The sequence below is a fragment of the Moraxella bovoculi 237 genome (assembly GCF_000696305.2).
In the GTDB taxonomy this organism is placed as follows: domain Bacteria; phylum Pseudomonadota; class Gammaproteobacteria; order Pseudomonadales; family Moraxellaceae; genus Moraxella; species Moraxella bovoculi.
This window is the reverse complement of sequence record NZ_AOMT01000022.1, coordinates 115,343-200,045: the sequence shown is the minus strand read 5'-3', so window position 1 is coordinate 200,045 and position 84,703 is coordinate 115,343. Positions and strand designations below refer to the sequence as shown.

Below are 84,703 nucleotides of genomic sequence, written 5' to 3'. Positions count from 1 at the left end.
GCGGATTATCGGCACTTTTGAAAATGCTGTCAATAGCCAAAATCGCCATTTGATGCAAGATTTAGCACAAATTTTGGATAAATCGGTGGCGGACAAAGTCGCAGGCAATAATAACGCCTTGGCTAATGCATTGATTGGTGACACCATCAATCACAACCAAGCCGACCTTGCCAACTTTGCGACCAATTTACAGCCCCTGCTATCAGGTTCAGTTAACCGTATTGTGGCAGATGGTGCGTCAAACTTTGGTCGTGCTGTGTTTGAGCGAGAGTTCGACCCCAAAAAGACCGTCTGGGCAAAACTCATCGGCAATGAAAGCAATCTTGATAAGCATGAAGGCGGTCTTACTGGCTTTGATGGGCGTGAGATGGGCGTGATTATCGGAGCGGATACCCATATCGGTCAAGGCAGTCTGGGCTTGGCGGTCGCATACAGTCAGCATGATATTGACAGCAAAGGCTTTGTTAGACATCATGCCGACAGCGATACCATCATGGGCTTTGTCTATGGCAATCAAAAAATGGGCAATACCACTGCCCACGCCCACATCGGTGCAGGGGTAGCCAGCATTGATGGCGAGCGTCATATCGCCCATACAGGCAAAATCGCCAAATCCGACCATGATGCCAACATCATACAAGCAAGCCTTAGCGTATCGCATCAGATTGGTACCGATGCACGCCACATCGCCCCATTTGCCAAAGTAAACTTCACCCAAGTCAAATCCGATGGCTATACCGAAACAGGGGCGGACGCTTATAATCTGGCGGTGTATAAGGCGACTTATCAGAACTTTATCAGCACGCTTGGGGTGCGTGGTCATGCTGCCATCACGCCACGCCTTAGCCTAAATGCCACCGCTTCTGTTGGCGTGGATAATGGCGATGTCAGAAGCAATACACAGGCGAGCTTATTAGGCTTTGACGGTCATCGCTTTGGTGTGTTGGGTCATGAAGTTGGCAAGGTTATCAGCACGGCAGGTGTTGGCATATCTTATAAGCCAACCGCCAACAGCACGCTATCACTCAATTATCAAGGTCAATGGCGTGATAATTACGACAATCAAGGCGCTGCACTGGGCTTTGAGATGAAGTTTTAATTCAACCTCACACCATTCACCCTGTGCTAAGTGCTGTCAGAAATCCTGCCAGAATTAGTACTAAACACAACTTAAAAAGACTGGACTCCATCATGCAGTCCAGTCTTTATTTTTTTGAATACATCAGCAGAACATCGAATCACCATACTCAAAAAAACATACCAACTGGTCGGTATTTTTTATAAATGATTTTTGGCATTCACTGAGAAAATTACAGAAAAATCCACACACTAGCAGAAAAATTTGCTAAACTAAGACTCATTTAATAATATTACCTGATGGTATGGCGGACTTTTCTCACCTTCTACCGACACAATTCATCCTGTATGGCGATGATGGCTATGACAGCCATGTGATACGATTACTACTGGAAGAAAAACAACTGTCCTACGAGCTTGCCTTGGTCAAGGACGAGCGCCCAGACGAGCTTGTCGAGCTTAATCCTTACGCCACCCTTCCCATCTTGGTGGGACGAGACCTCACGCTTTATGAACTCAATACCATCTTTGAATACCTAGAAGAGCGACACGGCGCAGGCAAACTATTACCCGACACGCCCAAAGAGCGGGCGATGGTTAGGCAGTTAGCATGGCGATTACAGACCGACTGGCTGACGCTGGGTAGAACGCTATTGACTCACCCAGACAGCTTCAACCCACAAACCGCCCTCATCGCCAAAAAATCGCTGTCAGACTCTTTGACTACCCTATCGCCCATTTTTGTCAAGCATGAGTATTTTTTGTCCGAAAGCTTTGGGTGGTGCGATGTCATCTTAGCCCCCTTACTTTGGCGATTACCGAGCATGGGTATTGAGCTGCCAAGCACGCTGTGCAAGCCGCTGTTAGCCTACCAAGATCGGTTGTTTTCACGCCCAAGTTTTAAAAACAGCCTAAAGAGCCGTCCAAACTTTCTGGATAAATCAGACCAACTCATTTAACATCACCTCTTTAAATCAACTGACGGAGCCATCATGACTTTCACACCAAAACGCCCTTACCTGATTCGAGCGATGCACGAATGGCTTGAGGATAACGAATTGACCGCTTATCTCATGATTGATGCCACGCATGGCGACGTGGTTGCACCACTTGATTATGCCCAAGAAGGTCGTCTGGTGTTGGCAGCATCTTATCAAGCAACCAAAGACCTACACATCGATAATGAGTCCATTTCTTTTGCAGCGCGTTTTGGTGGGGTATCCCAAGATGTTTGGATCCCGATGGCGGCCGTGCTTGGCATCTATGCCAAGGAAGACCCCAGCGAAGGATTCTTCTTTGACCCTAGCGAATATGCCAACATCACAACACCAGACCCAGAGCCACCGACGCATTCAGGTCTAAAATTCGTTGATTAAACTCAATCTCCTTTAGATCAAGCCAAGCACTCCTTGGCTTGATTTTTTTACGTGATTTTGTGGGCAATTTACGGTAGAATTAACCATTTTATTATATAACTTTATAAGGTACATCATGACAGCCAAACGCCAAATTCTTGTTACCAACGCCCTACCCTACGCCAACGGCTCTATCCACATGGGGCACCTTTTGGGCTATATCCAAGCCGATATTTGGGTGCGTGCCATGCGGTCTATGGGGCATGACGTGATTTATGTCTGTGCCGATGACGCTCACGGAACGGCGATTATGCTCCGTGCCGAAGCAAACGGTATCACGCCCGAAGAGCAAATCAAAGGCGTGCAAGTAGAGCACGAACGAGATTTCGCTGGCTTTGGCGTGTCTTTTGACCACTACGACAGCACGCATAGCAAGACCAACCGCAAGCACAGCGAAGCGATTTACCTTGCCAATCATAAGGCAGGCAACATTGCCATCAAGCCCGTAACTCAGCTATTCGACCCTGAAAAACAAATGTTCCTATCCGACCGCTTTATCAAAGGCACCTGCCCCAAATGCAAAGCGGACGACCAATATGGCGACTCATGCGAAGTGTGTGGCACAACCTACAACGCCACCGAACTTATCAATCCGCGCTCCACCCTAAGCGGTGCAACGCCTGTGGAAAAAACGTCCGACCATTACTTTTTTAAATTGCCAAACTTCACCGAATTTTTGCAAAAATGGACACGAGATGACGGACGACTGCCTGTTTCTATCGCCAACAAATTGGACGAATGGTTTGAGGCTGGGCTTGTCGACTGGGACATCAGCCGAGACGCTCCGTATTTTGGCTTTAAAATCCCTGACACGGACGACAAATATTTTTATGTGTGGGTGGACGCTCCGATTGGCTATATGGCAAGTTTTGAAAACTACTTGACCGCTCACCGCCCTGATGTGTCATTTGATGATTATTGGAGTCCCGACAGCACCGCCGAAGTGTATCATTTTATTGGCAAAGACATCGTCTATTTCCACGCCTTATTTTGGCCTGCCATGCTCACAGGGGCGAATTATCGCACGCCCACGAGCCTATTTGTCAATGGCTTTTTGACCGTCAATGGCGAAAAAATGAGCAAATCTCGTGGCACATTCATCAAAGCCGAAACATACCTAAACCACCTAAATCCTGAATATTTGCGTTATTATTTTGCGTCCAAATTGTCTGATAAAGTAGAAGACAGTGATTTAAATCTTGATGATTTTATCACCAAAGTCAACTCCGACCTTGTCGGTAAAGTCGTGAACATCGCCAGTCGCTGTGCTAAATTTATCAACACCCAATTTGATAATAAATTGTCCGTTACCTGCGCCGAGCCTGAATTGGTAAACAAATTTATCCAGGCTGGCGATAGTATCATCAAGCACTACGAAAGCCGTGAATTTAGCACCGCCATTCGTGAGATTATGGCACTTGCCGACCTTGCCAATCAGTACATTGACGACAAAAAACCGTGGGCGGTTGCCAAAGAAAACCCGAACAGTAAGGACGTCCAAGACATCTGCTCTGTTGGGCTAAACCTATTTCACAAAATCATGGTCTATCTGTCGCCTGTGTTACCAACGCTGACAGAGCAGTCCAAAGAATTTTTGAACGTGGAGAGCATGAATTTTGATGAACGCTTTCATGTCCTAACGCATTCTATCAATGAGTTTAAGCCCCTTTTGCAACGCATTGACCCCAAAAAGGTGCAAGCCATGGTTGATGATTCAAAAGAAAACCTACAACCCACCGACACCAAAAAAGCCCAAAAATCTAAAAAAGAGAGTAAGCCTGTGGAAAATATCGACCAAAACACCTTTATCGGCATTGATGATTTTGCCAAAGTTGAAATGAAAGTTGCCAAAGTGCTTAAATGCAATGCCGTTGAAGGGGCGGATAAACTATTGCAATTTACCCTTGATGTAGGCGATACTGATGAACAAGGCGAAAAGCAAACTCGTAATGTGTTTAGCGGCATTGCTAAGTTCTACAAACCAGAAGAGTTACAAGGTAAAACGGTGATTTGTGTAACCAACCTTTCCCCCCGTAAAATGAAATTTGGTATCAGTGAGGGCATGATTTTATCAGCTGAAAAAGACGGACAGTTGACCGTTGTAATACTGCCTGATAGCATGGCAGCAGGGGCGACGCTAGCCTAATAAGCATAAAAAATAAGGGGCTATGACCCCTTATTTTATTGCGCGAGTGATTATTTTTTGAGCCTTATTAAGTTGCTGATCGTCAAATAGCAGACCAACGAGCCGCCTGACACCAATGCCACACCCAGCCAAAACGACGACGAGAGCGACACACCCAGCAATATCGCCGCGATCACAGAAGACAGTACAGGCGTAAAATACGATGCAACCACCATCGCCGTTGCATTTGCTTTTAAGATACCAAAATTCCAAGCGCCATAGCCAAGACCAATCGCAGCACCTGCCGCCAGCACATACAGGATAGACATCGGAGCTATCCCACCTGGCACACTACGATCAAACAGTATGTATTTCAGCCACATCATCAGCGCTGTCAAGACGAGATACAGCACGATAATCATCAAGCACGGCCGATAGTTTAAGATGCTAACCTCGATCGCCTACGTCTCTGTGCGAGCATATGCTACAACAAACGAAAAGCAAAGCTCATATGATACGAACAGTGCGGCGGATACCCATAAGAAAATCTTTGATGCTTGATGAATCTTGAGAATCTTAAAAATAAGCAATAGCAGTAATGCGCTAACAGTATAGACGAGTGCAACACCGAGCGACACACCCAGCAATGACGATACCTGCTTGATCAAGCCCACCATCGACGTCCATAAGACGATGGATGTCATGCCGATTAAAGTTGCTGCCTTTTGATCCATGGCTTGCCACCATTTAAATAAAAGGAAATAGTTTAATAGAAATTTTGGACAAAAAAACCCCAAGACAGGGGGGACTTGGGGAAAAAGTGATAACTACAAGAGTTACACTATAAAAATGGCGCAGCGGACGGGACTCGAACCCGCGACCCCCGGCGTGACAGGCCGGTATTCTAACCAACTGAACTACCGCTGCGAACATGGTGGGCGGTAACGGATTCGAACCGCTGACCCTCTGCTTGTAAGGCAGACGCTCTACCAACTGAGCTAACCGCCCATGTTCTAGGAACTGCTGAACTTAGTAGAACTTAACAGGCTTAGCTGTTTTTACGTTACCGTGTTCGTTCGTTGTGGTGCGTATTATATAGATTTCTGGCGTAGTGTCAAACACTTTTTTCATAAAAATGTAAAATAATTTATAAATTTATGATTTTATTGATTATTTTACAGTGAATAGTTTTGATGGACATATTCGTTGACTTGAGCGAGTCGCTCCATCGTGCCCACATCAACCCACTTATCCTGCATCAACTCGCCAGTGATGCACCCTTCTAGCATGGCATTTTTTAGAAATGGTGCAAGTGGCGCTATCTCGCCTGCGGTTACAGATTCAACGAGTTTAGGTGATAACACACTCAACCCTGCAAAAGTGTGATTGGGCAGAGATTCGCTCTTTAGGGTCGCTTTGTCGCCATCTAATGCAAAATCGCCCTCTGGGTTGTGATCGGGATTCACCGTTAATACCAAATGCCCTAAGCGATCGCCAAGTGCGACATCTGTCAAACGCTTAAAATCATACTCACTCCAAACATCACCATTCACCAGAATGAAGGGCTCATCGCGCAGATAACCATTCGCCAAGGCGTGTTTGATGCCCCCTGCGGTCTCTAGCGGCTCGGTTAGCACACTCTCGTTGGAGATGTGTAGATTCACCCCAAGACTCATCTGACTCAATGCATCAATGATGATCTCGCCCAAATAGCCCACGTTAATCGCGATGTCAGTAATGCCTGATGCGCGCAGACGCTCAATATGCCAAACAATCAAAGGCTTGCCCGCAACAGGCACAAGTGGCTTAGGCGTGGTTAGCGTTAAGGGACGCATGCGTGTGCCCTTGCCCGCTGCTAGAATCATTGCTTGAGTGATCATGGGTACTTCTTCTTAATATAGATGAGCTTGAAAAAAGGTGAAATATCGCCTTTAGTGTTTGTATTTTTAGTTAAAATTAGCATGATAAGATGGCAAGACATGCGCTTTTAGCCACGCATAAAATGGCTCGATGCTCTGCTCACCATGGGATTGTAGCCATTCTAGCTCAGCATTCAAGTCTTTCATCACTTTTGGGATATTCTCTAGATATCGATGTTTACCATCGCGTTCTAAGAGGCGAATAAAAATGCCAAGCACTTTTAGATGGCGTTGTACGCCCATGATGTTCACATCTCTGGCAAAGTCATCCAAATTAATATTTAGCGCTTTGATGGCGTGAAATTCTCCAATCCTAGCATTAACCCAAGTCTCATGAAAATTAACATAAGCATCGCGCACCAGACTCACCAAATCATAACTGTACGCACCGATGACCGCATCTTGAAAGTCAATCACGCCAAGCGCATCACTGCCTTTGTCCGCCATGAGATTGCGACTGTGATAGTCACGGTGGACAACGACTTTTGGCTGCAGCTTGATTTGCTCAATAAGATCATCTTTAAATGTCTGCCACATGCTCTTTGCATCTTCTGTCAAAGACACACCCACATAAGGCAGGAACCACTCGGTGAATAAATCCATCTCAGCACACAGTTTCTCGTCACTGTAAGCAGGTAAATTAACATCGGTAGGTAAAGTCTGCAAGTCCGCTAAAGTTTGCAATGCCTTGGTATAATATGCATTAAAATTGTCCGCATCGTCACGAATGAGATGGGCAAATTCCACCGTACCAAAATCTTGTAACAGCAAAAACCCTCGCTCAATGTCACGTGCAATAATATCAGGCACATTGACAGCACTGGTCATGATCTCAGCGACATTCACGAATTCGACCACGCTTTCTTTATCAGGTGGTGCATCCATGAGTAGATAAGTGGTGTACACACCCTCACCGGCGTTCATATAGATACGATGATAACGGCGGAAGCTGGCATCGCCCGCCAAGCTCTCCACACGAAAACCCATGCTTAGGTTAGCATTCAAAAAAGCCATCATCTCATCATGGCGTGCTGTCATGTTGATTCCTTAAAATATCAAAAAGAAAATTATCGCAAATTTTATCACGTTTCGCAGGATCATACGTAATTTGATGACAAATAAAATCATCAGACAGAATCCAACATGATTATAAAATCTTGCAATCTTTATTAAAAAATAGTGTAAAATAGCAAACATTTACCAAAAAGATCAAACAAGGTTATTGGCTGTGAAATCAATCAAACTCATCCCTGCGCACTCCACCCACGCAAAAGCACGTCTGATGATGAGCGTTCGTATGGCGTTATTTGGGGCAAGTTTATTACCCGTGGGCACGCTCGCACAAAACATTGAAGCCGCCCAATCCACCCAAAACAGCCAAGAAACCGCCAGCCAACCGAGCAAAAGCTTAGAGAGATTGGCAAGCTATTATCACGCCAAACCTAGCGAAAATGCGCGCTGTCAGGGCGTGTGGATACACCCAAGTCAAAACCGCCAAAGCCAAACGCTCGCTGAACAGCTGGGTGCAGACACAGAATCGGACAATCATTATGATGACACTGTGGACTTTTTGGATGATGTAGCGGCATCTGATGCAATGCCTTTTGACGACGTAGAAGCGCAATCATCAGCAAGTTCACTCCAAGCCCAAGCAGACCAAACCAAGAACAACGATGGCACTTACTACGCTCAGGCGGATTATGGTTATTATGATAACGATGAATACGCTGAACTGTCAGGTAACGTCATCCTAGAGCAAAATGGTCAGCAAGTACTTGCCGATAAGATTACCTTTAACCCAAAAACTGGTGAATCGAAAGCCATCGGTCAAGTCGTTTTTGGGGATAATCCTGCCAACATCCTAAACGCCCAAGAGTCAAATACCGACAAACAAAATAAAGGTGCGGGCGTAGGCATCATTGGCGTGGCTGGCGAATTGGACTATAACGCCCAAACCCAAACCGCTAATGCGCAGGACGTCGCCTTTGCCAGCACGACCATCGGTGCGCACGGGCACGCCAAAGAAATGAAAAAAGTCAGCGACAGTGAATACCACATGAATGATGTGATGTTCACCACATGCCCACCCACCGAGCGCAAATGGCATCTGGATGCTGACAGCATTGAGATCAACAGCGATACAGGGCGCGGCATCGCGAAGAACAGCACATTAAAAATTAAAGACGTGCCTGTTTTTTATTTGCCTTATTTTAATTTCCCTATCGATGATCGTCGCAGTAGCGGCTTCTTGTTGCCGCGCGCAGGCTTTGGCTCCTCTGATGGCTTTGAGGTGACGACGCCTTACTACATGAATCTTGCGCCGAATTATGATTTAACCTTAAGCCCGACGGTATTCACGAATAAAAACCCGATGCTTGAAGCGGAGTTTCGCTACTTGACCGAAAAGTACGGCTCAGGCATCATTGATGGTGGCTACCTACCAAGCGATCGTAAATACAACGATGAAGATCGTTATCATCTATTTTATGACCATGAATGGCACTCAAAAGCCCTCAAAAACTTATCGGCTTATGCGACCTATCGCCATGTATCGGACAGCAAATACCCCAACGATTTTGACACGCTGGGTCTAAAAAACAATCCTTTGAATCTATCACGACGCATCGGTGTTAATTACTATAACGAGCATTTGACTGCCGACCTAAAAGCTGAGACCTTCCAGACGCTTGATGGCACCAATAACGATGGCACGCCAATTCAAGACAAGGATAAGCCATATTCTCGCCTGCCGCAGCTTGCTGTGAGCTACTCTCTACCCAAATCAACCGATGCGCTTGGTGAGCGATTCAATATTCCAAGCTCATTAGACCGCGTGGATGTGACTGGCATTCACAACACTGCCTATTTCAAAAAATCCATCAAGGATAATTCTGAAACCGAAAAAAGCGGTGTGCGCATGTACAACCAAATCTCAGCAAGCTATCCGATGCTGCGCTCATGGGGTTATTTCACGCCAAAGGTCAGCCTAAATCACCTATACGCCTCTTATGACGAAGACAGTCTGGCGGTTCAGAATCTTAGCGAAAAAGAAGGCTCATATTCAGTATTTGCGCCACAGATCGGGCTAGATACTGCAGCATTCTTTGAAAAATCAGGCTCGCCATTTGGGTGGTTTGATGAGTCATTAGGCGGCTATCAGGTATTATCACCACGCCTAAAATACAACTACACCCCCCATAAAGATCAGAGCAATATTCCAAACTTTGAAACTGCATTCTCAGCCATGAGCTACGATCAGCTGCTGTCTGATTCATGGTTTTTGGGCTACGACCGCATTCAAGATTTGCACGCGATTACACCTGCGCTGAGCTATCGTTATATCGACAAAGATGGCTTGACACGTTTTGATGGCGGATTATCGCAGCAGTTTTATTTAGATGATCTGAATGTCGGCATCGATAACAGTCAAGCCTATAGCGAAAACAGCTCGGGTCTGGCTTGGAAAGCAAGCACGCAGCCACTGAACAGCCTATGGGTCAATGCAGATGGTTCATTCTCTCATGACTATGACCTCAATCACGTCACCGCCCAAATTCGTTATCAGCCAAATGAGCAAAGCCTGTATAGCTTTGGCGTGATCAACCGCAAAGAAAACAAAGCACTTGTTCAACTTCCGCTGCAAGCCTATACCGCAGCTGCCATTTTCCCGATTAATAACCGCTGGCGTCTGCTTGGTCAAGCACAATACGACCATCGTAACGACCGCTTACTAGATGCGCTGGTAGGCATTAATTATGAAGACTGCTGCTATGGGTTATCTGTCTATGCGCGCCGTTATCGCAATAGCCTAAAACCTGATGATGATGCCAACAACGCCATCATGGCAGAGATTCGCCTAAATGGCATTACCAGCGGCGGACGCCTAAATGACCTCATGAACGATAAAGTATTAGGTTATGAAAACATCCAAAACGCATGGCAACGCGCCTATTGATAGTATTGCCAAATCGTTACACTATTTTGTGTTAGCTGTCGGTTTGGTAAAATTTTGCACAGCGCTTAACATTTATGCACTCACATTTGACGATGTGTGTGGCAAATGCTACACTTAATGAGATTTTTTATTAACAAAACAAATTTCCCAAGGAATTGATATGCAAGGCAAATTTTTAATTCGCCCATTATTCATGGGTCTACTTGCCGTAAGCGCTCTAGGCTCATCCGTTATTGCTAGCGCTAATATTAGTATTTCGCAGAGCACAGATGGCATCATCGCCGCCGTCAATGATGAAATCATCCTAAAAAGCGAACTCATCGCTGCAAGTGCTGCACTGGCTGCCGAATACCAAGCCAACAACATCAATGCCACGCCTGCACAGATCCAGCGCGCCGCACTAGACAGCTTAATCACACGTAAGATCCAGCTTGGTATCATTAAACGCGCTGGCGTTACCACTAACGAAGCTGTCATTAACCGCCAAATGCTACAAATCGCTCGCTCGCAAGGTCTAGACTCTCTAGCGGCGCTACAGTCCTCGCTAGACAGCAAGCAAGCTGGTAGCTATGCTGCTCTGCGTAAGCAGCTCATTGAGGATGCTGCGATTGGCGCGTTGTGGCAGCACCAAGTATTGACACGTGTTAACATCACTGATCAAGAAGTTGAAGCTTTCTTGAACTCGCCCGATGCAGCTAGCATCTCACAGACGCAATACCACCTGATTCACATTCGCGTGCCTTATAAGGCGGACGCTAGCACCAAAGACAAAGCTCGTGCGCAATCTGTCGCTGAACAAATCACCACCAATCTACAAAATGGCGACTCACTAAATGCCGCGCTTGATAAAGTTAAGGACTATGAGCCACAGCCGCAAGGTGCAGACACTGGCATGATTAATCAAAGCGCCCTACCTGCCCACATCGCCGCCCAAATCACCAATCTATCAGCTGGCAGCGTCACACAGCCCATCGTAACCGAGGCTGGTATCGATGTGGTAAAACTGGTCGCCAAAAATGACAATGCTCGCGTGCTGATTCCAGAATGGCAAACAAGCCACATCCTAGCGCGTGTGGACGACACCCAAAATGCCGCCATGGCAGAACAAAAAATCAACGCCCTGTACAACGAACTTCAAAAAGGCGCTGATTTTGCCAACCTGGCTGCCACTTATTCAGATGATTCAGGGTCAGCGCAGCAACGTGGCAGCCTAGGCTGGGTCGGCGAAGATCAGATGGTGCCTGAATTTGAAAACGTCATGAAAAACACCGAAAAAGGCGACTACTCAACACCGTTCCGCTCTCAATTCGGTTGGCATATCCTAAAAGTTGATAATGAGCGCACGCGTGACGTGACTGATCAATATCGCAAAAATGCTGCCCGCGAGATGATTTTTAGCCGTATCGCACCTCAAGCCGAAGAAGATTGGATTCAAGAAATGCGCGCCGCTGCTCACATTGAAATTTTTGAATAATTTAAATACTTCAAAAAACCAAAAAGACGCCGTGATTGGCGTCTTTTTTGATGCTGAATCAAGACTCCTTTTGGCACTTCTCCACCCAAAAATCAATAAAAGCACGTACCTTTGCACTCAAAAAAGCTCGATCCATATACACCGCGTACAAGGTCACCGACAGCACATCATAATCAGGCAATAATCGCACCAATCTACTTTCCGCTAAGTCACGCTCCACAAGCCAATCAGGCGCATAGCCTATCCCTACGCCTTCAAGGGCAAGCTCTGTATTCATCGGAGTGTCGTTACTGACTATGATTGCAGTAGGCTCGATGGTGTGCTTGGTTTTATTTAACTTATGAGTGATGGTCAGGCTGTCCATTTTGACATAAGTTGGCAAGATTGCCTGATGCTCGTTGAGCTCATCGGGCGTCGTGGGCGTGCCGTGCCTAGACAGATAATCAGGGCTTGCCACCAAATAAAAATCCATCATCGTCAATGGTCTTGTGATCAAAGATGGCTTAGGTTCATGAGTTAAGCGCAGCGCCAAATCAAACCCTTCTGCCACCAGATCCACCAGCTGATTCGACAGCGACAGATTAAGCACAATATCTGGGTATCGTTGTTGAAATTCTGCCAAGAATCCAGCCACCTTAGGGTTGGCAAACCATCTAGGCATGGTGATTTTTAGCTCACCTTGCGGATGCGTGGATGCCCCTGTGGCGACCTGCTTTGCGTCATCGAGCACCTCCATAGCATGCAAAGATTCTTGATGATAATGCTCGCCCGCCTCAGTAAGGTGGATGTTGCGACTATTGCGATGTAGGAGTTTTGCGCCAAGTGTACGCTCTAGATGTGCAATGTGCTTACTTGCCATCGCCACCGAAATATCAAGCGCATCGGCTGCTTTAGTGAAGCTGCCATTTTGCACCACTTGATGAAACACGCGAATGCTGGTTAAGGTATCCATAAATTTAAAAGATTAATAATTTCTTAAATTATAACATGCTTTTAGATTATTTCTTATTAAGAAATAATCCATCAACAAAATCACCATTGTTTTCTCATGGCTATCGATTATAATGACACCACCAAATCAATTTAATCACAGGATTACCACATGACTTACAAGACTCTACAACAAGCCGCTGAACTCCGTCGTTCTATTTATGTACTAAATAAAGACCTACCTGTCAGCACACAACAGATCGATGACGTTGTAAAGCATGCGGTACTGCACACGCCATCATCATTTAATTCACAGTCGAGTCGTCTGGTCGTCTTGCATGGACAAGAACACGACAAGCTATGGGATCTAACCATCGAGGCGTTAAGCACCATCGTGCCTGCTGATAACTTTGCACCCACTAAGAGCAAGTTAAACATGTTCAAGGCTGCTGCTGGTACGGTACTGCTGTTTGAAGACATGAGTGTCATTGAAGGCTTACAAGCGCAGTTCCCTGCTTACGCCGAGAACTTCCCAATCTGGGCAGATCACGCCAACGCCATGATCCAGTATGCGCTATGGACCACATTAGCCACCCTACAAGTGGGCGCCAACCTTCAACATTACAACCCTGTGATTGACGATGCTGTCGCTAAAACTTGGAACATCCCAAGCAACTGGAAGCTTCGCGCACAGCTCGTATTTGGCGGCATCGGCGCACCTGCTGGTGAGAAAGAATATGCACCGATTGAAGACCGTTTCGTCTCATATGGCGCATAATTCCCAAGACCTTAACCATCTTTCAATCAAAATAAGGGCAATAGCGCCCTTATTTTTTGTGCATGATGACTAGTAATATTATCAATCTTTAAGCAATAATTCGCCCAATTCTTTACCAAGCGCCAACAAAATAACGAATCGTGTCTTTATTCGGTATGTGCTATAATGCGCGCAATTTTTGCGATTCTTAAACTTTATGAAGAAAATTAGCTTATTACCTTTGACTTTAGTAGGCGTATTATTATCAGCCTCATCTTCCATGGCAGCTGATGTGGATAATGAACTTCTCACTATCATCAAGCCAAACTCAAGCGGCGTGAATAAATTCACTCAGGTCAGCAGCGTAAACTACAGCAGCAGTGCTTTTGGTGGCACCAACTCAAGCACTTATGCAAGCTCTGGCATCAGTAACAGCGGCAGCTATGACTCAATGATTCGCGCTTCTGCTGAGCGTCACGGCGTTGATCCTGCGCTGGTCAAAGCCATTATACACACCGAATCATCATTCAATCCTTATGCCCGCTCTCCAGCAGGCGCACAAGGTCTGATGCAGCTCATGCCTGGCACCGCCAGAGACATGGGCGTGATGAATGTCTGGGATCCTGCTCAGAATATCGAGGGTGGGGTCAAGTACATCGCCTGGCTGTCGCAACGATTCTCAAACCGAGATCACATCATCGCAGCATATAACGCAGGTCATGCCAACGTCAGACGTTATGGTGGCACTCCTCCATTTAAAGAGACCAGAAATTACGTGCGCAAGGTCAATAGTCGCTATCAGACATTATATGTTAATGACACCAACCTCATGCGTGGCAGCAGTTATCAGCTTGCGATGAATACAGCGCCTCAGACGAACACCTCACCGACGCCAGCTGCCATTCATGCCGATAGTGATAGCACGCCGCAGACACCAACACTCTCTCAGGTGGCAGGTCGCGTCTACATGAATAAGACTTACACCACGGTTAATAGCAACTAATCTAATAACATACCTGATGCAGATATGATGATTTTGTTATTTTTTGTGCATCGGGCTCAAAATCTCTTTAATTTTCCTAATTTACCCTTATAATACCATCAATCAGATTTTTTAATGAAAATCTGATTTTGGATTAACGTATTTAACTTATCAGAAGATTTATTTTTAAAAGGAAAACTAGCCCATGATGCGAATTGGTTTATTTTTATTAACCAACATAGCGGTTTTGGTCGTATTTAGCATCGTTTTTGGTATTTTGTCCAGCGTATTTGGCTTGGGCGGTGTGCATGGCTCGAACGGTCTTAACTATGCAAGTTTGGCCGTGATGTGTCTAGTCTATGGCATGGTAGGCTCAATCATTTCGCTATTTTTGTCAAAATGGATGGCAAAGAAATCTACCGGAACCGTCGTCATTGAGACGCCACGCAACGGTACAGAGCAATGGCTTGTCGATACCGTCGCCAAACAAGCTAAAGCGGTCGGTATTGGCATGCCTGAAGTGGGTATTTTTGATAATGCGCAGCCGAACGCCTTTGCTACCGGCTGGAACAAGAACAGCGCACTGGTCGCTGTCTCTACAGGTCTGCTACACACCATGACCGCCGAAGAAGTCGAAGCGGTACTGGCTCACGAGATCGGTCATGTTGCTAATGGCGACATGGTAACACTTGCCCTGATTCAAGGTGTGGTGAACGCCTTTGTGATGTTCTTTGCACGTATTATCGGTAATTTTGTGGACAGAGCAATCTTTAAAAATGAAAGCGACAGCCCTGGTATTGCGTATTTTGTGACGAGTATGGTGATGGATATCCTGCTTGGCATCTTGGCTAGCACCATTGTGATGTGGTTCTCTCGCCTACGTGAATACCGCGCTGATGAGATGGGTGCACGCCTAGCGGGTCGTGACAACATGATCGCTGCGCTGAACGCCCTTCGCCCTGCTGAAGCTCGTCCCGATCAGATGCCTGAATCGATGAAAGCATTCGCCATCTCAAGCGGGCAATCAACTGGCTTTAGCATTGCCAATCTGTTCCGCAGCCACCCAACCTTAGATGATCGTATCGCGTCGCTACAAAAGCTACCTAACTGATCCAATCAACATAAATTCGATCGGCCAAAAAGCACCGTCATATGGCGGTGCTTTTTTGTGTATTAATTTAGGGTAACAAAAATGGGACAATCACAGGCGCCAAGAATGCAGTTAAAATGCCATTTAATATCAGCCCAACGGTCGCATAGGCCACATGACGCGATCCCATTTGCATTGCTCTGGCTGTACCTAGCGCATGGGATGCTGTGCCCAGCGATAGACCTTGAGCCATAGATCGGCGAGCACGCATTTGATGCAGGACATACACACCCATCACTTGCCCTGTCACGCCTGCAACCAATACCGTCGCCGCACTGATGCCCACCACACCACCAAGCAAATCCGTCACTTCGATGGCGATCGGCATGGTGACAGACTTGGCTGCAATGGCAATCATGCTATCTTCAGCACCTCCCAGCAGTCGCACCAGCCCAACCCCCGAGACAATACCCACCACAGAACCGATAAGCTGAGATACCATGATGGGCAGCCATTGAGCACGTATTTTTTGCCACTGCACATAAAGCGGCACCGCCATGCACACCACCACAGGCTGCAACCAAAAACTCAAATAACCACTTGCCTGATTAAAAACCTCCCACGACACATCGGATAATTTTAAAAACAAAATCACCGCCACCGTAGTTAATAAGGTAGGATTAATCAAGGGTTGTTTTAAAGTTTGGCGCAACCACAGGCTAAGCTCAAACGCACCAATCAGCACAAATAGCAACAAAAACGGGCTGCTCTTTAACAAGGATAGCTGCTCAATGATGGATACTGACATCACTTAGATCCTTTTAAAGAATGCTTTTGTCGTCTTCTTAGCCACTCGTAACTCTTGGCGGTACTGATTAATACGAGCAGCGTGCTTACGATGGTCGCAGTCAATAAAATCCACAAATCATCAGCAATGACATCCAAGTACTGCATGATAGAAATACACGCAGGAATCACAAGCAGCACAAGATGATCAAGCATAATCTTGGCAAGCTTTTGCATCGCATCTAGCTTAACAATCCTTGATTGTAATGCCATGAACAGCAATAAAAGTCCAATGATGCTGGCAGGCAGTGGCAAGCCCAGTCCCTCAACGATTACTTGACCCAGAAACAAACACAAAAACACAATCAAAATCGGACGCAATAACACAGCAAGCCTCAGCCAAAATAATACCAATTGTAACGCAAAGACGCCAAATCGCCAAATGATGCGTAAGGATTTTTTACAATTATGTGCCAAATTTATGCTTGCCTAGGCGCAGAATAAGACTTATTATCATCACTGATAATTTACAAGGAACATCATATGCCAAAAACCACCATTCAAACCAACCAAGCCGCCCGCATTGCCAAGCGCCTTACCAATCATTTTAAGCACAAAGTTACTGTCACTAAGACCGACATGGGCTATTTTGTGAACATGGCTGGCGCAGACGTTACCTTTACACCAACCGACAACGAACTTCATATTGAATATGTGCGCAACGAAAGCACCGACAGCCCAGAACGCCCTTATGATGAAGAACGACTTCGCTTCGTCATCACCGACCACCTTGATCGGATGGCTGGCGAGACTTTTGAATATCATTGGAGTGAATGAATTTAAATCCTGCACATCGCAGGATTTATTTTTGAAAATCTGTAAAATCGGTTATAATCCTTGGTTTATGACTTACCAATAATTTATCTAAAGGACATGCCATGCAATCTGTACAAGTCAAACTCCTAAACCCCAAAATCGGCTCTGACCCTAATTTCCCCCTGCCCACTCGTGCCACAGACGGATCGGCAGGCATAGACCTAAGAGCGTGCATTGATGAACCTGTGGTTATCAAAGCGGGCGAGACCAAACTCATCGGTACAGGCATGGCAATTTATATCAAAGACCCCAATTTTGCAGGGATTATTTTGCCACGTTCAGGACTTGGGCATAAGCATGGCATTGTGCTTGGTAATCTTGTTGGTCTGATTGATGCTGACTATCAAGGCGAGCTGATGGTGTCGGTGTGGAACAGAAGCGATAGCGATTTTATCCTAAATCCTGCCGAACGCATGGCTCAATATATGGTGGTGCCTGTGGTACGTCCAAGTTTTGAGGTTGTCGATGAATTTAGCGATGACAGCGAGCGTGGGACAAGTGGGTTTGGTAGCTCTGGGATTAAGTGATTGATTTTATTGGTAATTGACAAATTTTTACAACTATTTGAAAGGAAAATGCCATGCAATACAAAGCCTCAAACCACAAATCCCTAACCCTAGACGAGGCCAAACACACAAGCGAGGTCATCACGACCGCCCTGCCTTATATCCAGCGTTATAAAGACAAACTCATCGTGGTCAAATACGGCGGTAATGCCATGACCGACCCTGTGTTAGAAAGCTCTTTTGCCCGAGATATCGTCCTACTAAAAACGGTCGGCATTCATCCTGTGGTCGTGCATGGCGGAGGCCCGCAGGTGGATAATCTCATGAATGAGCTTGGACGTGAGTCTGATCGCATAGACGGCATGCGAGTGACCGACAAAAACACGATGAACGTGGTAGAGATGGTGCTGGGCGGTAGCGTAAACAAATCTATTGTCAATCTCATTAACAAACATGGTGGCAAAGCAATTGGTCTGACAGGTAAAGATGCCAATCTCATCACTGCCGCCAAACTCGCCATGACGGATAAAGATGGCAACCCCATTGATTTGGGCTTTGTCGGTGAAGTCGCCCACGTCAATACAGATGTCATCAATATGCTAATCCATAGCGACTTTATCCCTGTCATCGCCCCCTTAGGTGTGGACGAACAAGGCGAGACTTATAATATCAATGCCGACCTAGTGGCAAGCCGTGTGGCCCAGTTTTTAAATGCCGAACGCCTACTTCTGCTAACCAACATCAAAGGCGTGCTAGATAAAAGTGGCAATATCCTGACCAGTCTATCGCCCACAGACGTGGATAATCTCATCGCTGACGGCACCATCAGCGGGGGCATGATACCCAAAATCGCAGGGGCATTGGATGCGGTCAAAGCAGGGCTTAGAAGTGCGACCATCGTGGACGGGCGAGTGCCACACGCTTGTTTGCTTGAAATCTTTACCGAAGAAGGTGTGGGTACGCAGATTTTAAGAGAAACCAATGGTTAAAATTTTAAAGGCGGTCTAGCACCGTCTTTTTTATTGATTCTAACAATATAATCTTTTAATTACTCCAAAACCGTTTGGAAGTCCCCATGCAAAAATCCCTTGACCTTATCGTCTTTATCGCTTTATTGTCCGCCTGCTCTGGGCCCCATAACGGCGAGATGTCTCATCAGTCAGCAAGCTCTGATGTGGCAAGTGTGGATAAGGCAGACGTTGCCAGTATGGACGCAAGTGGTAAATCTGACAACTACAAACCCCGACAATCCTACCCTTGACAGCCAAGCCACCACCCAAGGCGAGCAGGCTCATTTGGCAGACAAAGCCTTTATCATCAAGGCGGACGTAAATTTTGCCGTCAAAGATGTGGCTGCCACCAAAGAACAGCTTGAGAGCCTAACCCTACAAACGGGCGGATATATCCAAACGTCCAAGATTTATAACAACACCACCGACACGCACCGCTACCCGATTGGGGGCGAGCAGTTAAAGGTACTGACCCATTTTGTGCGTCATGGCATGATGGCTGTGCGCATCCCCAAGGTAAATGTAGGCGAGTTTTTAAAGGGGTGCAAGGACAAGTAGTGTTTTTGGACGGTCAAGAATTTAACGCCACCGATGTCGCCCCAGACTTACAACGTAACGCCCTACACGCCCAGATAGAAGCCGAACGCCAAGCCGAACTGGGTGAGCTTGACGCCACCAAAACGGACGATTTGGCGGACAAGTCCACCCATGTGGGCGAGATGACGGATTCAAAATACCGCCAAACCCTTGCCGAACTTGACCGTAAGGCTCTTGCCGAGCAAGTGGCATTTAGCACGATAACACTTGCTTTTTATCAAAATCCACAAATTTTTGAATCGGTCATGCCCGACACACAGGCATATGTCGCCAAAGACGAGCGGGCGAATTTTGGTCATCGCTTTGTCCAGAGTATCGGCACAGGCTGGCTGTATTTCTTAGAATTTATCTTGTGGTTGGCAAGTTTGTGGGCGCTGGCTTTGGGGCTAATTGTCGCCGCTCTATTTTATAAAAAAGTGTTTAAGCCGTTTTATAACATACCATTTAGAAAAAAGATAACTGGTGAGACGGTAAAGCCAAAGGAGATGGGAAATAAAGAAAGTGCAAGCAAGTGATAAGGTTGGGCGATAATGATGTTAAATTGCCCGAATTTTATTAAAATTCAGAATCTCATAAAATTTATGCAGTTTTACATCGGATGATAAGGGGTTTATTCGTCCAATAGCCAAGCTTTTATTTAGAACAAAGTTTATCTAATATAAATAAACATCACACCCAAAACACCCCGCTCCACTCGCTCTCATCAAAGCCGATAAGTGCCACGTCATCGCCCACCACTATTGGGCGTTTTAACACACTAAGGTTGTCCTTGACTATCTCATACATGGCGGACACATCGCCACTGGTTAGTACCGTTTTGGTGGTATCATCTAGCTTGCGGTAAGTTGTGCCTTGTTTGTTGATGACTTTCTCGCCAAAGGTTGCCACAAATTTGGTGAAGTCATCTTGGCTTAGTACCGACTTTTTATAATCAAAAAATTCATGCGCTATGCTGTTTTGATTCAAAAAATCAAAGGATTTTTTCATGGTGTTACAGTTTTTTATGCCGTAAATCGTCGTCATGGGGGTGTCTGGCTTTACAAAATATTGGCAAATTATAGCAAAAATCAGCTATAATAGTATGTTAAATTTTCTATGTTCATCTTTATTTCATGAGCCAATTATGACAACCAATCAGCCCTTAAAAGACTACGATTTTCATACCTTAGAAAGCACCCAACAAGCCAAATGGCAAGCCGAAAACCGCTATCACACGGATAATAACGACAACGGCAAACCCACCCGCTATATGCTATCCATGTTCCCCTACCCAAGTGGTAAGCTACACATGGGGCACGTGCGTAACTACGCCATCACAGACGTATTGTCTCGCTACTACCGCCAAAAGGGCTATGACGTCATGCAGCCGATGGGCTGGGATGCGTTTGGTTTACCTGCCGAGAACGCGGCCATCGACAACGGTGTCGCTCCTTATGCATGGACGATATCCAACATCAATCACATGCGCACCCAATTAAACGCCTTGGGTCTGTCTATTGATTGGTCTCGTGAATTCGCCACCTGCAACCCAGAATATTACAAGTGGGAACAATGGTTATTTTTACAGCTTTACAAAAAAGGCTTGGTTTATAAGAAGTTATCTACCGTAAACTGGGATCCTGTGGACAACACCGTCCTTGCCAATGAGCAAGTCGTAGACGGTCGTGGATGGCGCTCTGGCGCAATCGTTGAAAAACGCGACATCCCAATGTACTACTTCAAAATCACCGATTATGCTGACGAACTGCTTGACGATTTAAAACTGTTAGAAAACAAATGGCCAAGGCAAGTCCTGTCCATGCAACAAAACTGGATCGGCAAAAGCCACGGCATGGAGCTGGAATTCGCTTATGAGATCGATGGTCAAGCCGACAAGCTCACCGTGTTCACCACCCGCCCTGACACCATCATGGGCGTGACTTACCTTGCAGTTGCAGCCGAGCACCCATTGGCTCAATATGCCGCCCGTCACAACGAAGCGGTCGCCCAGTTCTGCGCAGAATGCAAACAAGGCTCAGTCGCAGAAGCAGACCTTGCCAAAGCCGAGAAAGTCGGCATGGATACAGGCTTGGTTGCAATCCACCCCATTACAGGTCAAAGTGTGCCTGTCTGGGTTGCCAACTACGTACTGATGAGCTATGGTTCGGGCGCAGTCATGGCAGTACCCGCCCACGATGAACGTGACTTTGAATTTGCCAATAAATACAACCTACCCATCCGCCAAGTGATCGACGTGGGCGGACAGGCTTATGATAATAAGAACTGGCAAGAATGGTATGGCGACAAAGGCGGTGTGTGCATTAATTCAGGCGAGCTAGATGGTCTTAATAAAGATGACGCCACCGCTAAGATCGCACAGATTCTAGGCGACAAAGGCAAAATCACCACTCAGTATCGTCTGCGTGACTGGGGTGTGTCTCGTCAGCGTTATTGGGGCTGCCCAATTCCGATGATCAACTGCGAATACTGCGGCACTGTTCCTGTCGATGAAGCCGATCTGCCTGTCGTATTACCGACTGATGTCGTGCCTGACGGACGTGGCAACCCACTTAAATCCATGCCAGAATTCATCGACTGCACCTGCCCAAAATGCGGACAGCCTGCCGAGCGCGAGACAGATACCTTTGATACCTTTGTAGAGAGTAGCTGGTATGCTCAGCGCTTCACCACACCACATGACGACACGCAGATGGTGGGTCGTGCAGGCGCAGACAAATGGCTTGCCGTAGATCAGTATGTGGGCGGTGTTGAGCATGCAGTGCTACACTTATTATACGCTCGCTTCTTCCATAAGGTCATGCGTGACGAGGGTCTGGTCGGTGGCGACGAGCCATTTGCCAACCTACTGGCTCAGGGTATGGTTCTGGCAGGAACTTTCTATCGTGAGAATGCGGACGGTTCGACGACTTACTATTTCCCACACGAGGTTAATGTCGAGAATGGTGAAGCGACCCTAATCGCCGACGGTCAGCCTGTCGTGATTGGTAAGATCGAGAAGATGTCAAAATCGAAGAACAACGGCGTTGACCCACAAGAGATCATCGAGCAATATGGGGCTGACACCGTCCGTCTATACACGCTATTTACCGCACCTGCCGATCAGACACTAGAGTGGTCAGATTCAGCACTAAAAGGCCCGCACAACTTCGTCAAAAAAGTATGGCGCATCACCAATGAGCACCTAGCCGCCATCGATGGTAATAACAACCTTGCAATCGATAAGAATACACTAACCAAAGCTGCTAAAGACCTACGCCGTAAGACGCACGAGACCATCGCCAAGATCGATGTCAGTCTGGGCGAGCATCTGGCGCTAAACACGCCTGTCTCATCTCTCATGGAGCTTGCTAATGAGATTGGCAGCTTCGATGTGAATGACACCAACGACTTGGCAGCACGTCACGAATCCATCGTTACCCTACTGTCGATGCTGGCTCTGTATGCGCCTCATGCTGGTGAGTATCTGCTAGAACAGTTCGGCTTTGATAGTCGTGCCATCAGCTTCCCCAGCCTTGACAAAGAAGCCCTTGCCAATGACACCATTACCATGGTCGTTCAGGTAAATGGCAAAGTTCGCGGCAAGATGGATGTAGCGACAGGCTTGGATAATGACACACTTATCGGCCTTGCCAAAGCTGTCGATGGCGTCGATAAATTCTTGACGGGCGAGATCAAAAAAGCCATCGTTGTACCAAATAAACTGGTCAGCTTCGTGGTTGCAAGCTGATTGATAAATAGGAATCAACATGAAAAAAGCCCTTGTACTAGCATTTGTGGTAGCAACAGCGACAAGCCTAAGTGCTTGTGGCTTTGCCCTACGCGGCAGCGATCGTACAGCTGCTGTGATTGCCCCTACCAACCTTAGCACTCAGCTAATCTTAGAAGATAACCAATTTGCACTAGGGTTAAAGCGTCCTTTAGTTAAGCGCTTACAGCTATTAGGTGTATCAGAGCAAGCCACTGCCGCCAACACCGTCAAAGTAGACAATCTTCGTCTGCGTCGTTACGAATTGGTCGGTACCTTAACCGAGGTTCGCTTGGTGATGATGGCAGATGTTAGTTACACCATCGGCGGTCAGACTCATCGCGCGCCTGTTCAAGTTGAGCAAAGCTATCAATACAATGAGGCCAGTGTCGTTACCGTCGATCAACAAGGTGAGAAAACCAAAACGCGGCTCTACGATCACTTGGCTCAGCGTATCGCTGAACAGTATTACGCCAAAGCCAAACTCTGATAATGCAGCAGCGTTTTATACCTCTGTATGAGCAGCTTCGGGGTGCGGACCCTGCAAGCAGTCAGCCCATTCAAGGCTTTTGGCTCATTCATTCAGATGAGCCGCTGATTAGTCAGTGGATCATTGATGCTTGTCGCCCCATCTGGCAAGCACACGAACAGACCATCAAACGCATCGAGCTGACCTCAGCCAAATCTTGGACAAATGTCATCGCTGAACTTGACAGCCTAAGCCTGTTCGGCGATGCCAGCGCAATCATCGTCTCTGGCAACCATAAGCCCGACAAAGACACTCTTGATGCTCTGGCTCGCATTGCACCAGACACACTGCATCATCTACTGTGGCAAACCCCAAAACAAGACAAAAAATCACTTAGCACCAAAGCCATCAAGCTGTTCGACCAACTTGGACTCATCATTGATGGCAACATTTACGATGAAAGGATGCGCGGCGAGCTGCTTAGGATGCAAGCGCGTCATATTGGCGTTACCCTAAATGCCGATGCTTGGCAGATGCTCATGATGCATACCGAGCACAACCTACTTACCGCCCATCAAAATCTTTGGCGATTGTCATTACTATGCCCGAATGCTATCATTGACATCGACATGCTCACAACCTGCCTTGTGGACGGTGCGGAATTTAGCGTCTTTGACTTATCCGACACCGTACTGGCAGGCAACACCACAAAAGCCCTACAAATTCTCAATCATCTAAAAAATACCGACATTGCGCCAAGCATTATCCTATGGGCACTCGCCAAAGATGCGCGCCTCATCCTACAAATCCAAGCAGGCAAAAACCCAAGCAACCTAGGAATCTGGCGCAATAAAATATCAAGCTACACGAACGCTGCCAGACGCTCACCAACCTTAACAAGTCAATCTTGGCTAAGCGCCATTTATGACATAGATACGACCATCAAAGGTGTTAATGATGCTAATGTATGGCACCTGTTGCAGCAGTTGGTTTTGTCACTGTGCGGTACACCAATGCGGTCTAACCAGCTTACAACGCCGTAACACAAAATTAAAAAAAATACGCACAAAGATACTGGTTTGACCCATACTGTGCACAGATGACATTGATATCATAAGTCGCTTTTATCATTTTTAAATTTTTGCCAAAAGATTTTTATATTTCATCGATATTTTAACCCTATTTGCCCTTTAATCATTGTCCGCAGGTGATGATGAACACAGCTGCCAAACCCAAATTTACCAAGTACGCCAAGTTATCAATCATCGTTATCTTGCTTGCCTTGATCGCTCTTGCGCTTTATTATTTCTTTAAACCCAAAGAAGCCCCACCGCGTCCTATCTGACTGCCGATGCGGTGGTGGGCGACATTGAAAACACGGTCATGGCGTCAGGTAAGGTCAAGCCCATTCAAAGCGTGGACGTGGGGGCTCAGGTATCAGGGAGTATTGTCAAGCTGTACGTGAACGTGGGCGATGAAGTCAAAAAAGGCGACCTGATCGCCCAAATTAACCGAGTAGAACAAAAAAACACCGCCACCATGGCCCTACTCATCTCGTCCATCACCGTCATCTCGCTCATCGTGCGCGGTATTGGTGTGATGAACATCATGCTCGTGTCCGTCGCCGAACGCACTAGCAAGATTGGTATGCGTATGGCGGTCGGGGCAAGACAGTTGGACATCATGGGGTAGTTTTTGATAGAAGCGGTATTGGTGTGTATCTTGGGCGGTGTCTTAGGGATTTTACTTGCCTTTGGTGTGGGCAGTCTTGTCAATAAATTTAGGGGGCGACAGCGTAGGTGTGATTTACTCGCCCCTATCTATCGTGGTTGCCTTTGTCTGCTCAACGCTTATCGGCATTGTGTTTGGCTTTTTGCCCGCCCGTAACGCGTCAAGGCTCAACCCTGTGGATGTGTTGGCACATAATTAATCACCCAATAAAATCGCAAACTTAAAGGTTTGCGATTTTTTATAAAAAATATAAAAAACCACTTGCAAACATCCAAATATACTGTATAATACGCACCACATTAGCGATAAGGGTCGTTAGCTCAGTTGGTAGAGCAGTTGACTTTTAATCAATTGGTCGCAGGTTCGAATCCTGCACGACCCACCATTATCCTAATAGCAAGTTAATTTTAAAAATATTTAAAAAAAATACTTGCAAAGTTGAAATTATCTAGTATAATACGCAACACAAATCGGGTCGTTAGCTCAGTTGGTAGAGCAGTTGACTTTTAATCAATTGGTCGCAGGTTCGAATCCTGCACGACCCACCATTCCCCAATAGCTCAGTTGGTAGAGCATCGGACTGTTAATCCGTGTGTCCCTGGTTCGAGCCCAGGTTGGGGAGCCATATTCCAAGAAGTCCTTCTCATATCGAGAAGGGCTTTCTTTTTATATCTATTAAATCATTCGTTGTAATTGTCAAGTCACCGACCTTAGTTACTGATATTCATAATGAATAAATTTCGGTTCAACTATTAACCAAATAAAAAAGCGCATTCATTTGAACGCGCTTTTTATTCTTAATACGGCGACATCATCGGTGCAATTTGGCTTACTGCCAAATCTTTGATGACCAGTTGTAGGCTTTGATTGCCCTGCCATTCGTTAATCTCCAAGGCGAATAAGATGTGCACATGACTGGCGCGATAATCCCATTTGTCTGCATCGTAATTAAACCAAATGGCATCAATCGGATACTGAACCTGACGTAGGCGAAGGGTTAGTTTTAGGTGCTTATCCTTCATCACACGGAAGTTTAGCACCTCAAATTCACCATCAAAGCTAGGCGGTGCAAAGCCGTTACCCCAAACGCTGACGCTCTTTAATTCTGATACAAATCTTAGGCTAAAGTCCTCGGGCAGCAGTTCGCCATCTGTGAAATGCTCTTCGTTAAATATCAACTCATCAAATTCATCCATCACCATCAAGAACTCCTGCATGAATTCATCAAAATGCCGCTTTTTAATCGTAAGTCCTGCCGCCATGGCATGCCCACCAAAATGCGTGATCAAGTGCGGATGTGCGATCGCCACCGCCTCAATGGCATCACGAATGTGCACGCCAGCGATGGATCTGGCTGAACCTTTGATGTAATCATCGTCGTCAGTTTTTTGGGCATCTGCTGGAGCGAATACGATGGTCGGACGATACAGGCACTCCTTAATTCTGCCTGCGACGATGCCAATAACCCCCTGATGCCAGTTGTCTTGGTATAGAATGATGGCGCGCGGCAGGCTGATCTCTTCTGCAGAGCCAAGGTGCAACTCATGAATGATGTCATTCGCCTCATCTCGCATTTGCGTCTCGATGGCGCGGCGCGAGTGATTCAATTTATTCAGCTCCAACGCCAGCGTATGCGCTCGGCTCCAATCATCCGCCAACAAGCATTCGACGCCTGTGCGCATGTTATCCATACGCCCTGCAGCATTAATGCGGGGAGCAATGGCAAAACCCAAGTCATCGCTACTGATTTTCTCATGGTCGCGACCCGACTGCTCTAATATCGCAAGCACCCCATGACAAGCTCGTCCACTACGGATGGCATTTACCCCATGCGTCACTAAGATGCGGTTGTTCTGATCCAATGTTCCAACATCCGCCACCGTACCCAGCGCCACAAGGTCTAGATACTTGGCGACACTTGTCGTTGATAGCCCTGCTTCACGGCGGATGCGCGCCACACGACCCATGACATAGAATGCCACACCCACGCCGACCAGGGATTTACTGCCAAAATTACAGCCTTGTTGGTTAGGATTCACGACAGCGGCGGCACTCGGAGATGGCTTGGTGGTCAGATGGTGATCTGTGATGATGACTTGGATGCCAAGCTCATCGGCGCGCATGACACCGTCATGGCTTGAGATGCCATTATCCACAGTGATGATAACCTCTGGGTTAAATTCCTCTGCGCCATAGCTGACAATCTCTGGTGTCAATCCATAACCAAATTTAAATCGATCAGGCACCAAGAAATTCACATCAGCACCCATCTCTTTTAGGCAGCGAACCATGAGTGCTGTTGAAGTTGCACCATCACAATCAAAGTCACCTACGATCAAAATACGCTTTTGCTCATCGATCGCTTGACTGATTAAGGTCGCTGCCTCATCAAGTCCTGTTAAGTCAGATGCAGGCAACAGCTGTCCTACCGAAGTATCTAGCTGTGCCTCATCGTGAATGCCACGAGCGAGCAGCACACGCGCCAAAGTCACAGAACCGAACGCCTGAACCAGTTCATCATCAATCTTACCTGTGTAGCGCAGTGATAAATTAAGCTTTGTCATTGTAATTCTTCTTTGTTTTGATTCTTAAATCCAGACCAATCACGCACGCAAGGATTTTGGCAGGCTAAATGTAACATTCTCTTCGATGCCACTGATCTCTTCTGGGCTTTGGGCGCCCCATGATTGCAGGGTGTCTAGCACTTCTTGGATAAGCACTTCAGGGGCTGATGCGCCTGCCGTTACACCCACACATGCCACACCATCAAACCATGAACGATCCATTTGGCTGGCGTTATCAATAAGATAAGCCTTAGCACCCAGTCGCTCAGCAAGCTCTCTTAGGCGGTTAGAATTAGAAGAATTTGGCGACCCGACCACCAGAACGATGTCACAGTTTGCCGCCAACGACTTTACCGCATCCTGACGGTTCTGGGTGGCGTAGCAGATGTCGTCCTTACGCGGGGCGTTGATTTGTGGGAATTTATCCTTTAATGCATCAATCACCACAGCCGTATCATCCATCGACAGCGTGGTCTGAGTAACGAAAGCAAGCTTCTTGTCTTCTTCAAAATCTAAATTCGCAACATCATCAGCATCCTCAACCAGATGAATGCGCCCGCCAAAGGTCGTATCAAATCGCCCCATCGTCCCTTCAACTTCAGGATGTCCTCCATGCCCGATCAAAATCGCATCCATGCCTTCTTTGGCAAATTTACCCACCTCGATATGAACTTTGGTCACCAAGGGGCAAGTGGCATCAAATACAGTCAAATTACGTCGAGCTGCCTCGTCCTCAACTGCCTTAGATACGCCATGCGCCGAAAAAATCACAATCGCGCCATCAGGCACTTCATCAAGCTCTTCAACGAATATCGCCCCGCGGTTGGCAAGATCTTCAACCACGAATTTATTATGAACCACTTCATGACGCACATAAATGGGCGGATTAAAGCGGCGCAATGCCTCATTAACAATGGCGATGGCTCTATCCACGCCGGCACAAAAACCGCGTGGATTGGCTAATAAGATCTTCATATAATCACTCTGTTATTTTTGTTTATTTTAACTGACTACTTTATCATATTTGGGGATTTTACGCATTAATTGATTGATGGTTGGGGATTTTATTTTCAAATACAAATAAAAAAAACCGCACGATAAACATGCGGTTTGGTTGGTTGGCTAATATCAAAAGCTGTCTTTTAAGCCAACGATCTGGTTAAATACAGGCAGCTCTTTGGTTGTCTCGACAATGTCCGCCACAAAGTAGCTTTCACGTTCAAACTGGAATCTCTCACCGCCTGACACTTCTGCCAAAGATGGCTCAACCACCGCTTGATAGGTCGTGATCGAATTAGGATTTAGGTGCTGCTTAATCCATAGTGTATCAGCATCTGTATCCGCATCAAGCATGTCTTTTTCGTGCAAGGTGGCATCTTGATTGATCTCATCATCTTCTAATAATAGATGCTCATACAGGCGCACCACCGCATCCACACCGTGACTTGCTGACACCCAGTGAATCACACCTTTGACCTTGCGTCCCTCAGGATTATTACCCAGCGTCTTAGGATCGATGGTGGCGATCAACTCGACCACGTCACCATTATCATCGGTGATGTGCTCCTCTACTTTTAGGATGTAGCTGTTACGTAGGCGGATTTCACGGTTCTCTGGCGACAGTCGCTTGTAGCCTGCCGGTGGATTCACTTCAAAATCGGTCTGATCAATGTAAATGGTCTTGGTGAATGGAATTTCACGATTGCCCATATCAACATTTGGATGCTTAGGCTGAGTTAGCCACAGGACGTCATCGTCCAGACGCGCCTTAACAGTATCTTTTTTAAGGGTTTCAAAGTCTGCCACCGCCTCATCAAAATTAGCAATGGTGACTTTTAATGGTCTTAGCACCGCCATGCCACGCGCGGTGGTATTCTCGAGCGCGCTACGCACACTAAATTCCAACTGACGAAAATCAACCACGCCATCTGCTTTAGATACGCCAATGCGCTCACAAAAATCACGCAAACCCTCAGCAGGATAACCGCGACGTCTCATACCAGCCACGGTTGGCATGCGCGGATCATCCCAGCCCGAGACGACACCCATGTCCACTAAGCGTTTAAGTTTACGCTTAGAAGTTAAGGTGTGATCTAGGTTTAGACGGCTAAATTCATATTGGCGTGGTGGCACTTCAAAGCCAACTTTCTCAACCACCCAATCATAAAACGGGCGATGATCTTCAAACTCAAGCGTGCACAGCGAATGCGTGATGTTCTCGATCGCATCTGACAGCGGATGAGCATAATCGTACATCGGGTAGATGCACCACTTGTCGCCCGCCTGATGATGGTGAGCGTGCATGACACGATAGATGACAGGATCTCTCATGTTCATGTTGGCATGATTCATGTCAATCTTGGCGCGAAGTACGGCTTGACCTTCTTTGTATTTGCCATTTTTCATGTCATCAAAGTGCACCAAGTTCTCTTCGATGGTCGCATTTCGCTGTGGCGATTCGACAGACGGCTTGCCAAAGCCACCGCGATGCTCACGAATCTCATCAGGCGTCTGAAAATCTACATAAGCATCGCCTTGCTTGATGAGCTGAATCGCCCATGCATGCAGCTGGTCAAAATAATGAGACGCATAGCGCACATCGCCCGCCCATTTAAAGCCAAGCCACTCAACGTCCGCCTTGATGCTGTCCACATAATCCTGCTTCTCAGCGGTTGGGTTGGTGTCATCAAAGCGAAGATTGCACAAGCCGTCAAACTCTTTTGCCACGCCAAAGTTTAGGCAGATGGATTTGACGTGTCCGATGTGCAGATAACCATTCGGCTCTGGTGGAAAGCGAGTAACGATGCTGTCGTGCTTGCCGCTCGCCAAGTCGTCACGAATAATCTGACGAATAAAATCATTCTTCTCAGTGGTGATGTCGGTCATGGATTACCTTTTTTCAGTTATTTTTAAGGGCAATTCGTCGCCCAAAATTAGCATAAATCATGCTATTTTAACACAGTTTATGACAATAAAAAATTCCACAAAAACAAATTGTAGAATTTTTATAAGCACTTCAAGGCATGCTTCAGATTTAAGGCTGCAGCTGTAATAACATCAGCCAATTTTGTTGATTGAGATTACACTTTTGCTCACTTTGTGGATTGCATTCCCCTTGGTATTTAGGCAAGGCAAAACGACCATCGTCATCGATGGGCAGCTTTCTTAGCATGACAGCGTGCAGCACATTGCCACCGATCAGCCATGCTTCTGCCTTAGACTGATCAATCTGCGTGACGATGTCGCAGTGCGCAGGCAATCCTCCAGATTGATTGGCCATATGGTCGGTCAGTGCCTCATGGCTAGACAGCGATGAACCGCCACGCACATAGCACAGCATGTCCCCGACCTTGGGCACTGTCTGCTTAGGATTCTTAGAGTGATAACTGCCCTTTTGTTGCCACGCACGATACATATAATCATAATGGCGCGGCGACACATAAAAATCTTCAATGCCCGCCTGCGCCATCACATAGGAGATGAACGCTGCCGACCATGCCACATCACTGGCAAAGGCTCGGCAGATATTCGTGTTTGAATTGTGACTCGTATCCAACTTATTACAGTTTTGATAATTAAAAGACCTGTCTAACCGCGGCAGAACACCGCTGTCGCGCCAATACGCTGTCACCCGCTCCCACGCATAAACCCCATCTGTCAATCGAGCATTCTGTGATTCATAATGGTTATACTTGGCGATGTGTCCCTGAGCGGTAATAAAAGGCTCACCCCATGCTTGATGCTCTCTGATGGCGATGGCGCGAATTCGCTCAGCTTTACTGGTATGATTAGGAAAGCTGACTGATGGCGACTGCCACAATTGTGCACGCCGAACTTGTCGGTCTGATGAATCGATACTTACGCAGCCGGCCAGTAATAATGTAGGTAACATGAAGCTTGAGCAGCTTTTTAGATTTGGCATTATTCTTATGGGTGATTTATGATTTTAGGGCATTGTAGCATAGGTGTGACTTTAGGTTCAATTTCACACTTGGCAAGCCGTATCCCTATTTTTTGCATAAGTTTTACGCAGATTAATGACAGCTTAATAGCGCGGGTGGGTTATGTAATTTTTTTGGCTTTTGATTGGGATTTGATTAAGGGTATGCTATAATTTAGCCACCATTTTTGATACTTAACTTTTTATTTTATTGTAAGGAATAATCATGGATATGCCTGTTGTACAATTTGACACCACTCACGGCGCCATCGTCATCGAACTAAACGCCGAAAAAGCCCCTGTCACCGTTGCCAACTTCATCGACTACGTTGAAAGCGGTCATTACGACGGTACAATTTTCCACCGTGTGATTGATGGCTTTATGATTCAAGGCGGCGGCATGGATGCGGACATGAACGAAAAACGCACCGGCACACCGATCAAGAACGAAGCTGATAACGGTCTAAAAAACGACATCGGCACCATCGCCATGGCTCGTACCCAAGACCCACATTCTGCAACCGCTCAGTTCTTTATTAACGTTAAAAACAACGACTTCCTAAACTACTCAAGCCCAACACCACAAGGCTGGGGTTATGCAGTATTCGGTAAAGTAACCGACGGCATGGATGTGGTTAATCAAATTAAAGGTGTGGCAACAGGTCGCTATGGCTACCATTCAGACGTACCTAGCACGCCAATCGTCATCAACTCTGCCAAAGTTATCTCAAAATAACCCAAAGCAAACACCACAAGGGGCGGAATAGTTTTCGCCCTTTTTGTGATTTTCATCACTCATAAATTCAAACGCTGATTCGCCATGCAAGATTTCAACCATCTTCTAACCACCAAGTCTCATGACATCCACGTGGTATTTGTGAGCGACTTGCATTTATCTGCCGACACCGCAATGCTGAATCAGGCGTTTTTGGCACTATTACAGGATTTGATGGCCCTGCCAAATCTGCAGACACTCTACATCCTAGGGGATTGGCTGGATAGCTGGATCGGTGATGATGATTATTTAAGCTTATCTGATGCCCAGAAGTCTGAGCATTGGCTTACGTTCATTTTAAATCAGTTAAAGAAGCTATCCCACAAGACCGCCATTTACGTCATGCACGGCAATCGCGACTTTATGATACGCCAAGGTCTGTGCGATGTCCTAGGTGGCACACTGATTAAAGAACCTTATTTTTTAACTTTATCCAACGCATCAAGATTGCGCCTAGAACATGGTGATCGCATGTGTACCGATGACAAAGCCTATCAACGCTACCGCAAAATCATCCAAAACCCCATCGTTTCTTGGCTAATCCTAAAGCAGCCACTGGTCAAACGCAGACAACTCGCTCAAAGCATCAAAAAAAAATCTCAAAACGACAAATCCCAAAAAACTGCCGTCATCATGGACGTGAATGACAATGCAACCCACAACGCCCTAGCTACATGCGACATTCTGATGCATGGACACACACATCGGCCAGCCGTGCATGACATTGATGGTAAAAAAAGAGTCGTTCTTGGTGACTGGCGACTTAATAGCAATCAAGTGACGGCAGTTATCGGGGCAGTGCTTGATGATGGTGAGATGGGCTTATGGGAATTTTGCCATCCTGTCTGATGTCAAAACCACTTGGTATTTACATTTCAAAAGAGCAATCTAATGGTCTTATCTTAGGCTATTAGCGCCAAAACCTGAGTATGTAGCTGCCACCAAACCACGCCAAAGACTACCGCTACAACCATTGACATCTTCCAAAACCATGCGCGCGACAGCTTAGATTTCAACGCCAATGACACCACCATCCCAAACAACGCCCCAACTAATGCGCCACCAATATGCGCTGCATTGTCAATGCCCGGCAGTGCAAACCCCATCAGAAGGTTAATCACCATCACGACGAATAGGTTTTTGGTGTTCAAGACGAACATCGTCGGTGCACGCATCACCGCTAGTACCAATAAGAATGCACCAAGTCCCATGATGCCGCCCGACGCGCCTGCTGACAGCCCCACCGATCCACCTGCTTGTACATCCTGCCAAGTGATGAATAGATTTAGCAAATTACCACCCAACGCTGACAACAAGAACAACATCAAAAACTGCCACTTACCAATGATCTGTTCTGTAACTTGTCCAAAATAGTAAACCGCAAAACTATTAAAAAGCAAATGAATGATGCCAATATGTAAAAAGACACTAGAAATCATACGCCAAGGCTCATGCGTGAGCGACAACGGCAAAAAATTCGCCCCAAAGCGCAACAAATCACTCGTGCTAGGATTATCCATGCTAACACCTTGGGTGAGCTGGTATAAGGCAAACCCCACAAAAATCACAATCAACAACAAGGTGACGGGTGCTTTTATTAATAAATTCTGAAAGTTCATAAATCACATCAATACCAATTCAAGAATCAGCATTATACCCTTTTTCAACCTATTATTTATTAATGATATTATTATTTAATTGAAAATTATAGCCAAATAAAATAGATTATTATTTACCTAATAAAATAACTCGGATATAATTCCCCATAAATTACATTATTGTAATAAATTGTTAACATTGCTACGCTTTGGACAGTCTTTGTTCAACTTTATTTATATTCAACCAAGGAAAACCGCATGGCACAACACGCACCCTTTCCAAAAACCAATAAAGTGCTGCTGGCGCTCATCATTCCTGCAATGATGGCTTATAGCACCCAATCGACCGCTCAAGATACTAACGAACCTAAAGTCACGCTAGATGCTCTAAATGTCACCGTAAATGCCAAACCCAGAGAAAAAATTGGCGAGAAGATCGTCACACGCCGTGAGCTTGATGAGCAGATGGTGCAAGATAATCGTGATTTAGTACGCTACAACCCCGAAGTGGCAGTTGCTGAAACAGGTCGTTTTGGTAGCAAGGGTTTTGCTATTCGTGGCGTGGATGAAAACCGAGTATCCATGAGCGTAGATGGCATGGCTTTACCTGAATTAGAAGTCAATCAGATATATATGCCTTACGGTTATATGTATAGCGGTCGCCTTGCAATTGATCCTGAAATTATGAGAAACATTAGCATTCAGACAGGGGCAGACTCTCTTACCTCAGGTAATGGCTCGCTAGGAGGTGCCGTTACTTACACCTCAAAAGAGCCCTCCGATCTTATTAGAAATGGCAATAATTTTGGTGGGTATGCCAAAATTGGCTATGCCAGTAAAAATGAAGAAAATATGGCAGCTGTTGGTCTGGCAGCCAGTACCAAACACCTAGAAGGACTGGTTAATTATGTTCGCCGTGAAGGTCATGAACTCAAAAATCATCGCATGGAAGAACATAATTCTGACAAATTGGCTATTGATTACAATTTTCCTAGTAATGAAGTAGGAACAAGTGGGATATTACCCGACCCGAGCGATTATAAAAGCGACAATCTTTTGGCTAAAATATACTATCATGTGAATGACGAACATCGCTTTGGTATATTTGGCAATTATCTTAGTCGAAAAGACCACAGTTATGCCATCACCAAAGGCACATTAAAAAGCCAACGTCGCATGTCTCATGACAAAGCAAATATGGAAAGTTATGGTATTAATTATCGCTATCTACCCAAATATAGCCAATTGATAGATGAAACAAACATTGAATTTGCTCACCAAAAAGTAAAAGGAATTGCTCATACTGATGTGCGCTTTACAAGTTGGCTTACTGGTTTGGTTGACTCAAATGATGCCTACACCTCAGAACACCGCCCAACATCTGACACTACCAAACAGTTTCGTTTGAGCACCGATTTTCTCCCAATCGACTTTGATGAATTTGGCTCACATAAATTTAGCACTGTCTTTCAGTATACTAACAAGGACCATTCGGCAACACCCCAAAATAAAAACGCTTGTCCAGGTAGTAGCAAATGGATGTGCAATGGCTCTGATAGTCTTGCCAATGACACATTTGTCTATACACCTAACATAGAGCGTAATATTTTTTCATTTGTAGTCTCTGATGATGTTCGACTAAATGACAAATTAGATGCACAACTTGGTGTAAGATATGATAATTATAAATACAAGCCAGAATTTACAGATTATCAAAAATCATTATTTAGCAGATTTCCAGATGCAGGTTATGGATTGTTACAGAACAATACTGGACGCAATAATGATACCTGTAATCAATCCTATGGTTTTAGCTCATGGCTTTACGATCCAGCTAAATTAGCTGCGTGTTATGCGCAAGTAGCTGATTTTCAGTCCTATCGAGAAAAATTCCAACAAGCATTTACAAACAATCACCCCTACAAAGAAGATGCTGTTACTTATAAAATCGGCTTAGGGTATCAGTTTAATGATAATTGGAAAGCCAGTTACAAATACTCCACCGGATTTCTAATGCCAACCGTTACTCAGCTTTATAGTGCATTTAGTGGGATGGGTGTACGTGAAGAGACTGGCTTTATACATGGTCTTAAACCCGAAACTTCAAAAAACCATGAATTAGAATTCAAAGGCGAGTTTGATACATTTGGCGTTAAGCTAGGCGGATACTATGTAGATTACAATGATTTTATTAACATCAAAATTGAGAATAGAGATTTTGGTGGCGTTGGCTATGATACCATTAATTATTATAATGTAGACTCTGCCAAGACTTATGGCGGACGTATTGGTGGCACATGGGATATTTCTGAAATATCCAAACTAAATGGCACATTGCAACTAATGGGCGAGTATGCCATTAGCAAAGATAGTACCAGTCGAGGTACAAATCTTATCGCTAATATGCCAGCAAATGGTGTCGTCGGCTTTGACTATCATGCTGCTGACGACGGCTATGATATTCATGGGCGTTTACGTTATGTTGGTTCAAAGAAAGCAAATGATGCCAAAATTGACGGTCCAAACAATACTATTACAGTCTCCGACTACCTACCATACAGCAAATCCTATACCCTATTTGATCTATATGGCACCAAACGCTTCAACAATGGATTTAATGTTTCGGCAGGTGCTTATAACATCTTCAATGAGAAATACCATAGTTGGGAAACATTAAGAACTTTTATGGGTGCCAAAAATATCAATGCTATGGTGAGTGGCGATGGTATGCAAAGATACACCTCGCCAGGTCGTAACTACGCCTTATCGCTCACTTATGAATTCTAATCATTTCTCAATAAAAAAGCCAATCCATCGCGATTGGCTTTTATTTTGTTAACTCTATTTAGACGTGCAAATCATGCCCGCATCGGTCGCAGAACTTGGCGTTGGATGCATGGCCGAATTTACCGCATTTTGGGCAACTGATGGGATGCAGCTGTGGGCGCATGGTTCGGGTAAGCTCAGCGGTAAAAATCCCCGTCGGCACGGCAATGATCGCATAACCTGTAATCATGACCATCGATGCGATCGCCTGACCGACTGGGGTTTTTGGTGAGATGTCACCATAACCCACCGTCGTCAAACTCACAACCGCCCAATAAATCGACAACGGAATACTGGTGTAGCCATTCTCAGGACCTTCAACCACATACATGACCGAACCAAAAATCGTCACAAGCAACAACAACGACAAGAAAAACACGATGATCTTATGCTGACTGGTCTTAAACGCCGCCGCCAAAAATCCCGCCTGCTGCATGTATGATCGTAATTTAAACACCCTAAAGATTCGCAAAATACGCAGAATACGCACCACAAGCAGATACTGCGTACCCATGAAGAACAAGCTTAGATAGCTTGGTAATAATGCCAGCAAATCAATAATCCCAAAGAAGCTAAATGCATAACGCTTGCGATTCGGCGCAGAATACAATCGCATCGCGTATTCAATGGTGAAAAGAATAGTAAACAGCCATTCAGCATAAAAAAACAGCTGACCGTACTGCAGTCGCAAAATCAACACACTATCGAGCATGACCACCGCCACCGACAATGCAATAGCAATCAGCAGTACCACATCAAAGAACTTACCTGTTCGGGTGTCTGTGCCTTCGATGACGATGTGGATTTTCTCTTTTAAGGGCAGGCTTTTTTTGTAAACAGGGGCTTTCATGCAAGATAGAATGAGAGAAAGATGGGTGTATTTTATAATAAAGTTAGGGCTTGGGATAGTATTTTTACAAAATTCTTGTTATGATTGATACGTTTTAGGCTTTTTACATTTGATTCATCATGAGAATCATCATCTTAATGCTACCCCTTGTCCTGACCGCTTGCATGAACATGACAGATTTTTCTGAAAATGAGCGTCAAACACCCCAAACCTACCCGACTTACGACCCAAATTGCCAACGCCATATCCTGGCCCTACGCACACCACAAGGCTATCCTGACATGAGTTCGCCAGAATATCAAGAAACGCATCATCGCACACATTGCCCCTAGCAAATATTGGCAAATTCGCCCAAACCTTGTATAATAACCTATTTTATTATTTTCATTTAAAAGGTGCATTCTATGGCAGGTCATAGTAAATGGGCAAACATCAAACATCGTAAAGCTAAACAAGACGCCGCAAAAGGCAAAATCTTTACCAAAATCATTCGTGAAATCGTATCTGCCAGTAAAGGTGGCGACCCAGACCCTGCCAACAACCCACGCCTGCGTGCCGTGCTAGAAAAAGCCAACGCCGCCAACATGACCAAAGACGTGATTAAGCGTGCGATTGAGCGCGGTCAAGGCGGCGGAGAAGGCGACAACGTCCAAGAGATTACCTATGAGGGCTATGGCGTGGGCGGTGTGGCAGTCATCGTTGAGACCATGACCGACAACGTAAACCGTACGGTGGGCGAAGTTCGCCATGCGTTTAGCAAACACGGTGGCAACCTAGGCACATCAGGCTCAGTGGCGTATCTTTTCTCTAAGCGTGGCGAGATTGTCTTTGGTGATGTATCATTAGAAGATAAGGTCATGGAGGTCGCCCTAGAAGCAGGCGCAAGCGACATCGAGAATGACGGTGAAAGCCTGCTTGTCATCACAGAGCCTAATGACTTCGGCGCTGTGGTGGATGCCTTACTGGCAGCCGATCTAAAAGCTGACAGTATGGAAGTTACCATGTCACCAAGCACCACCGCTGATATCGACAACATCGACGACGCTCAAAAAGTGCTAAAAATGATCGATATGCTAGAAGATTTAGACGATGTGCAAGAAGTCTATACCAACGTCAATTTTAGCGATGACGTCATGGCACAGCTTGATGCTTAATCACGAAAATTCTTGCCCATAAAACATCGCCCAAGTCCGCTTATGCAGATTTGGGCGATTTTACATTGATGATTTTTATAAAAATTCGTTATGACAAGGAAAACTCATGACCACCCTATCTAACTACGTCCGTTCTATCATCACCGCCACCGTCTATGACGTTGCCATTCGCACCCCGCTTGAACAGGCGGACAAATTATCCGCACGCTTTGACAACGACATTCGCCTAAAACGCGAAGACTTACAGCCTGTGTTTAGCTTTAAACTGCGTGGGGCATACAATAAAATCAGCCAATTATCAGACGAACAAAAAGCCAAGGGCATCATCTGTGCGTCCGCTGGCAACCACGCCCAAGGGGTTGCCTACTCGGCAAACCGCCTAAAACTTAATAACCTAATCGTCATGCCAAAAACCACGCCCGACATCAAGGTGCAAGCCGTTAAAGCCTTTGGTGGCACGGTGCATTTGCATGGCGACAGCTTTGATGAAGCCAACCGCTTCGCCATAGACAAGGCAACGACAGACGGCATGACCTACATTGCCCCTTATGATGATGAGCTGGTGATTGCAGGGCAAGGCACGGTGGCGTTAGAGCTGTCGCAAGACTGGCGAGACATGGAATACGTCTTTGTGCCTGTGGGCGGTGGTGGCTTGGTGGCAGGCGTGTCGGCATTTTTAGGCGAAGCTGCCCCGCACGTCAAGATCATTGCGGTGGAATCCGAAGGGGCGGCGTGCCTAAAAGTCGCCTTAGCGGACGGCAAACGCACTCGCTTACCACAGGTAAGCCTATTTGCAGACGGGGTGGCGGTCGCTCAAATCGGACAAATTCCTTTTGACATCGCCAATCTAACCAAATCAAACGGTCAAGGCAAGGTCATCGATGACGTGATAACGTGCAATAACGATGAAATTTGTGCCAGCGTGAAAGACATCTTTGAAGAAAACCGCCACATCGTTGAGCCGTCTGGGGCTTTGGCGTTGGCAGGGCTAAAAAAATACATCAAAGAGCATGACTTGACTGGCAAGAACTGCGTGGCAATCGTCTCAGGGGCGAATATGAACTTTGACCGCTTGCGTTATATTGCCGAACGCACCGAGATTGGCGAGAACAAAGAAGCGATTTTTACGGTAAAATTGCCCGAACAGGCAGGGGCGTTTTTGGATTTTTGTCGCTGTTTGCAGGGGCGAAACATCACCGAATTTAACTATCGCCTAGATGCCACCAGCCCCAATGTCGCCCAGGTGTTTGTCGGCATTGGCTTAAAAGACGGTCAAAAAGAGCGCGCCACGATTGTCGATATGCTAGATATGGGCGGATACGAAGCTCATGACCTAACCGATGATGAAGTTGCCAAAACGCATATCCGCTATTTGATTGGCGGGCATGGGCGACTGACCGATGAACGTCTGTTTCGTGTCATGTTCCCCGAGCGTCCAGGGGCGTTGTTAAATTTCCTTGAAAAATTGGGGCAGGATTTTAACGTAACCTTATTCCACTATCGCAATCACGGAGCGGCGGAAGGGCGGATTTTGGTGGGGCTACAAGCCACGCCCACAAGCGGTCGGCAAATCGTGGACGCACTTACCGAGATTGGCTATGAATGCGAAGATTTGACGGATAATGTTGGCTATGGGGTGTTTTTAAAATAAACCCAAAAAAACACGGTAACACGGTAATTAGTTGCCGTGTTTCTTATTATCCATAACAGTCAAAAAGTTTATTCTTACAAAGAATTTTTGTAAAATAAACCAAACACCCAACCCAAGGGAAAATTTATGAAATCATTATCCAAACCCCTTATCATCGCCCTAGCCTTATCATCAGTATCTGCCTTAGCGTGTGAAAAACCGCAGGTAACGGGATATGATGAAGTTTACTGCCTTAAAGAAGACTTAGCACCCGTAAAACGAAACGGCAAATATGGTTTTATTGATAAAACAGGTAAAGTGGTTGTTCCTGTTCAATATGATGATGCTTGGAGCTTTTTAGAAGGCTTGGCAAAAGTCAAACAAAACGACAAATACGGTTTTATTGATAACACAGGTAAAGTGGTTATCCCTGTTCAATATGATTATGCTTATGACTTTTCAGAGGGCTTGGCAAAAGTAGAACAAAACGGCAAATGGGGGCTTATTGATAAAACAGGCAAAGTAGTTATCCCTGTTCAATATGATGGTGTTGGGAGCTTTTTAGAAGGCTTGGCAACAGTCAACCAAAACGGCAAGTGGGGATATATTGACAAAACAGGTAAAGTGGTTATCCCTTTTCAATATGATTATGTTGGGTATTTTTCAGAAGGCTTGGCACAAGTAAAACAAAACGGCAAATGGGGCTTTATTGATAAAACAGGTAAAGTGGTTATCCCTGTTCAATATGATGAAACTTGGTTTTTTTTAGAGGGCTTGGCACAAGTCAACCAAAACGGCAAGTGGGGATATATTGACAAAACAGGTAAAGTGGTTATCCCTGTTCAATATGGCCATGTTGGGTATTTTTCAGAAGGCTTGGCACAAGTAAAACAAAACGGCAAATGGGGCTTTATTGATAAAACAGGTAAAGTAGTTATCCCTGTTCAATATAATGATGCTGGGTATTTTGAAAATGGTAAAGCCAAAGTGCAACTAAACGGCGAAGAATTTTATATAGACGAAACAGGCAAACGCCTAGACTGACTCGGATTTTGGCATTTTTACCCCAAACACGCTCCCCACGCCCACTTCGCTTTGAATGGTTAGGCTCGCCTGATGACGTGCTAGGGCGTGTTTGGCAATGGCAAGCCCAAGCCCACTACCGCCCGTCTTGCGACTTCTGCCCTTATCCACGCGATAGAATCGCTCGGTTAAGTGTCCCAAATGCTCAGCATCAATCCCTTCGCCATTATCCTGCACAAAAAACTCAATCTCATCGCCCACGGACAAATGAACATGGACATCAGTGCCGTTGTCAGTGTGGCGAATGGCATTGAACACAAGGTTACTAAACACACTATACAGCTCTTTGTACACCCCTGATACCCACACGTCAGGCGCGATATCGCTGGTGATGTGATGGCTGCTGCTGAGTGCTTTGGCGTCTTGGCAGATGCCTTCGATCAGCTCGGATAGATTGATGGGTTCGGCGTGCTCTAGGCTTTTTTGGTCGTTCTCTAGGCGGGATAAAGTAAGCAAACCTTCGATCAAATCAAGCATTCTTGAGCTTTCTTTTTGCATCAGTCCAATAAACTCACGCTGCAACGGCTTATCAAGGTCGTTATCCGCCAAGGTCTCAAGAAAGCCTTGAATGACGGTCAATGGCGTTCTAAGCTCGTGTGAGACGTTAGCGATGAAAGTATTTTTTGAGATATTGAGCTGCTCGCTGGCACTGATATCATGCGCGATGAGCATGTTGGCGTTCGCCTCGATGGGAATCAAATTCATCAGTAGGGTTTTTTGATTCAAAGTCAGTTTGTCGTCCACACTCCCCCCTTGTGCGATCGCTTTGTCCAAAAATAACGAAAATTCTTCATGATCAATCTGTTCTTTTAATGAAAGCTTGGATGGCTTTAGCCCTAGATATTCATCAGCGCGGGCGTTTTTCCATTCGATGCCGCCTTTCTCGTTGACGATGAGTACGGCGCTTGGAATGGCTGCCATCATACGATTTAGGCGGTGGATGGCATCTGTTAGTCGTTGTTTGCGCTTGGTTCGGCTGCGCTCTTCGATGGACAATTTGTCAAAAACGCCCTGCCAGACACCACCCTGCCCGCCTCCCGACCCGATCGCCTCTGGCATCGCTTGACGTCTGTTGTCGAGCCATTTAGTCAATCGATGCAGATGAATGCTGTGGTACACGCCCCATGCTGCCAGCACTATGATCGCAAAGATAAACCCAGCATAATTACCAACCACATAAAAGCCAAACACACCGCACAACAGCGCAAGTGCCAATACCGCCAACATCTGCACCATCAGGCCTGACCTTTGTCATTAAAGCTATAACCCACGCCACGTACCGTTTGGATATAATGTGCCACCCCCACCTCTTCAAGCTCGCGTCTTAGCCTGCGAATGTGCACATCCACCGTACGCTCTTCGATGAATACATGATCGCCCCATACCAAGTCCAATAACTCACCGCGGCTATAGATGCGATCTGTGTGGGTCATGAAGAAATGCAAGAGTTTAAACTCAGTCGGACCAAAATGAATCGCCTTGCCATCGACTTTCACTTGATGCTCCTGCGGGCTTAGGGTCAATCTGCCAACCTGTACGATGTCGTCTGTCTTTTGCGGTGCACGGCGACGCAGTAGCGCCTTGATGCGCGCCACCAGCTCTCGTGGGCTAAATGGCTTAGTAACATAGTCATCTGCACCCAAATTAAGCCCAAGCTCCTTATCAGCCTCTTCGCCGCGCGCGGTCAGCATGATGATGGGCAGATCCTTGGTGCGCTCGTTCATGCGTAGCTCTTTGGCGAAGTCCACGCCAGACATCTTCGGCAGCATCCAATCAAGCAGAACCACATCAGGAAGCCGATCATCAATGACCGCCTTAGCATCTTCGGCACTTTCGACCAAATTCACCTCAAATCCCGCCTGCTGTAAACCAAATTCAATCAGTCTTTGGATAGACAGTTCATCTTCTACGACAAGTATGCTTGGCATGACATATCCTTTTTTCTTGATATCAATGCTAAAAAATTCTGGAAAAAATGGTACATTCAATAGCTCAAATGTACCATTAATTTCTCAAAATGTGAAACAAAAAAATTTGAGCGTATTAGCCGAATTTACCCGTGATGTAATCATGGGTCGCCTGCACTTTTGGCTGAGTGAACATCATGTTCGTCTCACCGATCTCGATCAACTCGCCCAGATACATGTATGCAGTCTGATCAGACACACGAGCCGCCTGTTGCATGTTATGGGTGACGATGGCGATGGTATAGTCATGCTTTAGCTCGCCGATCAGCTCTTCGATGAATCCTGTCGAGATCGGGTCTAGTGCAGATGTTGGCTCATCAAGCAGTAGCACCTCAGGGCGGCAGGCTGCTGCACGCGCGATGCATAGACGCTGCTGCTGACCACCTGACAGAGAGTTGCCAGACTGCTTTAGCTTGTCCTTAACTTCTGCCCATAGCGCGGCTTTTTTTAGCGCCCATTCAACACGCTCATCCATGTCGGCTTTGCTTAGCTTTTCGTATAATTTCACCCCAAAAGCAACATTGTCATAGATTGACATCGGGAATGGCGTGGGTTTTTGGAACACCATGCCTACCTTGGCGCGCAGCAGGTTCACATCCACATCAGCACCCAAAATGTCATTGCCATCAAGCAGAATCTTACCTGTGGTGTGGCTTTCATTATACAGGTCGTACATGCGGTTGAAGCTACGAAGTAGTGTTGATTTACCACAGCCTGATGGACCGATGAATGCTGTTACTTGATGTGCAGGGATGTCTAGGTTGATGTTCTTTAGCGCGTGGAATTTGCCATAGTAGAAGTTAAAATCCTTCACGCTGATCTTTGGTGCTTGGACTGATGGCGCGATGATATTAGAAGTTGGTAGGTTCATGATTATTCTCAAAATTCAATACAATGGTTTAAATTAGTGTGACTTAGACTGCATGACACGTGCGATGATGTTCGTCGTCAATACAGACAATGCGATCAGTAGTGCCGCTGTCCATGCCAGAGCGTGCCAGTCAGCATAAGGACTCATGGCGAATTGATAAATCACGTTCGGCAAATTCGCCATCGGTGATGACATATCAGTGCTGAAGAATTGGTTATTCAAGGCTGTGAACAGTAGCGGTGCAGTCTCACCTGAGATACGCGCAAGGCTAAGCAGCACACCGGTCATCACACCTGCTTTGGCGGCTTTTAGAGTAACCATGCTGACCAGCTTATATTTAGGTGTGCCTAGTGCAAAGGCAGCTTCACGAAGCGCATTCGGGACAAGGCGTAGCATGTTCTCTGTGGTACGCACCACAACAGGAATCACCAGCAGTGATAATGCCAAAGAACCTGCAAAACCTGAGAACCGACCCTGTGGCACGACGATGAGGCCATAGATAAATAGACCGATCACGATGGATGGTGCGGACAGTAGCACGTCATTCATAAAGCGTGTGGCAGCAGCCAGCTTGCTATTACGTCCAAATTCTGCCAAATAAATACCACACAAAATCCCAATCGGCGTACCGATAAGCAGACCGCTGGCAGTAATCATAAGACTACCGATGATGGCGTTACGCAGACCGCCCTGCATGCCCGGTGGTGGTGTATCTAGGCTAAATACATGCGCACCAAGCCCGGCGATACCCTCATAAAATAGCGTATAAAAAATCCAACCAAGCCAGAACAAGCCAAACGCCATCGCCACATAAGCGAATAAGAGCGAGCCTTTATTGATCAGGCGGCGGCGTGTGTAGATGGCATTGTCCGATGTCTTATTCACCGAAGGAAACAGTGGTGTATCTAGACGTGGTACGTTAACTTTTGGTTTATTGGCGACTTCGATTTGCATGGGTTTTTCCTTTTATTTACAATTTGACGGTTTGATTGGCTTATCGGCCTTCGTTCTTGGTCATTCTCATGAGCATAAGCTTTGAGATACACAGCACGATGAATGTAATGATGAACAGGATCAAGCCTAAGAACAGCAGCGATGATACGTGCATTGGGTCGATCGCTTCGGCGAATTCGTTGGCAAGTGCTGAGGTAATCGATACGCCAGAGCCGAACAAATCCAGGCTTAGGTTGAAGGTGTTACCGATGATGAATGTCACCGCCATCGTCTCGCCCAGCGCACGTCCAAGACCCAGAATGATGCCGCCGACAACACCTGACTTGGTATAAGGCAGTACCACACTGCGGATCACTTCCCAGCGGGTTGCACCCAATCCATAGGCAGACTCTTTTAGCATGGGCGGTGTCACCTCAAAGACATCTCGCATGACAGATGCGATGAATGGAATAATCATGATTGCCAAAATCAAACCTGCTGCCAAGATACCAATACCCATCGGTACGCCCAAGAAGAACTTATCAAGTACAGGAATCTGACCGATGGTCTTGGCAAGTGCAGGCTGCACATAGTCTGCAAAGATCGGCGCGAACACGAATAGACCCCACATACCATAAATAATCGAAGGAATACCTGCCAGTAGCTCAATACAGATGCCTAGGGGTTTTTTTAGGAATTTTGGGCAAAGCTCGGTTAAGAAAATGGCAATACCGAAGCTTACAGGTGTGGCGATACCCAGCGCGATGATGGATGTCAAGATCGTGCCATAAATCGGTGCCAATGCGCCATATTCACCAGCGACAACATCCCAGTTGCTCGACGTTAAGAAGTCAAAGCCGAACTTTTGGATGCTGGGCCAAGCACCGTAGATGAGCGATACCAAAATACCACCCAAAATAAGCAGAACCAATGTGGCGAAAAGTCGAGTCGTGCCGACAAATACCTTATCGTACAGCTGCTCGCGTTTTAATTTTTTGGCAAGGACATTATCCATGAAAAGCGTCTCCAATCACGCTTAGGTACATCACAATATTCAATGAAAAATCATAAATAAAAGAAAAAACCACCATAGCGATGGTTTTTTCTTGTTTAGGCTTAGTTGACTACGTATAGTGGTTTACCATCTTGACCAACCACTTGCTCCCACTCTTTACGAACTAGATCTTTTACGTTCGCTGGTAGTGGCACATAGTCAAGACCTTTTGCCATGTCGTCACCTTCTTTAAATGCCCAATCAAAGAAAGTCAGAGCGGCTTTGGTGTTGTCTAGGTTAGCTGGGTTCTTGTGAACTAGGATGAAAGTTGCTGACGCCAGTGGCCATGCGTTGTCGCTTGGTTGGTTGGTTAGAACTAGGTTAAAGCCCTTGGTGTTTGACCAATCAACATCTGCTGCTGCCGCGAATGTCTCTTGTGATGGCTGAACGAATTGACCCGCTGCGTTTTGAAGCTGGGTATGCGCCATGTTGTTTTGTTTTGCGTATGCATATTCAACATAGCCGATCGAGTTCTTCACACGACCTACATACGTTGCCACGCCTTCGTTGCCTTTACCTGCTGTGCCAGTTTGAGCGGTTGGCCACTTAACTGTCTTGTCTGCGCCTACAGTGTCTTTCCACTTGGTAGATACTTGGCTTAGGTAGTTGGTGAAGATGAAGCTTGTGCCCGAACCGTCAGAACGGAATACGGTCACGATGTTCTCATCAGGTAGGGTTAGGTCTGGGTTTAGCTCAGCGATTTTTGGGTCGTTCCACTTAGTGATGTCGCCTAGATAGATTTGAGCCAGAACGTCGCCAGTTAGCTTTAATGCGCCAGCTTCAATGCCTTCGATGTTCACGATTGGCACAACACCACCGATCACAGTTGGAAACTGCACCAAGCCTTCTTTATCAAGCTCTTCTGAGCTCATTGGCGAGTCGGTCGCACCAAAATCAACCGTCTTAGCCACGATCTGCTTCACGCCGCCAGATGAACCGATTGATTGATAGTTAACCTGACCGCCTGCTTTTTCTAGGAAGCCTTGCGCCCATTGTACATAGATAGGTTGTGGGAATGATGCGCCTGCACCTGTTACGTTCATTGCAACTTTATCAATTGCAGCTGCAGGAGCGGTAGCGTTTTCTTGTGGTGCTGCGGCCGCTGGTGCTTGCTCTGCGCCTTCTTTTGCTGGTGCTGCTTTATCTTGGCAACCTGCTAGAGTCATCGCGCCTAGTGATAGGCATAGTGCTGAGATGATGAACTTGTTTGCTTTCATATTATTACCTTGTGAAAAGTTGTCCCGTCATGGGTGTAAAGGAGATGCCACTAACTTACTGGTGCTAAGTTTAACAACCAAAAATGACAGTTATATGACAAGTAATTTATTTTTTAGTTTTTGTATGACAATGTTGTTTTTTGGTAAATTCGGTTCAAATACCCGAAAAATTCCCTATCTTCTTCGACCAAGCCAATTTATCTTACTTTTACCATCATGGTAAAAACCCTGTGATTGTTTTCATCGATGATTTCCCCCAAATCGCTAAATTTTTAGTATAATAATCGGTTTAATTTTATTCATTCGTAAGAGCCCTCATGACTATCCAATCCCTACTTCACACCCACCTACAAACCGCCATGATAAACGCAGGGGCGGACAAAGACACCGACCCTGTCATCAAGCAATCAGGCAAGCCCCAGTTTGGCGATTACCAAGCCAATGGCGTGATGAGCGTCGCCAAAAAGCTTGGCACAAACCCACGAGAATTTGCCCAAAAAGTGCTTGATGAACTGGCAAATAGCCAAGCCTTGGACGGCATTGCCGACAAATTAGAAATCGCAGGGCCGGGCTTTATCAACATCTTTCTTGACAAAGAATTTCTTGCCAAGTCCGCCCACACCGCTCGCACGTCCGACCGCTTGGGCATTACGTCCGACCACACTGAGACGGTTGTCATTGACTACTCATCGCCAAACGTTGCCAAAGAAATGCACGTTGGACATTTGCGTTCTACCATTATTGGCGACAGCTCGGTGCGTGTGCTTGAATTTTTGGGCGACACCGTCATTCGTGCCAACCATGTGGGCGACTGGGGGACGCAGTTTGGTATGCTCATCGCCTACCTTGAAAAAATGCAAAATGAAAATGCGTCCGATATGGAATTATCCGACCTAGAAGCCTTTTACCGTGATGCCAAAGCAACTTATGATAACGATGAAGCCTTTGCCGAAAAAGCTCGTGGCTATGTGGTCAAACTCCAAAGTGGCGATGAATATTGCCTTGCCATGTGGCAAAAACTCGTTGCCATCACCATGAGCCAAAACCAAGCCAGTTACGAACGCCTAAACGTAACCCTAACCGATAAAGACATCATGGGCGAGAGTCTATACAACCCCATGCTCCCTGACATCGTCAAAACCCTAAAAGACAAAGGCATAGCGGTAGAAGATGACGGGGCGACTGTGGTATATCTGCCTGAATTTAAAAACAAAGAAGGCGAGCCACTTGGTATCATCATTCAGAAAAAAGACGGCGGATTTTTGTACACCACCACCGACATCGCCGCCGCAAGCTATCGCTATCACACCTTGCACGCTGACCGTGCCATTGTCTATTCTGACACTCGTCAAGCCCAACACATGGCACAGGCGTGGGCGATTGCAAGGCTTGGCGGATTTGTGCCTGATAACTTTAAATTAGAACATCACAATTTTGGCATGATGCTTGGCAAAGACGGCAAACCTTTCAAAACTCGCACAGGCGGTACAGTCAAACTTGCTGACCTGCTTGATGAAGCGGTTGCCCGTGCCACCGTCTTGATAGAAAGCAAAAACCCAGACGTAACGGCCGGTGAGCGGACGGCACTCATTGATGCGGTTGCCATTGGGGCGGTCAAATATGCCGACCTATCCAAGCACCGCACGACCGATTATGTGTTTGACTGGGACAGTATGTTAAACTTTGAAGGCAACACCGCCCCTTATATGCAGTACGCCTATACTCGTGTGCGTTCTATTTTTGCCAAAGCAGGGGTAAATTCTGACACGCTAACAGGCGAGATTGTCATCACGGACGACAAAGAGCGAGCATTGGCGGTCAAATTGCTACAATTTGAAGAAGCCCTACGCCAAGTCGCCAAAGACGGTACGCCCCATGTGTTGTGTGGCTATTTGTATGAATTGGCTGGGATTTTTTCATCGTTTTATGAAGCCTGCCCAATATTGTCGGCAGATGACGACACCAAAAACAGCCGTCTGCAATTGGCAGATTTGACCGCTAAGACCTTAAAAACGGGGTTGGATTTACTCGGTATTAAGACGGTTGAGAAGATGTAATTGACAAATTCAAGATTGCCATTGGGTTGTCCTAATGGCAATTTTTTAAATTGGAAATACTTATGTTTGACAAATTTGGCAATATGAGCACCGACAATTTAAACATTACCACCCTGCCCCATTGGTCATTTGGCGACAGCCCCCAAATGGCAGACGAACTTGTAGGGCTTGTCATAGACGGCAAAAAGCGAGCCACTTGCACCGCCCTACATTGGCATTTGGACAAGCCAGCTTATCCCGTTGGTAGCCTACAAGTCATCGCAGACGGACAAAACCGCCCACGCTGTGTTATCCAAAACACCGCCCAGTTCATCATTCGCTTTTGTGATGTTGATGAAAAGTTGGCACGTCAAGAAGGCGAAGGCGATTTGTCGCTTGATTTTTGGCGAACGGCTCATCAAGAATTTTTTGAGCGGTTTGGGATATTTGATGATAAAATGTGGTTGTTGTTTGAAACCTTTGATGTTATAAAAATACTGGACACCCCATGAAAAACCAAACCAACAAAGAACCCCAAACCCTAAATAAAGTCCGTGCCGACAAATGGCTGTGGGCAGCACGATTTTTTCGCACTCGCACCCTTGCCAAAGAAGCGATAGAAGGCGGAAAAGTCCACATGAATGGTCTAAAAATCAAAACAAGCAAAGAGCTACAAGTGGGTGACACCCTAACCATTCGCCAAGGTCATGCCAGCGTCCAAGAACAAAAAACCATCATTATCAAAGCCTTATCCGACAATCGGGGCAGTGCCACCATCGCCCAAACGCTGTATGATGAGACAGATGAGAGCATTGCTACCCGAGAGTTTTTTGCCGAGCAACGCAAATTACAAAACCTTGCCAGACCATCTACCAAACCCGACAAAAAACAACGTCGGGACATTGAGAAATTTAAAAATAATTGGTAATTTAAACATATTTGAATATACCAAAACAAAGAACACCGTGCATAAATAGGGTGTTTTTTGTTTCTAGCTTTTAGATTATTTAGCCAGAACGTACCCTGTACCAGCGCCAACCACTGCGCCAACCACAGCACCTTTACCGATGTCTTTACGATCGCCATCGCTCAGGCTTAATGCGCTGATAGCTGCGCCTGCCATTGTGCTGGCAACAACAGAGTTGCGTGCTTGTGGGTCGTTGGCATAAGGACCGCTTGCGCAAGCAGTTAATAGTACAGTTGCACTCAATGCAGCAGTTGTTAATGATTTACGATTCATAAGATTCTCTCTTAATGCTTGGTATCATCTGCCTTGTTGTTGCTACCTTTAGGTAGTTAAATTCAAAAGAAATACAAATGCACTCTTTGGCTAATTTTGATGAAATTCCAAGAAAATTAGTTGTCTTAACAGTCATCTTAAGTATATTTTATGGGATTATTTGTCGTACATTTGGTGAAGATTATTGCTAAAATCTTACGACATCACCAAAAATAGTCCAGATAATCACACTCATTCTCAGTGCAATTTATGTTAAAATGGGTCAATTTAACACCGAAGAATTCGAATAATTATGCAGCCAACCTCCATCCTTTTTGTCTGCCTTGGCAACATCTGCCGAAGCCCTTCTGCTGAAGCGGTGATGACACACATTGCACGCGATGCTAGGCTAGACATTCGCTTTGATTCTGCAGGCACAGCAAGCTACCACATTGGTCATCCTCCTGATCCCAGGGCCATCCAAGTGGGTAAAAATTTAAACTACGATCTATCCATGCTGCGCGCCCGCCAAGTTACAGCGCAGGATTTTTATGATTTTGATGTAATCTTTACGATGGATGAGAGTAATCTGACCAATCTCCTTAAAATCGCACCCAGCGATGCCACCGCCAAAGTCATGATGTTAGATGATAAGGCAGTCGCTGATCCTTATTATGGCGACGTGAGCGATTTTGATGCGATGTTTGAGCATATTGAGCAGGCAAGCAGACGCTGGATTGATACATGGAGAGATGGCGATCATCATGGCTGACATTCTCAATCATTACGACCTATCGCACAACAACACCATGGCGCTGTCTTGTACCGCGCGCCATGCGATGATTCTAGATAGTAGTGACACACTGGCTGACGACATACGTCATGCCATTGATTTTGCGGCGCAGTACAGCCTACCCTTATTTGTGCTGTCATTTGGCAGTAATGTCATCTTGCCAAATGAGCTAAATGCGCTCGTACTGCTACCTAGAATAAAAGACATTAAAGTCCTTGATGATAACGCCGATAGCGTCACATTAGAGGTCGCCTGTGGTGAGAATTGGCACGAATTCATACAAGTCTGCTTAGATAAAGGCTATTACGGACTTGAGAATCTGGCACTCATCCCAGGGCTGGTGGGTGCTTGTCCTGTGCAGAATATCGGCGCTTATGGCGTGCAAGTCTGTGATTTTATTACTAAAGTCATCGCTTATGATTTGACTGATGGTCAAAGACATGAGTTTGAGGCGGATGCTTGTCAGTTTGATTATCGACACAGTTTTTTTAAGGACAACGAAGGTCGTTATCTTATCAGTCATGTGATATTTAAGCTTCATAAAGACGAGTGCAAAACTCTAACCAACTATGGTGATCTGTCCGTCATGGCGCAGTATTTCGCCACTAAAAACGGTCGAGACCTACCGCATCCTATCGATGTCTTTCATGCAGTGGTTGCCATCCGAGAGAGTAAACTGCCCAGCCCTGCTGTTCTCGCAAATTGCGGCTCATTCTTTCAAAACCCTATCATCCCGATAGCGCAATTCAATGTCCTAAAAGCTGAATTTCTCGACCTACCAAGCTATCCGATTGACGATCAAGTCATCAAAGTGCCAGCAGGCTGGCTGATTGATAAAGCTGGATTAAAAGGCAAAGGCATCGCCCCCATCCTAACACACCAAAAACAAGCTCTCGTACTAACCAATCATGCGCCTTATACTGCCACACAGGATGACATCCGCACCACTCAGGATTTTATCGTGCGCACCGTGCAGGACAAATTTGGTGTTACTTTGGTTCGCGAACCTGTGTGGGTAAAGTAGGCTATCATGCAATCTTGGCGAAGATTTCTCACCCAGCTATGGCGAATGGTGTTGTACTTGATAATGACAGCACTGATTGTCGCTGCATTGCCATTTACACCAATTTTTGCCAATGTTAGTGTATTTTTTTTAGATGCCTTTAGTAGGGTAACACTAAGCAGCCCAAAAGAGCCAATCGCCATCACAGTGCTGGGTGGCGGTCTGACGCGAGACAATGGACGCATTATTTTAAATCACTATAGCCAATCTCGCATTAACAGCACCTATCAGCTGCACAAAGACATAGGGCTGCCCATCATCACAAGTGGCGTGGAGTCGCCTTGGTTTGACGACTATCTTAGCAGTCTAAGAAAGTCCGTCATCGCCAGCGATAATGCCAGCATGAACACTTGCGAAAATGCCATCTTCACCGCCAAGCTGCTTGATCATCACGAGCTTCCAAAAAGCATCTATCTGGTCACTGACCGCTATCACATGGCGCGTGCCAGACGCCAATTCGCTCGCGCAGGTGTCGATACCACCCCACACCCCGCCCCGCTATTCATGCCGCTACGATGGCGAGACCCTAAGAATAATCTCATCCATTCGCGCCGCGCTATTTATGAGATTGCCGCTCTGGCGCGCGATATCTTTCACCCACAAGAGAACTGTCGAACCGCTGATCAGATCACCCTAGAAGAGATCGGCACACCCAGAAGAAAACCCACAATCTTCTCACATAACTAATTTCCAAAAAAATAAGCAGCCAAAAGACTGCTTATTTTTCATCCTAGCGGAGGCTTAGGTGTTACCTTCTGCTTCTGCTTGAGCTTGTAGATAAGCTTGATCGAAGTTCACAGGTGCTAGCAGTAGCTGAGGGAAGCTGCCACGAGATACCAGATCACCGATCACTTCACGGGCATATGGGAATAGGATATTCGGGCAATAGGCTTGCTGCAAGTGAGCCAAATCCTCCTCAGGAATGTTGCGTAGCAAGAAAATACCCGCCTGCTGCACTTCTGCGATGTATGCTGTGCTGCCACCGTTTTTCACGGTAACACTAACTGTCAGAACGATTTCTTTGTGATCTTCATCAAGATCGTTCGATGCAGTTGCTAGGCTGATGTCCATCTCTGGCTGCCATTCTTTGGTGAATACGTCTGCAGTCGGCACTTCAAAAGAGATGTCCTTAACGTAGATACGCTCAAGACCTAGCTGTGGTTGTGCTTGTTCTGTCATGTTAAATTCCTATGATTGTCTAGTTAAAGTAATAAAAAAAGCTTAGCTGTTTAGCATCGCATCAAGTTCACCGCTTTGATTAAGCTTATTAAGCTGATCAAAGCCACCGATGAATGTCTCGCCGATAAAAATCTGCGGCACGGTGCGATAGTTATTCGTCTTGGCTGCCACTTCTGCACGCTCTTGACTACTCATGTCGTACACACTTGTAGAGACGTAATCCACGCCTTTATCGTCAAGTAGCTTTAGCGCAGCGCGGCAGTATGGGCATTCTTCTTTGATGTATAAGATTGCTTGTGTCATTGGACTCACTTATTAACAGTTATGGATGATAAAATGGTCAAAACAACCAATTCTTATTTTTATCAATTGGGCTAAAAAATACATTTTCAAGCCCAAAGTGTTATTTTTTTACCTTTGCCACAGCCAATGGAAGCCCTGCCGCCTGATAGCCTTGGATACCGCCTGACAGTCGCATGAAGTTTGGCTTACCCACTAGGCTTACCGCAGCGCCCGATTGCATACCAATATCGCACACAAAAATCACAGGCTCTTCGATGGCGCGCAGCTCATCTAGGTGGTTTTTTAATTCATTAAAAGGAATGTTTCGGCTACCTGAGATGTGTGATGCTGCGAATTTATTGGCAGGACGAATGTCGATCACGCGTGCACGATGGTTATTCACCAGCAGACCCAGCTCGCTCGGCGGAACTTTTCTGCCGTTACGCTTACCCTCCACCATAAAAAACGCGATGATCAGTACCGCCAAAATACCAAATAAAATCGGGTGATTACCCATGAATGTAAACCAACGTTCCACGTCCGCTCCAATTTTAAAAACTCAAAAGTTCTATTATACCGATAAGTACATAAAATTGCACTTATTTTGCCATATTTCTGGCGGACAACGCCCCTATTTTGGCTTCTGCCACCAACTCATTAAAACTCTCAACGCGCCGCCCAAGAATCTCACCATCAGCCACCGCCTGCCAGAGCGCACAGCCTTTGGCATTTGGCACGTGATTACAGTCGCGGAACTGGCATGAACCATTTAAAGCGATCAATTCATCAAAGCCTGCCATGATATCATCCGCCGACAGATGCCAGATGCCATATTCACGAATGCCGGGCGTGTCAATGATACCGCCTTTCTCCAGGTCGCCATCATCAAATGGCAGCAGGCGGCTGGTCGTCGTGGTGTGCTGACCTAACTGCGAGCCGATGGAGATGATATTGGTGGATTGATTGGCATCGGGTAGGATTTGATTGATCAGGCTGGATTTACCCACGCCGGACTGTCCTGCGAAGATGGTTAGCTTGTCTGCCAGCTGAGCCTTTAATTCATCCAGACCGTCATGACTTACACTTGACGTCTGAACCACGTCAAAGTCGTACTGCTCACCGATCGCTTGATATTCTTGATAAATCTGCCTAATCTCCTCAAAGTCATCCATGAGATCTGCCTTATTCAGCACTAATAGCGGTCTGACACCGCTTAGTCTTGCCACCAACAGATACCGATCGATTAGATTGGTCGCAGGCCTAGGCAATGGTGCAAATACAATGGCAAGCGTCTCAACATTAGCTGCCACGGGCTTAACTTTATTATATCGATCAGGGCGGGTGATGAGCGTACATCGTTCAGACAGCACCTCGATTCGCCCCATGCCTGCGGTCGTATCCACGCTGAATTTCACACGGTCGCCTGCTGCCATCATCGGTAAATTGGTGCGCGTATGACAGCGCCAAACATCGCCAATCTCCAAGGCATTCGGCGTAGCATCTTGGGGAAAATCAGGTAAAATATCAGGAAGATCAGTAATCTGCACATCAAGCTGCTTACCAAAATGCGATACAATCACTCCCGACACGAGAGTCCCATCATCGATGAGCGTGTCTTGGTTTTTTTGGATTTGGCGGGTTTGATTTTTGGTGAGTTTACGGCGGCGTATTAAGGACATAAATGACTTATTTGCTTATAAATTCTTTCATTCTAACGTAAATTTATCATTTGAACAATTTTTTATGGCAATTTAAAGCAATAAAAAAACCATCTAAAAGATAGATGGTTTTCATGTGATGGCGGAAGCTGAGAGATTCGAACTCTCGGTGGGCTACAAACCCACGCCGGTTTTCAAGACCGGTGCATTCAACCGCTCTGCCAAGCTTCCTAAGCGGTATTTCCCATAAAGGGATAAAATCAAGAATAATGGCGGAAGCTGAGAGATTCGAACTCTCGGTGGGCTACAAACCCACGCCGGTTTTCAAGACCGGTGCATTCAACCGCTCTGCCAAGCTTCCGTAGGCGTGTATTATAGCGGTTTTTTATAAGATTGCAAGCGTTTTTTAAGTTTTTACAAAAAATTTATGGCATCCGTTAAGATTTCAATCCCATGGCATAAGTCGCCACCAAAGGCTTGATTCCTGGCACTTTATCAAAGGCGATCAAACCCACATTGCGCATGAGCTTCATCACAGGATTAGGATGGGTAAAGCTATCAACGACCATATCACAGAACTTGATGACACGCTTTTGGTCTTTTTGGCGCGCCTGCTCATAAGCACGAAGATTGGCATAATTACCAAAATCATAATCCGCATGGCGATTTTTCTCATGCGCAAGCATATTTGCCAAGGCGTGTACATCTCTTAGGCACAGATTAAAGCCTTGACCTGCTACAGGATGCAGGGTGTGTGCTGCATTTCCCATGATGACGCAGCGCCCGACCACCTGTCTGTGCGCCAATACTCGGCTCAGCGGATAAGCGCCACGGTGCCCCACTGCCACGAAGCGACCCGCGTCACTGCCAAATACTTCTTGCAAAGTATTCATAAAATATGCATCGTCGTTAAGATAGCGCTCTTCTTCACCTGCCTTGCAGATGAAGACAACCGAACGGCGATAGCCTTGTGTTGTACCATCCATGCCATCGCCATGTCCATCTGTTAGCGGCAGTATCGCCAACGGTCCGACAGCGGAGAATTTCTCAATACCGATGTGACCATGTGGCTTATCAGTCTGAACCACACCAACGATACCTACCTGACCATAGTCGTGTGTATCTGCGCCAACCTTGAGGATCTGACGACTGATAGAATCTCGCCCATCGCACGCCACGACCAAGGGCGCAGAAAGCGCTTTGGTTTTGCCATCTTGGTTAAACACAACCATCGCAAGCTTATCATCTTGTCGAATGTCAGTGACGCTCGCGCCATCGATGAGCGTGATGAATTCGCTCGCCTGCACCGCCAGCAGCAGCTGACGACCCAGCCAAGCATTCTCCATCACTTGCCCAAAGCTCTCCACACCTTCAGCAGTCTTATCAAGTTTTGCCCGCCCAAAACTGCCAAGCTCACTGATCTCCACGCCATCGATTCGGCAGGCATGGCTCTGCAAGCTCTCCCACAACCCTATCTCAGTATAAATCTGCACTGTACGTCTTGATAGCGCAGTATTGCGACTGTCTAGATATTCAGAACGAGCAACATCATCATCCGGGCTGATGGTCGGGTATTTAAACTGCTCGATGAGCGTACTATAAATACCATGATGCGCCAACAGTAGCGCAAAAGACAGCCCAACTTGACCGCCACCAATGATTAGCACATGGTTATTGACGTAGTTATTATTACTCATGGCATCATAAGTTTGATTGGTTTCACTCATTGCTATACATCCTCAAAGAAACTGCCTAAATTTTATCACAGTCCATCCTAAAGTCGATGCACCAAAAGGATTATTTTAAAATCCATCAATCAGCTTTTGATGGTGGGAAATAATTTGATGCAAGTCAACACCAAAAGCACATGGCAAGCCCTAAAAATCATGCTACAATATCCACTTTTAACCCCAGAACACGATGAATACTCAGCCCACCACCCCTCGACAGCCCACTTTCATTGAGAAATTCACCGTTGCAATGATTGGGTTTTTTGCATTTTTGCAGGTGTATTCGGTGCAGGCGATTTTACCTGTACTGATGGCGGATTTTGTCGCATCCGAGGTAGCTATTGGTGTGGCGGTTGGGGCGACAGTGATGGCCATCGCGCTGATGTCGCCATTCATGGGCATGCTGTCCGATGCCTTTGGACGAAAGATATTCATCGTCGGTTCGCTGTTATTACTCGCCGTACCGACCGGCATGATTGGGCTGAGCGGTACGGTGGATGAGCTGTCAATATGGCGATTCTTGCAGGGGCTGGCTGTACCAGGTATTACGGTGGTGCTGATCGCCTATGTTAGTGAAGAGTACAGCAGTCATGTGGCGCAGATGATGAGTCTATATGTGGCAGGGACGGTACTTGGCGGATTTAGCGGGCGGTTCTTTGCAGGGCATCTGCACGAACTGATTGGTTGGCGCTATGGCTATGGCGCCATGGCGGTCTGCACACTCATCGGGGCGTTGTGGGCATTCAAAGCCCTACCATCATCAAAAAACTTCATCAAAAGCGATAACTTTAAACACTCGCTTGCTTTATTATTATCACACACCAAGAACCTACAGGTCATGAGTGCCTGCCTATTGGGCGGCTGCGTCCTGTTCTCGCTCGTGGGCTGCTTTACGTTTATTAACCTACACTTGGCGGATGAGCCATATCATCTAAACGCCTCTCACCTTGCTAATATCTTCTCTTTATACTTAATCGGCATGATCATCACTCCTTTGTCAGGCAAATTCATCGCCAAGTTCGGCATGACCAATGTCATCATCGGCGCGGTGATCTGCTCCATGATTGGTCTGTTTATCACATTAAGCTCGCCGTTATGGCCGATCATTGTCGGGCTGACCATCATGTCGTCAGGGGTGTTCATCACACAAGCAGCCACCATCAGCTACATCGGCAGTCATGTTACCGAAGGTCGCTCGCTCGCCTCAGGACTATATTATATGGGCTACTACGGCGGTGGCAGTATCGGCGCATGGGCGTGTGCGATTGCTTATGCCAAAGGCGCTTGGGGGCTTACGGTGGCAATGATCGTTGTTGTTCAAATCTTTGCACTGATGGTCGTATTATTCATGAAAAAATCCGCCAACAGTCGAGTAGCCTAACAATCAATATTTTTCAACTAAGCATGAAAAATATTCATTGGAAATTCATCCCAAAATAGCGTATAATTTTCCGCCAAATATCTGTAGCAGCCTGCGATTTATAAAGCTCGCTTTCTTGAGCATTTAATCAGTCCCATGGCTTACCTACCTCCTACTCACCTCATCCTTTATGCGTTCAGTCAAGCTATATTACGACCATTCTGTCAAGCCTAGAAAAGCCACCAGAATTCGCATGAATTTTATCTTTATAAGTTTATTTTTATGAATTATTCAGTATTTACCTCCGAATCTGTCTCAGAAGGCCATCCTGATAAGATGGCAGACCAAATCTCCGACGCATTGCTTGACGCCATCTTAACCGAGGACAAAGACGCACGTGTCGCTTGTGAGACCCTCACCAAGACTGGCGCCGTGGTGTTAGCTGGTGAGATCAGTACTCACGCGAACATCGACATTGAAAGCATCGTACGCGCCACCGTAAATAAGATTGGCTACAATCACAGCGATCTAGGCTTTGATGGTAATAGCTGCGCGGTTATTAACATGATTGGCAAGCAATCCCCTGAGATCGCTCAAGGCGTGGACAGACAACGCCCAGAAGACCAAGGTGCAGGCGATCAGGGTCTGATGTTCGGCTATGCCACCAATGAGACAGACGTGCTGATGCCAGCGCCAATCCAGCTAAGTCATCGCTTGATGGAGCGCCAAGCGCAGCTTCGCAAAGATGGTACATTAGACTGGCTACGCCCTGATGCTAAGGCTCAGATTACCCTACGTTATGACTCCAATCATAAGCCACTGGCTGTCGATGCATTGGTATTATCAACACAGCATCACCCAGACATCAGCTATGATGCACTCAAAGAAGCCGTCATGGAAGAGATCATCAAGCCTGTCATTCCAAGCGAACTGCTGCACAAAGACACGCTTTATCACATCAACCCAACCGGCAAATTCGTCATCGGCGGCCCTGTTGGCGATGCTGGTCTGACAGGTCGCAAAATCATCGTTGATACTTATGGCGGCATGGCACGCCATGGCGGCGGTGCTTTTAGTGGTAAAGACCCAAGTAAGGTCGATCGCAGCGCCGCCTATGCAGGTCGCTATGTTGCTAAGAACATCGTCGCGGCAGGTTTGGCAGATCGCTGTGAGGTTCAGGTATCTTATGCCATCGGTGTCGCTGAGCCAACCTCAATCTCTGTGAACACCTTTAACACAGGTAAAATTAGCGATAACGAGATCAAACGCTTAATCCGTGCGCATTTTGATTTGCGCCCTTATGGCATCACTCGCATGCTGGATCTGCTACAGCCTATGTATGAAGTCACCGCAAGCTATGGGCATTTTGGTCGTACTGGCTCAGACCATGCGTTCACCTGGGAAAAAACCGATCGCGCTGATGCACTGCGTGCTGACGCAGGGTTGTAATTTTATACACCATCGCAATATAAAGGGTGTTTGACACCCTTTTTTATTTAAATTTGACGATATTTGGACATTCACATGACTGAACAAACCCAAGACAACAAACCAAGCATCAGCCCAGAAGAATTCAACGCACAAATGACCGCATTCTATGAACGTGCTGACGCCTTTATCAACCTAGCTAACAGCCAACTGTCGCCACAGTCGCACGCAGGACAAGTTGGATCATCTTTGCTATATGCTGCAGCCCGTTACAGCGCCTCTGTGGCATCGATTGGCTTTACCAAGGGCGCAGACTTTGAAAAAGAAAAAGATGACATCATCAAATTCTACACCGCCCAGTATGAACAAATGCTCTCGGACAACCTTGATGATTACATCAAAAACTTTGATAAATATACCAACATTGGTAAGTAATAAAAACAAAAACCGCTGTCAATTAGCGGTTTTTTAATTATATGGCTTAATCAAGCAATTTAAAAAAGTGTTCACGGTAATGGCGCAATTCACGGATCGAATCACGAATATCATCCAGCGCCAAGTGCGCACCGCCTTTTTGGTAGCCACTTGCTACATCGGGACGCCAGCGATAGCACAGCTCTTTGATACTCGATACATCCAGATTGCGATAATGGAAATAACGCTCAAGTCGTGGCATCTGACGCGCCAAGAAACGACGGTCTTGACAGATGGAATTACCACACATCGGTGACACTCCTTCATCACACCACTTCGCCAAGAATTCCAGCGTAACATTCTCGGCATCCTCTAAGGTCATCGTGCTGCGACGCACGCGATCGATCAGTCCTGACTGACCGTGTTGCTTCTTATTCCAGTCATCCATGCCATTTAGAACAACATCGGACACCTTAATGGCAACCACGGGTCCTTCTGCCAAGATGTTCAGATTGTCATCTGTCACGATGGTGGCGATTTCGATGATCTCATCGTTCAAAGTATCCAAGCCTGTCATCTCAAGATCAATCCAAATCAGGGCTTTTTTGGTGGGTTTTTTGGAGGGCTTGGGATGCTTGATGTGTACTTTATCGTTCATTTTTGACTCTTTGTGATATTTTGTGAAATGATGCAGCGCATTTTATCATACCTTAGGCAGGCTTTGCAGTTAGAATGGATATTTTTGCCAAATAATCATTGCGGTTTTGGGATTTGCCACCATATACATAAAAAGCCACTTCATGATGGTGTGCTTTTTTGATATAATTTCTTTTTTTTCATTCCATGGACAGACATGCCCAAGCAGAAACTAAAAAAATGGCTACCAACCCCCGAGAAGCTCCGTGAAAGCCGAGTTATCGGATGGTTTGCGCCGTTTTTGGCAGACCCTCGCCTTTGGCAGATGAATCGCGGTGCGCTCACGCGTGCGGTTTGTATTGGCGTGCTATGCGCATTTTTTCCACTGCCTGGTCAGATGCCGCTTGCCATTGCTGGCGCCCTACTGCTGCGTGCAAATATCCCTATGGCTGTGGCACTGACTTGGATTACCAATCCCTTAACCACCATTCCTGTGTTTTGGCTGGCTTATTCTGTGGGTGCATTCTTGATTGGCGAGCCGATGATTGGCATTCGCACAGTTGGCGTGATCGTTACAGATTTCTCATTGTGGATGACGGGACATGGGGTTAACCCTTTCTCCAATCATCTTTTTTCTCTAAAGGCTTTCATCACAGGGCTTATCGTCTGTGGCGTTGTCACGAGCATCGTGATGGGGCTGTTATTTAACTTTGTATTACAATATCGCATCGTCGCCAGCTGGCAAAAACGGCCTGGCTATAATGCTAGCGCACCGCGTTTTGAGACCCAAAAAGGTCATAAACTACGTGACGCCAAAGACAATGATCCAGAAGATTTCTCCATTTGATTGACTCAATAAAAAACGCCTTAATCGGCGTTTTTTTATTTCATTACAGGTAATAATTAAACCCATTGACCGCTTCGCATCTCAAGCTGTCTGTCCGCCATGGCTGCCAGGCTTCTGTCATGAGTCACCATAAGAAGCGCTGTTCCAAAGCTGTGCTGAAGCTCAGACAACAAGTCAAACACCGCACGGGCATTATCATCATCCAGATTACCCGTAGGTTCATCTGCCAAGATCAGTGCAGGATTCGTCACGAGCGCACGAGCAATCGCCACACGTTGACGCTCACCACCCGACAGCTCGCTTGGTCGATGATGTGTTCGATGTGACAGACCAACTTTATCAAGCAAAGCGTTTGCCTTATCTCTCGCCTCGCTGATGGGGACGTCTTTGCGCATCAGAAGCGGCATTGCGACATTCTCAGTAGCGGTAAATTCAGCAAGCAGATGATGGAATTGATAAATAAAACCAAGATACTCATTACGCAAGTTACCACGCTCAGTCTCATTGAGCTTGCTTAAGCAATGCCCTTTAATCCATACCTCGCCTGTGTTCGGCATGTCAAGCCCGCCAAGCAAGTGTAGCAGCGTACTTTTGCCCGAACCACTACTACCCACGATGGCAACACGCTCACCAGCATTGATCGTCAAGTCTAGACCGGTCAGTACGGACGTTGTGATTTTACCCTCATCATAGACCTTGCTGATGTTTTTAGCTTCTAAAATTACACTCATCTCATCGTCCTTATTCATAGCGCAATGTCTGAGCAGGCTGAATGCGCGCAGCTCGTAATGCAGGATAAATCGTCATCGCAAAGCTAAGCAAGAAAGATGCAACCACAATAATAACCACATCTGACACTTTAATATAAGATGGCAAGAAATCCACAGGATAAGCACCTGAAGTCATCAACGACACACCAAACAGCTCGCTGATGTACACCACAATGTCATTTACCGTCAGAGCCAGCGTCACGCCTAGAATCGTACCAAGCACCGTACCAGTTACACCAATTATCATCCCTTGAACGATGAACACCTGCATGATCAGCTTCGGCGATGCCCCAAAAGTCTTTAGAATCGCGATGTCCGATTTCTTATCAGTCACCAGCATGATGAGACTTGAGACGATGTTAAACGCCGCCACGATCACGATCAAGAACAACAACAGCCCAATGATAGACTTCTCCATCTTAATCGCATCAAACAGATTGCCATGCGTGGTCGTCCAGTCATTGGCGAACAACCTATCACTGTCGAGGCTGGCGGCTTGATTGGCGGCTTGCGGCGCTTTAAAAATATCATTCATCAGCATGCGAATGCCCTGCGCACCCTCTGGCAACCTTAGCATAACGCCAGCGTCACGCATCGCCACAAAGCCCATCAGCCCATCCACTTCTTTACTGATGCTAAAAGTGCCCACGACCGTAAAACGTTTAAATCTAGGAATCACCCCCGCCGCTGATGGCGATGCTTCTGGCAATACCAAAGTCACCTTATCACCCAGACCCACGCCCATCGCCTGCGTCATGCTCTCACCAAGCACAATACCAAACTCACCAGCTTTAAGGTTATCAAGGCTGCCTTGGGTGATATAATCGTCAACGATTGAGACGTCCTTTTCAAGGCTTGGCTCGATGCCCGATACCATCACACCTGACACCTGTCCATTCGCCGCAAGCATCCCTTGCAGCTGAATAAATGGCGCGGTTGCCTTTACGTTCTTATCATTTTCTGTGATCTGCGTGGACAGCTGCTGCCAGTCTGGAATGATCTCATAAGACATGACAGAAGCTTGTGGAATCATACCAAGTATTCGGTTCTTAATCTCCCGATCAAAGCCATTCATCACAGATAGCACCGTAATAAGCACCGCCACACCCAAGGTCAATCCTATCATTGAAATGAGTGAAATAAACGAAATAAAGCCGTTTTTACGTTCAGCTCTGGTATATCTTAATCCGATAAATAAAGCCAAAGGACGAAACATATCAATTTCTCAAAACAAATAAACACCATAGTTTACACCATTTGCCCTGTTTTGACAGCGATTTTAAGAAGCTTTGACAAATTTTCACAAAATTTCGCAAGATTGGTGATTTTGGCTTGATTTTTTTATTAAATCCCTTATTAAAGTAGCAGATTTTTTTAGAATATGACTACAATCATGAATCAAATACGCTACACTTACAAGCACGAAGTACCACCAACCAAGGTTGACTTGCCTTGCGATAAGAACGCAGGTCATGGCGATCACTGGGCGATCTTGACAAATAATATCGCAGAGGATGTGCCAAACTGGCTACAATCGATGCTAGAGACAGCCACTATCCCAAGCGCCCTTACTCAAAGTCGTCCATCGGATAATAAACTACTCATTGCCAATGGCACACCTTGTCATATCAATCAAATCCTAAAGCTTGAAAACGGCACTCCTCAAGCATTCATTAATGCTTTTCCCGCTGTAGATAGCCCATATGGCGTTGAGTGCCACATCGAGCGCGTCATCCGCTGTGACTCGACCTCTGATGCTATTTTGCGTTTGAAGACAACAGATGGTGCTGTCATCTATGCCTTTGATCAGCTATATGCAATCAACCGTACAGAATATAAGACGCCTAAAACTTATTATGTGAATTTTAGCGCATGGGCGTATAACATCGAACCTAGCGATCAAAATGAGACGATTCTCATTGAAGATCCTGATGCCATTCGTTATCACCGTGCATTTAATGACATCGTTAGCAATAACGGCGGTGAAGTACCGGATAATATCGATGAGCAGATTCTTGCGTGGCAGCCTACAGATTTGGCAGAAGGTGAGTCTTTAGCACCTGTTGAGATTAACTATGGTCATAGCTGCATTTATCTGTTCGGTGAGACTTTCGGTCAAGAAGATGAAGCATGGTGTCAAGGTCAAGTGCTAGGCATCAGCCACACCAAGTTCTTTAATAAAGATATCACGCTATTTGATGTTGTGATTCTGCGCGAGCCTGATGCTCAGCCATTGGTGGTACGTATGGCAGCACCAACTACCGATAAGACCGCCGCTATCCAAATCCATGATTATATTCAAGCGAATATCTGGCTACAGGCTGCAATTTACGCCGACAACCAAAAACCTTAAGGGTAATTAATAATCAAAGAACCGAACATTGATCGGTTCTTTTTTATATCTATTGATACGCTTTATAGGACAATAAAAAGAGCCGAATATTCGGCTCTTTTTGCTGAATCAACAAAATATTTGATTATTCAGTTGGGTTTTGAGATAGTGAACGAACATAAGCTGCAAGTAGCATGATACGCTCATTACCTAGCTTAGTTTGCCATTCCGGCATCACACCTGAGCGACCATGGCGAATGGTTTCGCGGATAGATTCACGATCACCACCGAATAGCCAGATGTCATCAGTTAGGTTAGGTGCGCCCATGCTGGTCATGCCTTTGGCATCAGGGCCGTGACATAGTACACAGTTGGTCTCAAACAGTGCTTTACCTTGAGCAACTTGTGCATTGTCTAACTCATAACCATTTTGGTTGCCTGAGATGCTAAGTACATATTCAGCAGCTGCACGAACACCCGATTCACCCAGTTGTTTTTGCCATGCTGCCATCGCACCCACACGACCGTTGTGAATCGTCAATAGAACGTCAGCAGGTTCACCACCATACAGCCAATCATTATCCGTCAAATCTGGATAGCCTAAAGAACCTTTGGCGTTCGAGCCGTGGCACAAGGCACAGTTTTGTAGGAATAGACGGTTACCGATTTTTTGAGCTTCAGGGTCAGCTGCTAGCTTATCCACGTATGGTGCTAGTAGTTTAACTTGCTCATCAATCTGAGTTTGTAGTTCAGCTGATGGTTCAGCCTCACCTTTCTTCTGAGATTGAAGCTCGGTTAGCTTAGCTAGTACCGCAGTTGCTTCAGAAGCGCCTGCATTCGCCAAAATGCCTTGTTCAAAGTTCTCATTGAAAACCTTGTTGTTGGCTTGTAGCTGGCTGTTTAGCTCGTTTTCTGATGTCCAAGGTACTTCTTGACCATCAACTTCAACCGTTGTGATGCCTTTCCAAGCATGTGGCTGAATTGCCGGGAATAGGATAAAGTAACCCAAACCCCAAATTAGAGTACCAAAGAAAATCACAAGCCACCATTTAGGCAATGGCTTATCATACTCTCTAATACCATCATATGAATGTCCTGTCGTTTCATCTTCTTCTAAGACAGGTTTGGTTTTTAGTGTCCACATTAGCACGCCGAAGATAAATAACCAGCAGCCTAATGACAGGACAGTAATCCAAGAACTCCAAAAAAAGCTCATTGTGTATCCTTAGTGCGCTCATTTGATGACAAAGACTTTAACGTCTTGTCATCAAGCGCAAGTTGTGCGTCTTCTTCAAAGCGTTTCTTATTTTTTGGTGAGTATGCCCACCATGCGATGCCAATAAAAGCGATGAATGCCGCGACAGTCGCAATACTATGCAAAACGCCCCAGTTCATTAGCGTTGACCCTTCATGGCGATACCAAGCTGCTGCAAGTAAGCAACCAATGCATCAAGCTCGGTCGCACCTTGTACTTGGTCAGGCGCTGCTTCGATGTCTTCTTCGGTATAAGGCAAGCCAAAACGGTCTTTAAATAGACGCATTTTTTGCTGTACTTTGACACCATTAACCTCATTCTTGGCAAGCCAAGGATAAGCAGGCATCACCGAATCAGGCACAACAGAGCGCGGATCGATCAAATGGTCAACGTGCCACTGGTCTGAATAACGACCGCCAACACGGGCAAGATCTGGACCAGTACGCTTAGAACCCCATAGGAATGGGTGGTCCCAAGTTGATTCCGCTGCACGGCTATATGGTCCGTAACGCTCAACTTCTGCACGAAGTGGGCGCACCATCTGAGTATGGCACACATGGCAGCCTTCACGAATATAGATATCACGACCTTCAAGCTCTAGCGCTGTCCAAGGACGCATGTTCGGCAAAGGCTTATTCACACCACCTTTTTCAGGTGAGTTCTCATCAAAGATTAGCGGTACAATCTCAACCAGAGTTGCAAAGCTAATCGCGATGACGATAAAGATAACGAGTAAACCCGTGTTTTTCTCGACGATTTCGTGAGTGATATTTGACATGACTCTCCCCCTTAAGCCTTGACAGTGTCGTTGTCAAACACTTCATCACGACCAGTATTTACTTCATCTGGCTCAGCGATTGGTTCTGGAATGCTAGGCATTTTGATGGTTTTGTAGCAGTTATATGCCATAACTAACATACCTGCAACATACAGACCACCACCTAGTGCACGAACCACGAATGGCCAATGTGATACCACAACAGTCTGGATGAAGTCATACGCCAACGTACCGTCTGGGTTAGTGGCACGCCACATCATACCTTGAGTGATACCTGAAATCCATAACGCAACGATATACAGAACTGTACCAGTGGTTGCTAGCCAGAAATGTACGGTGATTAGGTTTGTTGAGTACATTTTTGCCTTGTTCCAGATACGCGGCAATAGCACATAAATAGAACCAATGGTAATCATACCAACCCAGCCTAACGCGCCTGAGTGAACGTGACCAACTGTCCAGTCAGTATTGTGACTGATGGCGTTCACCGCTTTGATAGATAGCATTGGACCTTCAAAAGTACTCATCGCATAGAACGACAATGCAACAATTAAGAAACGAATGATCGGGTCAGTTCTTAGTTTGTCCCAGCTGCCTGATAGTGTCAATACCCCGTTAATCATACCACCCCAAGAAGGTGCGAATAGGATTAGCGAGAACACCATACCCAACGACTGAGTCCAGTCAGGTAGCGCTGAATAATGTAGATGGTGACCACCTGCCCACATGTATGAAGCGATCAGAGCCCAGAAGTGAACGATAGACAGACGATAAGAATAAACAGGACGACCAACTTGCACAGGAATGAAATAATACATCATACCCAAGAATGCTGCTGTCAAGTAGAAACCTACCGCGTTATGACCATACCACCACTGAACCATGGCATCTGTTGCACCACCATATAGCGAGTATGATTTCAACATACCCACTGGAATGGCAAGGTTATTCACGATGTGAAGTAGTGCAATGGTAATGATAAACGCTGCAAAGAACCAGTTCGCTACGTAGATGTGTGAAGTCTGACGCTTAATCAGTGTGCCAAAAAACACGATGGCATAGGAAACCCATACCAAAGCAATGGCAATATCAATCGGCCATTCAAGCTCAGCATACTCTTTGGCAGAGGTAAAGCCTAGTGGCAAAGTGATCACCGCAGCCACAATAACCGCTTGCCAACCCCAAAAGGTAAACCATGCCAAATAGGGTGCGAACAAACGTGTCTTACAAGTGCGCTGTACGATGTAATATGATGTTGCAAAAAGAGCCGAACCACCAAACGCGAAAATAACCGCGTTGGTATGTAACGGTCTTAAACGTCCAAAGGACAACCAAGATGTATCAAAGTTAAGTGCTGGCCATGCTAACTGAGATGCGATGAACACACCCACAGTCATGCCAACGATACCCCAAAATACCGCCATGATGGTAAAGAAACGCACGATCGTGATTTCATATTCATGGTCGACATTCGGGGCTACTGCTGTGTTATTTAGACTCATTGGATATTTTCCTGTGCAGCCCGATTTATTTAGCGAGTTTTATTGTTTTGGCTAGTGCGTCAGCATGGCTGTCTAATTTGCGATAAACAATAAAATCGACGCTTTTTGATTCATATCTGTATATTTTAACGCAAAGTGCCACAAATATCATCAGATCAGAGCGAGTAACAGCAAAAAATCCTTAATTTTTATAAGGAAAACACAACAAAGATGGAAAATCTTAACACTGTGTGCGTTTAGCTTGCTTCTCGGATGAGTGGCTTAGCTTGCGTTGAGTGAATGTTCAATCCACCCACAAAGATTAATTCCATACTGATAATGTGGTATTACCAGTACTTTTCATCTTTTATTATACAACACAAATGTAATTTTTAGCGCATCTTTTGTAAAAATATTTGGATTTTTTGGCAATAATTTGGCATTTTTTCGAAATTTTCATCATTTTGACATGATTTAAAACAATAAAATACTGCTTTTAGACATAATAATGAACGTTGATTTGCGATATGCTTAACCTTTATTAACTAATTTACTCGCGCTTTTGCTAGTGCTTATAATTATAATATCTCATCCATCCCTCAAAAATCTCACATCAACCTATTTAATTGCATTAATTTAACTGCTTTTATACTCAATTTTGATTTATAATGCCTTTATGCACAAATTACCCATCCATTTACAAGGAGAATATTATGGCGCAATTTTTATCTCAAGCATGGTTCGACGAAGTTGCAGCTCTTAACGCACAATCCGACGAACTTAATTTACCGCCCTCACTTGACTCACTGGTTCTAAATGCCACTGTCGAACAAGGCACACCTACCCTACTCCACCTAAGAGGCGGTAAAATCCATCAAGGTCATACCGATGACGCAGTCAGCACCATTATCATCGATGGCGACACATTGAGCAATATCATCAAGACAGGCGATACCAGTCTTGCCATCGAAGCATTCATGATGGGCAAGATTCGTGTTGATGGCGACATGAGTGCTGTCATGGCATTACAATCTGCCAAACCAAGCCCTGAACAAAAGGCTTTATTCAAACAAATTCTAGCTATTACTGAATTCTAAATCAGTCTAATAGTACTTATAAACTAATATTTAACTGATAGTTTTATAAAGCAACAAAAAAAACCGCCAATATGAGCGGTTTTTTGTTGTTTGAACGGTACGATTATTGAGCTTGGTTGAAGTTCTGATAATCTTGGTTCATTTTGATTTGCTGAGTGTCGCCATTTTGGGTGAGGGCATATACAGCAACGTTCACTTCTACGCGACGGTTTGGCTGCAAGCAGTCGATCAATGCTTGACGTGGTTGGTTGTCAGAACACTGATGGATTTGTTGCATTTTACCTGCACCCGCTGCAGACATGGTCGCTGCGTTCACACCGCGTGAGATTAGGTAAGTACGAACAGTCTCGGCACGACGTTGTGATAGCGTCATGTTGTATTCGTGGCTACCTAGACGGTCAGTGTGACCTACTAAGTGGATGCGGCTTTCACCACGTTTTTCCCACTCTACTAGCTGGCGAGCCAGTTCGTCAAGCTTCGCGCGACCTGCAGGTAGCATGTCTTTAAGTTCATATTTATCAAACTTAAACAACGCATCCGCCTCTAGGTTGATACGCTCATTAACTATTTGAACAGGTTGCTGTGGCGCAGGCTGCTGAACCACTACTGGCGCAGGCGCTGCAGGTGGCTTAGCATAAGCTGAACACTCTGCAGGTAGCCAGTAGAATTCTTGACCACGGAAGTTTTCATCAAAGATGACTTTATACTGACATACCTTAACGCTGTCATCAGCCTTATAAAACTTCATGATGTAGTCCCACTCACGAGCACGGTTTGATTCGTTAAAGTGTGGGCGACCGATTAGCTGATATAGCTCATCTTTTGCCACACCTGGGCGAATCTTAGTCAAGTTCTCACGGTTTGGAAATTGCCCATCTTTTTGCCATGCATCATCTAGCTTTGGGAAGTAGATGTCTTCGGCAGCAATGGTGCCCTCATTCGTGATATTTTGGCTGATTTGCTTGGTACCCATACAGCCTGACAGTGCAAGCATTGCAACGGTTAACGCACTTAGTGCGGTAATTTTTTTCATATTGTAATCCTGAATTGGCATACGCCAATGCAAATTAAGTGAATTAGAAAAATCCGGTAAATCCCACACCTTGGATAACCAAGATGTAGGATTTATTGGCTGGTTATGGATTAGAAGTGGAAACCTGCACCCACCGAACCGCCTGCTTTACCTTTGGTATCGGCAGAACCAGATACTTTTAGCACCCAGCGACCATTGTCAGAAAGCTTCGAGAAGCCAACTGCTACCGCACCTTCACCATTGTAGCTGGCGATACCACCAGTCAGCATTGACTTACCTGGAATGTAAGCCTGTGGCAGTGCTGCCATTGCCATGGCAGAAGACACACCAGCATTAGACTGATTGGCGACATTGTCAATGCGACCAGCCAATTGATTGGTAGCTCCCATCAACTGCCCCACATTCACCGCATCCGTCATGTCAACACCAGGGGCGACATTGGTGATGCGTTGACCACCGTTGTTCAAGCCTTGAGCAGTCAGGCTGATGGTGTTGGCAGGTGTTGCTGCGTTGATGGTCAGACCTGTTGTGTCAAGTTTGCTGTCACCTGTGGTGATGCTGTTGACTGCGATGTCATCGCTTAGTTTGACTTCAACAGTGTCACCTTGTGCCTGAGTGGTGATGTTCTTATCACCCTTGACATTTAGCGTGCTGCCCAGTTTTTGAGGGTTGGTAGCACCCTTGTCAGTGTTAAAGGTCAGACCTTGGTTATCCACCTTGTCTAATGCTTTCACACCTTTGGCAATGTCATCTTTGGCTGCTTGGGTGAGATCAACGGCAAAGCTTGTGGTATCAGCACCTTCAATGCTCGTTGTTTCACCTTGTTCAACAGCAATCAGACCTTGAGCTTTAGCAACGACTTTCGCTGAACGGTCTTTGGCGTTGATGGTGTAGATGTCTTGACCTTGAGCACCTTTGGTGCTGTCGATGCTGACATTGTTACCTGCCTTGACCTCAGTGGTGGCTGCTGCCTTAGCTTTGTTCAGCTGGCTGACATTCACCGCATCAGCATCATCTGTGCCATCGGCAACATTGGTGACTTTCTTATTGCCAGCGTTGATGCCCTCAGGGGTGATATTGATGTCGCCAACTTTAAGCAGGTTATCCACTTGTAGCGTATCACCTACTTTTACAGTTTCAAACGCCACATCTTGCTTGGTAGCAACAGTTAGGTTACCGTTTTCATCTTGGGTAACATTGATGTTGTCACCTTGATTGATGCTGATGGTATCACCTGCTTTGATCAGCTTGCCATCTTGACCATTGGCTTGGACAGTGAAGCCTGAGTTGTTGATGGCGTTGATGGTGTCAGCTGCTGATAGGACTTTATCGCCATCAGTCTCTGCAATGCTAAGATTGCCTTTGGCATCAACAGTTGCTGGTGCGGCTTTGGCCACATCAACGGTGTAGATGGTTTGACCTTGATCGCCTTGTTTTGAGGTCACTTTGGCAAAGCCTGTACCTTCAACCTCAGTCTTGGCGGCATTGATGCCTTTGGTCAAGTCAGCTTTAAGCTGATGGATTTGACCACCATTCACCGCATCTTTACTGCCTTCACTGATGTTACCATCGGCAACATTGGTGACTTTCTGATTGCCAGCGTTGATGCCATCTTGGTTGATGATCACATCACCGACTTTCAGCGTATCACCTACTTTTACAGTTTCAAACGCCACATCTTGCTTGGTAGCAACAGTTAGGTTACCGTTTTCATCTTGGGTAACATTGATGTTGTCACCTTGATTGATGCTGATGGTATCACCTGCTTTGATGAGCTTACCATCTTGACCGTTGGCTTGTAGGGTAAAGCCTGAGTTGTTGATGGCATCAGCAACGGTTTTGGCGGTGACTAGGGCATTGCCTTGATCACCCTCAACAGTTACCTTACCAGCTTCATTACCACCTTGTGGGTTGGTGTTAAGCTTGGTGGTTTTGGCTGCGATCACAGTCTTGGCAGGATCGTTTGGATCTTGCTTGGTGGTGATGGTTTCATCATCCACATTCACATCAACCTTGATGGTAGAGGTCTTGCCATCAGTATTGTCCACAACCACTGTTGTGCCTGTGCCGTTAGCAAAGTTGACGGTGTCATAAGCTTTGACAAAGTCAGCTGCTTGGCCATTGGCTTGTAGGTTAAAGCCTGCATTCAACACATCACCAACGGTAGCTGCATTGTTATACATGTTCGCAAGGTTTTGACCTTGTGGTGCAGCTTGCTCTTTGGTGGCATCAAAGATCGGATTGGTGGTCAATCTGCCATTAGGACCCACAATCATGTCGCCTGCATTGTAAGTTGGTGTCAAGTTACCAGCAACATTAGCCAAGTTGGTTGGCTGTGTGGTGCTGCCTTTACCATTATTGATAGAAGCAATCACATCAGCAGGGTCGACTTTTTTACCATCTTTAGTGGCGAAAGTACCATCTGGTTGTTTGTACAGTCTGTTACCATAGACATCAGTGTAGACGACTGGTAATTGAGCAGATTCAACCAATGCTTGACTGTCGACCTTAATGTCATAGGCAAGGTTCTTAGCGTCTTGACCATCGTTCAGGTCAACAACACTGATTGACTTATCGCTAGAGGTTACCGTCGTACGAGCGTCTTTAAGCTGCTTGACATTCACCGCATCAGCATCATCTGTACCATCGGCAACATTGGTAACTTTCTTACCGCCAGCGTTGATGCCGCCTTTGGTGACGCTTGGACCATTGTCGATGGTTAGGCCATTGTCTGTTAGGACGGTATCACCAATGGTGATTGAGCCATCTTTGGTCAGATTAATGTCTTTTGACAATTGAATTTCTAACGCATCGGTGCCGTTTGCCTTAACATTGATGTTGCCTGTTGCACTTTCAAATCTGCCAGATTCGGTTGCATCAACACCTTCACCCACAATCTTAACCACAGAGTTAAGCTTGTGACGGTTTAGCTTGCCATCATTACCCGTAAAGATTAAGCCATCATCTAAGTTGGCGACTTCTTGGGTCTTAGTGCTGCCATCTTTGTCTTTGGTTTCGTACACGATGCGAGTTTGACCATTTTTACCTGGCAATCCATTCGCACCATCTTTACCATCAACACCTTGAGCACCGTCTGCAGCTTTGAAGGTTAAGCCATCTTTGCCATCTTTGCCGTTAAGACCGATAGAGCCATCTTTGCCGTTTAGGGCAATGGCTGAGCCGTCTTTGCCATTGATGCCAAGTTTGCCATCAACGCCGTCTTTGCCATCTTTACTGTCTTTGGCACCGATTTCAATTGTTGGGTTTAGGCTAACTTTCAAGGCATGACCTTTTTTGCCATCTTTACCAGTAACTTCAACCACTTCGGTATTGATGTTGTCATCACCGGTGATTTGAGCGGTGGTACCTAGGCTTTGCTTAAACTCGTTACCTGCTTTGTCTTTTAGACCATAAGCATCGGTAGAGACTGTCGTGATGGTGTCATTGATGGTGTCTTTTAGATCACCGACATTCACGGCATTGTTCAGCGTATCGCCAGTCGCAGTCTTGATCGCGTTTGCCACATCTTTGGCTGTTTGGCTGCCATTGTCACCTGTTGGAGTAACTTTACCGCGTACACCGCTGGCAATGTTGGTGACTTGTACTGGTGAGTTATCTTTACCGTACAATTTCACTGTATTGCTTGGGGTGGCGGTGTCAGTTGCGTCAGCTTCATTGCCACCTACATAAGCGATTGGGCTGTCCACTTTGATGGTGGTTGTGCCAGTTGCTGGGTCGTTGTCAGTCACAACGGTTGTGCCACGACCATTGATGAAGTTCACTGAATCAGCATGGCTGATGACATCAACAGGCTGACCATTGTTCTGTAAATTCCAACCTGCATTTAATACATCGCCTACGGTTGCAGCATTATTCACCTTGCCAGCCAAGCTGTCTTTACGGTTTTGTGCTGGAACTTCTGTGGCAATTCCATTATCCACCAGATTTGATTTGACATTGGTGATGCTGTTGCCACCGTTGTTTAGACCGTTGACAGTCAAGGTAACGATGTCATTTGGCTGAGTTTTAGCATCCACACCATTTGGTACGATGAAGACACCAGAGCCACCAACACCTGTTTTATTACCGCCTTGGTCGGTAAATACGGCTGTTGTTAGGTCTAGGTCATCTTTGGTTGCAAAGGTAACCTGACCACCTTGCTGAGTCAGCTTGATGTTCTTACCTGCTTTTAAGCCCAGCTTTTCACCTGAAGATACCAAGAATGGCTCATCACCCTCAACTTCACCTGACTCATCGTCTGCTTTATCCACAGTCAATACAAAGCCTGAGTTGTTGATGGCATCAGCAACGGTGTTGGCAGTGACTAGGGCATTGCCTTGAGTCTCATCAGCCAGCTTAACCTCACCCAGGTCATCAGCGTCAATGTTGCTGATGTCAGTGTTGACGGTCAGGTCGGTGGTGTTGGCTTTAACCGCATTGCCTTCAACCTTAATGGTGGTGCCATCAGCTTTAACTGCAAGCTTAGATGCTGACTTGTCGGTCATTGGCTTAAACTCAAGGCCAGCATTGTCATCAATGTTGATACCAACACCATCTTTATCAACCATGATGCCTTTTTGGCGATTTGGCTTCACATCAAAGGTGATGGTGTTTGATTGACGAGCTTCATCTGTGTTGACACGAGCTGTCGTACCATTACCATCAATAATGTCTAGCGTGTCAAAGGCTTGGACGAAGTCTTTGCCAACACCTCTTTCTTTTAGGTTAAAGCCTGCGTTTAGTACATCACCTACGGTAGCAGCGTTGTTTTGTTGCAAATCAGCTGGTTTTTCCGAATGGAATGCTGGTTTGTCATCAATCGTTGGTTTGATGGTGATGTTGTGAGCAACATTTGCCAAGGTCATTGGGGCTTGTTTGGTTTCGCCATTGCCATTGTTCATTGAGGCGATGACTTGGTCGTTCTCAACCTTAATGCGAGAAGCACCACCGTTTGGAGCAACTTGATAGAACGCACCATCTTTCTTCACAAGCTTATTACCCTTCTTATCAGTATAAACTACTGGTAATTGGGCGTTTTCAACCAGGCCTTGGGCGTTGATATTGACCTTAATATTATGTTGGCCGTCTTCGCCTTTTTCCAAAGTCACATTTGTGAAGTTGCCATCAATAAAGTTGACTTTATCACCAGCTTTTACAAGCTTGCCATCTTTACCATTAGCTTGGACAGTAAAGCCTGATTTATTAATAGCATCCATCACAGTCTTAGCGTTCACCAAAGCGTCGCCAGCAACTGGATCATTATCTTTTAGATCAACCGTACCTTGAGGAGTGGCTTGAAGCTCAGTGGTTTTAACAGTCAGCTTCTTATCGTTGTGATTATCAACTTTAAGCGTCTTGTCATCAAGGTTAATACCAAGACCACTTTCGCCTACTTTCAGAGGATTTGGTTCATTATTAGCCAGTTTGATGCCAACACCATTATTGGTAACCTCAACACCTCCATTAGGATTTGCCTTAACAGCAACATCAATGCCATCACCTGCAGCATTCACAGAGGTTTCGATACCGCCATAGGCTTTACCATTGATTTTTAAGGTTTCGCCAAGCTTACGACTAACGGTTTTATTGTCACCTTGACCATTATTGCCTTTGTCCGCTTCAAACACACGAGGCAACTCTGCCACCGCCTTTAACTGTGCAATGTTGGCCGCGTCGGTATCACTAGAGCCTGCCGCAACATTGGTGATTTGACGAGTGTTGTTTTTATCACCAACAGATACCGCACCCAAGTTGCCTTTGACAGTACTTGTGATAAGATCGCTATTTCTAAAGCCTTCTGGTGCGTAAACTTCATCTTTTTTAGGATTCACACCAGCGTGAGCGACAATAATCTTCGCTGGATCAATGGCTTCACGATCTGCCACAGACAATGCACCTAATGCCACACCGCCAATCGCTTTAGCTTGCGAAGCTGTACCTAATGCTGTTGCAGCAACATCAGTTGCGATTGCACCACGACCTAATGCCGTTGCTGTTTCATCGGTAGCTCTCGTATCGGCATCACCAATTTGAATACCTTTATCATCAGCAAACTGTAGGCTACCTAGACCTTTAACATCAGGGTTTAGAGCGACTTCGATGGCATTGTTGTCAGCATCAATCTTGGTTGTGATGTTTTTTGCACCGCCATTAGCCTGATCGCCTGTGATGCCACCTGTGATGCCCACAACATTATCCGTCAAGGTCTTAGCAAAGCCCTTGCTGGTCGCTGCTGTAGTTTCGGTTTCGCCATCTTGTGGTCGTGATACATCTTCATCAGCAAAGTATTTGGTTGCTGAATCTTTCAACTGCTTGACATTGACAGCGTCGTTATCATTCACGCCCTCTTTTAGGTTAGTGATTCTTACTGGGCCGCCATCATTGTTAGATAGTTTAAGGCTGTCTTTATTATCACCTATTTGGATTTTTGGACTATTGTCACCAAACTGAACACTAGTAAAGTTCACATCATCTTTGGTAGCAATGCTGATCTTACCTTCTTCTTGCTTAAGCTTGATGTTTTTGCCAGCGTCGATGGTAACAGTTTCGCCTGTTTTGATCAGATGATCTTTTGTACCAGTTGCTTCACCGCCTTCTGATTGAGAGTGAGTGAGTTTAAAGCCAGCTTCGTTGATGGCTTTGGCGACATTACCAGCGGTAACCAGGGCGTTTTCATTACCACCATTTGGTGCGTCGATCTTACCAGTACCTTGGTTTGGTGTTAGGGTTGTGGTTTTGGCTGATACTTTACCATCTTTGATTTGAACGGTTGTGTTATCGGGATCGATTTCTAAACCCTGGCCATTATTAACAATGCCACCCTTATCTTTTAACTTAACCGAAAGCTCATCACCTTTAACTTCAAGTGAATTATCATGCTTTAAGGTCAAGCCATCGCCATCGACAAACAGTGGGTTATCGCCATCTTTTAGGTTGATTGAGATGCCTTGATCGCCTTCAAACTTCAAACCACCTTCATCATGCAACTTGACTTCAACCCTACCATCATCACCAAAATTAACACCTTTGGCGGTATCAACTTTAACGGCAAGTTTGTTGTCATTGCTAATTTCAATGCCTTTGGCTGTATCGACATTAACACCAACATCAATACCATCACCGGCTTGGTTAACCTGCGTGGTGATCGCACCATTGGCTTTGCCATTAATTTTCAAGGTCTCGCCAAGTTTACGGCTGACAGTTTTGTCAGTGTCAGTACCATCTTTGCCCTTATCCGCTCCAAATAAGCGTGGCTTGGCTTGGAGTTGTTTTTTGCCATTTGCATCTGCGATGGTAAATTGATCACCAACATTGATGTTTAGACCATTATCTCCAACAGTCAATGGATTATTAGCTGGGTCTAGTTTGATGGCAAGTTTGTTACCATCACCAATCTTGATGCCTTTATCATCAACATTAACAGCCACACCTTCATTGTTAACGGTTAATGCACCATTATCTTTTGGCTTGACGCTGACGCCATTTTGATCAACAGTGATGCCATTACCAGCTTTAACACCAATGCCTTTGCCATTGATATTATTACCGTTAGGATCAAACTCTAAGCCTTTATCTTTAGCTAAGTTAACAGCGACTTTGCCGTCATTAAACTTAACACCAGCCTCTTTATCGATCTTAACAGCAACACCGTCAGCACCGACCTCAACACCTTTCATGGCGTCAGGTTTAACCTCAATATCAAGGCCAGCTGTTCCGATATTTGCCTTGGTAACGATACCACCATTGGTTGCACCCTTAACTGGCAAGCGTTCGCCCAGCTTGCGTTCTATTTGTCCGTTTTCATCAGCTTCGAAAATCATCGGCATGGCCGCTAATGATTTTAGCTGTGCCACGTTCACCGCGTCGGAATCTTCAGAGCCAGCGGCTAGGTTGGTGATTTGGCGCGTGGCAGTGGATGAACCCACAGATACCGCACCCTTATTACCTTTGACTGTTGCGACGATGCCTTCTTTATGCTGATTTAATTGGTCTGCCAAACCTTTCGCATCGCCTACAACTGCATCACTGATCGGCGTGTAGACTTCACCACGTGCAAAAGTCGCTTCATGACTAGCAACTGCAGGCTGTGTAAAACGATCACGATCCGCCACTGATTCTGAGCCCAATGCCACACTGCCAGCCTTTTCCGCTCTTGACTCAACGCCTAGTGCCATTGCAGCTCTTGCATCTGTGGTTATTCTAGCCATTGGACCAATGGCAATCGAGTCGTCAGCTTCAGCTTTAGTATTGGTTCGGGCATCGTATCCCTCAACTGATATACCCAGTGATCCACCAATGGTGATTGAGCGCTTACCAATAGATTCTGCCGAATGACCCAGAGCAAGTGATTTTTCACCCACTGCTGATGAGGCAGACCCATATGCTTGCGAAGCTTCCCCCCTTGCGGCAGCCTGGCGGCCAAAGGCAACGGAGTTCACACCAAGTGCCTCAGCTGACGAGCCAATAACGATGCCACCGCCACGAGATAGGGCATTTGCTCCAATAGCGACGCCAAAGCTTCTTTTATGGTCTGGGTTATCCTTTTTTTGCCCCACTAAAGCTTGGGCACCATCACCAACTGCAACACCTCCGTCTTGACCAGAAGAATTTTTACCAATAGCAACACCTGCAGAATAGACGTCCTGCCCATCTTTGGTAACACGTCTAGTAATCTCATTTCCATTTTTAACCTCATTTTCATTAAAAGAACTGTGAGGATTTTTGTAATTGACATGGCGTACAATACTGGATGATTTGACCCATGAATTCGTAGTTGCGTTTTGACCGATTGCAACTCCGCCTGTGTAGTTCTCCGCTATCGCTCCACGGCCCAGTGCCAAAGACTCAGCATGGGCAACTCGTGTGTTAGCATCACCAATCTTAATACCCTTCCCATCAGCGAACTGCAAACTGGTTAAATTGGTCACATCAGTTTTTAGGGCGACTTCAATTTTGTTATTGGCTTTGTCGATTTTGGTTACGATATTTTTGCCTTTATCAGCTTGCTGTGGATCAGGCAAGGTTGTACCACCAACGATACCTAGCGTTTGCTTCTCAGTATCGAATTCTTGAGCTTGATTTCTACTTGTGGCTTCGCCAGTATCAGCAAAGAATTTAGGATTGGTAACCTGAGCTGGTTTCGCTTTTAGCTTCAGTTTTTTTGGACCATCCGCACCATCCGTTACTGTAAAGTCACCTTCATCAAAGTTAAACTTCAAACCTTCCGCTTCAACAGAAAGAGGATTATTATCAGGAGCAACTTTTACCGATACACCACCCTCATCAACTGTAATACCGCCTCGATCTTTTGGCTTGACGCTTACACCATTTTCACCAACTTCAATACCATGATATGCCTTGACAGCAATCTCAACACCATTTTTCTCACCATTAACACTGGTCTCAATACCCTTGCCTGCCTTACCTCTGACTGAAAGTGGCTGGTCGACCGTTAATGGATTGGTCAGTTGATTATTGTCAGCACCATCAGTCGTAACTTTTAAGACTTGGTTGGTTGCTTGTTTTTTGGCACTCAGTACCTGTCTACCGTCTTTGTTGATAACTTGTAAAGTTTCGTCATCAATCTTTAGATCTATGCCTTTGTTACCAACTTCCAGAGGACCATCATCATTAAGCTTTACAGCGATCTCAATGGCATTTTTATCACGATTCGTATTCGTGATGATGCCAGCACTGCCAGCACTTCCACCTATAATTTTTAGCGTTTCTCCAGGATTACGCTCAACAACCTTATCTCCATCAGGATTATCAAGATCGTCTCTATCTGCTTCAAATTTTAACGGCTGTTGTACAGTAGGACCAGGAACTGTACCATCTCGACCATCTCTAATGGTTATCTGCTTAGGAGCTCCATTTGGCCCAGTAACAGTAATGGTATAGCTATCACCTTTCTTTTCACCAACCTCAATTTGAGTACCTTTGATGATGACTTCTTTGGTATCGCCAATACCTTTTGTTACAGCAACACCGTTTTCACCCTTAAAGTTGACGGTATCACCCCATTTGACCAGACCTTCGCCATTCCCAACCGGTTGATTACTGGCCTGCAGCTTCCACCCACCAGTATTGATGATGTGATATAGTTGCGATCCATTAATAGCATCGGTACTTTGTTCTGTGATTAGGCCTGCAGCAACATTCTGAATACGGCGTTCTTTGGTTTTGCCACTACGATCGCCAGCATCACCTGGTGCACCAACGGATACCACACCCCATGGACTATGGCCAGCAAACATCTCTCCGTTATTACCTCCATAGGTAATACCATTGATTTGAGCTGCGGTAATTTTATCAGCACCAGCAGTAGAATCGCCTTTTTGCGTATACGCTGAACTGGCACCTAGGAATACTGAATTAGCATGGGTATGTGTGACATTTGAACCCAATATGTAAGTATTGGCAAAATTTGTATTACTATTTGAGCCAATCACCACTGAATTCTGACCCTTGGCTTTAGCTGAATGACCAAGGGCGATGGCGTCTACTTTTGTGTGCTGATCTCGCTGACCAGCCTCAGCATCTTTACCTATTGCTAAGCTATTATTCGTCCAGGCCTTAGAGTTCATGCCGCCCGCAAAAGCAGCCTCTCCATGAGCCTGTGCACTTCTACCAATAGCAACTGAATTTTTGCCCTTAGCTTGTGTATTGGTCATACCATTAAATGTCGTAGTTTGATTTCCAATACCCTCAGGACCAGTATTCCCTGGAAAATCCTGCATATCAGCACTACCCAGTGCAATTGCACCCTCACCAGTAGCTTGAGCTGACTGACCGATTGCGGTAGCATATTTTGCACCAGCATGAGATGCTGTGCCAATAGCCATAGAGAAGTCACGTGCAGCACTAGCCTGACGAGAAATCGCCAAAGAGTTAAATCCCGCAGATTTTGCAGCAGCACCTAAAGAGACAGAGCCAATACCTAATGCACTACTGTAGTTGCCAAGAGAAATTGACAACCCTCCTTTCGCCTTGACATAACTACCAATGCCAATACCCGAGGCAATTCCATCAATATCTTGACGGGTATCAATATTTTTACCGATAGCAATTGCTTCTGTAGCCTGATTGTGATAATTGCCCCCTCTTCGGGCTTCTGTATTATCAGGTGTCTGATAGTCATACGGATAATGCTTTCTATCCTGAATCCCTGGTTGTAGGAGAGAATCAACAATATTCTCTGAGCTACCAGAAACCGTTACCTGCTGACTGCGAGTTTTTGCAGGTGATGTCTCAGCAATTGAAATCGCTGCATGAGCGTAACTAACCGACAATATTGAGACTGCCAAAGGCAACAAGATAAAAGATTTACTCTTACTCCTAGCACCGCCACCGACAGATGAGCCACCCACCCGAGTGTGCGACTTGGCAAACTCAGCGACCGCTTGATAGGTGCCGGTTGCCTTGTTAAAGACAATTTTATATATACTATTCATATACAATACCTTAAGATTTTACAAAGAAACTTTACAGCATAGAAAATACCACAGCTGTAAAAAGGTGATTCATTGATACAAGCATCCAGGCGATATCCACATCATCGGATGATGACTGTCGCCTTCATGGTCAGATTTCAATAGAAAAAATCACAAGACAGATGAGAAATCGCACAAAAAACCACCCCATTGCTTACTGCCAGAGCAATAAACAATGGGTTGGTTTCTTTAAGGTGTGAAGTTATGCGATGCGATCAGCATGACTGTGGACATTGTCAATACCTTATTACAACAAATGATAAAGATTGTGTTTCTCATATTCTACTACAAGTCATCTGCCCAATGCCAGATGTATTGTTATTTTTATGTAACATAATAACAAAATTTTTACAAATATACACAATAACTACTGCCAAATCCATGGTGATGCCTTATGATGATGGGCTAAAGCTTGAGACTTTTTTTGGTTTTTGTGTCATCAAAAGATGTTATAATAAATTAAGATAAGCTGGTCTGTCATCGCTTGGCATACCAGCCAAACCAGCCAAAAAAGGTGTCTATATGTCAGACTCACAACAACCACCCAAAGTGCCAGCAGATGAGGCGAATCCTACGCCCAAGCCAGCACCAAAACGACCCAAAAAACAGCGTCCACCACCAGAGAAACTCATTCCGCATTCTAAGGACATGGATGCCACCAAGCATCGTGTCCACCCACGCTTTGCCAAGGGCAAATACCAAAGCATCCGTCTGGTGGTCATGTATGCCATCTTGGTGGGGTTTTTGGTCGCTCCCTGGCTACGTTGGAATGGCAGGCAGGCGATACTGCTTGATGTGATTGAGCCGAAGTTTTATATCTTTGGGGCGACTTTCATGCCGCAGGATTTTTATTTCTTCGCCTTTGTGTTCATCATCGCGGCGATGACGTTGTTCATGGTAACCGTCTATGCTGGTCGTGTGTGGTGTGGCTATGCCTGTCCGCAGACCATATACGTGCATCTGTATCAGCACGTTGAGAAGTGGATCATCGGTGATCGCAATAAGCGCATGAAGTTCGACAAGCAGCCTTGGGGCGCTCAGAAGATCATCAAGACGCTGGCTGTGCACGCCGTTTGGGGTGTGATCTCAGCGGTGACGGCGCTGACCTTTATTGCCTTTATCGTTGGTACGGATTATCTGTTCTTCAATGGGCAGACCCCGTTCTTTATGGGTTGGGGTAAGATGACATGGGTGTTCTTCCTACTCATCACTTTCGTTACCCAGACGAATGCTGGCTACATGCGTGAACACATGTGTGTGCACCTGTGTCCTTATGGTCGCTTTCAGTCGGTGATGTTTGACAAAGACACCCTACTCGTCTCCTACGACTATGAACGCGGTGAGCCTCGTGGCGCCAGAAAGCGTGGCGATCATCCAGCAGGCTATGGCGACTGTGTGGACTGTAGCATGTGCGTGCAGGTCTGCCCAACAGGCATCGATATCCGTGACGGTCTACAAGTAGAATGTATCCAGTGTGCTGCCTGTGTGGATGCGTGTAATGAGATCATGGATAAGGTCGGCTACCCTCGTGGACTCATCCGTTACACCACCGAACGCCAACTGCTTGAAAAGCAAAAGACCAAAATCATCAGCCCGCGTATCTTCGCCTACATATTCGTACTAAGTGCTGCCATCACTGCTGCGATACTGGTTGCGACAGGTCGTGCACCGCTAGAGATGGAGATTCGCCATGATCGTAAGCAGTTAAGCACGGTCAAGAACGGTCAAGTCGAGAACAGCTACGTCCTAAAAATCGTCAATAAGACCGACGAGCGTCAGGTGTACCGAGTGCGTCTGGATGGTGAGCATGCTGGCATGACCTTGCGTTCACGATTTGACAGGCTGCCATTACAAGCCAATGAACCTTATGATCTACCTGTCAGCATCATTGGTGATGCTAATGTCATCAAGCCG

At 46.0% G+C, this 84,703-nt stretch carries 74 protein-coding genes, 7 tRNA genes and 2 pseudogenes (1 of these 83 only partly in view); 44 read left to right on the top strand and 39 right to left on the bottom strand.

From position 1 onward, the window contains the following. The 4 genes from MBO_RS05600 to metG all read left to right on the top strand — a co-directional run. A partial coding sequence (locus MBO_RS05600; protein WP_036365223.1) for an autotransporter outer membrane beta-barrel domain-containing protein occupies positions 1–1,099 on the top strand: 1,099 nt, incomplete at its 5' end. A 283-nt stretch (positions 1,100–1,382) separates the two neighbouring features. Further along, positions 1,383–2,036 (top strand): glutathione S-transferase N-terminal domain-containing protein, encoded by a 654-nt coding sequence (locus MBO_RS05595; protein WP_036365221.1) that lies wholly within the window; start codon positions 1,383–1,385, stop codon positions 2,034–2,036. A gap of 33 nt (positions 2,037–2,069) precedes the next feature. Continuing rightward, on the top strand, positions 2,070–2,453 hold the full coding sequence (locus tag MBO_RS05590) for a stringent starvation protein B (RefSeq protein WP_036365218.1): 384 nt from the start codon (positions 2,070–2,072) through the stop codon (positions 2,451–2,453). A 115-nt stretch (positions 2,454–2,568) separates the two neighbouring features. Further along, positions 2,569–4,638 carry a methionine--tRNA ligase gene (metG, locus tag MBO_RS05585; RefSeq protein WP_036365215.1) on the top strand — a complete coding sequence of 690 codons (2,070 nt, stop codon included), beginning with the start codon at positions 2,569–2,571 and terminating at the stop codon, positions 4,636–4,638. 50 nt (positions 4,639–4,688) lie between these two features. Here metG and MBO_RS05580 read toward each other — a convergent pair whose 3' ends face one another. The 6 genes from MBO_RS05580 to MBO_RS05555 all read right to left on the bottom strand — a co-directional run bounded on the left by MBO_RS05580 (position 4,689) and on the right by MBO_RS05555 (position 7,574). Beyond that, the gene (locus tag MBO_RS05580; RefSeq protein ID WP_036365212.1) at positions 4,689–5,039 is read right to left on the bottom strand and encodes an EamA family transporter; all 351 of its coding nucleotides are present in this window, start codon (positions 5,037–5,039) and stop codon (positions 4,689–4,691) included. A 39-nt stretch (positions 5,040–5,078) separates the two neighbouring features. Next, positions 5,079–5,351, bottom strand: a complete 273-nt coding sequence (locus tag MBO_RS05575) for a drug/metabolite transporter permease (RefSeq protein ID WP_036365210.1) — start codon at positions 5,349–5,351, stop codon at positions 5,079–5,081. Between the two features lie 116 nt (positions 5,352–5,467). Further along, positions 5,468–5,544, bottom strand: a tRNA-Asp gene (locus MBO_RS05570). 5 nt (positions 5,545–5,549) lie between these two features. Next, positions 5,550–5,625: transfer RNA gene (locus MBO_RS05565), tRNA-Val, on the bottom strand. A gap of 167 nt (positions 5,626–5,792) precedes the next feature. Next, positions 5,793–6,497 carry a nucleotidyltransferase family protein gene (locus MBO_RS05560; protein ID WP_036365206.1) on the bottom strand — a complete coding sequence of 235 codons (705 nt, stop codon included), beginning with the start codon at positions 6,495–6,497 and terminating at the stop codon, positions 5,793–5,795. 66 nt (positions 6,498–6,563) lie between these two features. Beyond that, a complete protein-coding gene (locus tag MBO_RS05555) occupies positions 6,564–7,574 on the bottom strand; it encodes an aminoglycoside phosphotransferase family protein (protein WP_036365202.1) in 1,011 nt (336 codons plus the stop codon). A gap of 190 nt (positions 7,575–7,764) precedes the next feature. Here MBO_RS05555 and MBO_RS05550 point away from each other — a divergent pair, with 190 nt between their 5' ends. Together MBO_RS05550 and MBO_RS05545 are read left to right on the top strand one after the other, a co-directional pair. Continuing rightward, entirely contained in the window at positions 7,765–10,491 is a 2,727-nt protein-coding gene (locus tag MBO_RS05550) for an LPS-assembly protein LptD (RefSeq protein ID WP_052585324.1), read from the top strand. Positions 10,492–10,651: 160 nt separating this feature from the next. Then, positions 10,652–11,965 (top strand): peptidylprolyl isomerase, encoded by a 1,314-nt coding sequence (locus tag MBO_RS05545; RefSeq protein WP_036365199.1) that lies wholly within the window; start codon positions 10,652–10,654, stop codon positions 11,963–11,965. A 58-nt stretch (positions 11,966–12,023) separates the two neighbouring features. On the opposite strand, the gene MBO_RS05540 is transcribed toward MBO_RS05545, so the two are convergent. Then, the gene (locus tag MBO_RS05540) at positions 12,024–12,917 is read right to left on the bottom strand and encodes a LysR family transcriptional regulator (RefSeq protein ID WP_036365196.1); all 894 of its coding nucleotides are present in this window, start codon (positions 12,915–12,917) and stop codon (positions 12,024–12,026) included. 150 nt (positions 12,918–13,067) lie between these two features. Between MBO_RS05540 and MBO_RS05535 the strand changes: the two genes are divergently transcribed. The 3 genes from MBO_RS05535 (at position 13,068) to htpX (ending at position 15,745) form a co-directional block, all read left to right on the top strand. Then, a complete protein-coding gene (locus tag MBO_RS05535) occupies positions 13,068–13,673 on the top strand; it encodes a nitroreductase family protein (RefSeq protein WP_036365193.1) in 606 nt (201 codons plus the stop codon). Between the two features lie 220 nt (positions 13,674–13,893). After that, a complete protein-coding gene (locus MBO_RS05530; protein ID WP_227712674.1) occupies positions 13,894–14,655 on the top strand; it encodes a lytic transglycosylase domain-containing protein in 762 nt (253 codons plus the stop codon). A gap of 184 nt (positions 14,656–14,839) precedes the next feature. After that, positions 14,840–15,745, top strand: a complete 906-nt coding sequence (gene htpX, locus MBO_RS05525) for a protease HtpX (protein WP_036365191.1) — start codon at positions 14,840–14,842, stop codon at positions 15,743–15,745. Between the two features lie 67 nt (positions 15,746–15,812). Here the strand turns inward: htpX and MBO_RS05520 are convergent, their stop codons facing one another. Beyond that, positions 15,813–16,532, bottom strand: a complete 720-nt coding sequence (locus MBO_RS05520; protein WP_036365188.1) for an LrgB family protein — start codon at positions 16,530–16,532, stop codon at positions 15,813–15,815. Further along, entirely contained in the window at positions 16,532–16,987 is a 456-nt protein-coding gene (locus MBO_RS05515; protein ID WP_226997805.1) for a CidA/LrgA family protein, read from the bottom strand. Before MBO_RS05515 ends, MBO_RS05520 begins: the two co-directional genes overlap by 1 nt. Positions 16,988–17,053: 66 nt before the next feature. On the opposite strand from MBO_RS05515, the gene MBO_RS05510 reads away from it, so the two are divergent. From MBO_RS05510 to MBO_RS05485, 6 genes are all read left to right on the top strand, one after another. After that, complete coding sequence (locus MBO_RS05510) at positions 17,054–17,347, top strand: DUF2218 domain-containing protein (protein WP_036365185.1); 294 nt, start codon at positions 17,054–17,056, stop codon at positions 17,345–17,347. A gap of 101 nt (positions 17,348–17,448) precedes the next feature. Next, entirely contained in the window at positions 17,449–17,913 is a 465-nt protein-coding gene (gene dut / locus MBO_RS05505; protein WP_036365182.1) for a dUTP diphosphatase, read from the top strand. Between the two features lie 53 nt (positions 17,914–17,966). After that, positions 17,967–18,881: an acetylglutamate kinase gene (gene argB, locus MBO_RS05500; RefSeq protein ID WP_036365180.1), complete on the top strand. Its 915-nt coding sequence runs from the start codon at positions 17,967–17,969 to the stop codon at positions 18,879–18,881. Positions 18,882–18,967: 86 nt separating this feature from the next. Further along, the gene (locus tag MBO_RS05495) at positions 18,968–19,153 is read left to right on the top strand and encodes a hypothetical protein (RefSeq protein ID WP_160169670.1); all 186 of its coding nucleotides are present in this window, start codon (positions 18,968–18,970) and stop codon (positions 19,151–19,153) included. Further along, on the top strand, positions 19,110–19,460 hold the full coding sequence (locus MBO_RS05490) for a DUF4349 domain-containing protein (RefSeq protein WP_160169669.1): 351 nt from the start codon (positions 19,110–19,112) through the stop codon (positions 19,458–19,460). Before MBO_RS05495 ends, MBO_RS05490 begins: the two co-directional genes overlap by 44 nt. Next, the gene (locus tag MBO_RS05485; protein WP_152545107.1) at positions 19,445–20,014 is read left to right on the top strand and encodes a DUF4349 domain-containing protein; all 570 of its coding nucleotides are present in this window, start codon (positions 19,445–19,447) and stop codon (positions 20,012–20,014) included. The genes MBO_RS05490 and MBO_RS05485 overlap by 16 nt, the downstream gene beginning before the upstream one ends. Positions 20,015–20,168: 154 nt before the next feature. Here the strand turns inward: MBO_RS05485 and MBO_RS05480 are convergent, their stop codons facing one another. After that, positions 20,169–20,522: a Spx/MgsR family RNA polymerase-binding regulatory protein gene (locus MBO_RS05480; RefSeq protein ID WP_036365171.1), complete on the bottom strand. Its 354-nt coding sequence runs from the start codon at positions 20,520–20,522 to the stop codon at positions 20,169–20,171. 100 nt (positions 20,523–20,622) lie between these two features. Here MBO_RS05480 and leuS point away from each other — a divergent pair, with 100 nt between their 5' ends. From leuS to MBO_RS05440, 9 genes and pseudogenes are all read left to right on the top strand, one after another. Continuing rightward, positions 20,623–23,226: a leucine--tRNA ligase gene (gene leuS / locus MBO_RS05475; protein WP_036365321.1), complete on the top strand. Its 2,604-nt coding sequence runs from the start codon at positions 20,623–20,625 to the stop codon at positions 23,224–23,226. A 19-nt stretch (positions 23,227–23,245) separates the two neighbouring features. Then, positions 23,246–23,734, top strand: a complete 489-nt coding sequence (locus tag MBO_RS05470) for an LPS-assembly lipoprotein LptE (RefSeq protein WP_036365167.1) — start codon at positions 23,246–23,248, stop codon at positions 23,732–23,734. 2 nt (positions 23,735–23,736) lie between these two features. Beyond that, positions 23,737–24,756 (top strand): DNA polymerase III subunit delta, encoded by a 1,020-nt coding sequence (gene holA, locus MBO_RS05465; RefSeq protein WP_036365163.1) that lies wholly within the window; start codon positions 23,737–23,739, stop codon positions 24,754–24,756. 170 nt (positions 24,757–24,926) lie between these two features. Next, the gene (locus tag MBO_RS10170; RefSeq protein WP_265013586.1) at positions 24,927–25,058 is read left to right on the top strand and encodes a hypothetical protein; all 132 of its coding nucleotides are present in this window, start codon (positions 24,927–24,929) and stop codon (positions 25,056–25,058) included. A gap of 38 nt (positions 25,059–25,096) precedes the next feature. Further along, positions 25,097–25,186, top strand: a pseudogene (locus MBO_RS10325) (hypothetical protein); the annotation flags it as partial. Between the two features lie 51 nt (positions 25,187–25,237). Further along, positions 25,238–25,643: pseudogene (locus MBO_RS10065) on the top strand (FtsX-like permease family protein); the annotation flags it as partial. A 110-nt stretch (positions 25,644–25,753) separates the two neighbouring features. After that, positions 25,754–25,829 (top strand) — tRNA-Lys (locus tag MBO_RS05450). 87 nt (positions 25,830–25,916) lie between these two features. Then, a tRNA-Lys gene (locus MBO_RS05445) sits at positions 25,917–25,992 on the top strand. 1 nt (position 25,993) lies between these two features. Further along, a tRNA-Asn gene (locus MBO_RS05440) sits at positions 25,994–26,069 on the top strand. 172 nt (positions 26,070–26,241) lie between these two features. On the opposite strand, the gene recJ is transcribed toward MBO_RS05440, so the two are convergent. The 4 genes from recJ to MBO_RS05420 form a co-directional block, all read right to left on the bottom strand. Beyond that, a complete protein-coding gene (recJ, locus tag MBO_RS05435) occupies positions 26,242–28,008 on the bottom strand; it encodes a single-stranded-DNA-specific exonuclease RecJ (RefSeq protein ID WP_036365155.1) in 1,767 nt (588 codons plus the stop codon). Positions 28,009–28,047: 39 nt separating this feature from the next. Continuing rightward, positions 28,048–28,983, bottom strand: coding sequence for a 4-hydroxy-3-methylbut-2-enyl diphosphate reductase (gene ispH, locus MBO_RS05430; RefSeq protein WP_036365152.1), 936 nt, complete (start codon positions 28,981–28,983; stop codon positions 28,048–28,050). Between the two features lie 153 nt (positions 28,984–29,136). Next, positions 29,137–30,894, bottom strand: a complete 1,758-nt coding sequence (locus tag MBO_RS05425; protein WP_036365149.1) for a glutamine--tRNA ligase/YqeY domain fusion protein — start codon at positions 30,892–30,894, stop codon at positions 29,137–29,139. 148 nt (positions 30,895–31,042) lie between these two features. Further along, positions 31,043–31,930, bottom strand: coding sequence for a DUF2272 domain-containing protein (locus MBO_RS05420; protein ID WP_052585323.1), 888 nt, complete (start codon positions 31,928–31,930; stop codon positions 31,043–31,045). A 244-nt stretch (positions 31,931–32,174) separates the two neighbouring features. Here MBO_RS05420 and MBO_RS05415 point away from each other — a divergent pair, with 244 nt between their 5' ends. Beyond that, positions 32,175–32,684 carry a peptidylprolyl isomerase gene (locus MBO_RS05415; RefSeq protein ID WP_036365146.1) on the top strand — a complete coding sequence of 170 codons (510 nt, stop codon included), beginning with the start codon at positions 32,175–32,177 and terminating at the stop codon, positions 32,682–32,684. A gap of 84 nt (positions 32,685–32,768) precedes the next feature. Then, the gene (locus tag MBO_RS05410) at positions 32,769–33,572 is read left to right on the top strand and encodes a UDP-2,3-diacylglucosamine diphosphatase (RefSeq protein WP_036365141.1); all 804 of its coding nucleotides are present in this window, start codon (positions 32,769–32,771) and stop codon (positions 33,570–33,572) included. A 53-nt stretch (positions 33,573–33,625) separates the two neighbouring features. Here the strand turns inward: MBO_RS05410 and MBO_RS05405 are convergent, their stop codons facing one another. Further along, the gene (locus tag MBO_RS05405) at positions 33,626–34,342 is read right to left on the bottom strand and encodes a rhomboid family intramembrane serine protease (RefSeq protein ID WP_036365138.1); all 717 of its coding nucleotides are present in this window, start codon (positions 34,340–34,342) and stop codon (positions 33,626–33,628) included. A gap of 237 nt (positions 34,343–34,579) precedes the next feature. Here MBO_RS05405 and MBO_RS05400 point away from each other — a divergent pair, with 237 nt between their 5' ends. Then, complete coding sequence (locus tag MBO_RS05400; RefSeq protein ID WP_036365135.1) at positions 34,580–37,108, top strand: TonB-dependent hemoglobin/transferrin/lactoferrin family receptor; 2,529 nt, start codon at positions 34,580–34,582, stop codon at positions 37,106–37,108. Positions 37,109–37,166: 58 nt separating this feature from the next. Here the strand turns inward: MBO_RS05400 and MBO_RS05395 are convergent, their stop codons facing one another. After that, on the bottom strand, positions 37,167–37,997 hold the full coding sequence (locus tag MBO_RS05395; RefSeq protein ID WP_036365132.1) for an ion transporter: 831 nt from the start codon (positions 37,995–37,997) through the stop codon (positions 37,167–37,169). 119 nt (positions 37,998–38,116) lie between these two features. Between MBO_RS05395 and MBO_RS05390 the strand changes: the two genes are divergently transcribed. The 4 genes from MBO_RS05390 (at position 38,117) to MBO_RS05375 (ending at position 41,825) form a co-directional block, all read left to right on the top strand. Next, positions 38,117–38,329, top strand: a complete 213-nt coding sequence (locus MBO_RS05390) for a hypothetical protein (protein ID WP_036365129.1) — start codon at positions 38,117–38,119, stop codon at positions 38,327–38,329. A gap of 72 nt (positions 38,330–38,401) precedes the next feature. Continuing rightward, positions 38,402–39,151, top strand: coding sequence for a YebC/PmpR family DNA-binding transcriptional regulator (locus MBO_RS05385; protein WP_036365127.1), 750 nt, complete (start codon positions 38,402–38,404; stop codon positions 39,149–39,151). 106 nt (positions 39,152–39,257) lie between these two features. Then, positions 39,258–40,802, top strand: a complete 1,545-nt coding sequence (gene ilvA, locus MBO_RS05380) for a threonine ammonia-lyase, biosynthetic (protein WP_036365124.1) — start codon at positions 39,258–39,260, stop codon at positions 40,800–40,802. A gap of 126 nt (positions 40,803–40,928) precedes the next feature. After that, positions 40,929–41,825, top strand: coding sequence for a WG repeat-containing protein (locus tag MBO_RS05375; RefSeq protein WP_036365121.1), 897 nt, complete (start codon positions 40,929–40,931; stop codon positions 41,823–41,825). Here MBO_RS05375 and phoR read toward each other — a convergent pair. The 6 genes from phoR to pstS form a co-directional block, all read right to left on the bottom strand. Next, positions 41,817–43,100, bottom strand: coding sequence for a phosphate regulon sensor histidine kinase PhoR (phoR, locus tag MBO_RS05370; RefSeq protein WP_036365117.1), 1,284 nt, complete (start codon positions 43,098–43,100; stop codon positions 41,817–41,819). The two genes, MBO_RS05375 and phoR, sit on opposite strands and share 9 nt — an antisense overlap. Further along, positions 43,100–43,792: a phosphate regulon transcriptional regulator PhoB gene (gene phoB / locus MBO_RS05365; protein WP_036365114.1), complete on the bottom strand. Its 693-nt coding sequence runs from the start codon at positions 43,790–43,792 to the stop codon at positions 43,100–43,102. The genes phoR and phoB overlap by 1 nt, the downstream gene beginning before the upstream one ends. 115 nt (positions 43,793–43,907) lie before the next feature. Beyond that, entirely contained in the window at positions 43,908–44,702 is a 795-nt protein-coding gene (gene pstB, locus MBO_RS05360; RefSeq protein ID WP_052585322.1) for a phosphate ABC transporter ATP-binding protein PstB, read from the bottom strand. Between the two features lie 33 nt (positions 44,703–44,735). Next, positions 44,736–45,656, bottom strand: a complete 921-nt coding sequence (gene pstA / locus MBO_RS05355) for a phosphate ABC transporter permease PstA (protein WP_080702200.1) — start codon at positions 45,654–45,656, stop codon at positions 44,736–44,738. 40 nt (positions 45,657–45,696) lie between these two features. Next, a complete protein-coding gene (pstC, locus tag MBO_RS05350; protein WP_036365110.1) occupies positions 45,697–46,650 on the bottom strand; it encodes a phosphate ABC transporter permease subunit PstC in 954 nt (317 codons plus the stop codon). Between the two features lie 101 nt (positions 46,651–46,751). Further along, positions 46,752–47,906 (bottom strand): phosphate ABC transporter substrate-binding protein PstS, encoded by a 1,155-nt coding sequence (gene pstS, locus MBO_RS05345; RefSeq protein ID WP_036365106.1) that lies wholly within the window; start codon positions 47,904–47,906, stop codon positions 46,752–46,754. A 317-nt stretch (positions 47,907–48,223) separates the two neighbouring features. Between pstS and argS the strand changes: the two genes are divergently transcribed. The 3 genes from argS (at position 48,224) to MBO_RS05330 (ending at position 50,870) form a co-directional block, all read left to right on the top strand. Beyond that, on the top strand, positions 48,224–49,963 hold the full coding sequence (gene argS, locus MBO_RS05340) for an arginine--tRNA ligase (RefSeq protein ID WP_036365102.1): 1,740 nt from the start codon (positions 48,224–48,226) through the stop codon (positions 49,961–49,963). Between the two features lie 62 nt (positions 49,964–50,025). Then, positions 50,026–50,454, top strand: a complete 429-nt coding sequence (locus MBO_RS05335; RefSeq protein ID WP_197971992.1) for an ASCH domain-containing protein — start codon at positions 50,026–50,028, stop codon at positions 50,452–50,454. After that, the gene (locus tag MBO_RS05330) at positions 50,451–50,870 is read left to right on the top strand and encodes an RNA-binding S4 domain-containing protein (RefSeq protein WP_036365098.1); all 420 of its coding nucleotides are present in this window, start codon (positions 50,451–50,453) and stop codon (positions 50,868–50,870) included. Before MBO_RS05335 ends, MBO_RS05330 begins: the two co-directional genes overlap by 4 nt. 75 nt (positions 50,871–50,945) lie before the next feature. Here MBO_RS05330 and MBO_RS05325 read toward each other — a convergent pair whose 3' ends face one another. After that, positions 50,946–51,182 carry a hypothetical protein gene (locus MBO_RS05325; RefSeq protein ID WP_036365097.1) on the bottom strand — a complete coding sequence of 79 codons (237 nt, stop codon included), beginning with the start codon at positions 51,180–51,182 and terminating at the stop codon, positions 50,946–50,948. Positions 51,183–51,474: 292 nt separating this feature from the next. Between MBO_RS05325 and MBO_RS05320 the strand changes: the two genes are divergently transcribed. From MBO_RS05320 to MBO_RS05310, 3 genes are read left to right on the top strand one after another with little or no spacing between them, the layout of a single operon-like run. Next, on the top strand, positions 51,475–51,933 hold the full coding sequence (locus MBO_RS05320) for a low molecular weight protein-tyrosine-phosphatase (protein ID WP_036365094.1): 459 nt from the start codon (positions 51,475–51,477) through the stop codon (positions 51,931–51,933). After that, the gene (murB, locus tag MBO_RS05315) at positions 51,926–52,978 is read left to right on the top strand and encodes a UDP-N-acetylmuramate dehydrogenase (protein WP_036365309.1); all 1,053 of its coding nucleotides are present in this window, start codon (positions 51,926–51,928) and stop codon (positions 52,976–52,978) included. The genes MBO_RS05320 and murB overlap by 8 nt, the downstream gene beginning before the upstream one ends. A gap of 6 nt (positions 52,979–52,984) precedes the next feature. Beyond that, positions 52,985–53,704: a YdcF family protein gene (locus tag MBO_RS05310; RefSeq protein WP_046699774.1), complete on the top strand. Its 720-nt coding sequence runs from the start codon at positions 52,985–52,987 to the stop codon at positions 53,702–53,704. 54 nt (positions 53,705–53,758) lie between these two features. Here MBO_RS05310 and secB read toward each other — a convergent pair whose 3' ends face one another. From secB to MBO_RS05275, 7 genes are all read right to left on the bottom strand, one after another. Beyond that, positions 53,759–54,196 (bottom strand): protein-export chaperone SecB, encoded by a 438-nt coding sequence (gene secB / locus MBO_RS05305; RefSeq protein ID WP_036365091.1) that lies wholly within the window; start codon positions 54,194–54,196, stop codon positions 53,759–53,761. 42 nt (positions 54,197–54,238) lie between these two features. Beyond that, complete coding sequence (locus tag MBO_RS05300; protein ID WP_036365087.1) at positions 54,239–54,499, bottom strand: glutaredoxin domain-containing protein; 261 nt, start codon at positions 54,497–54,499, stop codon at positions 54,239–54,241. Positions 54,500–54,599: 100 nt separating this feature from the next. Continuing rightward, the gene (locus MBO_RS05295; protein WP_036365083.1) at positions 54,600–55,016 is read right to left on the bottom strand and encodes a rhodanese-like domain-containing protein; all 417 of its coding nucleotides are present in this window, start codon (positions 55,014–55,016) and stop codon (positions 54,600–54,602) included. 61 nt (positions 55,017–55,077) lie between these two features. After that, complete coding sequence (gene rsgA, locus MBO_RS05290) at positions 55,078–56,157, bottom strand: ribosome small subunit-dependent GTPase A (protein ID WP_036365080.1); 1,080 nt, start codon at positions 56,155–56,157, stop codon at positions 55,078–55,080. Positions 56,158–56,276: 119 nt separating this feature from the next. After that, positions 56,277–56,367 (bottom strand) — tRNA-Ser (locus MBO_RS05285). A gap of 39 nt (positions 56,368–56,406) precedes the next feature. After that, positions 56,407–56,497 (bottom strand) — tRNA-Ser (locus MBO_RS05280). 76 nt (positions 56,498–56,573) lie between these two features. Continuing rightward, on the bottom strand, positions 56,574–57,863 hold the full coding sequence (locus tag MBO_RS05275; RefSeq protein WP_052585321.1) for an FAD-dependent monooxygenase: 1,290 nt from the start codon (positions 57,861–57,863) through the stop codon (positions 56,574–56,576). Positions 57,864–58,056: 193 nt separating this feature from the next. On the opposite strand from MBO_RS05275, the gene MBO_RS05270 reads away from it, so the two are divergent. The 3 genes from MBO_RS05270 (at position 58,057) to MBO_RS05260 (ending at position 61,089) form a co-directional block, all read left to right on the top strand. Continuing rightward, positions 58,057–59,247: an MFS transporter gene (locus tag MBO_RS05270; RefSeq protein ID WP_036365077.1), complete on the top strand. Its 1,191-nt coding sequence runs from the start codon at positions 58,057–58,059 to the stop codon at positions 59,245–59,247. Between the two features lie 261 nt (positions 59,248–59,508). Then, complete coding sequence (gene metK, locus MBO_RS05265) at positions 59,509–60,675, top strand: methionine adenosyltransferase (RefSeq protein WP_036365074.1); 1,167 nt, start codon at positions 59,509–59,511, stop codon at positions 60,673–60,675. Between the two features lie 75 nt (positions 60,676–60,750). Then, on the top strand, positions 60,751–61,089 hold the full coding sequence (locus MBO_RS05260) for a DUF3144 domain-containing protein (RefSeq protein WP_036365071.1): 339 nt from the start codon (positions 60,751–60,753) through the stop codon (positions 61,087–61,089). Between the two features lie 46 nt (positions 61,090–61,135). Here MBO_RS05260 and orn read toward each other — a convergent pair whose 3' ends face one another. After that, on the bottom strand, positions 61,136–61,726 hold the full coding sequence (gene orn, locus MBO_RS05255) for an oligoribonuclease (protein ID WP_036365068.1): 591 nt from the start codon (positions 61,724–61,726) through the stop codon (positions 61,136–61,138). Positions 61,727–61,921: 195 nt separating this feature from the next. On the opposite strand from orn, the gene MBO_RS05250 reads away from it, so the two are divergent. Further along, positions 61,922–62,551, top strand: coding sequence for a DUF2062 domain-containing protein (locus MBO_RS05250; RefSeq protein ID WP_046697949.1), 630 nt, complete (start codon positions 61,922–61,924; stop codon positions 62,549–62,551). Positions 62,552–62,607: 56 nt separating this feature from the next. Here the strand turns inward: MBO_RS05250 and lolD are convergent, their stop codons facing one another. Continuing rightward, complete coding sequence (gene lolD / locus MBO_RS05245) at positions 62,608–63,282, bottom strand: lipoprotein-releasing ABC transporter ATP-binding protein LolD (RefSeq protein ID WP_036365065.1); 675 nt, start codon at positions 63,280–63,282, stop codon at positions 62,608–62,610. A gap of 10 nt (positions 63,283–63,292) precedes the next feature. After that, positions 63,293–64,537 (bottom strand): lipoprotein-releasing ABC transporter permease subunit, encoded by a 1,245-nt coding sequence (locus MBO_RS05240; protein WP_036365061.1) that lies wholly within the window; start codon positions 64,535–64,537, stop codon positions 63,293–63,295. Positions 64,538–64,711: 174 nt separating this feature from the next. On the opposite strand from MBO_RS05240, the gene MBO_RS05235 reads away from it, so the two are divergent. Then, on the top strand, positions 64,712–65,674 hold the full coding sequence (locus MBO_RS05235) for a hypothetical protein (protein ID WP_036365299.1): 963 nt from the start codon (positions 64,712–64,714) through the stop codon (positions 65,672–65,674). Between the two features lie 124 nt (positions 65,675–65,798). Here MBO_RS05235 and ccoP read toward each other — a convergent pair whose 3' ends face one another. Genes ccoP through ccoN form a run of 4 tightly spaced genes read right to left on the bottom strand, consistent with a single transcriptional unit; the run spans position 65,799 to position 69,188 of the window. Beyond that, positions 65,799–66,869, bottom strand: coding sequence for a cytochrome-c oxidase, cbb3-type subunit III (ccoP, locus tag MBO_RS05230; protein WP_036365058.1), 1,071 nt, complete (start codon positions 66,867–66,869; stop codon positions 65,799–65,801). Next, positions 66,866–67,048 (bottom strand): cbb3-type cytochrome oxidase subunit 3, encoded by a 183-nt coding sequence (locus tag MBO_RS05225; protein ID WP_036365053.1) that lies wholly within the window; start codon positions 67,046–67,048, stop codon positions 66,866–66,868. The genes ccoP and MBO_RS05225 overlap by 4 nt, the downstream gene beginning before the upstream one ends. Beyond that, a complete protein-coding gene (ccoO, locus tag MBO_RS05220; protein WP_036365049.1) occupies positions 67,048–67,686 on the bottom strand; it encodes a cytochrome-c oxidase, cbb3-type subunit II in 639 nt (212 codons plus the stop codon). Before ccoO ends, MBO_RS05225 begins: the two co-directional genes overlap by 1 nt. 11 nt (positions 67,687–67,697) lie before the next feature. Then, positions 67,698–69,188, bottom strand: a complete 1,491-nt coding sequence (ccoN, locus tag MBO_RS05215) for a cytochrome-c oxidase, cbb3-type subunit I (RefSeq protein WP_036365046.1) — start codon at positions 69,186–69,188, stop codon at positions 67,698–67,700. 692 nt (positions 69,189–69,880) lie between these two features. On the opposite strand from ccoN, the gene MBO_RS05210 reads away from it, so the two are divergent. Beyond that, positions 69,881–70,264: an SCP2 sterol-binding domain-containing protein gene (locus tag MBO_RS05210; RefSeq protein WP_036365043.1), complete on the top strand. Its 384-nt coding sequence runs from the start codon at positions 69,881–69,883 to the stop codon at positions 70,262–70,264. A 103-nt stretch (positions 70,265–70,367) separates the two neighbouring features. Here the strand turns inward: MBO_RS05210 and MBO_RS05205 are convergent, their stop codons facing one another. Next, positions 70,368–71,297 (bottom strand): OmpA family protein, encoded by a 930-nt coding sequence (locus MBO_RS05205; protein ID WP_052585320.1) that lies wholly within the window; start codon positions 71,295–71,297, stop codon positions 70,368–70,370. 110 nt (positions 71,298–71,407) lie between these two features. Then, positions 71,408–82,750 carry a YadA-like family protein gene (locus MBO_RS05200; RefSeq protein ID WP_036365040.1) on the bottom strand — a complete coding sequence of 3,781 codons (11,343 nt, stop codon included), beginning with the start codon at positions 82,748–82,750 and terminating at the stop codon, positions 71,408–71,410. Between the two features lie 687 nt (positions 82,751–83,437). Here MBO_RS05200 and ccoG point away from each other — a divergent pair. Next, positions 83,438–84,703 carry the 5' portion of a cytochrome c oxidase accessory protein CcoG gene (ccoG, locus tag MBO_RS05195; protein ID WP_052585325.1) on the top strand. It continues 93 nt past the right edge of the window, so 1,266 of the gene's 1,359 nt are visible here — the first part of the coding sequence; its start codon is at positions 83,438–83,440; its stop codon lies beyond the right edge, outside the window.

Excerpts from the sequence above, each read along its gene's own strand:
- MBO_RS05595 (WP_036365221.1), top strand. The coding sequence starts at position 1,383 with ATGGCGGACTTTTCTCACCTTCTACCGACACAATTCATCCTGTATGGC.
- MBO_RS05590 (WP_036365218.1), top strand. The coding sequence starts at position 2,070 with ATGACTTTCACACCAAAACGCCCTTACCTGATTCGAGCGATGCACGAA.
- metG (WP_036365215.1), top strand. The coding sequence starts at position 2,569 with ATGACAGCCAAACGCCAAATTCTTGTTACCAACGCCCTACCCTACGCC.
- MBO_RS05580 (WP_036365212.1), bottom strand. The coding sequence starts at position 5,039 with ATGATTATCGTGCTGTATCTCGTCTTGACAGCGCTGATGATGTGGCTG.
- MBO_RS05575 (WP_036365210.1), bottom strand. The coding sequence starts at position 5,351 with ATGGATCAAAAGGCAGCAACTTTAATCGGCATGACATCCATCGTCTTA.
- MBO_RS05560 (WP_036365206.1), bottom strand. The coding sequence starts at position 6,497 with ATGATCACTCAAGCAATGATTCTAGCAGCGGGCAAGGGCACACGCATG.
- MBO_RS05555 (WP_036365202.1), bottom strand. The coding sequence starts at position 7,574 with ATGACAGCACGCCATGATGAGATGATGGCTTTTTTGAATGCTAACCTA.
- MBO_RS05545 (WP_036365199.1), top strand. The coding sequence starts at position 10,652 with ATGCAAGGCAAATTTTTAATTCGCCCATTATTCATGGGTCTACTTGCC.
- MBO_RS05540 (WP_036365196.1), bottom strand. The coding sequence starts at position 12,917 with ATGGATACCTTAACCAGCATTCGCGTGTTTCATCAAGTGGTGCAAAAT.
- MBO_RS05535 (WP_036365193.1), top strand. The coding sequence starts at position 13,068 with ATGACTTACAAGACTCTACAACAAGCCGCTGAACTCCGTCGTTCTATT.
- htpX (WP_036365191.1), top strand. The coding sequence starts at position 14,840 with ATGATGCGAATTGGTTTATTTTTATTAACCAACATAGCGGTTTTGGTC.
- MBO_RS05520 (WP_036365188.1), bottom strand. The coding sequence starts at position 16,532 with ATGTCAGTATCCATCATTGAGCAGCTATCCTTGTTAAAGAGCAGCCCG.
- MBO_RS05510 (WP_036365185.1), top strand. The coding sequence starts at position 17,054 with ATGCCAAAAACCACCATTCAAACCAACCAAGCCGCCCGCATTGCCAAG.
- dut (WP_036365182.1), top strand. The coding sequence starts at position 17,449 with ATGCAATCTGTACAAGTCAAACTCCTAAACCCCAAAATCGGCTCTGAC.
- argB (WP_036365180.1), top strand. The coding sequence starts at position 17,967 with ATGCAATACAAAGCCTCAAACCACAAATCCCTAACCCTAGACGAGGCC.
- MBO_RS05495 (WP_160169670.1), top strand. The coding sequence starts at position 18,968 with ATGCAAAAATCCCTTGACCTTATCGTCTTTATCGCTTTATTGTCCGCC.
- MBO_RS05480 (WP_036365171.1), bottom strand. The coding sequence starts at position 20,522 with ATGACGACGATTTACGGCATAAAAAACTGTAACACCATGAAAAAATCC.
- leuS (WP_036365321.1), top strand. The coding sequence starts at position 20,623 with ATGACAACCAATCAGCCCTTAAAAGACTACGATTTTCATACCTTAGAA.
- MBO_RS05470 (WP_036365167.1), top strand. The coding sequence starts at position 23,246 with ATGAAAAAAGCCCTTGTACTAGCATTTGTGGTAGCAACAGCGACAAGC.
- holA (WP_036365163.1), top strand. The coding sequence starts at position 23,737 with ATGCAGCAGCGTTTTATACCTCTGTATGAGCAGCTTCGGGGTGCGGAC.
- MBO_RS10170 (WP_265013586.1), top strand. The coding sequence starts at position 24,927 with ATGAACACAGCTGCCAAACCCAAATTTACCAAGTACGCCAAGTTATCA.
- recJ (WP_036365155.1), bottom strand. The coding sequence starts at position 28,008 with ATGACAAAGCTTAATTTATCACTGCGCTACACAGGTAAGATTGATGAT.
- ispH (WP_036365152.1), bottom strand. The coding sequence starts at position 28,983 with ATGAAGATCTTATTAGCCAATCCACGCGGTTTTTGTGCCGGCGTGGAT.
- MBO_RS05425 (WP_036365149.1), bottom strand. The coding sequence starts at position 30,894 with ATGACCGACATCACCACTGAGAAGAATGATTTTATTCGTCAGATTATT.
- MBO_RS05420 (WP_052585323.1), bottom strand. The coding sequence starts at position 31,930 with ATGCCAAATCTAAAAAGCTGCTCAAGCTTCATGTTACCTACATTATTA.
- MBO_RS05415 (WP_036365146.1), top strand. The coding sequence starts at position 32,175 with ATGGATATGCCTGTTGTACAATTTGACACCACTCACGGCGCCATCGTC.
- MBO_RS05410 (WP_036365141.1), top strand. The coding sequence starts at position 32,769 with ATGCAAGATTTCAACCATCTTCTAACCACCAAGTCTCATGACATCCAC.
- MBO_RS05405 (WP_036365138.1), bottom strand. The coding sequence starts at position 34,342 with ATGAACTTTCAGAATTTATTAATAAAAGCACCCGTCACCTTGTTGTTG.
- MBO_RS05400 (WP_036365135.1), top strand. The coding sequence starts at position 34,580 with ATGGCACAACACGCACCCTTTCCAAAAACCAATAAAGTGCTGCTGGCG.
- MBO_RS05395 (WP_036365132.1), bottom strand. The coding sequence starts at position 37,997 with ATGAAAGCCCCTGTTTACAAAAAAAGCCTGCCCTTAAAAGAGAAAATC.
- MBO_RS05390 (WP_036365129.1), top strand. The coding sequence starts at position 38,117 with ATGAGAATCATCATCTTAATGCTACCCCTTGTCCTGACCGCTTGCATG.
- MBO_RS05385 (WP_036365127.1), top strand. The coding sequence starts at position 38,402 with ATGGCAGGTCATAGTAAATGGGCAAACATCAAACATCGTAAAGCTAAA.
- ilvA (WP_036365124.1), top strand. The coding sequence starts at position 39,258 with ATGACCACCCTATCTAACTACGTCCGTTCTATCATCACCGCCACCGTC.
- MBO_RS05375 (WP_036365121.1), top strand. The coding sequence starts at position 40,929 with ATGAAATCATTATCCAAACCCCTTATCATCGCCCTAGCCTTATCATCA.
- phoR (WP_036365117.1), bottom strand. The coding sequence starts at position 43,100 with ATGGTGCAGATGTTGGCGGTATTGGCACTTGCGCTGTTGTGCGGTGTG.
- phoB (WP_036365114.1), bottom strand. The coding sequence starts at position 43,792 with ATGCCAAGCATACTTGTCGTAGAAGATGAACTGTCTATCCAAAGACTG.
- pstB (WP_052585322.1), bottom strand. The coding sequence starts at position 44,702 with ATGAACCTACCAACTTCTAATATCATCGCGCCATCAGTCCAAGCACCA.
- pstA (WP_080702200.1), bottom strand. The coding sequence starts at position 45,656 with ATGCAAATCGAAGTCGCCAATAAACCAAAAGTTAACGTACCACGTCTA.
- pstC (WP_036365110.1), bottom strand. The coding sequence starts at position 46,650 with ATGGATAATGTCCTTGCCAAAAAATTAAAACGCGAGCAGCTGTACGAT.
- pstS (WP_036365106.1), bottom strand. The coding sequence starts at position 47,906 with ATGAAAGCAAACAAGTTCATCATCTCAGCACTATGCCTATCACTAGGC.
- argS (WP_036365102.1), top strand. The coding sequence starts at position 48,224 with ATGACTATCCAATCCCTACTTCACACCCACCTACAAACCGCCATGATA.
- MBO_RS05335 (WP_197971992.1), top strand. The coding sequence starts at position 50,026 with ATGTTTGACAAATTTGGCAATATGAGCACCGACAATTTAAACATTACC.
- MBO_RS05330 (WP_036365098.1), top strand. The coding sequence starts at position 50,451 with ATGAAAAACCAAACCAACAAAGAACCCCAAACCCTAAATAAAGTCCGT.
- MBO_RS05325 (WP_036365097.1), bottom strand. The coding sequence starts at position 51,182 with ATGAATCGTAAATCATTAACAACTGCTGCATTGAGTGCAACTGTACTA.
- MBO_RS05320 (WP_036365094.1), top strand. The coding sequence starts at position 51,475 with ATGCAGCCAACCTCCATCCTTTTTGTCTGCCTTGGCAACATCTGCCGA.
- murB (WP_036365309.1), top strand. The coding sequence starts at position 51,926 with ATGGCTGACATTCTCAATCATTACGACCTATCGCACAACAACACCATG.
- MBO_RS05310 (WP_046699774.1), top strand. The coding sequence starts at position 52,985 with ATGCAATCTTGGCGAAGATTTCTCACCCAGCTATGGCGAATGGTGTTG.
- secB (WP_036365091.1), bottom strand. The coding sequence starts at position 54,196 with ATGACAGAACAAGCACAACCACAGCTAGGTCTTGAGCGTATCTACGTT.
- MBO_RS05300 (WP_036365087.1), bottom strand. The coding sequence starts at position 54,499 with ATGACACAAGCAATCTTATACATCAAAGAAGAATGCCCATACTGCCGC.
- rsgA (WP_036365080.1), bottom strand. The coding sequence starts at position 56,157 with ATGTCCTTAATACGCCGCCGTAAACTCACCAAAAATCAAACCCGCCAA.
- MBO_RS05275 (WP_052585321.1), bottom strand. The coding sequence starts at position 57,863 with ATGAGTGAAACCAATCAAACTTATGATGCCATGAGTAATAATAACTAC.
- MBO_RS05270 (WP_036365077.1), top strand. The coding sequence starts at position 58,057 with ATGAATACTCAGCCCACCACCCCTCGACAGCCCACTTTCATTGAGAAA.
- metK (WP_036365074.1), top strand. The coding sequence starts at position 59,509 with ATGAATTATTCAGTATTTACCTCCGAATCTGTCTCAGAAGGCCATCCT.
- MBO_RS05260 (WP_036365071.1), top strand. The coding sequence starts at position 60,751 with ATGACTGAACAAACCCAAGACAACAAACCAAGCATCAGCCCAGAAGAA.
- orn (WP_036365068.1), bottom strand. The coding sequence starts at position 61,726 with ATGAACGATAAAGTACACATCAAGCATCCCAAGCCCTCCAAAAAACCC.
- MBO_RS05250 (WP_046697949.1), top strand. The coding sequence starts at position 61,922 with ATGCCCAAGCAGAAACTAAAAAAATGGCTACCAACCCCCGAGAAGCTC.
- lolD (WP_036365065.1), bottom strand. The coding sequence starts at position 63,282 with ATGAGTGTAATTTTAGAAGCTAAAAACATCAGCAAGGTCTATGATGAG.
- MBO_RS05240 (WP_036365061.1), bottom strand. The coding sequence starts at position 64,537 with ATGTTTCGTCCTTTGGCTTTATTTATCGGATTAAGATATACCAGAGCT.
- ccoP (WP_036365058.1), bottom strand. The coding sequence starts at position 66,869 with ATGAGCTTTTTTTGGAGTTCTTGGATTACTGTCCTGTCATTAGGCTGC.
- MBO_RS05225 (WP_036365053.1), bottom strand. The coding sequence starts at position 67,048 with ATGAACTGGGGCGTTTTGCATAGTATTGCGACTGTCGCGGCATTCATC.
- ccoO (WP_036365049.1), bottom strand. The coding sequence starts at position 67,686 with ATGTCAAATATCACTCACGAAATCGTCGAGAAAAACACGGGTTTACTC.
- ccoN (WP_036365046.1), bottom strand. The coding sequence starts at position 69,188 with ATGAGTCTAAATAACACAGCAGTAGCCCCGAATGTCGACCATGAATAT.
- MBO_RS05210 (WP_036365043.1), top strand. The coding sequence starts at position 69,881 with ATGGCGCAATTTTTATCTCAAGCATGGTTCGACGAAGTTGCAGCTCTT.
- MBO_RS05205 (WP_052585320.1), bottom strand. The coding sequence starts at position 71,297 with ATGAAAAAAATTACCGCACTAAGTGCGTTAACCGTTGCAATGCTTGCA.
- MBO_RS05200 (WP_036365040.1), bottom strand. The coding sequence starts at position 82,750 with ATGAATAGTATATATAAAATTGTCTTTAACAAGGCAACCGGCACCTAT.